This window comes from Ruegeria sp. HKCCD7221 (assembly GCF_013031225.1).
Taxonomy (GTDB): domain Bacteria; phylum Pseudomonadota; class Alphaproteobacteria; order Rhodobacterales; family Rhodobacteraceae; genus Ruegeria.
In genome coordinates, this window is record NZ_WPZE01000008.1 from 1 (window position 1) to 115,343 (window position 115,343).

The 115,343-nt window shown below is 56.1% G+C and carries 104 protein-coding genes, 2 tRNA genes and 1 pseudogene (1 of these 107 running past the window's edge); 42 read left to right on the plus strand and 65 right to left on the minus strand.

Annotated elements, in window-relative coordinates; translation table 11 throughout:
- The first annotated feature begins 466 nt into the window (after window positions 1-466).
- Window positions 467-2,191 (plus strand): amidohydrolase, encoded by a 1,725-nt coding sequence (locus GOX73_RS16755; RefSeq protein ID WP_171127193.1) that lies wholly within the window; start codon window positions 467-469, stop codon window positions 2,189-2,191.
- Between the two features lie 43 nt (window positions 2,192-2,234).
- Window positions 2,235-2,798 carry a hypothetical protein gene (locus tag GOX73_RS16760; RefSeq protein ID WP_171127192.1) on the plus strand — a complete coding sequence of 188 codons (564 nt, stop codon included), beginning with the start codon at window positions 2,235-2,237 and terminating at the stop codon, window positions 2,796-2,798.
- A gap of 128 nt (window positions 2,799-2,926) precedes the next feature.
- On the opposite strand, the pseudogene GOX73_RS16765 reads toward GOX73_RS16760, so the two are convergent.
- Window positions 2,927-3,103, minus strand: a pseudogene (locus GOX73_RS16765) (DDE-type integrase/transposase/recombinase); the annotation flags it as partial.
- Between the two features lie 107 nt (window positions 3,104-3,210).
- A complete protein-coding gene (locus GOX73_RS16770) occupies window positions 3,211-3,807 on the minus strand; it encodes a DUF6088 family protein (protein ID WP_171127191.1) in 597 nt (198 codons plus the stop codon).
- Window positions 3,808-4,109: 302 nt separating this feature from the next.
- Between GOX73_RS16770 and GOX73_RS16775 the strand changes: the two genes are divergently transcribed.
- On the plus strand, window positions 4,110-5,555 hold the full coding sequence (locus GOX73_RS16775; protein WP_171127190.1) for a phospholipase D-like domain-containing protein: 1,446 nt from the start codon (window positions 4,110-4,112) through the stop codon (window positions 5,553-5,555).
- Window positions 5,556-5,683: 128 nt separating this feature from the next.
- On the opposite strand, the gene GOX73_RS20960 is transcribed toward GOX73_RS16775, so the two are convergent.
- The 4 genes from GOX73_RS20960 to GOX73_RS16795 form a co-directional block, all read right to left on the minus strand.
- Window positions 5,684-5,917, minus strand: a complete 234-nt coding sequence (locus GOX73_RS20960) for a glycine zipper 2TM domain-containing protein (RefSeq protein WP_170516990.1) — start codon at window positions 5,915-5,917, stop codon at window positions 5,684-5,686.
- A gap of 56 nt (window positions 5,918-5,973) precedes the next feature.
- Complete coding sequence (locus GOX73_RS16785) at window positions 5,974-6,603, minus strand: hypothetical protein (protein ID WP_171127189.1); 630 nt, start codon at window positions 6,601-6,603, stop codon at window positions 5,974-5,976.
- 505 nt (window positions 6,604-7,108) lie between these two features.
- Window positions 7,109-7,495: a hypothetical protein gene (locus GOX73_RS16790; RefSeq protein WP_170621347.1), complete on the minus strand. Its 387-nt coding sequence runs from the start codon at window positions 7,493-7,495 to the stop codon at window positions 7,109-7,111.
- A 1-nt stretch (window position 7,496) separates the two neighbouring features.
- Window positions 7,497-7,964: a hypothetical protein gene (locus GOX73_RS16795; protein WP_170621345.1), complete on the minus strand. Its 468-nt coding sequence runs from the start codon at window positions 7,962-7,964 to the stop codon at window positions 7,497-7,499.
- Window positions 7,965-8,198: 234 nt separating this feature from the next.
- Between GOX73_RS16795 and GOX73_RS16800 the strand changes: the two genes are divergently transcribed.
- The 3 genes from GOX73_RS16800 (at window position 8,199) to GOX73_RS16810 (ending at window position 11,579) form a co-directional block, all read left to right on the plus strand.
- Entirely contained in the window at window positions 8,199-10,307 is a 2,109-nt protein-coding gene (locus GOX73_RS16800; RefSeq protein ID WP_170676892.1) for an alkyl/aryl-sulfatase, read from the plus strand.
- A 93-nt stretch (window positions 10,308-10,400) separates the two neighbouring features.
- Window positions 10,401-10,919, plus strand: coding sequence for a DUF1269 domain-containing protein (locus GOX73_RS16805; protein WP_058284048.1), 519 nt, complete (start codon window positions 10,401-10,403; stop codon window positions 10,917-10,919).
- 81 nt (window positions 10,920-11,000) lie between these two features.
- Entirely contained in the window at window positions 11,001-11,579 is a 579-nt protein-coding gene (locus GOX73_RS16810) for a DUF3611 family protein (protein WP_170621342.1), read from the plus strand.
- Between the two features lie 62 nt (window positions 11,580-11,641).
- Here the strand turns inward: GOX73_RS16810 and GOX73_RS16815 are convergent, their stop codons facing one another.
- From GOX73_RS16815 to GOX73_RS16830, 4 genes are all read right to left on the minus strand, one after another.
- A complete protein-coding gene (locus GOX73_RS16815; protein ID WP_171127187.1) occupies window positions 11,642-12,502 on the minus strand; it encodes a hypothetical protein in 861 nt (286 codons plus the stop codon).
- Complete coding sequence (locus tag GOX73_RS16820) at window positions 12,503-14,197, minus strand: SulP family inorganic anion transporter (RefSeq protein WP_171127186.1); 1,695 nt, start codon at window positions 14,195-14,197, stop codon at window positions 12,503-12,505.
- Window positions 14,198-14,245: 48 nt separating this feature from the next.
- A complete protein-coding gene (locus GOX73_RS16825; RefSeq protein ID WP_217351015.1) occupies window positions 14,246-16,246 on the minus strand; it encodes an alkyl/aryl-sulfatase in 2,001 nt (666 codons plus the stop codon).
- 66 nt (window positions 16,247-16,312) lie between these two features.
- Window positions 16,313-16,498, minus strand: coding sequence for a hypothetical protein (locus GOX73_RS16830; RefSeq protein ID WP_058284053.1), 186 nt, complete (start codon window positions 16,496-16,498; stop codon window positions 16,313-16,315).
- 177 nt (window positions 16,499-16,675) lie between these two features.
- Between GOX73_RS16830 and GOX73_RS16835 the strand changes: the two genes are divergently transcribed.
- Both GOX73_RS16835 and GOX73_RS16840 read left to right on the plus strand, forming a co-directional pair.
- Window positions 16,676-17,452: an alpha/beta-hydrolase family protein gene (locus GOX73_RS16835; protein ID WP_371808659.1), complete on the plus strand. Its 777-nt coding sequence runs from the start codon at window positions 16,676-16,678 to the stop codon at window positions 17,450-17,452.
- Between the two features lie 146 nt (window positions 17,453-17,598).
- Window positions 17,599-18,150 carry a 2OG-Fe(II) oxygenase gene (locus GOX73_RS16840; RefSeq protein WP_170621322.1) on the plus strand — a complete coding sequence of 184 codons (552 nt, stop codon included), beginning with the start codon at window positions 17,599-17,601 and terminating at the stop codon, window positions 18,148-18,150.
- 206 nt (window positions 18,151-18,356) lie between these two features.
- On the opposite strand, the gene GOX73_RS16845 is transcribed toward GOX73_RS16840, so the two are convergent.
- Complete coding sequence (locus GOX73_RS16845) at window positions 18,357-19,667, minus strand: MFS transporter (RefSeq protein ID WP_171127185.1); 1,311 nt, start codon at window positions 19,665-19,667, stop codon at window positions 18,357-18,359.
- A gap of 12 nt (window positions 19,668-19,679) precedes the next feature.
- On the opposite strand from GOX73_RS16845, the gene GOX73_RS16850 reads away from it, so the two are divergent.
- On the plus strand, window positions 19,680-20,012 hold the full coding sequence (locus tag GOX73_RS16850; RefSeq protein WP_171135011.1) for a hypothetical protein: 333 nt from the start codon (window positions 19,680-19,682) through the stop codon (window positions 20,010-20,012).
- A gap of 12 nt (window positions 20,013-20,024) precedes the next feature.
- Here the strand turns inward: GOX73_RS16850 and groL are convergent, their stop codons facing one another.
- The 3 genes from groL to GOX73_RS16865 form a co-directional block, all read right to left on the minus strand.
- Entirely contained in the window at window positions 20,025-21,665 is a 1,641-nt protein-coding gene (groL, locus tag GOX73_RS16855) for a chaperonin GroEL (RefSeq protein ID WP_171135012.1), read from the minus strand.
- Window positions 21,666-21,719: 54 nt separating this feature from the next.
- A complete protein-coding gene (gene groES, locus GOX73_RS16860; protein WP_170352338.1) occupies window positions 21,720-22,007 on the minus strand; it encodes a co-chaperone GroES in 288 nt (95 codons plus the stop codon).
- A gap of 151 nt (window positions 22,008-22,158) precedes the next feature.
- Window positions 22,159-22,833, minus strand: coding sequence for a DUF2161 domain-containing phosphodiesterase (locus tag GOX73_RS16865; protein WP_171135013.1), 675 nt, complete (start codon window positions 22,831-22,833; stop codon window positions 22,159-22,161).
- Between the two features lie 136 nt (window positions 22,834-22,969).
- On the opposite strand from GOX73_RS16865, the gene GOX73_RS16870 reads away from it, so the two are divergent.
- The 8 genes from GOX73_RS16870 to GOX73_RS16905 all read left to right on the plus strand — a co-directional run bounded on the left by GOX73_RS16870 (window position 22,970) and on the right by GOX73_RS16905 (window position 30,188).
- On the plus strand, window positions 22,970-23,950 hold the full coding sequence (locus tag GOX73_RS16870) for a TraB/GumN family protein (RefSeq protein ID WP_171127030.1): 981 nt from the start codon (window positions 22,970-22,972) through the stop codon (window positions 23,948-23,950).
- A gap of 100 nt (window positions 23,951-24,050) precedes the next feature.
- Window positions 24,051-24,971 carry a manganese-dependent inorganic pyrophosphatase gene (locus GOX73_RS16875; protein ID WP_171120230.1) on the plus strand — a complete coding sequence of 307 codons (921 nt, stop codon included), beginning with the start codon at window positions 24,051-24,053 and terminating at the stop codon, window positions 24,969-24,971.
- Window positions 24,972-25,102: 131 nt separating this feature from the next.
- Window positions 25,103-26,179, plus strand: a complete 1,077-nt coding sequence (locus GOX73_RS16880) for a DUF389 domain-containing protein (protein WP_171120228.1) — start codon at window positions 25,103-25,105, stop codon at window positions 26,177-26,179.
- 105 nt (window positions 26,180-26,284) lie between these two features.
- Window positions 26,285-27,160 carry a TIGR01459 family HAD-type hydrolase gene (locus tag GOX73_RS16885; RefSeq protein ID WP_171120226.1) on the plus strand — a complete coding sequence of 292 codons (876 nt, stop codon included), beginning with the start codon at window positions 26,285-26,287 and terminating at the stop codon, window positions 27,158-27,160.
- Window positions 27,161-27,260: 100 nt separating this feature from the next.
- Complete coding sequence (locus GOX73_RS16890) at window positions 27,261-27,704, plus strand: MaoC family dehydratase (RefSeq protein ID WP_171120225.1); 444 nt, start codon at window positions 27,261-27,263, stop codon at window positions 27,702-27,704.
- Window positions 27,705-27,751: 47 nt separating this feature from the next.
- On the plus strand, window positions 27,752-28,684 hold the full coding sequence (locus tag GOX73_RS16895; protein ID WP_171127029.1) for a bifunctional riboflavin kinase/FAD synthetase: 933 nt from the start codon (window positions 27,752-27,754) through the stop codon (window positions 28,682-28,684).
- Window positions 28,681-29,154, plus strand: a complete 474-nt coding sequence (locus GOX73_RS16900) for a YcgN family cysteine cluster protein (protein WP_171127028.1) — start codon at window positions 28,681-28,683, stop codon at window positions 29,152-29,154. Before GOX73_RS16895 ends, GOX73_RS16900 begins: the two co-directional genes overlap by 4 nt.
- Window positions 29,154-30,188 (plus strand): low specificity L-threonine aldolase, encoded by a 1,035-nt coding sequence (locus GOX73_RS16905; protein WP_171127027.1) that lies wholly within the window; start codon window positions 29,154-29,156, stop codon window positions 30,186-30,188. The genes GOX73_RS16900 and GOX73_RS16905 overlap by 1 nt, the downstream gene beginning before the upstream one ends.
- Before the next feature lie 23 nt (window positions 30,189-30,211).
- Here the strand turns inward: GOX73_RS16905 and GOX73_RS16910 are convergent, their stop codons facing one another.
- Entirely contained in the window at window positions 30,212-31,033 is an 822-nt protein-coding gene (locus tag GOX73_RS16910) for an alpha/beta fold hydrolase (protein WP_171127026.1), read from the minus strand.
- Window positions 31,030-31,632 (minus strand): 2-hydroxychromene-2-carboxylate isomerase, encoded by a 603-nt coding sequence (locus GOX73_RS16915; protein ID WP_171127025.1) that lies wholly within the window; start codon window positions 31,630-31,632, stop codon window positions 31,030-31,032. Before GOX73_RS16915 ends, GOX73_RS16910 begins: the two co-directional genes overlap by 4 nt.
- A gap of 108 nt (window positions 31,633-31,740) precedes the next feature.
- On the opposite strand from GOX73_RS16915, the gene GOX73_RS16920 reads away from it, so the two are divergent.
- Both GOX73_RS16920 and rpiB read left to right on the plus strand, forming a co-directional pair.
- Window positions 31,741-32,760, plus strand: coding sequence for a ribose-phosphate pyrophosphokinase (locus tag GOX73_RS16920; protein WP_171120214.1), 1,020 nt, complete (start codon window positions 31,741-31,743; stop codon window positions 32,758-32,760).
- A gap of 58 nt (window positions 32,761-32,818) precedes the next feature.
- Window positions 32,819-33,268: a ribose 5-phosphate isomerase B gene (gene rpiB, locus GOX73_RS16925; RefSeq protein WP_171127024.1), complete on the plus strand. Its 450-nt coding sequence runs from the start codon at window positions 32,819-32,821 to the stop codon at window positions 33,266-33,268.
- 27 nt (window positions 33,269-33,295) lie between these two features.
- Here rpiB and GOX73_RS16930 read toward each other — a convergent pair whose 3' ends face one another.
- The 7 genes from GOX73_RS16930 to GOX73_RS16960 form a co-directional block, all read right to left on the minus strand.
- Window positions 33,296-33,646, minus strand: coding sequence for an H-type lectin domain-containing protein (locus GOX73_RS16930; protein WP_171120210.1), 351 nt, complete (start codon window positions 33,644-33,646; stop codon window positions 33,296-33,298).
- Between the two features lie 127 nt (window positions 33,647-33,773).
- Window positions 33,774-34,184, minus strand: coding sequence for a F0F1 ATP synthase subunit epsilon (locus GOX73_RS16935; RefSeq protein ID WP_171120208.1), 411 nt, complete (start codon window positions 34,182-34,184; stop codon window positions 33,774-33,776).
- Between the two features lie 12 nt (window positions 34,185-34,196).
- Window positions 34,197-35,621 (minus strand): F0F1 ATP synthase subunit beta, encoded by a 1,425-nt coding sequence (atpD, locus tag GOX73_RS16940; RefSeq protein WP_171120206.1) that lies wholly within the window; start codon window positions 35,619-35,621, stop codon window positions 34,197-34,199.
- 20 nt (window positions 35,622-35,641) lie between these two features.
- Window positions 35,642-36,520 carry a F0F1 ATP synthase subunit gamma gene (locus tag GOX73_RS16945; RefSeq protein WP_171127023.1) on the minus strand — a complete coding sequence of 293 codons (879 nt, stop codon included), beginning with the start codon at window positions 36,518-36,520 and terminating at the stop codon, window positions 35,642-35,644.
- Window positions 36,521-36,532: 12 nt separating this feature from the next.
- Window positions 36,533-38,071 carry a F0F1 ATP synthase subunit alpha gene (atpA, locus tag GOX73_RS16950; protein ID WP_171120202.1) on the minus strand — a complete coding sequence of 513 codons (1,539 nt, stop codon included), beginning with the start codon at window positions 38,069-38,071 and terminating at the stop codon, window positions 36,533-36,535.
- Window positions 38,072-38,632, minus strand: coding sequence for a F0F1 ATP synthase subunit delta (locus GOX73_RS16955; protein WP_171120201.1), 561 nt, complete (start codon window positions 38,630-38,632; stop codon window positions 38,072-38,074). It abuts the gene before it with no gap.
- 312 nt (window positions 38,633-38,944) lie between these two features.
- Entirely contained in the window at window positions 38,945-39,679 is a 735-nt protein-coding gene (locus GOX73_RS16960; RefSeq protein WP_171120199.1) for a class I SAM-dependent methyltransferase, read from the minus strand.
- 62 nt (window positions 39,680-39,741) lie between these two features.
- On the opposite strand from GOX73_RS16960, the gene gloB reads away from it, so the two are divergent.
- Together gloB and clpA are read left to right on the plus strand one after the other, a co-directional pair.
- Window positions 39,742-40,509, plus strand: a complete 768-nt coding sequence (gene gloB / locus GOX73_RS16965; protein ID WP_171127022.1) for a hydroxyacylglutathione hydrolase — start codon at window positions 39,742-39,744, stop codon at window positions 40,507-40,509.
- A gap of 176 nt (window positions 40,510-40,685) precedes the next feature.
- The gene (clpA, locus tag GOX73_RS16970) at window positions 40,686-43,010 is read left to right on the plus strand and encodes an ATP-dependent Clp protease ATP-binding subunit ClpA (protein ID WP_171120196.1); all 2,325 of its coding nucleotides are present in this window, start codon (window positions 40,686-40,688) and stop codon (window positions 43,008-43,010) included.
- Window positions 43,011-43,083: 73 nt separating this feature from the next.
- Here the strand turns inward: clpA and GOX73_RS16975 are convergent, their stop codons facing one another.
- The 4 genes from GOX73_RS16975 to GOX73_RS16990 form a co-directional block, all read right to left on the minus strand.
- Window positions 43,084-43,689, minus strand: a complete 606-nt coding sequence (locus tag GOX73_RS16975) for a histidine phosphatase family protein (protein WP_171127021.1) — start codon at window positions 43,687-43,689, stop codon at window positions 43,084-43,086.
- On the minus strand, window positions 43,689-45,368 hold the full coding sequence (locus tag GOX73_RS16980) for a peptidoglycan -binding protein (protein WP_171127020.1): 1,680 nt from the start codon (window positions 45,366-45,368) through the stop codon (window positions 43,689-43,691). The genes GOX73_RS16975 and GOX73_RS16980 overlap by 1 nt, the downstream gene beginning before the upstream one ends.
- Window positions 45,369-45,371: 3 nt before the next feature.
- Window positions 45,372-46,553: a biopolymer transporter ExbB gene (locus tag GOX73_RS16985; protein WP_171127019.1), complete on the minus strand. Its 1,182-nt coding sequence runs from the start codon at window positions 46,551-46,553 to the stop codon at window positions 45,372-45,374.
- A gap of 70 nt (window positions 46,554-46,623) precedes the next feature.
- Window positions 46,624-47,154, minus strand: a complete 531-nt coding sequence (locus GOX73_RS16990; protein WP_171127018.1) for a gamma-glutamylcyclotransferase — start codon at window positions 47,152-47,154, stop codon at window positions 46,624-46,626.
- A 67-nt stretch (window positions 47,155-47,221) separates the two neighbouring features.
- On the opposite strand from GOX73_RS16990, the gene GOX73_RS16995 reads away from it, so the two are divergent.
- Window positions 47,222-48,223 carry a DUF2125 domain-containing protein gene (locus tag GOX73_RS16995; protein WP_171127017.1) on the plus strand — a complete coding sequence of 334 codons (1,002 nt, stop codon included), beginning with the start codon at window positions 47,222-47,224 and terminating at the stop codon, window positions 48,221-48,223.
- Here the strand turns inward: GOX73_RS16995 and GOX73_RS17000 are convergent.
- The 4 genes from GOX73_RS17000 to GOX73_RS17015 form a co-directional block, all read right to left on the minus strand.
- Window positions 48,220-49,047, minus strand: coding sequence for an extensin family protein (locus GOX73_RS17000; RefSeq protein WP_171120184.1), 828 nt, complete (start codon window positions 49,045-49,047; stop codon window positions 48,220-48,222). The two genes, GOX73_RS16995 and GOX73_RS17000, sit on opposite strands and share 4 nt — an antisense overlap.
- Complete coding sequence (locus GOX73_RS17005) at window positions 49,044-49,964, minus strand: prephenate/arogenate dehydrogenase family protein (RefSeq protein WP_171135014.1); 921 nt, start codon at window positions 49,962-49,964, stop codon at window positions 49,044-49,046. Before GOX73_RS17005 ends, GOX73_RS17000 begins: the two co-directional genes overlap by 4 nt.
- Window positions 49,961-51,046, minus strand: a complete 1,086-nt coding sequence (hisC, locus tag GOX73_RS17010; protein WP_171127015.1) for a histidinol-phosphate transaminase — start codon at window positions 51,044-51,046, stop codon at window positions 49,961-49,963. The genes GOX73_RS17005 and hisC overlap by 4 nt, the downstream gene beginning before the upstream one ends.
- A 65-nt stretch (window positions 51,047-51,111) precedes the next feature.
- A complete protein-coding gene (locus GOX73_RS17015) occupies window positions 51,112-52,527 on the minus strand; it encodes an aminotransferase class V-fold PLP-dependent enzyme (RefSeq protein WP_171127014.1) in 1,416 nt (471 codons plus the stop codon).
- Between the two features lie 102 nt (window positions 52,528-52,629).
- Between GOX73_RS17015 and GOX73_RS17020 the strand changes: the two genes are divergently transcribed.
- Complete coding sequence (locus tag GOX73_RS17020; protein ID WP_171120176.1) at window positions 52,630-53,091, plus strand: Lrp/AsnC family transcriptional regulator; 462 nt, start codon at window positions 52,630-52,632, stop codon at window positions 53,089-53,091.
- A 122-nt stretch (window positions 53,092-53,213) separates the two neighbouring features.
- On the opposite strand, the gene rpsD is transcribed toward GOX73_RS17020, so the two are convergent.
- From rpsD to GOX73_RS17035, 3 genes are all read right to left on the minus strand, one after another.
- Entirely contained in the window at window positions 53,214-53,834 is a 621-nt protein-coding gene (gene rpsD, locus GOX73_RS17025; protein ID WP_170325974.1) for a 30S ribosomal protein S4, read from the minus strand.
- 199 nt (window positions 53,835-54,033) lie between these two features.
- Complete coding sequence (locus GOX73_RS17030; RefSeq protein WP_171127013.1) at window positions 54,034-54,528, minus strand: hypothetical protein; 495 nt, start codon at window positions 54,526-54,528, stop codon at window positions 54,034-54,036.
- 189 nt (window positions 54,529-54,717) lie between these two features.
- The gene (locus GOX73_RS17035) at window positions 54,718-57,000 is read right to left on the minus strand and encodes an adenosylcobalamin-dependent ribonucleoside-diphosphate reductase (protein WP_171135015.1); all 2,283 of its coding nucleotides are present in this window, start codon (window positions 56,998-57,000) and stop codon (window positions 54,718-54,720) included.
- Between the two features lie 129 nt (window positions 57,001-57,129).
- Here GOX73_RS17035 and GOX73_RS17040 point away from each other — a divergent pair, with 129 nt between their 5' ends.
- The gene (locus GOX73_RS17040) at window positions 57,130-57,561 is read left to right on the plus strand and encodes a DUF1489 domain-containing protein (protein WP_171127011.1); all 432 of its coding nucleotides are present in this window, start codon (window positions 57,130-57,132) and stop codon (window positions 57,559-57,561) included.
- Here the strand turns inward: GOX73_RS17040 and hisG are convergent.
- From hisG to hisS, 3 genes are read right to left on the minus strand one after another with little or no spacing between them, the layout of a single operon-like run.
- Complete coding sequence (hisG, locus tag GOX73_RS17045; protein WP_171127010.1) at window positions 57,558-58,247, minus strand: ATP phosphoribosyltransferase; 690 nt, start codon at window positions 58,245-58,247, stop codon at window positions 57,558-57,560. The genes GOX73_RS17040 and hisG overlap by 4 nt on opposite strands.
- Window positions 58,244-59,332 carry an ATP phosphoribosyltransferase regulatory subunit gene (locus tag GOX73_RS17050; protein ID WP_171127009.1) on the minus strand — a complete coding sequence of 363 codons (1,089 nt, stop codon included), beginning with the start codon at window positions 59,330-59,332 and terminating at the stop codon, window positions 58,244-58,246. Before GOX73_RS17050 ends, hisG begins: the two co-directional genes overlap by 4 nt.
- 3 nt (window positions 59,333-59,335) lie before the next feature.
- A complete protein-coding gene (gene hisS, locus GOX73_RS17055; protein WP_171127008.1) occupies window positions 59,336-60,823 on the minus strand; it encodes a histidine--tRNA ligase in 1,488 nt (495 codons plus the stop codon).
- 126 nt (window positions 60,824-60,949) lie between these two features.
- Here hisS and GOX73_RS17060 point away from each other — a divergent pair, with 126 nt between their 5' ends.
- Window positions 60,950-61,144 (plus strand): SlyX family protein, encoded by a 195-nt coding sequence (locus GOX73_RS17060; RefSeq protein ID WP_171127007.1) that lies wholly within the window; start codon window positions 60,950-60,952, stop codon window positions 61,142-61,144.
- Window positions 61,145-61,148: 4 nt separating this feature from the next.
- Here the strand turns inward: GOX73_RS17060 and GOX73_RS17065 are convergent, their stop codons facing one another.
- From GOX73_RS17065 to dnaE, 3 genes are all read right to left on the minus strand, one after another.
- Window positions 61,149-61,517, minus strand: coding sequence for a hypothetical protein (locus GOX73_RS17065; RefSeq protein WP_171127006.1), 369 nt, complete (start codon window positions 61,515-61,517; stop codon window positions 61,149-61,151).
- Between the two features lie 51 nt (window positions 61,518-61,568).
- Window positions 61,569-61,784, minus strand: a complete 216-nt coding sequence (locus GOX73_RS17070; RefSeq protein WP_171120159.1) for a glycine zipper 2TM domain-containing protein — start codon at window positions 61,782-61,784, stop codon at window positions 61,569-61,571.
- A 90-nt stretch (window positions 61,785-61,874) separates the two neighbouring features.
- Window positions 61,875-65,402: a DNA polymerase III subunit alpha gene (gene dnaE, locus GOX73_RS17075; protein ID WP_171135016.1), complete on the minus strand. Its 3,528-nt coding sequence runs from the start codon at window positions 65,400-65,402 to the stop codon at window positions 61,875-61,877.
- A gap of 344 nt (window positions 65,403-65,746) precedes the next feature.
- Here dnaE and xdhA point away from each other — a divergent pair, with 344 nt between their 5' ends.
- From xdhA to GOX73_RS17115, 8 genes are all read left to right on the plus strand, one after another.
- Window positions 65,747-67,144, plus strand: a complete 1,398-nt coding sequence (gene xdhA / locus GOX73_RS17080) for a xanthine dehydrogenase small subunit (protein WP_171127004.1) — start codon at window positions 65,747-65,749, stop codon at window positions 67,142-67,144.
- Window positions 67,141-69,543 (plus strand): xanthine dehydrogenase molybdopterin binding subunit, encoded by a 2,403-nt coding sequence (gene xdhB / locus GOX73_RS17085; RefSeq protein ID WP_171127003.1) that lies wholly within the window; start codon window positions 67,141-67,143, stop codon window positions 69,541-69,543. The genes xdhA and xdhB overlap by 4 nt, the downstream gene beginning before the upstream one ends.
- Window positions 69,543-70,478, plus strand: coding sequence for a xanthine dehydrogenase accessory protein XdhC (gene xdhC / locus GOX73_RS17090; protein WP_171127002.1), 936 nt, complete (start codon window positions 69,543-69,545; stop codon window positions 70,476-70,478). The genes xdhB and xdhC overlap by 1 nt, the downstream gene beginning before the upstream one ends.
- A complete protein-coding gene (locus GOX73_RS17095; protein ID WP_171127001.1) occupies window positions 70,475-71,992 on the plus strand; it encodes an ABC transporter ATP-binding protein in 1,518 nt (505 codons plus the stop codon). The genes xdhC and GOX73_RS17095 overlap by 4 nt, the downstream gene beginning before the upstream one ends.
- A 38-nt stretch (window positions 71,993-72,030) precedes the next feature.
- Window positions 72,031-73,113: an ABC transporter permease gene (locus GOX73_RS17100; protein WP_171120147.1), complete on the plus strand. Its 1,083-nt coding sequence runs from the start codon at window positions 72,031-72,033 to the stop codon at window positions 73,111-73,113.
- Entirely contained in the window at window positions 73,113-74,033 is a 921-nt protein-coding gene (locus tag GOX73_RS17105; RefSeq protein WP_170384942.1) for an ABC transporter permease, read from the plus strand. The genes GOX73_RS17100 and GOX73_RS17105 overlap by 1 nt, the downstream gene beginning before the upstream one ends.
- Window positions 74,034-74,065: 32 nt before the next feature.
- Window positions 74,066-75,139: a BMP family ABC transporter substrate-binding protein gene (locus tag GOX73_RS17110; RefSeq protein ID WP_171120145.1), complete on the plus strand. Its 1,074-nt coding sequence runs from the start codon at window positions 74,066-74,068 to the stop codon at window positions 75,137-75,139.
- 118 nt (window positions 75,140-75,257) lie between these two features.
- Window positions 75,258-77,012 (plus strand): adenylate/guanylate cyclase domain-containing protein, encoded by a 1,755-nt coding sequence (locus GOX73_RS17115; RefSeq protein ID WP_171127000.1) that lies wholly within the window; start codon window positions 75,258-75,260, stop codon window positions 77,010-77,012.
- A gap of 27 nt (window positions 77,013-77,039) precedes the next feature.
- Here the strand turns inward: GOX73_RS17115 and GOX73_RS17120 are convergent, their stop codons facing one another.
- Window positions 77,040-78,272: an HlyD family secretion protein gene (locus tag GOX73_RS17120; protein WP_171126999.1), complete on the minus strand. Its 1,233-nt coding sequence runs from the start codon at window positions 78,270-78,272 to the stop codon at window positions 77,040-77,042.
- Between the two features lie 3 nt (window positions 78,273-78,275).
- Complete coding sequence (locus tag GOX73_RS17125) at window positions 78,276-78,638, minus strand: hypothetical protein (RefSeq protein ID WP_171127034.1); 363 nt, start codon at window positions 78,636-78,638, stop codon at window positions 78,276-78,278.
- Between the two features lie 143 nt (window positions 78,639-78,781).
- Between GOX73_RS17125 and GOX73_RS17130 the strand changes: the two genes are divergently transcribed.
- The 3 genes from GOX73_RS17130 (at window position 78,782) to GOX73_RS17140 (ending at window position 80,908) form a co-directional block, all read left to right on the plus strand.
- Window positions 78,782-79,855 carry an FAD-binding oxidoreductase gene (locus GOX73_RS17130; protein ID WP_171126998.1) on the plus strand — a complete coding sequence of 358 codons (1,074 nt, stop codon included), beginning with the start codon at window positions 78,782-78,784 and terminating at the stop codon, window positions 79,853-79,855.
- Entirely contained in the window at window positions 79,852-80,505 is a 654-nt protein-coding gene (locus GOX73_RS17135; protein WP_171126997.1) for a DUF938 domain-containing protein, read from the plus strand. Before GOX73_RS17130 ends, GOX73_RS17135 begins: the two co-directional genes overlap by 4 nt.
- Window positions 80,506-80,572: 67 nt before the next feature.
- Complete coding sequence (locus tag GOX73_RS17140) at window positions 80,573-80,908, plus strand: carboxymuconolactone decarboxylase family protein (protein ID WP_171126996.1); 336 nt, start codon at window positions 80,573-80,575, stop codon at window positions 80,906-80,908.
- Between the two features lie 283 nt (window positions 80,909-81,191).
- Here GOX73_RS17140 and GOX73_RS17145 read toward each other — a convergent pair whose 3' ends face one another.
- From GOX73_RS17145 to GOX73_RS17165, 5 genes are all read right to left on the minus strand, one after another.
- Window positions 81,192-83,699: an FAD-dependent oxidoreductase gene (locus GOX73_RS17145; RefSeq protein WP_171126995.1), complete on the minus strand. Its 2,508-nt coding sequence runs from the start codon at window positions 83,697-83,699 to the stop codon at window positions 81,192-81,194.
- 141 nt (window positions 83,700-83,840) lie between these two features.
- Window positions 83,841-85,163 carry a hypothetical protein gene (locus tag GOX73_RS17150; protein ID WP_171126994.1) on the minus strand — a complete coding sequence of 441 codons (1,323 nt, stop codon included), beginning with the start codon at window positions 85,161-85,163 and terminating at the stop codon, window positions 83,841-83,843.
- A 94-nt stretch (window positions 85,164-85,257) separates the two neighbouring features.
- Entirely contained in the window at window positions 85,258-86,670 is a 1,413-nt protein-coding gene (locus GOX73_RS17155) for an FAD-binding oxidoreductase (protein ID WP_171126993.1), read from the minus strand.
- Window positions 86,671-86,694: 24 nt separating this feature from the next.
- Window positions 86,695-88,488, minus strand: a complete 1,794-nt coding sequence (gene ggt, locus GOX73_RS17160; protein ID WP_171126992.1) for a gamma-glutamyltransferase — start codon at window positions 88,486-88,488, stop codon at window positions 86,695-86,697.
- Between the two features lie 45 nt (window positions 88,489-88,533).
- On the minus strand, window positions 88,534-89,520 hold the full coding sequence (locus tag GOX73_RS17165; protein WP_171121666.1) for a D-glycerate dehydrogenase: 987 nt from the start codon (window positions 89,518-89,520) through the stop codon (window positions 88,534-88,536).
- 138 nt (window positions 89,521-89,658) lie between these two features.
- Between GOX73_RS17165 and GOX73_RS17170 the strand changes: the two genes are divergently transcribed.
- A complete protein-coding gene (locus tag GOX73_RS17170; RefSeq protein WP_371808658.1) occupies window positions 89,659-90,180 on the plus strand; it encodes an SH3 domain-containing protein in 522 nt (173 codons plus the stop codon).
- An 11-nt stretch (window positions 90,181-90,191) separates the two neighbouring features.
- Here the strand turns inward: GOX73_RS17170 and GOX73_RS17175 are convergent, their stop codons facing one another.
- Entirely contained in the window at window positions 90,192-91,100 is a 909-nt protein-coding gene (locus GOX73_RS17175) for a haloalkane dehalogenase (RefSeq protein ID WP_171126991.1), read from the minus strand.
- A 311-nt stretch (window positions 91,101-91,411) separates the two neighbouring features.
- On the opposite strand from GOX73_RS17175, the gene GOX73_RS17180 reads away from it, so the two are divergent.
- Window positions 91,412-91,486: transfer RNA gene (locus tag GOX73_RS17180), tRNA-Gln, on the plus strand.
- Between the two features lie 209 nt (window positions 91,487-91,695).
- Here GOX73_RS17180 and GOX73_RS17185 read toward each other — a convergent pair.
- The 10 genes from GOX73_RS17185 to GOX73_RS17230 all read right to left on the minus strand — a co-directional run bounded on the left by GOX73_RS17185 (window position 91,696) and on the right by GOX73_RS17230 (window position 105,590).
- Complete coding sequence (locus GOX73_RS17185; RefSeq protein ID WP_254429230.1) at window positions 91,696-92,487, minus strand: DUF1194 domain-containing protein; 792 nt, start codon at window positions 92,485-92,487, stop codon at window positions 91,696-91,698.
- Between the two features lie 299 nt (window positions 92,488-92,786).
- Window positions 92,787-97,085 carry a hypothetical protein gene (locus GOX73_RS17190; protein WP_171135018.1) on the minus strand — a complete coding sequence of 1,433 codons (4,299 nt, stop codon included), beginning with the start codon at window positions 97,083-97,085 and terminating at the stop codon, window positions 92,787-92,789.
- Window positions 97,086-97,367: 282 nt separating this feature from the next.
- Window positions 97,368-99,431 carry a TniQ family protein gene (locus GOX73_RS17195; RefSeq protein ID WP_171135019.1) on the minus strand — a complete coding sequence of 688 codons (2,064 nt, stop codon included), beginning with the start codon at window positions 99,429-99,431 and terminating at the stop codon, window positions 97,368-97,370.
- 33 nt (window positions 99,432-99,464) lie between these two features.
- Window positions 99,465-100,109, minus strand: coding sequence for a hypothetical protein (locus tag GOX73_RS17200; RefSeq protein ID WP_171135020.1), 645 nt, complete (start codon window positions 100,107-100,109; stop codon window positions 99,465-99,467).
- Window positions 100,102-100,878: a hypothetical protein gene (locus GOX73_RS17205; RefSeq protein ID WP_171135021.1), complete on the minus strand. Its 777-nt coding sequence runs from the start codon at window positions 100,876-100,878 to the stop codon at window positions 100,102-100,104. Before GOX73_RS17205 ends, GOX73_RS17200 begins: the two co-directional genes overlap by 8 nt.
- Window position 100,879: 1 nt before the next feature.
- Window positions 100,880-101,029 carry a hypothetical protein gene (locus GOX73_RS17210; protein WP_171135022.1) on the minus strand — a complete coding sequence of 50 codons (150 nt, stop codon included), beginning with the start codon at window positions 101,027-101,029 and terminating at the stop codon, window positions 100,880-100,882.
- A 40-nt stretch (window positions 101,030-101,069) separates the two neighbouring features.
- Window positions 101,070-101,804: a hypothetical protein gene (locus GOX73_RS17215; protein ID WP_171135023.1), complete on the minus strand. Its 735-nt coding sequence runs from the start codon at window positions 101,802-101,804 to the stop codon at window positions 101,070-101,072.
- Window positions 101,805-101,807: 3 nt separating this feature from the next.
- Window positions 101,808-102,314 carry a hypothetical protein gene (locus GOX73_RS17220; RefSeq protein ID WP_171135024.1) on the minus strand — a complete coding sequence of 169 codons (507 nt, stop codon included), beginning with the start codon at window positions 102,312-102,314 and terminating at the stop codon, window positions 101,808-101,810.
- A 19-nt stretch (window positions 102,315-102,333) separates the two neighbouring features.
- Window positions 102,334-102,427, minus strand: a tRNA-OTHER gene (locus tag GOX73_RS17225).
- A gap of 253 nt (window positions 102,428-102,680) precedes the next feature.
- Complete coding sequence (locus GOX73_RS17230; protein WP_254429231.1) at window positions 102,681-105,590, minus strand: UvrD-helicase domain-containing protein; 2,910 nt, start codon at window positions 105,588-105,590, stop codon at window positions 102,681-102,683.
- Between the two features lie 1,471 nt (window positions 105,591-107,061).
- Here GOX73_RS17230 and GOX73_RS17235 point away from each other — a divergent pair.
- From GOX73_RS17235 to GOX73_RS17245, 3 genes are all read left to right on the plus strand, one after another.
- Window positions 107,062-107,808 (plus strand): hypothetical protein, encoded by a 747-nt coding sequence (locus tag GOX73_RS17235; protein ID WP_171135025.1) that lies wholly within the window; start codon window positions 107,062-107,064, stop codon window positions 107,806-107,808.
- A 98-nt stretch (window positions 107,809-107,906) separates the two neighbouring features.
- Window positions 107,907-110,111, plus strand: coding sequence for a DDE-type integrase/transposase/recombinase (locus GOX73_RS17240; RefSeq protein ID WP_171135026.1), 2,205 nt, complete (start codon window positions 107,907-107,909; stop codon window positions 110,109-110,111).
- A complete protein-coding gene (locus GOX73_RS17245; protein ID WP_171135027.1) occupies window positions 110,108-111,049 on the plus strand; it encodes a TniB family NTP-binding protein in 942 nt (313 codons plus the stop codon). The genes GOX73_RS17240 and GOX73_RS17245 overlap by 4 nt, the downstream gene beginning before the upstream one ends.
- A 123-nt stretch (window positions 111,050-111,172) precedes the next feature.
- Here the strand turns inward: GOX73_RS17245 and GOX73_RS17250 are convergent, their stop codons facing one another.
- The 7 genes from GOX73_RS17250 to GOX73_RS17280 all read right to left on the minus strand — a co-directional run bounded on the left by GOX73_RS17250 (window position 111,173) and on the right by GOX73_RS17280 (window position 115,135).
- Entirely contained in the window at window positions 111,173-112,051 is an 879-nt protein-coding gene (locus tag GOX73_RS17250) for a CopD family protein (protein WP_171135028.1), read from the minus strand.
- Window positions 112,048-112,392 carry a copper resistance CopC family protein gene (locus GOX73_RS17255; RefSeq protein WP_254429232.1) on the minus strand — a complete coding sequence of 115 codons (345 nt, stop codon included), beginning with the start codon at window positions 112,390-112,392 and terminating at the stop codon, window positions 112,048-112,050. Before GOX73_RS17255 ends, GOX73_RS17250 begins: the two co-directional genes overlap by 4 nt.
- A gap of 12 nt (window positions 112,393-112,404) precedes the next feature.
- A complete protein-coding gene (locus tag GOX73_RS17260) occupies window positions 112,405-112,869 on the minus strand; it encodes a cytochrome c (protein ID WP_170494997.1) in 465 nt (154 codons plus the stop codon).
- A complete protein-coding gene (locus tag GOX73_RS17265; protein WP_171135029.1) occupies window positions 112,869-113,336 on the minus strand; it encodes a DUF411 domain-containing protein in 468 nt (155 codons plus the stop codon). Before GOX73_RS17265 ends, GOX73_RS17260 begins: the two co-directional genes overlap by 1 nt.
- Window positions 113,337-113,394: 58 nt before the next feature.
- Window positions 113,395-113,730 (minus strand): hypothetical protein, encoded by a 336-nt coding sequence (locus tag GOX73_RS17270; RefSeq protein WP_171135030.1) that lies wholly within the window; start codon window positions 113,728-113,730, stop codon window positions 113,395-113,397.
- A 209-nt stretch (window positions 113,731-113,939) separates the two neighbouring features.
- Window positions 113,940-114,491, minus strand: coding sequence for a luciferase family protein (locus tag GOX73_RS17275; RefSeq protein ID WP_170494991.1), 552 nt, complete (start codon window positions 114,489-114,491; stop codon window positions 113,940-113,942).
- Between the two features lie 53 nt (window positions 114,492-114,544).
- Window positions 114,545-115,135, minus strand: a complete 591-nt coding sequence (locus tag GOX73_RS17280) for a YceI family protein (RefSeq protein ID WP_171135031.1) — start codon at window positions 115,133-115,135, stop codon at window positions 114,545-114,547.
- Window positions 115,136-115,259: 124 nt separating this feature from the next.
- On the opposite strand from GOX73_RS17280, the gene GOX73_RS17285 reads away from it, so the two are divergent.
- Window positions 115,260-115,343 carry the 5' end (the start) of a TetR-like C-terminal domain-containing protein gene (locus GOX73_RS17285; RefSeq protein ID WP_171135032.1) on the plus strand. Its footprint extends 498 nt past the window's final position, so the window shows 84 of its 582 coding nt (coding positions 1-84); its start codon is at window positions 115,260-115,262; its stop codon lies off the right edge, out of view.

Sequence of the window (115,343 nt, forward strand, 5' to 3'; positions counted from 1 at the left end):
CTCTGCAATCGCGCTCGCCGCACTCGTTATCTTTTGGCTATGAGTCCTGAGCCTAGCGCGCCACAAAGCCCGGTGTCATCTTAATACTGAACACCGGGTCATTTGGGTTCTATTGCGCGGTCTTGGGGTGGCCTTCTTGCGCAAACGTGGGGCGAGAGCGGTTTCAACACGGCCATTGTGCAAACGATCCTGATCTACGGCCTTGGTAGTGGCAGGTAATTTGGTATAATAATGTAATATCATATGATTGGATTGCACCTGATGATGACGAGGCAAGGCTGATGCTGCTGAGTTAGGCCTTGGGAAAAGCAATCATATCCAAAGATGAGAAAGGGGCGGCATCGGACCTGCGCGTCGGTTTTTATGAAGTTACTCAGTCGCCGACCGGAAGACAAAACAGACCATTCAAGTTCAGGTATCTCATTTTCACCTGAACGGTAAAAACACACAGGGGACCAATTAAATCATGCGCAAAGTGATAATTTCGGCTGCTACCACGAGCCTTTTGGCAACAGCAAGTTACGCTCAAACCGGACGTGAAAACCCCACCGCTGACTATGCGCTGATAAATGGATCGGTTCACACAATGGACGATGCCGGTACCGTCGTCGAAGCCATTGGTATCGAAGATGGAGAAATCGTTTACGTCGGCAATGCCGGCGGCCTTAAGGAAGTGATAGGCATCGGAACAAAGGTAATTGATCTCGATGGTGCCATGGTCATTCCCGGTTTCGTCGAAGGTCATATTCACGTTTTTGCCGGTGGGCTGATCATGAACGGAGTAGACCTTCAATCCGATGACAGCGACGAAATTTTCGAGCGCCTGCGGGCTTACACCGCCGAAACCGACGACGAGGTCGTAATGGGATACGGCGTTCGGTTTACGCCCTGGTCTGACGGGAACCCTACTGCCGCTATGCTAGATGAAATCGAAAGCGAGCGCCCGATGTTTCTCTGGGCCATAGATGGTCACAAGGCTTGGGTAAATTCCAAGGCTCTGGAAATGGCGGGCATTGACAAAGACACACCCGACACAGTTCCCGGATATTCCTATTTTGAGCGAGACAGCGATGGAAATCCGACAGGTTGGATCGTCGAGATCCCGGCACAGATGCAGGTTCTATCCGGTGTGATTAACATTACACCTGACTATATGGTGGAGGGCGTCAAGGAATGGATCCCTCGATTTGCCGCATCCGGGATTACCACTATGCAAGATCTTGGATTTCAAGGCATCGGTCAGGACGAGGGTTTTCGGATTGTAGAAGAGCTTGTCAAAGATGGCTCGATGCCCTTCCGCGTTCGCGGGGTTTATTACTGGAATGACGGAAATGTTGATCCCGTGGCCGAAATTCAGGCCCTGACAGCTGAGTTTACTTACGAAAATGCCAAACCGCTTAAGATAAAGATCAATGTGGATGGTGGAGACGACAGCGACAGCGCACTTTACGTTGATGGTTACGCCGATAATCCAAACACCAACCCGGATCCGATTATACCACGTGATGTGATCATTGATGCGGTAGTACGTGCCGACGCGTTGGGTATTGATTCCGTATGCCATTGCTTTGGCGACGGAGCGGTACGAATAATGCTCGATGCTGTTGAGGCTGCGATCCAAACCAACCCTGAACGTGACCGCCGGTTCGCCGTCGCGCACGGCAACTCAGTGCACCCCGATGATATTCCGCGATTTGGTGAACTTGGCGTGTTTTGGAACAGCTCAGGCGCCTGGATGAGCTATGATCCGAACCTGCAATTAGTTTCCGACGTCAAGCTGGGTACGGAAAGGGTTCAGGAAATGTTCCCGATGAAGCAAATCGCAGAAGCAGGTGGCAAGGTCGTTCTGGGTGCTGACTGGCCCGTTTCAGGGTGGATTTCGGAGTACAGACCGCTAGTTGCGATCGAGACCGCAGTGACCAGAACCATAGATGGGCGCAAAGACGTACCACCTTTAGGGGGCGAGGGTGCTGGTGTCAGTGTGGACACCGCGTTGCGGGCTTCAACAATCTACCCTGCCCTCGAACTCCGGATGGAAGATTTGATCGGCAGTCTCGAAATGGGCAAACGGGCCGATTTGGTCGTCTTGGCGGAAAATTTGTATGATATCGATCCTAACGATATATCAGAGGTCGAGGTGCTCTACACCATCATGGACGGCAAGGTTACGTGGGATCATACCAAGCAGTAACCGGACTCTGGAACGCAAAACCAAAGCCGAAAGGGGATTTACCATGAAGTACTCTCTGAAAGCCTTGCTAGCTTCGGGTTTGATGCTTGGAATGGCGGGGCAGTCGAGTGCATGCGGCAATCCATTGCAATGGGCCATGCTGTTTGAGCGCCACCCAGAGGCCAAAGTGGCTTTCATGGCGGATATGGCGGCGCGCAAGACAGGTCTTGTTCAGGCCAGACCTTACCTGAAGAGACCAGGCATTTCCTATCACTCCTGGTCCGTTAAGTCCCTAAACAGACTCGCGCAGGAAATGGCGCCGACGGTTGCTGCCAATTTGAAGGATGGTGGAACGCTTACTGTCCTTCTTGCAATCGAAGTCGCAGCTATCCGCTTTTACAGTGATGACCGCGCGCCCGATATCCTAACCGCCGCTGAACTCAAAACGATTTCGGATTACAATGTCACGACGACCGTAAACGTCCTGTATTCTGGCTGGCGGCACGCCCTCAATTTTGACTCAATGGTGGAAAACGATCTCTTGATCGTCTCGCAGTTACAGGCCGGTGACACCCTTATCGGGGTTTTCAGCGGAATATCGAAGGCGTCTTTCGAGCCCAGAAATTAGGTCATGTCGCATTTTTTACGGGAAGCCGCATTAATTTTACATTACCCACGGCGTTATTAAGGTGTGGGCGCCGGGGTTTTGTTGCAAAGATTTGAGCCCGTTGAGTTGTTTCAGAAATCGCTTGTGAGTCAGGTGGCGAGCTCGGCGAACTGCTGAAATGGGCGGAGTCCGGGCGTGATTTGACCCTTGCGGATCATATGCGCCACTTCTATTCCGTCGAGCGTTGCCGCCGCTGAAGCAAAGGCCTTGAACCCCAGCATTGGCCGCGTGCGTCTCTTGATGAAACGGTGGTCCTGTTCCACGACCCAGAAATCCTTCTCAACGATTGCCTTGGAAATGCCAAGCTTTGCGGCCGTTTCCTGAAACGCTTCTTCACGGTTCTTTGGAGTATCGTTGGCAAACTGGTCCAAGATCAGACCCATGCCACGATTTGCTGCACTACCGGGTGCATCCAGGCCGGAACATATCTACTTTGTCTTGCGAGCAATGCGCGGTCCTTAACATCCAGATTGCGGGCCAGCGTGTCGACAACACGGCTATCCACCCGGTTTTTGCCAACATAGCGTAACGCCTGAAATACGGCGCCGGTTTTCTGGCCTGCACCAACTAGCGTTTTGGATGATGCATTCCGGAACTGGATGACTTGTCGACCAACTGTCTTGGTGCGGGTCGGGCCGTCGGTCATGTAAGTCGGCTTGGACGGCACTTGGGTCGACAGCCCCAACTGGTTGGCTGCCATGGCAGGGGAGGGCTGTAGAACCTGATTGTCTTTGCGTGCAATCGCTTTGGCAATGTCATCGGCTGACGGAGACAACAGCCCTAATCGGGCGCTCTTTCTCGGATAGTCATAAAGCCCACGCGTTAACCGTCGGATCATCCCTTGATCCGCCAAACGCGACAATGCCTGATCCACACTTGCGCGGGAGCCAATATCCAGAAAGTCGGTTGGCGCAAAGATTGAGCCCCGGCCTTTTCCGATGATGCGTTGTCTAATCGATGAAGTGATCATAGTTTTCTCCTTGTCAGAAAATATAATACTTTTTTCTGACTTACAAGTTAGCAGAGTATCTGGGTGATTTTGTAAGTTAGGCGGGAAGCAGACCTTCGCTGCACCGTTCGTCGAGGTCCGCAGAATGGCGATAAGCAGGCGTTGGTTAGGCTCGGAGACGGCTTATGAGGTGCGCCAAGCGTGATGTCAGTGGTAGAACGGCTGGATCCAAGCATTTCAAAACCAAACTTTTTGCACCCTTGTTAATCAAAAGAGATAGGGTGAGGCTTCAAGTGGTGTAGCTGCATTCGGAGGATCGTATTTTGAGCCTCGTCTACCTGTGGGCATTTCTCGTCACGCTTGCGCAGGTGTCTTTAGCCTTCGGAGTCACTGTGCATGCTGTTCTGAGAAAGCGCGATACACGCGCGGCCATTGGCTGGTCAGCCCTTGCTTGGCTTGCGCCGTTTGTTGGCTCGTTGGCGTACATCATACTGGGCGTCAATCGGATCAACCGGGCTGGTACACGGATGGGCCTGTCAGACACCATGCGCCGAATTCCAGGTTTCTCTCTCTCGGAAAGTGAGAGAGTGTTGTTTGAAGAGGCTAATATCCAACTACCTCACTTGGCCGGATTAGCCCGTGCCGGGGAAGCTCTTAGCGCAAAGCCACTCTTGCCGGGAAACACGGTCGATTGCCTGCGAGATGGTGATGAGGCCTTTCCGGAGATGATCGCGGCCATAGATAGTGCCAAATTATCGGTTGGATTGTTGAGCTATATTTTTGACAGCGACCGAGCAGGAGAAGAATTCTTGAATGCGCTCGTCCGCGCCAAGGATCGCGGCGTGGTATTGCGCGTTCTTATCGACTGCGTTGGCGCGCGCTACAGCAAAGAAAATATGGTTACTCGTTTGGAAGAGGTGGGCATTGAAGCCGCGAGTTTTCTTCCTACGAGCGGGTTCTCCTCACGCCGCTTTTCAAACCTCAGAAATCACAGAAAAATCCTTGTTGTGGATGGCTGCATTGGCTTCACAGGCGGCACCAATATTCGTGAAGCGCATTGCCTGAACCTCGATCCTGAGGCGCCGACACAATGCCTGCACTTCAAATTCGAGGGGCCGGTTGTAAGCCACTTCAAACAAGTGTTTGTCACGGACTGGGCCTTCACCACGGGTGAACAGTTGAGCGGCCCGGCATGGTTTCCAGAGCTTACCCGCCATGGCACGGTCTGGTCGCGGGGGATTTCGCACGGACCAGACGAGGATTTCGAGACGCTCAGCAAACTCATTTTCGCAGCGCTGTCGGCCGCGCGGGAACGGGTGCGTATCGTCAGCCCATATTTTCTACCGGATTCTCGGCTGATAGAAGCGCTTTCAGTGGCGGCGCTCCGTGGCATCAAGGTCGAAATCTACCTGCCATCCAACAACAACGTTAAGGTTGTCGAGTGGGCAGCTTTGGGGCAGATCGGGCAAATTTTGGAACATGGTTGCCGGGTTTTCTTCATCAAGCCACCGTTCGATCATACGAAACTCATGCTCGTGGACGACGTTTGGGCTCTTGTTGGAAGCACAAATTGGGATCCCAGAAGCCTGCGATTGAATTTTGAGTTCAACGTTGAATGTTATCACCGAGAGCTGTCGGAAGAACTCCATGCCATACTTGACTCAAAAGCACTTGGCGCTCGGGAAATTGGCCTGGAAGAGATCAATGATCTCCCGCTATTGACCAAATTGCGCAACGGTTTCGCCCGGCTACTTTCCCCCTACCTGTAGGATGCACAACTTAGACTCAGGCCCGAATTTCCCGAAGGCTCAAGAAACTTGACTGCCATGACCCTGGTTGCCGCTCAATGGGATCGTGCTGTCTGTTTTTCAGAGGCAGACGACGGCCCAATGGCGCCTCAAGTGCACGGGGGTTGGTTCTGTCCGCCGCAAGCGTTAGCGCCAATTTGCGCACCAGCAGCGGCTCCTACCAGAGTTGCAGCTGTTCTCCCACTACCGGAACCGATTTGGTTCCCCACCGCCGCGCCAACAAGTGCTCCAGAGGCCGCATTCACGCCTTGATTATTTGTGCAAGCGGCAAGACTTGCCCCACAAAAAATCAACACCACAGTTGCCCTAACAATTCCTTTCATAGGATCCTCCGTTTGCTACATGTGTCCCAACCATTCGTGCGCTCGGACAAATGGTTCTATTTCACAGCCAAATGGACGTCAGATACGATGCCGTGGTAGAAGACGACTTCGATTGCATCCCCCTGATCCATTTGCCAGCGTTCAATTTTGCCGATTTCAGAAAATTCCAATATACTTTCGCGAGCGAAACCATTGCGTTGCAACCAGTTTGTGGCCGACGCATCGCGGCTTCCCACAAGGTTTTTGCGCACAAATTCTGTACCGGACACGTCTGAGGAACCGGTTTTGCCAAGCTCCCGGCAATTACCCGCGACCCAGCCCCAATCCTCCGTAAAAACCATGACTTCTGAATCGTTTTTCGGTGCGCCACCAGACTTATCCACAAGTATTACTTCGGCAACATCCAGAAAGGTGCCTGTAAAAACAGGGTAACCCTCGGTATTGGTCGCGTAGTAGTTAAGCGTCGAAACCCGCGTCTCGCCTTGCGGCCCCGTCCAGATTACATGCAGAAACCGGCCGTCGAGCGCATCCGTGGTAAAGGTCCAATTGTCGGAAGCATCCCCGCCGCAGCTTGTCTGAACACCAGTCCCGCTGTTCCCCCACGACGGCCCGGAGAAAGCAATAAGCGAAAGCGCCAAAGTCGCCGCCGCAACCAGAAACTTGTTTTTTAAGTCAGCGTCTATCACGACGGCACCTACCTACTGAAAGTCGAAAGGGTCACGGGTAGTTGAGCATGCCACAGACTGCCCCCTGCAGTCAGATCGGTCAAGCGCGCGGTCTGGTAGCGCTCATTTTGGTATCCGAAACGCATTTAAAGCTTGGCCCAAACTGAAAATTGCGAAGGGTTTTTCAGTTGTGCAAAACGGAAGCCTAAACTTCACCTTGTCTTTTTCGCGGTGTTGAAAAGTTGCGCCAACAAGCTCGCGTGGCTATCATCTGGATATGGAATTTATTGTGGGCGGCATAGTTACGGTTGTTCTGGTGATTTGGGGCGCGGCCTCATTTTGGCGAGCGCCCTCAAAGGACCAAAAAAACGAAAAAGACAAAAAGTAGCGGCATCGTTTGCAGGCACTTTGAGCACGCCTCTTGGGATGCATCATCATCCAATGCACCAAATAAACGTATTCGCCGACTTTATGGATAGCGTTGCAGCGACGACAGGGTGAACATTGCCCCCTTTCTCAATAGACATTACCCATCGAATACTCGCGACCAGGTCTCCTGATCCAAAAGCGAAACGAGTTGGTCACGTGAATCGAGTACCGCGCTTATCGCTCGATCTCTTTCCCGATCCAGTTCATTAAAAATGGCTCTTGTGGACGATGCCGATGCTGATTTGTCCGTGGAACCGAGAATGGCTTTGTCCGCAGCGCCTTCGACCGCGGCACGGAACCGATCAACGGCAACCTCCAAGTCGCTCACAATTTTCAAAGCCGCGGTCCGGACATCGCTGTCTGCGGGCGAAATAGCCTTATCCAAGTCGGTTCTCAGCGTATTGGGCTCCAGAAATGATGGTGTCAAATCAGACGATCCATCCAACAAGAAAGTGACCGCGGTTATCGTCGCAATTACTGGCATCTCACAACTCCAAACTGGTTCCCGAGGCGACTATGTCTGCCTTTTCGTACAGAATTTCAGCAACTTCCGGCCAGTACTCTTCCGGGATTGCCGCCTGCAATTGCCCCTGCAATACCAGCAGGTTATCGCGTTGCGAACGGCGTTCGGTGTCATATCTGTCTGAAACAGCTATCAATTCGGCACGTGATACCGAACGGTTGGCGGACAACCGGTTGAACTCTTCAATAAAGGCCGCGTGCGCCTGGATCATCTGTGTTGAATTCGCCTCAATCTCCCGGGCGATCTGAACCAGATCTGAGCCATCATCAGAAGGTATCCGTTCCAACGCAGCTGCAAGCTCAGAATTTATGTCGCTGATCGCACTACTGCGGTCGAACGGGGCGCAACTTGAGATGCAACAAAGACAAGCAGCAGCAGCCAGGTTAATAAAATCTCGCCTCGACAAAGAGGCGTTGCAGGTAACTGCCATCGTGTCTCCCCCTGATCTATGATCCACCTATTTTTAAATCGCGTCCTTTGTTGCTGGGCTCACTTATGACGGCCCAATCGTCAGAAAATACTCAGGTATTCAATACATCCGCGAGCCGTGCTGGATGTTGAGCCATGCAAGACTGCCTAAATCTTAATCGTAGCACAATGACACTTAAATGTTAGGATGTGAGGCAGTGCTTTTCAGACAGCTTGATCAAAAGGGGGAAATTCGATGGCACCTAATCGGCGCGACTTCATGAAAACTGTTCCTGCAATTGGGGCCGCCTTTGCGGTAAGTCCTACTTTTTTGTCGGAAGAAGCAGCAGCACAAACCACGTCGACAGCCGCGCCATTAGAAGGCCACTTTCACCCTAAAGGAAAAGCACCGTCCGAGCACACGCTCAAAATCCTGGCCGAAGCGAAAGAAACACTGCCTTTCTCAGACACTCAGGACTTTGACGAAGTTGCCAAGGGTTTCATTGCCCAGATGCCGGAACCTCAGATCATGGCAGACGCGGGCAATGTCGCCTGGGACCGGGGCGCATTTGATTTCATCGACGAGCAAGACGAGTACGACAGTATCCACCCGTCATTGATGCGTATCAGCAAGCTGAATCAGAACTATGGTCTGTACGAGGTAATACCCGGCATCTATCAGGTGCGCGGGTTTGATTTGTCCGACATCTCATTCGTGCGCGGTAAAACGGGTTGGATCGCCATTGACCCGCTGGTTTCGGCCGAAACGGCGCGAGCCGCATGGGAATTGTTCTCGGAACACAAAGGCGAAGGGTTGCCGATTACGGCCGTGATCTATTCTCATTCCCACGGCGATCATTGGGCAGGCGTTCGTGGCATCGTTTCGCAGGAGGACGTCGATTCCGGGAATGTCGAAATCATTGCTCCGCGCGATTTCATGGAACACACAATTTCCGAGAACGTGTTCGCGGGCAACGCAATGAACCGCCGGCTATTTTACCAATATGGTCTGTTGTTGCCTGTGGCCCCGCATGGGTTCGTCAATCAGGGTCTCGGCAAGCGCGTTTCAGCAGGTGCCACTGGCCTGATCGCGCCAACCCGGATTGTGGAGGACGACATCGAAGAATTCGAGGTCGATGGCGTGCGGATGATCTTCCAGAACACACCTAACACTGAAGCGCCGTCTGAGATGAATACTTACATCCCAGACATGAAGGCCCTGTGGATGGCGGAAAACGTGACAGCCACGTTGCACAACATCTATACATTGCGTGGCGCGCCAGTGCGCGATGCCCTTCGATGGTCAAAGTACATCTCTCGTGCCCTGTTCCTGTTCGGGCAAGAGGCAGACGTCATGTTCGCTTCGCACCATTGGCCGCGCTGGGGCAATGACCGCGTGCAGCAGGTTCTGAGAGATCAGCGCGACCTTTATGCCCATATGAATAACCAGACCCTGCATCTGGCCAATCAGGGCGTGACGATTAACCAGATACATCACCACTATGAACCGTCACAGGGTTTGCAGCAGACATGGCATACACGTGGCTATCACGGCTCACCTCAGCACAATTCGCGCGGCGTTGTGCAGCGGTTCCTTGGTTTCTGGGATTGCAACCCAGCGACCCTGATACCGTTAGAACCCGAAGCTTCTGCTCCGCTCTACGTCGAGATGATGGGCGGAAAGGATCCAATTATGGCCAAGGGTTTGGAACTGCACAATGCAGGGCAATATTTCGAAGCGTCCGAGATTCTGAACAAACTGTTCCTGTCGGATCCATCAGATCAGGAAGTAAAAGATTTGTTAGCAGACGTTTACGAACAGCTTGGCTACCAGCAAGAGAACCCGGGCCTGCGGAACAGCTTCCTGTCCGGTGCCTATGAACTTCGTTCTGGCATCCCCACCGGTGAAACGGCCGACACGTCCAGCCCAGAGGTGATACGCGCGATGTCGACTGAGCTGTTCCTTGATTTCCTTGCGATCAAGATGGACAGCCGCAAGGCCGAAGGCATCGAGTTTACGATGAACCTAAGCACACCCGACAATGGTGAGATGTTTGCGATCGAGCTGGCCAAGGCAACACTCACAAATGTCGAAGGTTTCGCCTTCGATGAGCCAGATCTGACTCTAACCTTGAACCGATCCGATTTGGAACTTGTGATGACCGGAGAGGCTGATTTCGAGGACTTGCTGGCCGACGGTCGCGCAACGGCTGATGGTGACGTCAGCGTTCTGATCAAACTCGCTGGAGCCATGGTTGAGTTCGATCCTCTGTTCGAAGTTTTGCCTGGGACAAGTACCGGTCCAACCGAGGTAGCAGAGGCCGAGCCGTTGCAGGCGGTGACTGGTCAGGTCGTTATCGAATGATGTTTTGCGCGGGTCCCTTCGGACCCGCGTTACCCACTTTTACACTCCAATACGATTTTAACGATGTAATCCAAATCACCCGAAGAGACTCCAATGGCTGATCTTGTTGTTCTTTCATTTGATGGTGTCGACAGTGCAGATGCTGTTTTGACAAAACTACGACAGCTCAAAAAACAGGAATTGATCGACCTGCTGGACGCCTGCGTCGTTGTGCGACCCGAAGAGGGAGACATACACATTAAGCAGTCAGTGAACATGACCCGAATTGGCGCCAGTACGGGCCTGAGCACCGGTGCAATAGTTGGTATGTTGGCCGGTATTCTTGTTCTCAACCCACTCGCCGGCATGGCAGTGGGAGGTTTGGCCGGGGCGGCAATGGGAGCGCTTGGAGGGTCCCTTTCCGATTACGGCATCAATGATGATTTCATCAAAGAACTGGGCGAGACCATCCAACCAAATTCATCGGCTCTGTTTCTGCTTGTCGCCAAGGCCACACCGGACAAAGTGATCGCCGAGATCGAACAATACGACCCGAAGATACTTCAGACGTCCCTATCGCAGGAACAAGAAGACAAACTCCGCGAAGCGCTCGCCGCTGCGCATAGCCAGTGATTTTTGATAGAGATCGGTCGCCAAGCCAAAGTGTGGACGACCTTCTTCAAATCATAGGGTTTAGGTTGGGAGCACTGCAATATGGTAGGCGAATCCGCTAATTGGCATGGGGAAAACACCGGGCGCGTCGCAGATGCGCTCGTCAAGCTTGGCCAGATCGGTTTCTGGGTTCAGCTGGTTTTTTTGATCATTGTCGTTGTACTGGGCGGCGTTGTCCTTGGCGTTGTCGGAGGTGGCGCAGGCGTGGGCAACGTGTTGTCCTTCTTGGGTTTGATCCTGCCCGCTTTCACCACATTTTGGTGTTGGCATTATTTGTCTTTGGGACGAAAGCTGAAAGAGACTGGAGATGACCCCTCAGCCGCCCGGCTTCAAAGTCGCGTGTGGATCGGCGTTTGGGTCGGAACGATCGGCGCTGTTCTGACAATTGTTTCATTGTTTGGAGCAGCTTTTGCGCTTCTGGTCACAATGCTGGCCAACCCTCAAGTTGGCTTGCAGATATCCGCAGCTGAAACCGGTGCCAGCCCCTACACGATTTCGGCGGTTGATGCAGTAAGCATCATGACCCTACTCTTAACGCTGACCGCTGAGTTGCTTGTTGTGGCGATTTCTTTGCGTATCGTTTTCCTGATCTCTCGTTCTCTGGGCGGAAAAGACGCCTGAATAGGCAATGCACTTGCTTTCGCGAAACCTTACCGAATTCCAGAGTAGGGCATATAGTCGTGCTATGAGCCACCCAAAAACCGCTTGAACACGACCGAGGCCGGTAAAGCCATACAAACCCCGATCAGCGCAAAAAGCAGGATTGTTGGAATTGCCGGGTAAGACAATTCTGACTGTTCAGCAATATAGAGAGACAATCCTATGTTCCTCGCAATTGTTGCGATGGCAAGGCCCGCTCTTTTCGATCTGACCGGGCCCCCAAGCGTGTAGCCACTCGCTAACGCGACGGCACAAAGTATGACGACCGAAAACGCAGTGGTCCACCCAATTGCAAGTGATTGCCGTAGGTCTGGCAAAAGCGCCAGCGCAGCCAAAAGAGCGGCAAGGAACAAGAGATAAAGTCCCTTGGACACAATCGCCACCACCTTGTTGTGGCGATTTCGCAATCGCGGTACCGCGCGCGCCGATGCCCATCCAAGCACTGCCGGTAGAAAAGTCACCAGCCCGACCTGAGCGGCCACAGTACCCAACGAAACAGGAGTAGCCGCGACCTGGGGCAGATGACTAAATAAGAACAGCGCAAACGGCGTAAAAACCACTGCCAACAGAGCAAGAAGCAACTGCAATGACCCAACATAGTTGAAATCGGCGGCTGCGGCTTCGGACCGGCGCGTTGTGAGAGGCGCACCGGGTGCAGCGGCCAAGATGGCCAAACCCAGAGCAACCTCAGGACGCACGGGAAGCAAAATAATTAGAACGAGTGTTGCCAAAGGCATCACGACGAGAACTGAAATCAGGGAACGAAACAAAAGCGAAGTATCGGACAACAGCGCACGAATGCTTCCAACCTCTTGCCGGGTTCCCAGCCCATACATCTGAGCAAAAACGACAACACCTGTAAAAATCAACACGACTTCGGGCATCTATTTACGTCCTTCTGATCCCGAAATGCTGGATGACTGACTGCGTTTCGCATCGATCCAAATACGGGACTGTTCCATGGCATCATTCAGCGCCGCCCCGATTTCAGGTTGCTCCTCAAAGATGCTCTCTTGCGATAATCGCTTCAGCAGTCCGGTTCGTTTCAATTGCCCTTGCAACTTGTTGTTCACACCGGTCAAAACCAGCTTGCTGTCGTGATGTTCAAGCTCTTTAGAGTATCGGCTTAGCAATCGAATGATCGTGCTTCCCAAGTCGTCAACGTCACGAAGCACCAATAATACCACTGAATGGCGTCCCGTATCTGCTTCGGGCAACTGAGCTTCAAGAGCCTGCGCCGACGCAAAGAACAGTTCTCCGCGAATGCGAAGAACCGTAATTTCGCCTTCCTCAAGAGCGGACGCACCAGGCCGCTCTATTGGGAAGCCCCCTTCGACCAAGGAGATCTGCCGAACTTCGATCTGGTTAGCGGAGCGCAGAATTTGAAGAACGAAAGAGATTGCGATGCCCAACAGGATTGCAAACTGCAGCGGCAATAACAGCGTTGCCACCAGCGTCGCAGTAAAACCAGCACGGGCCATCGTTCCGGTCCGCCAAATGACAGCAATAGACTTGGGTTGGACATTCTGCACGCCCACCACGAACAAAAGCCCACCCAGACCGGCCATCGGAACAAGTTTGACCATGTCCACGAACAAAAAGACGATCAATACCACTGTTACGCCCGCAAAGATGTTTGACCAGCGCGAACACGCTCCGGCCTGAACACTGACAGCCGTTCCCGACATTGACCCACCTGAAGGGATCGAACCAAACACGCTTGCTGTGAGATTGGCTGCGCCTTGGCCGACGAAATCACGCGAAGTATCTGGAAACCGCCCATCGGGGTTCGGATAGCTTTGACCAACACCGGCGCCCTGTACCAACCCGATCACTGCGATGGCAATGGCGGGCAAGATCAGTTCTGGAAAGTAGCTTAAGTCCGGCAGCATTGGCGTGGGCAAGCTTCGGGGAATGATCGCGACATCTTTCACCAGCACGATCGAGCCGCCTTGAAACAGCGTGGCCAACCCGGTTGTCGCACCCAGAGCAAGGATCAGCGAGAACTTACTTAATCGCGTTTGCTGGATCAGAAAAATAAGGACAATTGTGGCCACGCCGATAGTAACCGAAGCGGTATCGAAACTACGCCAGTTCAATGCGGTATCGGAAAGGCGCAACAAATGATTTGGCTGTGCGCTCTCAAACCGAGTGATATCAGGAATAGAGCCAAGAATGATCAGAGCTGCAATCCCGGTAATAAATCCTGTCATCACCGAGTTGGATACATATCGGACCAGCCGCCCCATACGCAGCAGCCCAAAAATCAACTGCACCATCCCAATCATCATAACCAGGCCGATCAATGCGCCGATCTTTCTATCGTCCTCAACCCCATACAATGCCTCACCGACGGCGACCGATAGTGCGCCAGTCGTTGATACATTCATAAAAACGGAACTGGTGAAGATTGCGCCGACGGGCATGGCGACCATTAGCGCGTAAAGACCAGCGACAGGGTTGACGGTCGCAAGAACAGCATTGGCCATTCCTTGCGGAACGTTGACGATTGCGAACGTGGCACCTGCGACAAGATCCGAAACCACGTTCCTGCGATCAATCTTCAACCCGTCAAGCATGCGGCCGCGATCCAGTATATTTTGGGTATTTGGCGCGGGAGCACCACATCACTCAGGCACCACGCCCTTCAGTTCTTCCGCGTCATAGGGGTCGTGTTCAATGGATTGTTCATCACTGGCGCGTGTGCCCGGAAAGACTTCGTATTTTGGGTCGAAATCCACCAGCAGACTGGCCAGTGTTTTCAGAATGGAAGGGTCACCCGTGATCTGCGCGGACCCTTCGGCAATGTGTTGTTCAAAACTCTTCTCTCCGGCCAGAGTTTCTTCCAGCTTTGCGCGGTCAATCGCCAGCGTCAGGTCAGCAGTTTCAGCCTGATACCCCTTTGTGTTCGTTAACGTCGCGTTTTCCAGTTCGACAATAAATTCCTCTCCATTATCCGGAGTTCTCAGATTGATCGTAAACCTCAGCCCCTTAGCTTTTTCGCTATCGAGCCGGATTCCGAGGAAGTTCAGAAACAGCTCAGTCGACATGGCGCGCATAACGTCAGGATTGGTTGTTTTGACGGCCTGCCCGGAAGGGATACCGGATCGCAATTCAAAAGCGCCCGCCAAGAATGAGTTGCGAAGCCCAGGGTTTTCCTGCTGATAACCGATTTGCTCGAAGGCATCCGCGAGAAGATCACGAGCGACTTCGTTTTCGGGTTCGGCAAGCGCAACCTTGTTCAGAATTTCAGCAACCATCAAATAGTCACCAGCGTCGTACATTTCGCGGCAATTGGCGACAATTGCCTCGGCCCCGCCCATCATTCGGACGTAAACCGGCGCTGAGTTTTCCGGTGAAGGCGGAATCAGTGTTGCGGGATTACAGTCCCAAAATCCGAGGTATCGCTGGATTACACCACGGCTGTTATGCTCAGGTGAGCCATGGTAACCGCGAGCGTGCCAGTGTTTCTGAAGACCCTCGGGGACTTTGTAGACGTTATGGATTTGGTTGATTGTGACGCCGTTGTTTGCGTGATGAAGAACCTGATTGTTCATATTCGCGTAGATATCGCGCTGCGCCCGCAGCACCTCTTGAATCCTCGCATTTCCCCATCGCGGCCAGTGGTGCGCGGCGAACATAACTTCGGCCTCTTGACCAAATCGGTACAAGGCCTGCGCTATGTACTTTGACCAAACCAACGCGTCGCGTACTGGAGCGCCGCGAAGGGTATAGATATTGTGCAAGCAGTGGGTGACATTTTCGGCCATCCACAAAGCCTTCATGCCGGGAATGTAGGTGTTCATTTCCGACGGCGCCTCAGTATCCGGCGTGTTTTGGAAGACCATCGGAATGCCATCCACCTCGAATTCCTCATAGTCTTTTGAGACGATCCGCGTAGGGGCAATCAGTGTCACAGCGCCACGTGATGCAGCCTGCCCCAGACCCTGTGTGACATAGCCATGTGGATCAACGGGTAGTAGAATACCGTACTGGTAATAAGCCCTGCGATTCATAGCGTTACCAGCATAAACGTTTTCGGACACCGTATTGTCCATGAAGCCAACGGGAGCGATGATTTCAACTTTGCCGGCCGCCACATCTTCTTCCGATATGATACCCTTTATCCCGCCCCAATGATCCACATGATTGTGCGAGTAGATCACAGCGGTAATGGGAAGCTCTCCGCCAATATGTGATCGAAACAGTTCCAACCCGGCGCGTGCGGTTTCCGCTGACACCATCACGTCGAAAACGATCCAACCAGTTTTCCCGCGAACAAAAGACATCTGGGACAGATCGAAACCGCGGATTTGATAAATACCCTCGACGACCTCATATAGTCCGTAGTCCTGGTTCAGCTTTGCCTGACGAAACAGCGACGGGTGAATGCTTTCGTAGCTATCCGCCTCGTCAATGAAATCGAACTGCCCCATGTCCCACGCAACGTTGCCTGCATCCGCCATGATTTTAGGATGCTCCATTTTTGCGATCAGACCGCGTTCGCATTCGTCGAAGTCGCGGGTATCGTCGAAAGGCAAGGCATCGTGTGCGGCCTCCAGAACGGATTTGGTGTGCTGTGACGGAGGATTGCCTTTGGCATGAAAATGTGGCCGTTCGCTGGGCATGATCAAATTGCTCCTGATTGTAATGAGAGATTCCTGAACAGAACCGATCCGTGAAGGTTGGATAGTTTATTCGCTTTGGGTTGCATCACCGCCGACGGGAGCGATCCGGGTCGGGCCCTCTGAACGAGTGAATAGATAGACCATGAACAGGACAAAAAGGATTGCGACAAAGCCTACGACGCCGGCCATACCAAAAAGCGGTGCCCGATGCCGTTCATTCTTGTCGTTTGGATCGGTGTTGTTTGACGACATGTTGATCTTCCCCCCGAATGATCATTGTTTCCAAATCCCCGATTGCACCGCGTGATAGGTCGCACGGACACAACACGTGCCGATGCAAAGACTGGCACTCGGCAACAAAAAGATAATGTATTCTATATGTAAGAATATCATTATGCTTAGGTTTTGTCGGACCCAATAAGGGTTTATGTGGGTCGGGCAAATGCCGACACACCAATGGAGCGGGCGGAATTGGCCTTGGCGGAGCTGAAACGCCTTGGTGCATTTGAACGAAAGATCCTGATTGTTACAAGCCCCACCGGAACCGGTTGGATGGATCCGGGATCGCATGATCCCGTCGAATACATGCACAACGGTGATATAGCGACCGTAAGCGTCCAGTATTCCTATATGCAATCACCACTTGCTTTGGTTCTTGAAACCCGCACTGGCCTGGATCAGGCGACCGCTCTTATGGAAGTTGTGCATGACTATTGGCGAACCCTCCCGAAAGAAGACCGCCCCAGGTTATATGCGCACGGACTAAGTCTCGGGGCCTGGTCGTCGATGTATGCAACCAACCTGTTTCGTCTGGTTGGTGATCCTATCGACGGAGCGTTCTGGGCGGGGCCGCCATTTCCTTCAGACTTTTGGCAGCGTGTGCAGAATTCCCGACAACCGGGCAGCCCTTGGGTTTTGCCTACAATTGGTGATGGTTCGATTGTTCGCTACGCTTCCCACTTTGCGGATGCGTCTGAGGCTGCGGCTGATTGGGGCCAGATGCGAATTGTCTTCTTGCAGTATTCAAGTGATCCAATTGTCTTTTACGATCCGTTTTCCTTCTGGCGCGCTCCTCCATGGATGAAAGAACCGCCCGCGGAAGATGTTTCAGAACACCTTACATTTATACCGGTTGTGACCAAGTTTCAGTTGGCGCTCGATATGGCATTATCTTTCGGGACACCACCTGGACATGGGCATGCCTAGGGTGAATTCCAAATCCGGATTGCTGGACCCAAAACAATTGAGATTGCAGAAAAATTACGTCGCTTTCAGCCTCTTAGGTCGAAAACAGCGCAGCGCCATCTGTGCATCTTGGCAAAATTTAGTACCAATCAAGAATGGTGTACAGAATGCTGGAAGTTCATTCGATTCCCGGTGCATTTACCGCGCGGGAATGTGAGCAAATTGTTGCTGCATCACAAAAAGCCCCGGCAAACGAGGCTCTGCTTGTTGGGCAGAACAAGGATCATAATCTGCGCAGAGCGGATGTGACTTGGCTGGACGACGTCGAAGGCTCTGATTGGGTGATGTCACGCCTGATCAATGTTGTCCGTCGCTCCAACACCGACAAGTTTGGCTTCGATCTGAGCGAGTTCGCCGAAAGTCCGCAGATTGCCTGCTATAAAGCATCAGATGGTGGTCATTTTGCGTGGCATTCCGATATCGGCGACGGGTCAGTCGCCCGAAAAAGAAAGCTGTCGCTGGTCGTTCAACTCAGCAAACCCGGGATGTACGACGGCGGTGACTTGGAGATTATGCCGGGTGCGTATGCTGTAACGGCCAGCCGGTATCAAGGGAGCGCGACCATCTTTCCAAGCTTTTTGTTGCATCAAGTGACACCGGTTGAGAATGGTGATCGGTATTCGTTGACGGTCTGGGCACATGGCCCGGCGTTTCGGTGATGATTTTCGTACTCGTTTGACTAAGAGTCCGAGACTACAAGGCTAACGATTCCTTTCGTGTATAAAACAGAGTCGAAAGAGTTAGGCTTGCCTTTAACATTCTCGCTTAAATGGCATTTTTTGTAGTCCAACGCCTCTGCTTAATCCTGGAATTCCGCACGGTACTGACGCCTGAGTTGCTTTGGTCACTCAATGGCTGGCCTCTATTATGTATCCGTCGGTAAGCGACTGGCGACTGATTTCTCATGGGCTAAGTTTGGCAGGCTCACCATATCAGCAGCAACTTTACCAGCTTCCATTGAAGTACTTTCGACTGATATGCGTGTCTGACCCAGCCGGGGGTGCAGCTTACGAGCCAGAACCCACGTCCAAAGCAAACCTGCACCACCCGCGGCGAACACACCAGAGAGCGGTGCCACGAGAAGAACCAGCCAGGCGGCACCAGGTGTAATAATACCCGAAACATCGCGAAAGCTCGCGTAAATTGCTGACATCTCAGTTCGTTCGGAAGGTTTGACTGCGAGGAGGAACGGCAAACCTGCGGAAACATCGAGCAAGATCAGGAAAATCGAGCCCATCATTAAGAACGCGATTGTGACTTCAGGGATTCCGAATGGAACTCCAGCAAATAGAAATAGCAGCCCGGACATGAGGAATCCGGTTCTGACTACTGTGCGCACCGAACTGCGCTGCATAAACCGAAGCATCAGCGGGGTGCAAAACAGGGCGGCATTGGAAATCGACAAAGCAATCCCTCCTAGTTGGCTGCCTAGCCCGTTCTGAACCGCATAGATGGGCAGGTATACGACATAAATCCACCACCCGCAGGAACGAACGACTGCGAATACCCATCCGGCAACCAATCGTGGTTGCGCAAAAAACCTCCCGAAATAGGCGAACGGATTTGCGGGAGTGCTTTGACTTTTGGTGATGAGCCTGCCGTTTCCGAGGCGCATAACAAGAAAGATGAGCAGCATGACAATCGCCGCACCGGCTGCAATCAGGAACGGCGCAGGTTGCCACCATTCGTACAATATCGCGCCTAGCGCAGGGCCAGCCGTCCAACCCAGCGCACTGTAGAAAAGCCGGGATGTCTCAAAACGTCCCAGTTCAATCCTGGCAACATGGTCGAGTACATAGGCGTTGAAGCACACAAATGTCGTCACAACGGCGAAAGTCGTGAGTGCGAGCCCCGCAATAACGGCGGCAGGCGTCGCAACGGTCGTCATAACCGCACCCGCGACGTACGAAAGAGTGCCGAATACATAGACCAATCTCCTTGGGACAAACCGGATCAGGTAGGGAACCAGAAGACCGATCAAGAGTGAAACTGCGCCAATGGCGAAATAAATTTCGGATACAAATCGCGCATCCTTCAGCGCGTTGTATATCGCTACCGGAAAGACAGAAATCAAAATACCCCTGGCAATCGCCTCCGTTCCCGCCAGAATGGCGAATCCCTGCACGCTGGGTGCTGGCGCATGGCGAAGCCATTCTGGTATTCGGCGTTCGTGCATGAGAAGTGCTCAATGGACTGGGAATCAGTCAAACCTGTTTCCTCATTTTTTCTCTCCTGGCAGCGACCCGATGTCGTTTTTGCTAATCGTGTAAGTTATAAAAATTCCATAACTGAATTTCGTTTTTTCTTTTTGGGAACCCGCTTCGCTGGCGTTCAATTTTCAACGCTGATTACAGCGAAGGGATTGCTTGAACTCGGGCTGGATTTTCGAATGGAGCATTGCGACCATCAATTTGGAAAAGAATGCTGGCAGGGCGGTCAGCATTTCAGCGGGTTGGTCGGTGGTTGCAGCGCCATAAACGAAACGAGGCCGCCCGAAGGCGACCCCGTCCATATGCACTAAGGCTTAGACAGCTTACATCATGCCACCCATACCGCCCATGTCGGGCATGCCGCCGGCGGCAGGTGCGTCTTTCTGCGGCTTGTCTGCAACCATCGCTTCGGTGGTAACCAGCAGGCCAGCAACCGATGCCGCGTCTTCCAGAGCGGTACGGACAACTTTGGCCGGGTCGATCACGCCGAACGAGAACATGTCGCCATATTCTTCCGACTGAGCGTTGAAACCAAAGGCTGCGTCCGAGGATTCGCGAACCTTGCCAGCAACAACCGCGCCGTCGACACCTGCGTTCTCGGCGATCTGGCGCAGCGGCGCTTCGATTGCCTTACGAACGATGTTGATGCCTGCGTTCTGGTCAGCATTTGCGCCTTCCAGAGTTTCCAGTGCTTTGCCGGCCTGAACCAGAGCAACACCACCGCCGACAACAACGCCTTCCTGAACGGCTGCGCGCGTTGCGTTCAGAGCATCGTCCACACGGTCTTTACGCTCTTTCACTTCAACTTCGGTCATGCCGCCGACGCGGATCACAGCAACACCGCCTGCCAGTTTGGCAACGCGCTCTTGCAGTTTCTCACGGTCGTAGTCCGACGAAGTTTCTTCGATCTGAGTGCGGATCTGAGCAACACGTGCTTCGATCTCGGCTTTCTCGCCAGCACCGTCGACGATGGTGGTTTCGTCTTTGGTGATTTCGATTTTCTTGGCGGTGCCCAGCATGTCCATGGTGACGGACTCGAGCTTCATGCCCAGATCTTCGCTGATGACCTGACCGCCGGTCAGGATTGCGATGTCCTGCAGCATGGCTTTGCGGCGATCGCCGAAGCCCGGTGCTTTGACAGCAGCAATTTTCAGGCCGCCGCGCAGTTTGTTGACAACCAGAGTTGCCAGCGCTTCGCCTTCAACGTCTTCCGCGATGATCAGCAGCGGTTTTTGCGACTGGATCACCTGCTCGAGCAGCGGAACCATCGGCTGCAGCGAAGACAGTTTCTTTTCGTGCAGCAGGATCATGCAGTCGTCGAGTTCTGCAATCATCTTGTCTGCGTTGGTGACGAAGTAAGGCGACAGGTAGCCACGGTCGAACTGCATACCTTCGACAACATCGGTCTCGGTTTCCAGACCTTTGTTTTCTTCGACGGTGATAACGCCTTCGTTGCCAACTTTCTGCATCGCGTCTGCGATCTGCTGGCCGATTTCGGCTTCGCCGTTGGCCGAGATGGTGCCAACCTGAGCCACTTCCGCCGAGTCTTTGACTTCACGCGACGCGTCTTTGATGCCTGCAACGACTTTGGCAGTTGCCAGGTCGATGCCGCGCTTCAGGTCCATCGGGTTCAGGCCAGCTGCAACCTGCTTCAGACCTTCGCGAACGATGGCTTGGGCCAGAACGGTTGCAGTGGTGGTGCCGTCACCGGCTTCGTCATTGGTGCGGCTGGCGACTTCTTTCACCATCTGCGCGCCCATGTTTTCGAACTTGTCTTCCAGTTCGATTTCCTTGGCAACCGAGACACCGTCTTTGGTGATGCGCGGCGCGCCGAAGGATTTGTCCAGAACCACGTTGCGGCCTTTGGGGCCCAGCGTCACTTTAACGGCATCGGCCAGGATGTTCACACCTGCCAGCATGCGGTTACGGGCATCGGTGTCGAACTTGACGTCCTTTGCAGCCATGTCGTTTCTCCTTGAGAAATAAGTTGGGAATGAAGATCAGAGAAAGCGCGCGGCTTACTCGATGATCCCCATGATGTCGCTTTCTTTCATCATCAGCAGCTCTTCGCCATCGACCTGAACCTCGGTGCCCGACCATTTGCCGAACAGGATCTTGTCGCCAGCTTTTACAGCCATTGCGATCAGCTCGCCGCTGTCCTTGCGTGCGCCTTCGCCGGTCGCGACGACTTCGCCTTCGCTGGGCTTTTCTTTTGCGCTGTCAGGAATGATCAGGCCGCCTGCAGTTTTCTCTTCGCTTTCGGTACGGCGAACCAGCACACGGTCATGAAGCGGTTTCAATGCCATCTTTGCAGCTCCTTGGGCTCAAAGTTGTTAATCCTCCCCTCGCCGGATGGCGGGGCGTTAGCACTCAGGGTATGCGAGTGATAACGACGCATAGCTAGGGAGTTCAAATCCCCGAGTCAACAAGCCGTGAAGGTTTTTTTGACGTGGGGTCCTATTCCGGCTGCTCCCAACTGTAAGCCCAGTGCTTCAGCCCTTCCTGCCCGGCTTCGGTCAGGCAATAGACGCCCTTTTCTACTTTGTCGAACCAGCCATAGTGATTGTCACGCATCAGGCGGGTGGCTTCAGAAACACCGGTGGCCTTGGCGACCTCGGCCCCCTTGGTGGCACCCTGTTCGGCAAGATGGGCAGCACATCTCAAAGCATCCTGACGGTAGGCAGTAACGATCCCATGCCGCGTGGCGCCCCCGGCGTTAGGGTCGCCTTCCAACCGATCAAATTCGCGCAACAACCGAGCAGCCTTGGCCTTGTTTTTGCGCGGAGCATAAGGGCCGGGGTCGCACTGAACCTCGACTGCACCATCCGCGCGGACAGTGATCAGGCCCAACCCCAAACGTCGGCACAGCGCAATATTGTCCTTCAAAGCACGTCGTGCTGTGCGCCCTGTCGGTTTGCTTACCGCGATATAGACCTGATCCGTTACTTTCAGCCGGGTGATGGCCTGATGGAACAACGCCAATGAAAAGCGCAGCTTCAACTCGACTATCACCGGCTCCTCGCTATCACGAACGGCTACGATATCAGCCGCGCCAATCTCGCCTTTGACGGTGTAGCCCTGACGCTCTAACAGCGTTTTGATGGGGGGATAGAGGTCCTGCTCGCGGTTCATCCTGACATGCTAGGCGTTTTGCTGTGGAATGCCAGACACAGATCAGCCTTACCCGCATCCAAGTCGCTTGAACCGACACCTTGAGCAGGGCAAGGTCGCGACACATATAAGTACTTGGTTTAACGGGATGGTGCCGATGCGATTTCTTTTTGTCTTCCTCTTTTCGCTTTTGCCGCTGGCGGTTCATGCCGCCTGCGAAGGGCGGGATCTAAGGCCCGATATTTCGGCTGAGATGCAAGAGGAACTGCAGCAGGCCTTGAAAGATTTCCCATTTCCCGAAGGCAATCACTGGACGGCCACAAAGGGTGACACGGTTCTGCACCTGATTGGTACTGTGCACACCAACGATTCGCGTATGGATGCTGTGGTTGAAAGACTGGCCTCGACGCTCAGCCAAGCCGACGCGTTCTATTTCGAGGTGACAAAATCCGAAATGGACGCCTTCGAAAAGCAACTGGCGCAGGACCTCAGCCCGGTTCTGATCACGTCGGGACCCACTTTGATCGACATGGTGTCAGAAGAAGACTGGGCCGCGCTATCCAAGGGGCTGGCCGATCGCGGCATTCCCGGCTGGATGGGTGCGAAAATGCGCCCATGGTTCCTGAGCATGACCCTTGGCATCCCACCTTGCATGATTCAAGACCCGGAAGCCAATCACGGGATGGATGCACGCCTGACCGATCTGGCAGCCGAGCATAACATCCCGCAGCTCTCGCTTGAACGCATCGAAGACCTGATGGCGATGTTCGATGAATTCCCCATGGAACAGCAGGTGCAATCTTTGGTGCGCATGGCGGACGCTTTTGAAAGCAGCGAGGACCAGTTGGCCACCATGCTGAATGCCTATCTGGAAGAAAAACACGGCGAGATCATCCAGTTCGCTCGCCTTCAGGGGCTCGAATCTTCGGGTCTTTCAGAAGAAATCTTTGACGAGGAATGGGGCGGTTTCGAACAGCAGCTTCTGGTCGAACGCAACAACAACTGGATGCAGCATATTTTGGGGATTCAGGATCAGATGGCCGTGATCGCAGTCGGTGCTGGTCATCTGGGTGGAGAGCACGGCTTGCTTAACCAACTTGAGCAGGCCGGATACACACTGGAACGTGCAGCATTCTGAGGCAAAGATCACCCTTCGTCGCAGTTTACGCGAGGGCGGGTGACAAGCCCGCAGGACCGCCCTATAAGGCGCGCAAAATGACCATCCTCAGGATCCTGACATGACAACCCTCGTATTTGGACACAAATCCCCCGACACCGATTCCACCGGCTCTCCGATCCTGTGGTCGTGGTACCTGAACGAAGTGAAAGGCGAACAGGCTGAGCCCGTTCTGCTGGGCGAGCCCAACACCGAGGCAGCCTTTATGCTGCAACGCTGGGACCTGCCAAAGCCGCGCATCATCGCGGACGTGGACGCAGACGCGCCTGTTGTCATCGTTGACACCAACAACCCTGCCGAGCTGCCCGCCAGCGTCAACAGCGCCGATATCCGCGCCATCATCGACCACCACAAGCTGGTCGGCGGTCTGGAAACCAAAGGCCCCATCGACATCACCGTGCGCCCGCTGGCCTGCACCGCGACCATCATGGTTGACCTGATGGGTGACGACGCTGCCAAAATGCCCGACGCCGTAAAAGGCGCGGCGCTGACCTGCATCTTGTCGGATACGTTGGAATTCCGCTCGCCCACCACCACCGCGCATGACCGCGCCGTGGCCGAGAAATTGGCCGCTGAGCTGGGTCTGGACGTTTCGGCCTATGCCGCTGACATGTTCGCAGCGAAGTCGGACGTGTCTTCGTTCTCGGACGCTGAACTGATCCGCATGGACAGCAAGGAATATGAGGTAGACGGCACCAAGTTCCGCGTCTCAGTTCTGGAAACCACCGCTCCGGGCGTTGTGCTGGATCGTAAAGACAGCCTGGCCGCGTCGATGGTTGATGTTGCCAAGGAAGACGGCGTCGACCAGGTTCTGCTATTCGTGGTCGACATCCTGAACGAAGAGGCCACCCTGCTGGTCCCCAACGATCTGGTCAAATCCGTCGCCGAGAAAAGCTTTGGCGCAAGCGTCGATGGCGACGCGGTCGTTCTGCCCGGCATCATGAGCCGCAAAAAACAGATCATCCCGAACCTCAAGGTCTGATCTGCCAACCCTGCGATTGAAAAGGCGCCCCCTTAGGGCGCCTTTTTTGCTTGCGCCTAAAGATTTGCGAGATCCGTTTCCGTTGGTAATCTGTTCCAAGATACCTTGGGAACACGGGCCAAACCAATCACATGAGCATGCTCAGCTATAGCACGACGCGGGATATCCTGCGGTTTGAAGGCAAGGACCAAGCTGCTTATTGGCGGCGCTTTGCCATGCTGCTGACCTTGTCGGTGATCATCGCCACAATGGGTATGCTGCGCAATTCCGGCGCAGTTGTAATCGCTGCAATGCTGGTTGCCCCCCTGATGACGCCGATCCTCGGAATCGCCGCAGCCATGGTCATGGGGTGGCTAAAGCGGGCGCTATTTCTGGCCTTGACCGTCTGTACCGCAGCGTTCCTGAGCGTTCTGCTGGCATGGTTCCTGGTCTACGTCGCGGACGTACCTCGGGGCATATTGATCCCCGATCAGGTGCTGGCGCGCACTGACCCGGGCACCGAAGACCTGATCGTCGCGCTGGCCGCTGGCGTGGCGGCAGCATATGTGCAGATCAACAGGTCAGAGGCCAGCTTGCTGCCCGGTGCCGCGATTGGTGTGTCGCTTGTGCCACCGCTATCGGCTTCGGGTGTATTGTTGTATTTTGGCGAACCCGCTGACGCCTATGAAGCCGGATTGCTGTTTGCGACGAACCTTGGGGCAATTATCCTGTCCGCCTGCGCTGTCTATATAGTCTATGCCGCGCGGTCGGTGATGTTCAGCAAGGGCAAACGCAAACTCAGCTTTACAGCCAGCGTTTTCGTTACCCTTGCGTTTCTGGCTGTCGTGGTCCTGCAATTGGGGAAATCCACGTATAACCGGTACCTTGAAACCAGAACCGAGGCTCGCGTCGCTCAGGCGATCCGCGATTGGGCTGACCCGGTTTCGGTCGAGATCATCCGCATCGACGTCAGCGCCAAGCGCAAACACGCAGACCTGTGGCTGATCGTCGACCTGCCCATCGAAGCCGCCTTTAAGGTGTCCTCGATCGCGGGGCTACTGCCTGACAGCCTACGAGAAACTCCGCTAGTGGACGTATTGGAGGATGAACTGGGCCCTGGCTACCTGATTGTCGTAAGGTTCCAGAACAGAATTGGTGCACAACTCATCCTGGGGACAGAGAATGTCCAGCAGGCCCCGGACGTGGACAAGCTGTCAGAAGAAAACTGATAGGCACCCACACAAACGACAGGAAATTGCATTGCGGGATGGTCAAAGCGCATCAGCTTTGCCATAGCTGACGCAAATGCGATATCTGTGCCCGGGGGCGATCAAATGACCCAGATCATTCATACACTTTCTGACATTTCTGACCGATACAAAGCCCTGTTCGTGGACCTGTGGGGCTGCGTCCATAACGGCATCACCGCCTACCCCGAGGCAGTCGCGGCTTTGCAGGACTACCGCGCCAAGGGTGGAGTTGTTGTTTTGGTCACCAACTCCCCTAAACCCCGCGCGGGGGTGGCAGAGCAACTCGTGCAGTTCAACGTCCCCGAAGACGCCTATGATACAATTGCCAGCAGCGGCGATTCTGCCCGTTCAGCCATGTTCCAGGGCGCTGTCGGTGAGAAAGTTTACTTTATGGGGGAATGGGAGCGGGATGCAGGTTTTTTCGAGCCGCTGAAGCTTTTGCATCATCCCATCCAGATTGAGCGGGTTCCGCTAAGCGAAGCCCAAGGGATCGTCTGTTGCGGTCCATTCGACCCAATGGCGGACCCGTCCGTGAACCGCGCAGAATTTCTTTATGCCAAGCAAAAAGGCATGAAGCTGCTTTGCGCCAACCCAGACATCGTTGTTGATCGCGGTGAGGTACGGGAATGGTGCGCCGGCGCTTTGGCCAAGCTTTATACGGATATGGGGGGCGAAAGCCTGTATTTCGGCAAACCGCACCCGCCAATCTATGATCTGGCACGTCGCAGGTTACAAGAACTGGGTCACGACTTCCCTGATGGCGATCTTTTGGTGATCGGTGACGGGCCACATACTGACATTCTGGGCGGAATGGGCGAAGGGATTGATTCTCTGTTCATCTCGGGCGGGCTGGCCGCCGCTGAAACCAAAACGTCGCACCATCCCCACCATGAATCCCTAACCGATTATATTGCAAGGGAAAACATCAATCCAACCTACACAATCGGCCGATTGCGCTGATCAGAAAGGGCTTGATTTTCTGCGCTTGCGAAGTAATAAAGTTGCCAAATACGGGCAGCTTTGGTTTTTTTGTTGCCCAATCGAATCGAGTGAGGGCGACATGTTGGACAATCTTCCACGCGGCACGATCTGTATTGAAGACATCGAAATGGGCATGACCCGTCACCTGCGCAAAGTGGTGACAGACGAAGATATCGAGATGTTCGCGCAGGTTTCGACCGACCGGAACCCGGTGCATCTGGATGACGACTACGCCCGCGACACGATTTTCGAAGGGCGCATAGCTCACGGGATGCTGACTGCTGGATTGATCTCGGCCGTGATTGGTGAGCAATTGCCCGGCCATGGCACCGTTTACATGGGGCAGTCGCTGAAGTTCCTTGCACCCGTCCGTCCCGGCGACATGGTTTATGCCGAAGTCAAAGTGATCGACATCGACTTTGCCAAGCGTCGGGTCAAACTAGATTGCCACTGCGCGGTTGACGGCAAAAAGGTGGTTGTTGGCGAAGCCATGGTATTGGCACCGTCGCGCAAGTTCGACTGACCTCTCAACCTCTTGAACACCGGCTGTAGTCCCGTTAGGCAGTCGCTATGCGCATCATCCGGGATTTTCAGTTTGTCGAGCCTCAAGACCGTGGCGCCAGCGTAGCCATCGGCAATTTTGACGGCGTTCACATCGGTCACCAGTCGGTTATTGAACTGGCGCGGAACGCCGCGCCAGATGCATCGCTTGGCGTGATGACATTTGAACCGCATCCCCGCGAATACTTCGCCCCGCATTCTCCGCCCTTTCGCCTGATGCGAGGCAATGCACGTGCGCACCGGTTGCAGAAACAGGGCGTGAAGAAATTGTACGAACTCCCCTTCAACGCTGCGCTGGCCGGGCTAACGCCCGAGCAGTTCGCGCGCTCGGTGATTTGTGAGGGGCTTGGGCTATCGCATGTGGTTGTTGGGTCGGATTTCTGTTTCGGCAAGGGCCGAAGCGGGACGGCAGAAGATCTGGTGCGTTTTGGAAATGAGATGGGGTTTGGTGTAACAATCGCGCCGTTAATGGAGCGGTCCGAAAACGTCGTGTCCTCGACCGCGATCCGCACCGCGTTGACCGAAGGCAGACCGCGTGATGCCGCCACAATGCTGGGCCACTGGCACCGGATTGAGGGCAAGGTGATCGGTGGCGAACAGCGCGGGCGTGAACTGGGCTATCCCACCGCCAACATGTCGATTGAGGGGCTGCATCCTCCGAAATTTGGGGTTTACGCCGTGCTGGTCGATGTTCTGGATGGCCCGCATCAGGGCAGCTATCACGGAGCGGCCTCGGTGGGCACGCGCCCGATGTTCAACGGCGAAGTCCCGAATATCGAGACATTCTTGTTCGATTTCTCGGGCGATCTTTATGGTGCCACTCTCTCGGTTGGCTTGGTCGAATACCTGCGCCCCGAGATGACCTTTGACGGACTGGAAGGGCTGATCACCCAGATGGATACCGATTGCGACACGGCCCGCACGCTGCTGGCGGCGCTATGACCACCGACCCGATTGACCGCAATGGTCTGGCCACCCGGTTCTGGGAACGCAAGCCGCTAACCAAGATGAACCAGCGCGAATGGGAAGCCCTGTGCGACGGCTGCGGCAAGTGCTGTCTGAACAAGCTGGAAGACGAAGACACAGGCGAGGTCGCCCTGACCTGCGTCGCTTGCCGCCTGCTGGATGATGAGACCTGCCGCTGCACGCAATATGACATCCGCCACCAATTCGTGCCGGAATGCATCGTTATGAAGTCCGACAATATCGACAGCCATGCCTATTGGCTGCCCCAGACCTGTGCCTATCGGCTGCTGTGGGAGGGTAAGCCCCTTTACGACTGGCACCCTTTGATATCTGGTACGCCCGACAGCGTACATGCCGCCGAGATCTCGGTTCAAGGGCGCACGGTGTCCGAGTTCGAAACCCCCATGGAAGAGTGGGAAGATTATATCATCGAGGAGCCTAGCTGATGTATTTCGCCTCTGACAATTCCGGGCCGGTGCACCCGCAGGTCATGGCCGCCTTGAACGCGGCCAACGAAGGCTATCAGATGGCGTATGGCGCCGAGACGCTTATGAACGAGGTGCGCGATCGTATTCGCGGCATCTTTGAAGCTCCGTGGGCGGCGGTCTATCTGGTGGCAACCGGCACAGCAGCGAACTCGCTAGCACTGGCAACGCTTTCCAACCCTTGGGATACCGTATTCTGTTCTCCGGTTGCGCATATCCACGAAGATGAGTGCAACGCGCCCGAATTCTACTCTGGCGCAAAACTGACGCTTGTCCCGGGCAGCGACAAGATGGACCCCGACGCGTTGCGTGGCGCAATTCTGGCAGAGGAAACCCGCGGCGTACACGGCCCCCAGCGCGGACCGGTGTCCATCACACAGGTAACCGAGCGCGGGTCGGTGTATTCGTTGGGTGAATTGCAGGCATTGTGCGGCGTGGCAAAAGAATACGGCCTGCCCGTGCACCTTGACGGCGCGCGCTTCACCAACGCTCTGGTCGCGCTGAACTGTTCCCCAGCTGAGATGACATGGAAATCAGGGGTGGATGTCGTCAGTTTTGGCGGCACCAAAAACGGCCTGATGGGCGTTGAAGCCGTTGTATTCTTTGACGAAACAAAGGCTTGGGAATTTGAACTACGGCGCAAACGCGGAGCGCACCTGTTTTCCAAGCACCGTTACCTATCGGCGCAAATGGCGGCTTACCTTCAGGACGATCTGTGGCTGACAATGGCGCGTCAGGCCAACGCCAACTGCGCACGGCTTGCGGACGGGCTGCGCGCGAAAGGGGCCTCGTTTCTGCACGAACCGCAAGCCAACATGATCTTCGCCGAGTTTTCGCGCGCGCGTCACAGGCAGTTGCACGATGCTGGCGCGGTCTATCACCTGTGGGGCGCGGACCTTGATGGAGCAGACGAGGAAGAACCCCTCGCCTGCAGGCTGGTTTGCGACTGGTCAATAAGTTCGGATGATATCGACCGCTTTCTCGCTTTGCTCTGAAAACTCTCAGAGCAAACGCCAGCTTATTCAGATGACCCGGTGGTTTTCCAGAAATTCTGCACAAGCTTTGCGGTAGCTGCGGGATGGGAAATCGGCAGCATGTGCCCGGCTCCTTCGACGACATCGTAAGACGCGTTGGGCAGACGGTTCTGTAACCCCTTACCGATCACTGGCATGACGGGGTTCGATTTTGTGCCACTCAGAATCAAAATGGGCACGGTTGCACGATCCAGAACACCGGGTTTCATAAAGCCCTTTTGGTCGTCAAACACCGCCTCTTTCACGGCAGGCACAACGGGCACGCCCCGTATCATCGCAGCGCGGGTCTTTTCCTGCATTTCTGTCCATCGTGGGCTGACATCCGCGCTCCACATCCTGTTGAACAGACGAGCGGCCAACTGCATATCCCCAGCGGCCAAGGCATCGGCATAAGGCTGCGCCTCTTGATCATGGCGTGCAAGAACGCCAGGCGCATCCTGCGCTGCCACGGCAAAGAAAACCGGTTCTATCAACACGGCACTGCGGACGCGGTCCGGGTTTTCCAGGGCAAGCCGCAGCGCGACCATCGCACCGAAGGAATGGCCAATTACATCCATCGGCTCGGCCAACAGATCGGCAGAGAAACCGGCCGTGAGATCAAAGAAATCCCCCTGCCCGTCCCAATCCGGGCTGTACCCATGCGAAAGCATGTCCGGAGCGGTCAAAGTGGCCTGGTCACCCAGCGCTGAAGCCAGACCGGCCCACACGCCAGAATGCGCGATTGTGCAATGAAGGGCGAGCACTTTGCGCGCGCCCTGTCCAAGTGTTCTGACGAAAACTGGGGACGTGCTTTCTGCGTCCTTCACCCCTTCATCTCCGACAGGTGCCGATCCAGATCGTCCAGTCGATCCTGCCCCCAGAACCGTTGGCCGTCTTCAGTTATATAAAACGGGGCACCAAACACACCGCGGTCGACGGCTTCTTCCAGATTCGCGGAATAGGTCTCGGCCCCAACCAGCAGGCCGCTGTCGGCTAGCCCCGGATCAAACCCGGCTTGCGTCAGGCAATCGCGGATCACGTCATCCTGCGCGATGTCTTTTTCCTCGGCCCAGCACGCGCGAACGAAGGAATGAACCAGCTTTCCAATATCCCCTGATCCATCCTTGATTGCAGCGATTACCGCATAGGACGATGGCGCGGCGTTGGTTGGCCAATGTGCGGGTTGCAGGTTGAAGTCCATACCCAGGTTTTTAGCCGTTCGTTGCAGATCCTGCGCCCGGTACTCGATGCGCGAGATATGCCGATCCTTTGGGGGTGTTCCCCCCGTGCGGCCGAAAAGGGCCATAATATCCAGCGGTTTGTAGTTGATTGTCGCGCCGTGTTTCGTCGCCACCTCTTCCAACCGGGTTCCAGCCAGATAGGTAAAGGGCGAGAGTGTCGCAAAATAGTAGTCAATGGTGGCCATGTTCACTTTCTCCGCTGCGTTATCTTTGCGAGACGGTAAGGCCATGATAAGCGGTGTCAACATCACGAATCTGTCACATTGCTATTGCTGCCCGGGGAAAAACAGCCGATGCCGACACTCAACGAACCCAAGCTGATTGCTGGGAACGCCAACCTTCCTCTTGCCGAAACCATCTCGCGACGCATGAGCCTGTATCGCGGCGTCGATCAGGGTTTGGTCGATGCGCGCGTCGAACGGTTCAACGACGGCGAGATTTTCGTCGAAGTTTTCGAAAACGTGCGGGGCGAGGACATGTTCATCGTCCAGCCAACCTCGAACCCGGCAAACGACAACTTGATGGAGCTGCTGATCATCGCCGACGCGCTGCGCCGTTCGTCCGCGCAACGGATCACCGCCGTGATCCCTTATTTCGGCTACGCTCGTCAGGACCGCCGCACCAAAGCCCGCACGCCGATTTCCGCCAAGCTGGTCGCCAATATGCTGACCGGTGCCGGGATCGAACGCGTTTTAACCATGGATCTGCACGCCGCGCAGATTCAGGGGTTCTTTGATATTCCGGTGGACAACCTTTATGCCTCGCCGATCTTTGCGCTGGATGTGAAAAACCAGTTCAAGGACAATCTCGACGAGATCATGGTGGTTTCACCCGACGTGGGCGGCGTTGCACGCGCGCGAGAACTGGCCAAGCGCATCAATGCACCTCTGTCGATCGTGGATAAACGCCGCGAGAAGGCTGGTGAAGTGGCCGAGATGACGGTGATCGGCGACGTGAAAGACAAGATCTGCCTGATCGTAGACGATATGTGCGACACCGCAGGAACGTTGTGTAAGGCGGCGCAGGTGCTGCTGGATAACGGCGCCAAAGAAGTTCATTCCTACATCACACACGGCGTCATGAGCGGCCCCGCAGTCGAGCGCGTGACCAATTCGGTGATGAAATCTCTGGTGCTGACAGACACGATCCAGCCCACCAAAGAGGTCGCCAAGGCCAAGAACATCCGCATTGTGCCGACCGCGCCGATCTTTACACAGGCGATCCTGAACATCTGGAATGGCACAAGCGTGTCGTCCCTGTTCGAGGATAAGACCCTGACCCCGATCTACGAATCCATGTACCATATGGACTGATCTGAACGGGCGGCCCACCAGCCGCCCTTTTTCGTGACCACCAAGTCAGGAGCTTCCCGTGACAGCCCCCAAACGTATTGTTCTTTCCAGTGACCACGCCGCAATCGAACTGCGCCAGGCGGTAGGCGACCACATCTCGGCCCAAGGCTGGGAGGTCATGGATATCGGCCCGACCTCGCCGGAAAGCACCCACTATCCTCTGCATGGCAAGGCCGCCGCTCAGGCCGTTGCCTCGAGCGATTGTGCGCTTGGGATCATTTTGTGCGGCACCGGTCAAGGGATCATGATGGCCGCCAACAAGGTGCCCGGCATCCGCTGTGGTGTTTGTTCCGATGCGTTCTCGGCGCGGATGATCCGTCAGCACAATAACGCCAATATGCTGTCCATCGGCGCGCGTGTCGTTGGCGAAGGTCAGGCGCTGGACATCGTGGACGCCTTTCTGAACGCCGAATTCGAAGGCGGCCGCCACGCTACCCGCGTGGACATGATCGAACCTCAGGACGAGTGAATTCCGCCAAAACTCCTGATCAGTGGCTTATGAGATATCCCAATCATCGTCATGGGCCACCTCACCAATCGCGGTCCATTTCACGCGAATTCGGGCGATGCGCGTGTCTGACCACGTACGGAACACAGCATTGAATCCAGTGGCCGTGACATCTTCGGCCACGACTTCTGCACGCAACGGCGCGGATGTGTCTACATCCCAAAGCGAAATGTTGACCTGAACCACAGGTACAGAGCGGAACGGCTGGCTGAACGAAACAGCCGAGCGCCTTTCCCGCGCGCCCTCGCCTGTCCACATATCCCCGCCGTTCGAAAAGTCAGAAAACAAGACTGTTTCGCCTTGGTCGATACCAATCGGGTGTGTTTGAAAAACCTTCATTTATGTCTTCGATTTTTGTTCTTTACCAATTATTCCGACAGCTTATTCGGAGGCATTGTCAAAATCACGACAAAAAAACGGCCCCGCTTTTGCAGGGCCGTCTTACTATCCGGGTATGATATGAACCTTACAGGCTCATATGTGTCCCAAGTGCTTCCATGTCAGCCAGCAGCTTGGCTGCATCGTCAACGATCGACTGATCCTCACCGGCCTTAGCAGCCTCGTGCGAAGCGCGGGCCTCGGCGATCAGGTCATCCAAGTGCGACCGGGTCACTTCGGCAACCGGTATGGCCTTTTCTGCCAGAACCGACATGCTATCGCCGTTGATCTGGGCAAACCCGCCAGTGACCAGGTATTCGCTGGCTCCGGCAGGCGCCTCAACCTTCAGCAGACCGGGGCGCAGCGTGGTGATGGTGGGGGCATGATCGGGCATCGCCGTCATGTCCCCGTCCGCGCCGGGTAGCTGGACCGCGGTGGCCTCAAGCGAAGCAAGGCTCCGCTCGGGGCTGACGAGGTCGAATTGCATCGTGTTTGCCATCAGGGATACTCCTTAGGCGGCTTCTGCGGCCATCTTTTCCGCTTTGGCGATCACTTCGTCGATGCCGCCGACCATCAGGAAGGCCGCTTCGGGCAGGTGATCGTATTCGCCAGCCACAACGGCTTTGAACGAAGAGATGGTGACGTCCAGAGGAACCTGAACACCTGGCGAACCGGTGAAGACTTCGGCCACGTCGAACGGCTGCGACAGGAAGCGTTCAATCTTACGGGCACGGGCCACGGTCAGTTTGTCTTCTTCCGACAGTTCGTCCATGCCGAGGATGGCGATGATGTCCTGCAGCGACTTGTAGCGCTGGAGGATCTGCTGAACGTCGGTCGCAACCGCGTAGTGCTCTTCACCCACAATCGCGGGGTCCAGCAGACGCGAGGACGAGTCGAGCGGGTCAACAGCCGGGTAGATACCTTTTTCCGAGATCGCACGGTTAAGAACGGTTGTTGCGTCCAAGTGGGCAAACGAGGTTGCCGGCGCGGGGTCGGTCAGGTCGTCCGCAGGCACGTAGATCGCCTGCACCGAGGTGATCGAGCCCGACTTAGTCGAGGTGATGCGTTCCTGCAGGGCGCCCATGTCAGTGGCCAGTGTCGGCTGGTAGCCCACAGCCGAAGGAATACGACCCAGCAGAGCCGAAACCTCGGAACCCGCCTGCGTGAAGCGGAAGATGTTGTCGACGAAGAACAGAACGTCGGTACCGGACTGGTCGCGGAACTGCTCGGCCAGGGTCAGACCAGTCAGAGCAACACGCGCACGCGCTCCCGGAGGTTCGTTCATCTGACCGTAAACCAGGGCCACCTGCGATTCCGACAGGTTGTCGGGCTTGATGACGTTCGATTCGATCATCTCGTGGTACAGGTCGTTCCCTTCACGGGTCCGTTCACCAACACCCGCGAACACCGAGAAGCCCGAGTGCACTTTTGCGATGTTGTTGATCAGTTCCATGATCAGAACGGTTTTACCAACGCCGGCGCCGCCGAACAGGCCGATTTTTCCGCCTTTGGCGTAGGGGGCCAGCAGGTCAACAACCTTGATGCCGGTCACCAGGATTTCCGACTCGGTCGACTGCTCCGCGAACTCAGGCGCGGGCTGGTGGATTGCGCGGGTTTCCGACGCAACAACGTCGCCTTTTTCATCGATCGGCTCGCCGACCACGTTCAGGATGCGGCCCAGGGTGGCGTTGCCAACCGGAACCGAGATCGGTGCGCCGGTGTCGGTCACAACCTCGCCACGGACCAGACCTTCGGTCGCGTCCATCGCGATGGTGCGGACGGTGTTTTCACCCAGGTGCTGAGCAACTTCCAACACCAGGCGCTTGCCGTTGTTGGTGGTTTCCAGCGCGTTCAGAATTTCAGGCAGCTGATCTTCGAAGTGCACGTCGACGACGGCCCCGATGATCTGTGTGACTTTGCCTTTTGCATTCGCCATGTTTCGTCTCCGGTATGTCTCTACAGCGCTTCGGCGCCGGAAATAATTTCAATCAGCTCGTTGGTGATCACGGCCTGACGCGAGCGGTTGAACTGGATCGTCAGCTTGTCGATCATCTCACCCGCGTTGCGAGTCGCGTTGTCCATCGCGGACATCCGTGCACCCTGTTCAGATGCTCCGTTTTCGAGCAGAGCCGAGAAGATCGCGGTCGCAACCCCCTTGGGCAGCAGGTCGGCCAGAATGGCCTCTTCGCTGGGCTCGTAGTCGTAGATGGCACCGCTGTCGTCACCTGCCGCGTCGTCCTCGAACGAGGCGGGGATGATCTGCTGTGCCGTCGGGATCTGGGTCACGACGTTGACGAACTTCGAGTAGAAGATCGTGGCAACATCGAACTCAGCCCCGTCAAAGCGGGACAGAATGTCCTTCGCGATGTCCTGCGCGTTGGTGTACCCAATGCGCTTGACCTCGCTCAGGTCGACATGTCCAACGAACAGATCGCCCAAATCGCGCTTGAGCGCGTCGCGGCCTTTCTTGCCGACGGTCAGAACCTTGACCGTCTTGCCCTTGCCGCGCAGCTCTTCCGCCTTTTGGCGGGCCAGCTTGGCGATGTTCGAGTTGAAGCCGCCGCAAAGGCCGCGTTCAGCTGTCATCACAACCAGCAGATGCACATCATCACTGCCCGTACCACGGAGCAGCTTGGGGGCGCTGTCGCTGCCCCCGACCGAAGCTGCCAGCCCCGCCATCACGGCATTGAACCGCTCGGCATAGGGACGCGAGGCTTCGGCAGATTCCTGGGCGCGGCGCAGTTTTGCTGCCGCGACCATCTGCATGGCCTTGGTGATCTTGCGGGTCGATTTGACCGACTCGATCCTGTTTTTAAGGTCCTTCAGACTAGGCATCGGAACCCCCCGTTACGCGAAGGTCGCGGCGTATTCGTCGATCGCTGCCTTGATCTTGTCGGACGCGTCACCTTTGATCTTCGGATCTTCGTCGGTGATCCACTTCAGCAGGTCGGCGTGCTTGCCGCGCAGGTGCGCCAGCAGACCGGCTTCATAGCGGCCAACGTCCGAGACGTCGATCTTGTCGAGGTAACCGTTGGTGCCCGCAAAGATAACGCAAACGATTTCCGCGTTGGTCAGCGGCGAGTACTGCGGCTGTTTCATCAGCTCGGTCAGACGCGCACCACGGTTCAGCAGCTGCTGGGTCGCGGCGTCAAGGTCGGAACCAAACTGCGCAAAGGCAGCCATTTCGCGGTACTGAGCCAGCTCCAGCTTAACCGGACCGGCGACCGACTTCATCGCGTCAGTCTGAGCCGACGAGCCCACACGCGAAACCGACAGACCGGTGTTCACAGCAGGACGGATCCCCTGATAGAACAGTTCGGTTTCCAGGAAGATCTGACCGTCGGTGATCGAGATCACGTTGGTCGGAATAAAGGCGGAAACGTCACCACCTTGCGTTTCGATCACCGGCAGAGCGGTCAGCGAGCCTGCACCGAAATCTTCGTTCAGCTTGGCCGAACGCTCCAGCAGGCGCGAGTGGAGGTAGAAAACGTCACCAGGATAAGCTTCACGTCCGGGCGGACGGCGCAGCAGCAGCGACATCTGACGATAAGACACAGCCTGTTTGGACAGGTCATCATAGATGATCAGCGCATGGCGGCCATTGTCACGGAAGAATTCAGCCATCGCGGTCGCGGCGTAAGGTGCCAGGAACTGCATCGGTGCCGGGTCAGACGCGGTCGCGGCCACAACGATCGAGTACTCAATCGCGCCGGACTCTTCCAGTTTCTTCACCAGCTGTGCAACGGTCGAACGCTTCTGACCAACAGCCACGTAGATGCAGTACAGTTTCTTCGACTCGTCGTCGCCTGCTGCGTCGTTATAGACTTTCTGGTTCAGGATGGTGTCCAGAGCCACGGCGGTCTTACCGGTCTGACGGTCACCAATGATCAGCTCACGCTGGCCACGGCCAATCGGGATCATCGCGTCAACCGATTTCAGGCCGGTTGCCATCGGCTCGTGCACCGATTTACGCGGGATGATGCCGGGGGCCTTGACGTCCGCAACACCACGCTTCGACGCGTTGATCGGGCCTTTACCGTCCAGCGGGTTGCCCAGACCGTCAACAACGCGGCCCAGCAGCTCGTCACCAATCGGAACGTCCACGATCGAGTTGGTGCGCTTAACAGTGTCACCTTCTTTGATGTCACGGTCAGAACCGAAGATAACGACACCGACGTTGTCGCTTTCCAGGTTCAGGGCCATGCCCATGATGCCACCGGGGAATTCGACCATCTCACCGGCTTGCACATTGTCCAGGCCGTATACGCGGGCGATACCGTCGCCGACGCTCAGCACGCGGCCGATTTCGGCTACTTCGGCTTCCTGACCAAAATTCTTGATCTGGTCCTTCAGAATTGCAGAAATCTCTGCAGCTTGGATTCCCATTTATCCGACCTCTTTCATTGCATTCTGTAGGGAGTTCAGCTTCGAACGGATCGAACTGTCGATCATCTTCGAGCCGACTTTAACGACAAGACCGCCGATGAGGCTTTCATCAACGGTCGCATTGATTGTCACGGTTTTGCCCACACGCTCGGACAGCGTTTTGGACAGTTTATCCATTTGCGTCTTAGTCAACGCCTTGGCCGAGGCGACATCGGCGGTCACTTCGCCGCGCTCTTCGGCCAGCATGTCGCGCAGAACCTGAATCAGTTGCGGTGCAACAAACAGGCGGCGTTTCTGCGCCATCAGACCCAGCGTATTACGCAGGATGGCATTCAGACCCATTTTATCGGCAATTGCAGTAATGGCGCCTTCCTGTTCGGCGCGCGAAACCAGAGGCGAGGCAATCAGGTCGCGCAGTTCGGCGCTGTCGCCCAAAGCTGCTGCCAAATCGTTGATTCCGGTTTCCAGACCTGCAAGGTCCTTGTTCTCTTTCGCGATCTCGAAAATCGCCGTGGCATAGCGTTCAGCTATGCCAGTAGAAATCGAAGCTGGTTCGGACACGTCCACCCTTCCGAATATTAGGCCCCGAAAAACCGCGCGCGCAGCCGTCCCGGGGGCGTGAAGAAACCCCGCCCTTACGGCCGGGGATCAAAATCACCGGGGATGTAGCAGAGCCGAACCCAGCTAGCAATACGTTATAATCCCCTCCGCGTTATCCACAAAATACGCCATTTCAAACACTTACGGTGGGTGCGACCCTTTTTTCCTGCTGGAGGGCGCGAAAAATGTTACCAAACTGTAAGTTTTTGCGATTCCTGCGGCCTTTTTGCCGCAATTTCTACGCCCGACGCGGCGTAAAACGCCTGGCTTGGCCTAGGCCGGTTTCAGCAGACCATCAAGCGCCTTGATCGGACGCCGTTCAGCGTCTTTCGTAACGCTGCCGCTGGGCGGTCGGATATGCTTGGTCACCTCGACCATTAACACCCCACCCGCCATGATCGTCGGCAGACGTTGTCCGGTTTTTTCGATCAAGCTTCCGGATTTCAGCCAAAATCGACGGAACGATGGCGGCAGATACAAAGCCGAGCAGTGGTTTTCCGGAATAAAGTGATGGGACTTGAGCTGGCTCTCAAGCTGCGACGCCGAATAAGGGCGGCCAAATCCAAAAGGCGTGCGATCTGTCCGCGACCATAGCCCCGCCCGGTTGGGCACAATAAAGAATGCCCGACCTCCGGGTCCCAAGACACGCCAGCATTCGTCCAACAATTCGCTGGGGCGCTGTGATGTCTCAAGACCGTGCATGACGACCAGCTTGTCGACATGACCCGTTTCAATCGGCCACAGTGTCTCTTCCGTCAGGACGGACACGTTGGGCATACCCGCAGGCCAAGGCATCACCCCCTGAGGGCCCGGCATCAAACCGATCACCCGCCGCGCCTCGGTCAGATAGGGCCGCAGCAGCGGGACGGCAAAGCCGAAACCGACCACTGTTTGCCCTTTGGCTTCGGGCCACAATTCCGTCAAACGCCCGCGTATCGCGGCCTGCGCCGCACGACCCAGGGTGCTGCGGTAGTAAAAGTTCCTCAGATCCTGCACATCAAGATGCATTGCGGACACCCGGTCAATCGGCTTAGCTTCGGCGCAGTCTAGCAACGAAAGGGCAAAAGGCCATGCCTCTTGAGATCGTCACCATCCCATGCCTAAGCGATAACTACGCTTTTTTGGCCCATGACGCAGAAAGCGGCAACACCGCATTGATCGACGCGCCAGAGGCCGGCCCCATTCTGGCCGAACTGGAAAACCGGGGATGGACGCTTAGTCACGTATTGTTAACCCACCATCATTTCGACCACGTGGACGGCCTGCCCGCCATTCTCGAGAAACACCCGGCCAAGGTGATCGGCGCTGCCGCCGACGCACATCGCCTGCCGCCGCTGGATCAACAGGTTGCCGAGGGCGACCGGTTCGAGATTGGTAGAGAGCCCGTGCAAGTCATGGATGTCTCGGGCCACACAGTCGGGCATATCGCATTCTACATGCCACAGAGCTCGACCGTTTTCACCGCCGATAGCCTGATGGCCCTTGGCTGCGGTCGCCTGTTTGAAGGCACCGCGCCGCAAATGTGGGCCTCGCTGTCGAAACTGGCCGCCCTGCCCGATGACACGTTGGTATGCTCGGGTCACGAATACACGCAGTTCAACGGGAAATTCGCGTTAACTGTCGATCCTGATAACACGGCCCTGCTGGAGCGCGTCGCAGATATCGCACGCGCCCGCGCCGCCAATGAGTCTACAGTGCCGTCCTCATTAGCGCTGGAAAAGGCCACAAATCCGTTCCTTCGCGCCACAGATCCGGCGATTCAGGCGCATCTTGGGATGAAAAATACCGATCCTGCTGCAGTTTTCGCAGAAATCCGGGCTAGAAAAGATCGCTTTTAGTGCTTATTTCGCGCTCTTCACGGCCACGGTCACAATAAATGTGACTGTCAAGTGAAAGAAAACCCTTGAAGCCGGGCCGCGATCAACCAAACTCTAATAGTATGAGGACATGGTTGGGATGGGGATCCGGCCTAAAGCCCGCGCCCCTTTCCGACCCAAGACAGAGGAGCACCCGCGTGCCTTCATTCTCGAGCACATTAGAACAAGCCATTCACGCGGCCTTGGCTGCTGCGAACGAACGGCGGCATGAATTTGCAACGCTGGAGCATCTGTTGCTGGCGCTGTTGGAAGAACCTGATGCCATCCGCGTCATGAAAGCCTGCAGCGTTGATCTGGATGAGCTGCGAAGCACTCTGGTCGAATTCATCGACGAAGACCTGTCAAACCTTGTAACGGATATTGACGGATCCGAAGCGGTTCCAACGGCAGCCTTCCAGCGTGTCATCCAACGCGCCGCGATCCACGTGCAAAGCTCGGGCCGGACCGAAGTGACCGGTGCCAACGTGTTGGTTGCGATCTTTGCTGAACGCGAAAGCAACGCAGCCTACTTCCTGCAAGAACAGGACATGACCCGCTATGACGCGGTGAATTTCATCGCGCATGGTGTCGCCAAAGACCCCGCCTATGGCGAGAACCGGTCAGTTTCAGGCGCGGATCAGGTCGAAGAAGAAGTTCAATCCACTGCGGGCGAAGGCGAACAGAAAGAAAGCGCGCTGGGAAAATACTGCGTCGATCTGAACGTCAAGTCCCGTGCAGGTGACGTGGATCCGCTGATTGGACGCTCGGATGAGGTTGAGCGCTGCATTCAGGTGCTTTGCCGCCGCCGAAAGAACAATCCGCTGCTGGTGGGGGATCCCGGTGTAGGCAAAACCGCCATTGCAGAAGGTCTGGCCCATAAAATCGTCGCGGGTGAAGCCCCCGATGTGCTGTCCGAGACCACGATTTATTCGCTCGACATGGGCGCATTGCTGGCGGGCACCCGCTATCGCGGTGATTTCGAAGAGCGGTTGAAAGCGGTTGTGACCGAACTGGAAGAACATCCCGACGCCGTGCTGTTCATTGACGAAATTCACACGGTGATCGGTGCAGGTGCCACGTCTGGTGGCGCTATGGATGCGTCGAACCTGCTGAAACCCGCACTGCAGGGTGGCAAGCTGCGTACCATGGGTTCGACCACATACAAGGAGTTCCGCCAGCACTTTGAAAAAGACCGTGCGCTCAGCCGTAGGTTCCAGAAGATTGATGTGAACGAGCCTTCGGTCGAGGACAGCGTGAAAATCCTGCGCGGTCTCAAGCCCTATTTCGAAGAGCATCACGCCATCAAATATACCGCGGACGCAATCAAAACGGCGGTGGAATTGTCGGCAAGGTACATCAACGACCGCAAACTGCCCGACAAGGCGATTGACGTGATTGATGAGGCGGGTGCCGCACAGCATCTGGTGGCCGAAAGCAAGCGCCGCAAGACAATCGGCGTCAAGGAAATCGAGGCTGTCGTCGCCAAGATTGCCCGCATCCCGCCCAAGAACGTCACCAAAGATGATGCCGAAGTTCTGAAAGACCTTGAGACATCGCTGAAACGGGTGGTGTTCGGACAGGATGACGCCATTGTGGCGCTCTCCAGCGCGATCAAACTGGCGCGGGCTGGCCTGCGTGAGCCTGAGAAACCCATCGGCAACTACCTATTCGCCGGTCCGACCGGTGTGGGTAAAACCGAGGTGGCGAAACAACTGGCGGATACGCTGGGCGTGGAACTGCTGCGCTTTGACATGTCGGAATACATGGAGAAACACGCGGTATCCCGTCTTATTGGCGCGCCTCCGGGCTATGTTGGGTTTGATCAGGGTGGCCTGCTGACCGATGGCGTTGATCAACATCCACATTGCGTGCTGCTGCTGGACGAGATCGAGAAAGCGCACCCGGACGTGTTCAACATCCTGTTGCAGGTGATGGACCACGGTGAGTTGACAGATCACAACGGCCGCACGGTGAATTTCCGCAACGTGGTGCTGATCATGACCTCGAACGCGGGTGCACAGGAACAGGCCAAGGCCGCAATCGGCTTTGGGCGGGACCGCCGCGAAGGTGAAGACACCGCCGCGATCGAGCGGACCTTCACGCCTGAGTTCCGCAACCGACTGGACGCTGTGATCTCATTCGCACCGCTGCCGAAAGAGGTCATTCTGCAGGTTGTCGAGAAATTCGTCCTGCAGCTTGAGGCCCAGTTGCTGGATCGCAACGTGACCATCGACCTGACACCCAAAGCGGCCGAATGGCTGGCCGACAAGGGTTATGACGACAAGATGGGTGCGCGTCCACTGGGCCGGGTCATTCAGGAGCACATCAAGAAACCGCTGGCCGAGGAGTTGCTATTCGGCAAACTGGCCAAGGGCGGTGTGGTCCGTGTCTCGGTCAAGAAGGGTGATCTGAACCTGGAAATTCTCGGCCCCGATCAGCCGCGTATTCCGGGCGACAAGCCGCCATTGCTAACAGCGGACTGAGAATTCCACAAACACTGACACAAAGCCCGCCATCTTCTGATTGGCGGGCTTTTTCTAACCTGTGGCAGCACGATTAAAGCCCTGACAACGTCTCCATTGGTTGCCAACCTTGCAGCGGTTTCATTTGATCCAGACTGAACTGAAACCAATTTCCGCCTCCGTTCGGGCCCTGATCATAGCGGCGGTCAATCGGCAGACAGGACAAGGCGCAGTAAAGCAAAGTTCCCACACCTCCGTGACCAACAAACAGAATGTCGCCGCCATCGCCGCTGGGCAAACACGCCTTCACCGCGTTCAATATTCGCGCCTGCGCATCAATGGCCCGTTCCCATCCCCGTACTGAACACTCTGGCTGCGCAAAGAACTGATCAGCGACGTCTTCGAATACGTCAGGGGGCAGAAAACCCGTGCTTGAACGGTCATTCTCATGCATCTCGGGGTTCAACTCGACCCCAATCCCCAGCGCGTCAGCGAAGGGCTGGGCCGTTTCCAAGGCCTTGACCTCCAGACTGCTGACAATACGCGTGGTATGTTTCAATGCTCCTAGGTTCTCGGCCAAGTGCATTACCCGAATTTTGCCTGTTTCGTTTAACGACCAGCGTGTCACGTCGACTGCAGGATCAATCGAAACCTGAGGATGTGTCAGGTATCGGGCGACGCGCCCCTTGGACAGGTCCATTACCGCTCGGTCAGCTTCAATTCGATTCGACGGTTCTGAGCGCGGGCATCTGGCGTGTCGGCGGGGTTGACGGGTTGGAATTCTCCGAAACCGTTGGCTGCCAGCCGTTCGGGCGGGATGCCTAGCGCGTCCACCATGTAACGCACCACCGACAGGGCCCGTCCCTGACTCAATTCCCAGTTATCGCGGTAACGCCCTGTCCCAGCCAGCGGTACGTTGTCCGTGTGGCCATCGACCCTGATAACCCAGTTCAAGCCGTCTGGAATCTCTGCCGCTACGGTTCGCAGAATACTTGCAACTTTGGCGACTTCTAACTGCCCTTCCCCGGACAGAACGGCCGAACCTGTGTCGAAAAGAACCTCGGACGAAAATACGAACCGGTCACCTTCAATCCGAACACCTTCCTGATCACCCAAAACATCACGCAACCGACCAAAGAATTCTGAACGGTAGCGTTGCAGGTCCTCTGCCTGGGCCACCAGTTCCTCGTTCTGACCTGACAATGCCTCAGCTTCGGCTTCCAAACGGGCGCGTTCGGCTTCCTCGAGCAAGCGGCGACGGCGTTCTTCTGACGCAGCGCGCGCGAGGGCCGCATTCAAATCCTGACCCAGCGACTGGATTTGGATATCCGCAGCGGCATTGCGCTCTTCATAGTCGTCAAGCAAAGCCTGCAGCCCGCCCAATTGCTGTCGCAGAGCGGCCATTTGCTGATTTAACAAGGCCGCCTCACGCTGCGCTTTTTCGGAAATCGTCTGCTCGACCGAAAGGGTGTCGCGCGCGACCGCAAGCAGGGCTGCGCGTTCTTCGGCCAGCGTCCGCTGCGCCTGAGCCTCATCCTGCGCTTCGACCTGCGCGGCAAGCGCAGCCTCAAGCCGGGCCTGAAGGTCTTGCGCGCTCAACTCTCCGAACTGCCGCTCCAATTCAGCCTTTGCAGCTTGCGCCGCCGCCAAAAGGGTCAGAGTGTCCTCAGCCTCTTTGCGCTGCGCCTCAAGCGCCAGCGTCATAGCCGTTAATTCGGCGTCGGCGTCTTGCAACCTGTTGCGCAGGTTTTCGGCAGCGGCGGCTTCGGCCAGTCTTGCAGCTTCTTCAGCGTTCAGTTGGTCCTCAAGTTCCGTGATTAGCGCAGACTGCGCAGTCTCGGTTTGCTCAAGATCAGCGATCAGCGCTTCAAGAGCCTCACGCCGGGCAGCGGCAAGGCGCGCGGCCTCGGTCTGTTCGTCGATTTCGGCGCGGCTTTGGGCAAGCGCCAGATTCAACGCGTCTTGCTCGGTCAACAGTTCATCGCGCTCTGCCTCAAGCCCCGCAATGGCGCCTTCCGCCCGCTCTTGTTCCGCCAATAACGCAGTAACCTGATCCTCGAAGTCCGTCAGGCGAATTTGGGCTTGCACAAGTTCCGTTTCAACCTGCGTTAAAGTTGAATTCAAAACCCCTAGTCTTGCTTGCAAACGGCTGTTTTCACGCTCTTCCAAACCCAAAGCTCCGGCGAGCGCAGCGATTTCATCAGACAGCGCCGTCAGTTCATCCTCTTGCCCCGAGATCGTTTCGCGCAAGACAAACTGTACGACCATAAAAATGGTCAGTACGAATGTGAGAACCATCAACAACCCGGTGATCGCGTCCACAAATCCGGGCCAGACCGACCCCTGGAACCGTTGACCAGTGCGACGGGACAGCGCCATGGCTTACTCTCCTTCCGGAGCGGTACGCACGGCGCCTCGGGGAAGTGTGAGCGCCTTGACCAGCAACTCGATATCTTTGCGCAATTCGCTCATGCTTTCCTGACGGCCTGCCGAAATCTCTTCGAGTATCCGCAGCAGTTGCACGTCCATCGACCGCAGGCGCATCCGGCTTTCGGCATCGATACCGTCGCCTGTCCCCTGCTCGCGCATATGATCCAGCAAGGCATCCTGTCCCAGCGCAACACGTTCCAGCGCAGCCGTGACTCCTTCGCTTTCGGATTGCCTTTGATTCATGTCGCCAATCACGTCGACCAGTTGGCCCAGCTTGGCTGACAACTCCACACGGTCGCGCTCCTGCGCTGAAAATAGGTCCTGCAGCGCGTTCATCTGTTCCGACATCGTATCCAGAACCGGGGTCAGGACCGCCAGCTCGGCGCTGCTGCCTTCATCCCCTGCGGCAAATCCAACGCGTGTGATCGAGGACAGCCATTCTTCCAGTTCGCGATAGAACCGGTTTTGTCCGTGCCCCGCAAAAAGCTCTAGCAGACCCACGATCAGCGATCCGGCCAGCCCTAAAAGCGAGGATCCGAACGCAACGCCCATGCCCTGCAACTGCGATTCCAGCCCGACCATGAGGCGGTTGAAAACGGCAAGACCTTCTTCGCCTTCCTGCGGATTAAGGCTGCGGATCGTGTCGACAATGGCTGGAACCGTGGTGGCCAATCCAAAGAAAGTCCCCAGAAGGCCCAGATAAATAAGCACGTTGGTGATGTAGCGCGTGATCTCACGCTCTTCTTCCACCCGTTCGGCCACCGAATCCAGAATGGACCGTGTCGAACTGGAACTGATCTGAGACCGCGCACCGCGTTCGCGCAGCAGCGACGCCAAGGGGGCCAAAAGCTGCGGGGTGCGGGCATCTTCGCGGACAACACCGCCGACAAACGCCTCAATCCACCGGACCGAGCCAATCAATTGGGTCACCTGATAAAAACAGGCAAAGACGCCGACCACAAAGACCAGCAGGATGAACCCGTTCAGGTAAGGGTTTGCGTAAAAGACCGGCAGGACATATGGCGTCGCCATGAAGACGCCCAACCCCGCCAAACCAATCGCGACCAGCATCGTTACGATCTGGCGAATGGGTTGCGAGAAATGCGGTCTCGCGCCCTGATGTGCCTGCGCCATGCGCGTGGTTCCCGGTTTTTTTCCTGCTCTGCGCTGAATCTAGCGAAATTCCGCCGGTTACGCCAAGGGTTTATGCGGTAATGGTCCGCACCCGTTGCGCCAACCACTCAAGATCAGGATCGTGCAGGCCAATCTCGGTCAGGTGTTCAGCCGTATTATAAAGGTATTCTGTATTCGGACCGCGCCCCCCAACCGCATACGCGATGATCTGCGCCTGCTCCTCCAGCAGCATCCCCCCGCAGTACTGCACATGGTCGGGGTCGATGACATAGGTCACCGCCGTCACGACCTGTCCATCGTGCAGATGCACGTCCAGCATTTTCTCAACATAGGCCGATGAGATCAGTTCGCGGTCGCGCAATTCCTGCAACGTGCGGTCCTCGTGCCCCGCCTCAACTGCAAGGGCCAGACCAGTGCAACTCGCGTCGGCCTGTTCGTCCAAAGCCAAAACCAGCCCCGGGTCTTCTTCGGTGCCTCGATGGTGGATCGAACTCATGCAAAATGAACGTGCATATCCGTGCAAGGTGGCATGTTCACTTCGGGCTACGGGAAAGCCGGGATTCCACAACAGCGACCCATATCCGAATACCCACATTGTCATTGCACTGGTCCTTGCTCGTTTGCGCCTATAAACATCAATTCCAAGGCGGGAAAAAGGGCCAACTGCCATGCGCGGTTTGATTAGAGCAGTCATATTCGTATTCGCGATCTGGAGCGCGTACTGGCTCATCGCCGGGTTTGGGCTGCGTAACGCAATAACGACCTGGTTCAACAAGCAGGAAGAAATGGGCTGGCAAGCGGACTTCTCTGCCGTTGAAACCGCGGGCTACCCAACGCATCACGTCACACGGCTGAACAATCCAGCCCTCGCCGATCCCGTCAACGGCACCGCCTGGAGCGCGGATTGGATTGAATTCCAAAGCCCTGCAATCTGGCCGGGTCGTCAAATGCTGCGTTTCGCCGACACGCCGCAGCGCCTGTCCTACTTCGATCAGACTGCAACAATTCAAGCCAGTGACCTTCAGGCAGAATTACAATTGCAACCCGGTGTGGCCCTTGTGTTGGAAAAGATGGCACTGACGGCAGGACCGTGGGCCATCACAGACGATGCCGAGGCGCTGGCAGGCGGCGAGACTCTTGGCTTGATCATGGAACAAACCGATCTGCCAGAAGCCTATAACATCAGCGCGCGAATTGACGGCTTTACCCCCGGTGACGACCTGCGTGATCTCATGCGTTCAGCAACCACCCTGCCCCAGTCATTCGAGACGTTGGAATTGGACATGACAACCACCTTCGACAAGGTGTGGGATCGCTCGGCGCTTGAACAAAGCAGGCCCCAGCCAGAAAAGATCGACCTTCACCTGGCGGAGATGAAATGGGGCGCGCTACGCCTGTTCGCGACTGGTCAACTGGACGTTGACAATCAGGGCATTCCAACCGGTGAAATCGCGATAAAGGCCGAGAACTGGCGGGACATGGTCGCCATGGCCAATGCTGCGGGCGCCCTACCCGATCAGGCCGTCAACCCGGTGACACGCGCATTGAATTTCATGGCAGGACTTGGCGGCAATCCCAATGCGCTGGATATGCAGTTGAATTTCCGAGACGGGTTTGTTGCCTTGGGCCCATTGCCCCTTGGGCCCGCACCGCGCCTTATCCTGCGTTAACGGCAGTATGCCCCACGGCGATGGCGCGCCGTGTCCAAGTGGAAATGATCGCGGTGATACCGATCTGAGTTTGGCCCCAACACTGTGCCAAACGGCCCGCACGCGCCGCGCCAGATCTTGATCAACTGTTTCTGTGAAGGGTTCTTGCGCCACCCGTTCAGCACGGTCACGACCTCTCCGTCCGCCATCTTGAAGCCAGAGATATCAATTGCGCGCCCCTTACCGTGTTCAGAGATACGCGCGCCCTTTTGATTGTTTCGGGTCCGGCAGGCATAGTGCGCCGCGACTTGCAGTTCGACCACCGGACCACGTCGTTTGAAAGTCGGAATAACCGTCTTGTCCACCCATTCATTCAAAGCAATCGCCGTACCGCAGTCCATTGTCGACGGGCGACTTAACGCGACACCCGATATGGACGTGATCTGAACCGCATCCTTGATCCCGCAGGCCTTGATCTTGCCGGGAACCTTGCCAACGGCCTTGCCCTGTATTTGAATATCACCACAGACTGACCCTTTGCGAAGCTTGCGCTTTTTGAACAACGCCTCCTGTTCCAGCGCTTTCGGGCGCAGATAGGGCATAAGGGACGTATCTGGCCCAAGCGTCGGCACATTCACCGGGCGCGCAGCGACCGCCAGAACCTGAGCTGAAACAGGGCGCAACTCGGGGCGCATCTTGGATGGGGTCGGGCTTGCAAAGGCCAAGACCGGGGCCGCAGAGGGTCGCACCATGGGGATCAGGGAATGTTCCAAAGGGGCCGCGTTCGAAAGCGAGGCGCTGAGCGCCACAATTCCAACCGCCAGAACCCTTTGGACACCTATCATGAGCCAGCTTTCCCCCGTCCAAAATCGGGCGCATCTGTATCCTGCCCCGCATCAATGATCCCACGGCGGATCGCGCGGGTCCGTGTGAAATAGTCAAACAACTGATCACCGTCACCGGTACGAATAGCCCGCTGCAGGGCGAAAAGCTCTTCGGTGAAGCGGCCAAGAATTTCCAGCGTTGCGTCCTTGTTAGTCAGGAACACGTCGCGCCACATGGTCGGGTCCGACGCTGCGATACGCGTAAAGTCCCGGAACCCGGCAGCGGAATACTTGATGACTTCGCTATCAGTTACTCGCCGAAGGTCATCAGCAACGCCCACCATCGTATAAGCGATCAGATGCGGCGCATGCGAGGTAACGGCCAGAACCAGATCGTGGTGATCCGCATCCATCTCATCTACGTTTGAGCCCATCCCCTCCCACAATGCGCGCAATTGCGCGACGGCTTCGGGGTCGGTGCCTTCGACCGGGACCAACAGACACCAGCGGTTGTCAAACAACTCAGCGAAACCGGCTTCGGGGCCGGAATGCTCGGTTCCCGCCAGGGGATGCGCGGGGATGAAATGCACGCTGTCGGGGATGTGCGGCGACACCGCCTCAATCACATGGCGCTTGACCGAGCCCACATCCGATACGGTTGCACCCGGCTTCAATACTGGCGCCATATCGGCGGCTACCGCGCCCATCGCGCCAACCGGCACACAGAGAACGACCAGATCGGCCCCTTTAACGGCTTCCTGAGCCGTATCACAGACCCGATCGCACAGGCCAATCTTGCGCGCGGTTTCGCGCGTCGCGTGGGACCGGGCGTACCCCGTCACCTCACCCGCCAGACCCGCGCGTTTGATGGCCCAGAACATCGAAGATGCAATCAGGCCCAGCCCAATCAGCGCGACACGGTCGTAAACTGGGGTCATGCGGCGCCCTCTTTGAATTCAGTGATCGCCGCGACGACGCGGCGGCAGGCTTCTTCGTCGCCCACGGTGATCCGCAAAGCGTTCGGCAGGTTGTAACCCGCCACACGGCGCACGATCAAACCCTGCGTTTTCAGGTAATCGTCACATGCCTCAGCTTCGACCTGATCGCGGAACCGCGCGAGAATAAAATTCGTGCTGGACGCGTCCGACGGCACGCCGATCTTGGCAAGTTCATCCGCCAGCCACACCCGCAGCCGCGCATTTTCCGTGTGACAGAAGGTCAGATACTCTTCGTCCTTGATCGCTGCTTCGGCCGCCGCCAGCGCAGTCAGCGACAGGTTGAAGGGCTGGCGCACCCGATTCAACACATCGATAATCGCCTGCGCAGCATAGCCCCAGCCGACGCGCATCCCGCCAAGCCCGTAAATCTTGGAGAACGTCCGGGTCATGATCACGTTCTCGAACCGGTCCACCAGCGCTGCCCCACCGTCGAAATTTGCGACAAATTCCGCATAGGCCCCGTCGATGACCATCAGGCACGATTGCGGAAGGGCCTCGGCCAAGCGCACCAATTCAGCCTCTGGGATCATGGTCGAGGTCGGGTTGCCCGGATTGGTCACGAACACGATCCGTGTCTGCCCGGTTACGGCCGCCAGAATATTATCGACATCCACGCGACGGTCCGTCTCGGGCACCATGACCGGAGTTGCCCCCGCCATCTTTGCGATGATGGGGTACATAGAAAAGCCGTGCTCGGTATAGATGACCTCATCCCCCGGACCCGCATAGGCTTGGGCCACGAATTGAAGCACTTCATCGCTGCCGACACCGCATATGATCCGCGCCGGGTCCAGACCGTGGCGCGCACCAATCGCAGCGCGTAGGCTGGCGTGATCGGTGCTGGGATAACGATGCAGGGTGGCCGCACTGTCGCGCACAGCCTCAATCGCCTTGGGACTGGGACCAAACGGGTTTTCGTTGGAGCTCAGCTTGATCACATGCTTGACCCCGGCCACATGCGACTGTCCGCCCTGATAGAGCGCGATGTCCATAATGCCGGGTTGCGGGGTGATCTTTATCATAAGAGGCTCCGTTTATTGAAGCCTCTCATACCTGTCTCAACGCCTTGAGAAAAGCGGCAATTCCGTCACGCCGCTTTGAAGCGGGCCGTTGCCGGATCAGCATCGTAATAGGGCGCGAATTCCTCGGTCCGGTGGGACAGGTCATTGACCCTGTCGATTATGAATTGAACCGTCTCATCGCTCATCAGGTACGAAAAGTTCAGACGCACCCAGCCCGGTTTCTTCATCTCTTCCCCCGCCGACAAAGCCGCGTGCAGCCCCTCGGACGCGGCTTGGTCGATTCCCAGCAAACGATGCGCATAAGGTCCGGCGCAGGCGCAGCCCCCACGTGCCTGAATACCGTAGATGTCGCTGAGCATCCGGGTGAAGAGTTGCTGGTGAACCGGATGACCCGCATTGTCGCGCACAAGGAAGGAATAGATCGGTAGCCGATGCGGATGATCCGCGCCCAGCAAGGTCATGTTCGGGTTGTCGCCCCATCCGTCCAAAGCCATTTGGTTATAGCGTTCCTCCCGTCTGGCAATCTCATCCGTGCCGACCACATCCTTGACGATAAAGGCCAGCGCAGCCCGAATATCTCCGATCACGTTCGGTGTTCCCGCTTCCTCGCGCGTGGCAAGGTCTTCGCTGTAATCGTGCCGCCATGGTGAGACAAAGCTGACGGTGCCACCGCCCGGCCAACTGGGGCAGTTGCGTTTGACCGCAGCCTTGTTGACGACCAAAACCCCGGATGCACCCGGCCCGCCAGGAAATTTGTGGGGTGAAACGACGATAGCGTCCTTGCGCGCATCTTCAGGCCCCATGTCCATTGGCAGGTACGGCCCGCCCCCCGCATAATCCCAAACTGACAAAGCCCCATGAGCCTTGAGCAGTCGGGTCACAGGATCCGGGTCGGTAACGATGCCGGTCACGTTTGATGCCGCCGAGAATGACCCGATGATCAAATCCGACGCGGCATGATCTACCAGCATCCTCTCCAATACGTCGAGGTCGATGCCACCTTCCGGTGCCTCAGGAATCTCGATCACACGCGCTTTGCTTTCGCGCCAGGGCAGAATGTTGGAATGGTGTTCATAAGGCCCGATAAATACAACCGGCCGGTCAGCCGCCTCCACACCAAGCAGACTGACCAGCCGATTGAGACCCGCAGTGGCGCCGGCCCCAGTGAAGATCACCGCGTCCTCTTCCTTGGCACCTACAATGCGAGCGATCTCTGCGCGTGCCTCACGGCGCAGACGGGTCATGTAGGACCCACAATAGGAAGCCTCGGTATGGCTATTTGCATAAAAGGGCAGCACCTGTTCAGCGACAAACTCTTCGACCTGCCGCAGCGCCCGACCCGAGGCGACGTAATCCGCGTAAACCAGCGGAACATCCCCATGTAGACCAGGAATCAGAGCATTCTCTCCGATCAATCCGTCACGCAGACTTGTGATAGGAGTGGTGGCTTCTAGTGCTGCGCGAAATCTGGATAGGGTCATTTTATGGCTCCGTATTGTACCATCAAATATGATTGAGGTTACTCAAATAAACTTCACCGTTCTTTTGGTAGTTTTTCGATTTTTTGTGTCATATGATTATGTATGTCGAAAAAAATAGATCAAATAGATAATCGAATACTGCGTGAGCTTCAGAAGGACGCGACCTTGTCACAGCGGGAATTGGCAGATCGTGTCGGGCTGTCGCAGAACGCATGTTGGCGCCGGTTGAAGGCGTTGAACGAGGATGGGGTAATAACCGGCTCATCAGCCCGAATCTCGCGCGAGAAATTGGGCCTAAACCTGATTGTCTTTGTCATGCTACGCACCCGGCACCATTCTGCGGAATGGCTACAATCTTTCAGAAGCCACGTTCTGACCATTCCCGAAGTTGTGGATTTCCACCGGATCGGCGGCGACTATGACTATCAACTGAAAGTGGTGACCGAAGACATGGTGGCCTATGACAAGGTCTATCAGCGTTTGATCGAAAAGGTCGAACTGGACAGTGTGACCTCGTATTTCGCAATGGAAGCTATTGCTGAAGGGCGACCGCTGCCGATCTGACCCGCCTCTTCATCTGGCCAGAAATATCACGGGGGAGTCGCGCAGCGACGGGGGGCAGAGCCCCCACAAAAAAAAGACCGCACTGAAAGCGCGGCCCTTTGGATCATGTGTATCGGCGAAGATTAGTTCTTCGCGTAGAATTCGACGACCAGGTTCGGCTCCATCATGACCGGGTAAGGCACATCGCTCAGGCCCGGTGCGCGAACGAAGGTTGCGGTCATTTTCGAGTGGTCGGCGTCGATGTAGTCAGGCACATCACGCTCGGCCAGAGCAACAGCTTCCAGAACAACAGCCAGTTGCTTGGACTTGTCGCGCACTTCGATCACGTCGCCTTCTTTGACGCGGTAGCTGGGGATGTTGACCCGCTTGCCGTTCACTTTGACGTGGCCGTGGTTCACGAACTGACGTGCGGCAAACACGGTCGGAACGAACTTGGCGCGGTAGACGACGGCGTCCAGACGACGCTCCAGCAGACCGATCAGGTTTTCACCGGTGTCGCCTTTGACACGCTCGGCTTCGGCGTAGATGCGGCGGAACTGCTTCTCGGTCAGGTCGCCATAGTAGCCTTTCAGCTTCTGCTTGGCGCGCAGCTGCAGACCGAAGTCCGACAGTTTGCCCTTACGGCGCTGGCCGTGCTGGCCGGGACCGTATTCGCGACGGTTGATCGGGGATTTCGGACGACCCCAGATATTTTCGCCCATCCGGCGGTCGATTTTGTACTTGGCAGACGTGCGTTTGGTCACGGCTGATCTCCTTCGATTAGGTCGAGGCCCATGCAGGCCACTATGAAGGGCGTTGTCCTCTTGAGGTTTCCCCCATGACAGGCATCCCCTTGCGGGGGCCACCAACACCAATGAAGCCGCGCTTATATCCGCAGAAGCGGCAGAGTCAACACACCGATTGACACATAACCAGAGTTTTCAGAAACCTTTTGCCGGTCGCTTAGTCCAGCGCGGTACCCACATTCACCGCAGGCAGGGGCGCAAGCTCGCGGTGGTCTGCATTTGCCTGCAATCTGCCAGGAAACGCAACGACCCGATCATCGCCAGAAACGGCCTCGCCGCTGTACTGCCGCAACTGAACAAGTTCGCTCACCCAATAGTCCTGATCGCGGGCCGGGCATCCATTGTCGAAGACAAGAACCGGTGCTGGCTCGTCCAGTACAGAATACAGCACACCGGTGAATTCCTGCGCACCGTTGGTCAGAACGACTACTCCTGTCTCAGAACTATCCAGATCATCTATCGACAGAAACTGGTTCGGCATGACCACCGTCTGTGACGCCGCCTGCTCAACCGGGCCCACCAAAATCATTGCCTGGCCCCGCCAAGACCATGCAGCACCGATGTTCAGAAACGAAAGAGGTGCGGCCTCGAGCCCATCGAGTTCCGTCTGCTTCCATTGGATGACTACACGACCGCTTTGTCCGGCTCTCATTTTGTACCGCCCGCACCCTTCAACACGTCACTGCTCACGTGGTCGTTCTTATCAGCGAAGAACCTGGCAGAAAAGAGACGTTAATATACTGTTAACAAAAATGTGGCTAAAGAGATTCAACTTTTGGACGCCAGCGGGAAACTATCCCGCCGGCGAAAGGGTCATTATAGCCACCTTATAACTGATCGTTTAGCCGCATTTGGAATGCCCGCAGCTTCGGCATGTCATACAGCCCTCGATCATTACCATATCGAACTGCCCGCAAGACGGGCACGCCTTGCCGCGTGGCCCATCCATGTTCACCACTTGCGCCTGCGGGTCGGACTTGAGGCCCATTCCCTCGCCTTCCAGAAATCCGATGTTGATAAGGTGTTGTTCGATGACGCCACCAATCGCAGCAAGGATCGACGGGATGTACTTGCCCTGAACCCAGGCCCCGCCGCGCGGGTCGAACACGGCCTTCAGCTCTTCCACCACGAATGACACATCACCACCACGCCGGAACACGGCCGAGATCATCCGGGTCAGTGCCAGCGTCCAGGCGTAGTGCTCCATGTTTTTCGAGTTGATGAACACCTCGAACGGACGACGACGCCCACCAATCACGATATCGTTGATGGTCAGGTAGATCGCGTGCTCGCTATCGGGCCATTTCAGCTTGTAGGTCGACCCCTCCAGCGATTGCGGCCGGTCCAGCGGTTCGGACATGTAGATCACGTCGCCGCCATCAACCTCGTGCGGCGCGTCGGCGCTCTCGCCCGGGACCTTGTCCGCGCTTTCAGAAACCGTCAGGACCGATCCGGTCACATCATTTGGACGATAGGTCGTGCAGCCTTTGCAGCCTTGATCCCAGGCCTGCATGTAGACGTCTTTGAACGCGTCAAAGCTGATGTCTTCGGGGCAGTTGATCGTCTTGGAAATCGAGCTGTCGATCCATTTCTGCGCCGCCGCCTGCATTTTGACGTGATCCGAAGGGGACAGCGTCTGCGCGTTCACGAAATAATCGGGCAGGGCGGTATCGCCGAACTTGTCGCGCCACATCTGCACGGCATAATCCACGACCTCTTCTTCGGTGCGCGAGCCATCTTTCTGCAGCACCTTGCGAGTATAGGCATAGGCAAAGACCGGCTCGATCCCCGAAGATACGTTACCCGCATAAAGCGATATCGTCCCCGTCGGCGCGATCGAGGTCAGCAAAGCGTTACGAATGCCGTGTTCGCGAATGGCATCGCGTACATCCTCATCCATCTGCTGCATCGTGCCGCTGGCCAGATATTTCTCGGCGTCGAACAAAGGGAACGCCCCTTTTTCCTTCGCCAAATCGACCGACGCCAGATACGCGGCGCGGGCGATCGCGTGCAACCAACGTTCGGTCTGACGCGCCGCCTCGTCCGAGCCATAGCGCAGACCCAACATCAGCAGCGCGTCGGCCAGCCCGGTCACACCCAGCCCGATGCGGCGCTTGTCCTGCGCCTCGGCTTCTTGTTCGATCAACGGGAATTTCGACGCATCCACCACGTTGTCCATCATACGGACGGCTGTGGCGACCAGTTCCTGCAATGCAGCCTCATCCAGATGGGCGGCGTCCTCGAAAGGTTCCGCCACCAGCCGCGCAAGGTTGATCGAGCCCAGCAGACACGCGCCATATGGCGGCAGGGGCTGCTCACCACAGGGGTTCGTCGCAGCAATGGTTTCCACATAGCTGAGGTTGTTGGCCTGATTGATGCGGTCAATGAAGATCACGCCCGGCTCGGCATAATCATAGGTGGCCTGCATGATCTTGTTCCACAGATCACGCGCTTGCACCGTTTGATAGACCTTTCCGCCAAAGACCAATTCCCACGGTCCGTCGGCCTTGACCGCCTCCATGAACGGGTCTGTCACAAGAACCGACATGTTGAACATGCGCAAACGGGCGGGGTCGGATTTGGCGGTGATGAACTGTTCGATGTCCGGGTGATCGCAGCGCATGGTCGCCATCATCGCCCCACGGCGCGAACCCGCAGACATGATGGTGCGGCACATCGCGTCCCACACATCCATGAACGACAGCGGGCCAGAGGCATCCGCAGCTACCCCATGCACATCCGCGCCGCGTGGTCGGATGGTTGAGAAATCGTAACCGATCCCCCCGCCCTGCTGCATCGTCAGTGCGGCCTCTTTCAGCATATCGAAAATGCCGCCCATACTGTCGGGAATAGTGCCCATGACAAAACAGTTGAACAGCGTTACCTGACGCGCGGTCCCGGCGCCCGCGGTGATGCGTCCGGCGGGGAGGTATTTGAAATCCTCCAGCGCCTCAAAGAACTTGTCCTCCCAATGGGCCGCGTCTTTTTCCACACGTGCCAGATCGCGGGCGATGCGCCGCCAGCTATCCTCGACGGTTTGGTCAATAGGTGTGCCATCCGCCTGCTTGAAGCGGTATTTCATGTCCCAGATCTGCTCGGCGATGGGGGCGGCAAAGCGGCTCATTGGTGATTCCCTGTCCTGAAAGAGGTATCCAGACTACCTCAAATCACAACAAAACCACAACACCTTGATAGCATCGCCATGCAAGCTACAATATAGGGGTGGGCCTTGGGACGACTCTGTGGGAAAGCTGTGGATAAGTACGTAAACCTCATCAAACTTTCGGTCGGATCGGAAAGCGTCGATACGTTGATGGCGTGGCAGGACAGCCGTAAACCGCTCTATGAGGACGGCTGCCCGCGCCATGTCACCCGCATGTGGCCCAAACGCGAGACCGAGATTCTGAACGGCGGATCAATCTATTGGGTGATCAAAGGCGTGATCCAATGCCGCCAGCGCATCTTGCGATTGGACGAGGTTCGGGGCGAGGACGGCATCCGTCGTTGCGCGATCGTACTGGACGCCGAAGTACACCGCACCCAGAACGCCCTGAAGCGCCCCTTTCAAGGCTGGCGCTATCTGAAACCCGAGGATACTCCGGCCGATCTGCCCAAGGGCCGCGAGCAAGACGACGCCCTGCCCGACGATCTGAACCGCGCATTGGCGGATATCGGGTTGCTTTAGCTAAGGCGGTCCAGCAGTTCGGATAGAACGGCTTTGTCCTCAGCCTCATATTTGGCCACACGGCTGCGCCATAGCGTTGCCTGCGATTGCAGGATTAGCCCGTCGGTCAGGATTTTCAGGTGGTTCGCGCGCAGGGTTTCCCCGGTCGAGGTGATGTCAGCAATCGCCTCGGCGGTTTCGTTCATCACGGTGCCTTCGGTCGCGCCCTGACTGTCGACCAGCGTATAATCCGCCACGCCCGCATCCGTCAGGAATTCCCGCACCAGCCGGTGATACTTGGTCGCAATCCGCAGCCGGTGACCATGAGTTTTTCGGAAGGCTGCCGCCGCCGCATCCAGATCGTCCAGTGTATCCACGTCCACCCAACAGGCGGGGGTCGCGATGATCAGGTCCGCTTTGCCAAAACCAAGCTGTGATATCTGTTCGACCTGCTGTTCCCAGCGCGGCAGTTTCTCATGCACCAGATCAATACCGGTCACACCCAGATGAATGCGCCCAGCGGCCAGTTCGCGCGGGATTTCCCCTGCGGATAGCAGGATCAGTGAAACACCGTCGATCCCATCGACTTTACCCGCGTATTCCCGGTCCGATCCGCTGCGCGACAGGGTGATGCCGCGCTTTTCGAACCAGCCAAAGGTCTTGTCCATCAACCGGCCCTTCGAGGGCACGCCCAGTTTCAAACTCATTGCGCGGCCTCCTCGATTTCAAGCATCAGGTCAGGGCGAATGACGCCACCTACGGCCGGAATTTCGGCCCCGTTCCCCAACTGCCGGGTCAGCGCGTCATAGCGCCCGCCAGTTGCAACGGGCGGCAGGTCGGGGCGACCTTCGGCGTAAAAGCCGAAAACAAAGCCGTCGTAATATTCCATCGACGTGCGGCCATAGGCGGCTTCGAAATCCAGCCGCTCCACATCCACGCCACGCGCCTGCAGCGACGCGACCCGCGCCTCGAGCCTGTCCAACGCCGGGGTGATCTGCGGTAAATCCACCGCCACATCTCGCAATTGCTCCAGTGCGAAGGGCATCGTTTCGCGCACGTTCAACAGGGTTTCCAGCCCGACCAATTCGTTATCCGAAATCGGAGGCGTATCGCGATCTTCGCGCAGCGCGGCGATCCGCGCCTCGATCTCGGCGGCGCGGCGTTTGCCGATCATAGGCGCTTCAATGGCAAGTGGGTCTTTGGCATCCAGCAGAGTGTCACGCCCTTCCGGGCCGGGCTTGCGACCAGCGAAGCGATCCAAAAGAACGCGGAAGCGGCGAGGCCGCCACAGGTGCCGCATCAGCGCGGCTTTACGGCGGTCGGTGGTTTTCAGACCCGCAACGGCGGCGGTCAGGATACCGATATCCCCGGTCGCCGCTCGCAACGGCAAGCCACGCAATTGCAGCGCAAATAACGAGAAAACTTCCGCATCCGCGCCTGCGGGGTCGTTGCGGTCGAATACCTCGTACCCGACCTGAATATATTCATTCGAACGGTCCGGGTCGTGCTCCTGACGGCGAAAAACCTCACCGGAATAGGTATAGCGCGCTGGCTCGGCCCCGTCTGACATATGCATCTGCACCACGGGCAGGGTGAAGTCCGGACGCAGCATCTGCTCGCCCCGCAACGCGTCCGAGGTCACATAGGCGCGCGCGCGGATATCCTCGCCATAAAGGTCCAGCAGTGTGTCCGCAGGTTGCAGCAGCGGAGGGTCCACGACCTGCGCGCCTGCCGCCTCGAACCTGACGCGCATCATCGCGGCGCGGGCTTGTATCTGGGAACGGTTGGCCACGGGTCAGTCCTGACTGTCCAGAATTTCGCGCACCTTGGCGACCAGCTCGCCGCGCGGCACTTCGAACTGGCTGGGGCGTTCTTTCCATTCCTCAAGCGTGGCGCTTTCGGCGATCTTGGCCCCAAGGATCAAGTCCTTGATCTGCACGATCCCGTTGGCTTTTTCATCGCCACCTTCGATCACCGCGATGGGTGAGTTCCGCTTATCCGCATATTTCAGCTGATTGCCAAAGTTCTTGGGGTTGCCCAGATAAACCTCGGCCCGGATGCCGGCGTTGCGCAGCTCGGCCACCATAGCTTGATAATCAGCCATACGGTCGCGGTCCATTACCGTGACAACGACGGGGCCGCTGGCTTGCGCCGCAATCCGGCCCTTTTCGCGTAGGGCCGCCAGCAGACGGTCAACTCCGATGGACACGCCGGTCGCAGGAACCTCCTGCCCGGTGAACCGCTTGACCAGATCATCATAGCGACCGCCCCCGGCAACCGACCCGAACTGCCGCTTACGGCCCTTCTCATCGAATATTTCAAAAGTCAGCTCGGCCTCATAGACCGGGCCGGTGTAATAGCCCAGTCCACGCACGACCGAGGGGTCAATCTCGATCCGGTCCGAACCGTAGCCGCCCGCATCCAACAAGGCGCCGATCTGTTCCAGTTCGGCAATCCCATCTGCACCGATCTTGCTGTCACCTACAGCAGCGCGCAGGTTCGCCAGCGTTCCGGCGGCATCCACAGCCTTGGAGGTCAGGAAGGCAATTACCGGCTCGGCCTGATCGTCGATGAGGCCGACACCGTCGATGAACGCGCCCGAGGCATCCAGACGGCCCTTGGTCAGCAGTTCACGCACGCCGGCCTCGCCAACCTTGTCGAACTTGTCGATGGTGCGCAGGACATTGTCGCGGGCAGCGGCGTCTTCGCCCAGCCCCATCGCCTCAAGCACGCCATTCAAAACCTTGCGGTTATTCACCCGCACCAGATAGTCGCCTCGCGGAATTCCCACGGTCTCCAACGTATCGGACAGCATCGCGCATATCTCGGCGTCGGCGGCCATCGACGCCGTGCCAACTGTATCCGCATCGCATTGATAAAACTGACGATATCGCCCCGGCCCCGGCTTTTCGTTGCGCCAGACCGGACCCATCGCATAGCGGCGATAGGGCGTCGGCAGGTCGTTGCGGTGCTGCGCATAGACACGGGCCAAGGGTGCTGTCAGGTCATAGCGCAGGGCCATCCAGTCGCCATTTCCGCCCTCGTCAAATTCCTGCCACGCAAACACGCCCTCATTCGGACGGTCCACGTCGGGCAGAAACTTGCCCAGCGCCTCGACCGTTTCCACGGCGCTGCTTTCTAGCGCGTCAAACCCATAACGATGATAGACGTCCGCAATCGTCTGCAGCATCTGCGCGCGCTGCGAGACTTCCTGGCCGAAATAGTCGCGGAACCCTTTCGGCGTTACGGCCTTGGGGCGGGGCTGTTTCTTGGGCTTGGCCATGTGGGGCGTCCTTGGGCGTTTAGTGTTCCGCGCGCGGTCTATCCCATGCCCCGCATCGGGGCAAGGCGCGCTTTCGCTGGTCTTGGTCCGCCCGTGCCGCTATGACCACGCCCAAAGGAGATCCCCATGCAGCATCTGGAAGAACAGATCGCCCACCTGACCCACACGGTCGAAGATCTGAACGCAGTCGTCACGGCCCAGCAATCCGAGATCGACCGCCTGACCCGACGCGTCGAGATGCTATTGCAACGCGAGGCTGAACGGGCACAAGAAGGGTCCGGCGGTGTCGTCTTTGGCGACGAACGCCCGCCGCATTACTGAAGACTTACAATCCCAAGGTCTTTTTCACCGCTGAATCGACCACACCACCCAACAGCGCGTCCTCGTCACCATCACATCCTTCGGTCAGCGCGGCCAGAAAGGTTTCGCGTAGTTTGGCCTTGTCTTCGTCGGACGCCGCATATGCCTCAATGTCGATCTGCCGATTATACAGCGACAAAGCCGTCATCTTGCCGACGACATCCAGAACATATTCGTCATTCCCGTCCGCCTCTTCAATGACCGAGGCGCAGGTGTGATACATCAACGGCAAAGCGTCCTGCTTCATCTGATCAGCTTCGTCGTCGGCCTTAGCTGCCATAGGCACCGCCAAAAACGCAGCGGCTGAAACCAGCGTGAATACGTGAAAACGCATATCAAGTCCTTTCGAATTTAGCTTTTGCACTCGGTCCGACAGGTCCGGATACTACTTGTTGGCACCGATTATGGCCCCGACAACCGCGCCAGCCGCCGCACCTTTGCCGTCACCGACCAAAGCTCCGACCCCTGCGCCTATCAAAGCGCCCTTGATCGCGTCTTCTTCCTTTTTCTTGTCCGCGAGCGCCTGTGTCGCCGGCATCAGAACCAGCGAGGTTGCAACCGCGACCACCCATATTTTGAAATACAGCCTGGAATTTCCCATTTGGCGTCCTCCCGCGACTTAACCCAAATGAATTTCAACAGAATTCCAGCCTACCCCGACGGGCGTCTTCTGGCAATGAACCGTGGGTTTTCAGATTTCCTCAACCGACATGACACCGTCCAGAGATTTGATTGCCCCCTTGATCTGCGGGTTGATCGGAAAATCATGTCCCAGTTCCATCTCGACCTCACCTGGCAGGCCGGGGGCCATCAACAACAATTGGATCGGCCCGCGCGCGGCGTTTTTGGCAGCACCCGCCGCATCCTCCAGCACTTTGGCCACGGTGGGCAGGGCTTGTTCTTCGTCCACAAAAATGCGCAGACCGGTCGCACCTGCATCGGCCACGACCGTATCTACCGGGCCGACTGACCGACCCAGCAACTTCAACTGATCAGCCTCCATTGTGGCTTCGGCGGTCAAAACCACCTGTGCGCCAGTTTCCAGATATTCCCGCGACTTCTCAAGCGTTTCTGAGAATAGCGTCACCTCATACGCGCCCGTTGGGTCAGACAATTGCGCAAAGGCGAACCGATTGCCTTTGGCGGATTTCCTTTCTTGCCGCCCGGCGACCACGCCTGCCATTTTCGCAATAAACGGGCCAGAGCGCGCCTTTTCCGTTACCTCATCCAGCGTCATCACTTGTTTACGCTTCAATGCGGGCATGTAGTCGTCCAACGGATGGCCCGACAGGTAAAACCCGATAGCCTTGAATTCTTCGCTCAGACGTTCGGCTGGCAACCAGTCCGGCGTCGTGGACAGGCGCGGCTCAGGCAGATCATCCCCGGCCTCGCCGAACAGGGACACCTGGTTTGAATTCTTCTGATCATGGATCGCGGCTGAATACTGCACCAATTGCTCAAGGCTTTCGAACACGCGGCGGCGGTTCTTGTCGAGCTGATCAAACGCCCCCGCCCGTGCCATCATCTCAAGTGGGCGTTTACCGACCTTTTTCAAATCCACCCGGCGGGCAAAATCGAACAGGTTCACGAAAGGCTTATCGCTCGTTTCATCCTGCGCTCCTCCGGCGCGACGTCCATCGACCACAAGGTTCATCGCCTCAACGCCCACGTTTTTCAGCGCGCCCAACGCATAGACCAGATGCCCTTCAACCACGTCGAACGTCGCCAAGGACCGGTTCACGCAGGGCGGCACATAGGGCAGTTCCAGCCCCTTGCGGACTTCTTCAAAATAAACAGCCAGCTTGTCGGTCAGGTGGATATCGCAGTTCATGACACCGGCCATGAACTCGACCGGGTGGTTCGCTTTCAGCCAGCCGGTCTGATAGCTGACCACCGCATAGGCCGCGGCGTGGGACTTGTTGAAGCCGTAGTTGGCGAATTTCTCCAGCAGGTCGAAAACCTCGGAGGCTTTCTTGGCGTCCACGCCGTTTTCACCCGCACCCTTTTCAAACTTGGGGCGTTCGGCGTCCATCGCCTCTTTGATCTTTTTACCCATCGCGCGGCGCAGCAGGTCCGCGCCGCCAAGGCTGTACCCCGCCATGACCTGAGCGATCTGCATAACCTGCTCCTGATAAACGATGATGCCCTGCGTTTCCTCAAGGATGTGGTCAATCAGCGGATGCACGGATTCGATTTTCCGCTGCCCGTTCTTGACCTCGCAATAGGTCGGGATGTTCTCCATCGGGCCGGGGCGGTACAGCGCCACAAGGGCCACGATATCCTCGATACAAGTGGGTTTCATGCGCTTGAGCGCATCCATCATGCCCGAGGATTCCACCTGGAACACCGCCACTGTCTTGGCCGCAGAATAGAGCTTATATGTCGCCTCATCATCCAGCGGGATGGCGTTGATCTGGTTCTCGGCCCCCTCTGCCGGTTCGTAAAGCTCGGTGCCATCGGCGGCGATATGCAGGGGTCGCCCGGATTTGAAGATGATGTCCATCGCGTTCTGGATCACCGTCAGCGTTTTCAGACCCAGAAAATCGAATTTCACCAGCCCGGCCTGTTCAACCCATTTCATGTTGAACTGGGTTGCGGGCATGTCCGAGCGCGGATCCTGATACAGAGGCACCAGCGCGTCCAAAGGCCGATCCCCGATCACAACCCCCGCCGCATGAGTCGAGGCGTTCCGCAGCAGCCCCTCGACCTGTTGGCCATAGGTTAGCAGCCGGTCCACGACTTCCTCGTTGCGCGCTTCTTCACGCAGACGGGGTTCGTCTTTCAGCGCCTTTTCGATGGAGACGGGTTTGACCCCTTCGACCGGGATCATCTTCGACAGGCGATCCACCTGCCCATAAGGCATCTGCAGCACTCGCCCGATATCGCGCACGGCAGCCTTGGACAGCAACGCACCAAAGGTGATGATCTGCCCCACCTTGTCGCGCCCGTATTTCTGCTGAACATAGCGGATCACTTCTTCGCGGCGATCCATGCAGAAGTCGATATCAAAGTCGGGCATCGAGACCCGCTCGGGGTTCAGGAACCGTTCAAACAGCAAGCTGTAGCGCAGCGGATCAAGGTCGGTAATCGTAAGTGCATATGCCACCAACGAACCCGCGCCAGACCCCCGCCCCGGCCCGACGGGAATGTCGTGGTCCTTGGCCCATTGGATGAAATCCGCAACGATCAGGAAGTAGCCGGGGAACCCCATCCCTTCAATGATGCCAAGTTCGAAATCCAGCCGTTCCTGATATTCCTCGGGCGTCACCGCATGCGGGATCACTGCCAGACGTTTCTGCAACCCCTCGTTGGCGATACGGCGCAGCTCGGCCACCTCGTCATCGGCAAATTTGGGCAAGATCGGATCGCGGCGATAGGCCATGAAGGCGCAACGTCGCGCTATTTCAACCGTGTTTTCAAGCGCCTCGGGCAGATCAGCGAACAACGTCGTCATCTCTTGCTGCGACTTGAAATAGTGCTGCGCTGTCAGGCGGCGGCGACCGTCCTGCTGATCGACATACGCACCCTCCGAGATACAGATCAGCGCATCATGCGCCTCATACATATCTGATGTCGGGAAATAGACATCATTGGTGGCGACCAAAGGCAAGTTCTTGGCATAGGCCATCTCGACATGACCACGCTCGGTCAGGCGTTCTGCCTCGGGCTGTCCACCCTCACCAGGATGGCGTTGCAATTCAATATAAAGGCGATCCGGGAACATACCGGCAAGCCGATCCACCAAGGCCTCCGCCGCCGGGCGCTGCCCCTGTTGCAGCAACATACCAACTGGCCCATCCGGGCCGCCGGACAGGCAGATCAAGCCATCTGACCGATCCGCCAATTCCTCCAACGTGACCTGCGGCAACTGCCCGCCCTTGTCCACGTATAAGCATGAACTGAGCTTCATCAGGTTTTCATAACCAACCTCAGACTGCGCCAACAACACCAGTGGCGCGGGTGCTTTGGGCTTTTCGCCGGGCTGCACCTGAACATATGTCAGATCAACCTGACACCCCATGATCGGCTGCACACCCGCGCCACTGGCTGTTACGGAAAACTCCAAAGCTGAGAACATGCTGTTGGTGTCAGTAACAGCGACGGCGGGCATCTCCATCTTTTCACACAGACCCGGCAGCTTTTTCAGCCGCACAGCGCCTTCCAGCAGGGAATATTCGGTGTGAACGCGGAGGTGAATGAATCGAGGGGTACTACTCATGACCGCTACGCTATCCCAGCCTGCGGCCCGGCAAAAGCGCGAACCGCACCCTTTCAATGCCTAAAAAATCGGCGTCTATTATTCGGCTTTTCCAGAAGGTGCTTCGGGAATGGCCGCGCTGCCACTTCAAAAATATGTTTAATAACAAATGACTAATTGGCATCGAGACCAAAAGATTCTCCATCAGATACGGTCAATGGTACATATCACAGGCAGTTTTTCTTGCCAGATAAGGCACGCTGTTTCTAACATCTGACGGCAAGCTATCCGCCCGCCACTCTTTCTACGTCGCATCGAAGGAGGGCACCCAAGGGCGCAACCGGGTAAGGCGACGGGTTTCACGAATGGATATCACGTTTCTTCTGAACGGAGAGACAGTGGAGCTGTCGGATGTTGATCCGGCGGCCACCTTGCTGGACTGGCTGCGCGACGATCGCGGCCTGACCGGCACCAAAGAGGGCTGCAACGAAGGCGATTGCGGGGCCTGCACCGTCATGGTCACGGATGAGGGCGGCGCGAAGGCGCTGAACTCCTGTATCCTGTTCCTCCCGCAACTGCATGGCAAAGCGGTACGCACTGTCGAAGGCGCCAGCAGCCCAAATGGTGACGCCCACCCGGTGCAACAGGCCATGGTCGACTTGCACGGATCGCAATGCGGCTTTTGCACCCCCGGTTTTGTGATGTCGATGGTCGCAAGCCACGCAAATGGCACAACCGACCACGATACGCAGCTTGCTGGCAACCTCTGCCGCTGCACCGGCTATGCCCCGATCATCCGCGCAGCCGAGGCCGCCGAACAACACCCCGTCCCGGAATGGATCACCGGCGACCAAACTTTCTCTTGTTCAAAAATACTTCGGGGGGAGGCCGCAGGCCGGGGGGCAGAGCCCCCCTACCTCCCCAACTCCGCCGACGAACTGGCAGAGCTTTATGCGCAATACCCCGATGCGACGTTGGTCGCCGGGGCCACGGATGTGGGCCTTTGGGTTACCAAACAACTGCGTGATCTCGACCCGGTGATTTTCCTTAGCCGCTGCGAAGACTTGAAACAGATCACGATCACCGACGAAGAAATTCGTTTCGGCGCCATGGTCGACATGAACCGGATGGGCGCGGCTCTGAGCGACCTCCACCCCTCTTACGCCGAGATGATCCGTCGTTATGCCAGCGTACAGGTCCGCCACGCCGCGACCTTGGGCGGCAACATCGCCAACGGGTCGCCCATCGGGGACAACCCGCCTGCCTTGATTGCCCTTGGCGCAACTTTGCATCTGCGCAAAGGCGACGAGCGACGCTCGATGCCGCTGGAAGACTTCTTCATCGACTACGGCAAACAAGACCGCGCACCCGGAGAATTCGTTGAGGCCGTCAGCTTCCCGCGACAGGCGGACCGCTTGAAGGCATACAAGCTCAGCAAGCGGTTCGATCAGGATATCTCGGCCGTCTGCGGATGTTTCAATATCACCATTTCAGAGGGCACCGTAACCCAAGCGCGGATCGCGTTTGGCGGAATGGCGGGCACGCCGAAACGGGCAACCCATGTCGAGGCCGCATTGATCGGTAAACAATGGACCGCTGCGACCATTCAGGCCGCGCTGCCTGCCTTTGCCGACGACTACCAACCACTCACGGACATGCGCGCCTCGGCCACTTATCGTCTGGAAACCGCTAAAGCGATGCTCGAGCGCTATTTCCTCGAAGATCAGGGCGAAGTGACCAACGTGTTGGAGGTGTCGGCATGAGCGTGACCAAACCCCTCCCCCACGACGCAGCCCCACTGCATGTTTCTGGCTCTGCGCGGTACGTTGACGACATCCCCACACCCAAGGGCAGCCTGCACCTGGCCTTTGGCCTCAGCCCGATCGCCAAGGGCAAGATATCAGGCATGGACCTGTCGGCTGTAAAAGCGGCTGATGGGGTTGTCATGGTCATGACGGCTGATGACCTGCCTTTTGCCAACGATGTCTCACCTTCAATTCATGATGAACCGCTGCTGTCGGACGGTACCGTTCACTATGTTGGTCAGCCGGTGTTTCTGGTCGTCGCTACCAGCCATATGGCCGCGCGAAAGGCCGCGCGTCTGGGCAAGATCGACTATGACGAGGAAACTCCGATCCTTACAATCGAAGATGCACTGGCCGCCGACAGCCGGTTCGAGGACGGTCCGCGCATTTACGCCAAGGGCGACGCGGGTGCGGCCATTGCGGACGCGGCTCATGTAATCGAAGGGTCGTTTGAACTTGGCGGGCAGGAGCATTTCTATCTGGAAGGTCAGGCGGCACTTGCCGTGCCGAACGAGGGCGCGGACATGCTGGTCCACAGCTCGACCCAGCACCCGACCGAGATTCAGCACAAGGTAGCCGACGCTTTGGGCGTTCCGATGCACGCTGTTCGCGTGGAAACCCGCCGGATGGGTGGCGGTTTTGGCGGCAAGGAAAGTCAGGGCAACGCTCTGGCCGTCGCCTGCGCCGTGGCCGCGCGAGCGACGGGTAAGGCGTGCAAGATGCGCTATGACCGCGATGATGACATGATCATCACCGGCAAGCGCCATGCGTTCCGCATCTCCTACAAAGCCGGGTTCGATGAGAATGGTCATATTCAGGGTGTTTCGTTCCTGCACCACGCCATCTGCGGCTGGGCGCAGGACTTGTCCCTGCCCGTGGCGGACCGCGCGATGCTGCATTCCGACAACGCCTATCTGTTGCCCAACGCGCGGATTGAAAGCCACCGACTGAAAACAAACACCCAATCCGCCACCGCCTATCGCGGGTTCGGCGGCCCTCAGGGTATGGTCGGGATCGAACGCGTGATGGATCACGCCTCGCACGCGCTTGGATTGGACCCTGTGGAACTGCGACGCCGGAACTACTACGAACCCGCGCACAAGGTGGCCGAAGGTGAACTAGCCGACAAACCACTCGGCCATCCCGACCCGCATGAAGACCTGACCAGCCGCGGCGCTGTTGAGATGGGGGACGCGCCTGTGCGCCCTCTTCCCGCTGGTGGTAACACCACGCCTTACGGCATGGAAGTCAGCGATTTTGAGCTGCACGGCATGACCGCAGCGTTGCTGAAATCCAGTGACTATGCGGCGCGCAAGGCAGCGATAGAAAAATGGAATGCCGAGAACAGCGTGATCAAGAAGGGTATCGCCTTTTCTCCAGTGAAGTTCGGGATTTCCTTCACGCTGACCCACCTCAATCAGGCGGGCGCGTTGGTGCATGTGTATCAGGACGGCTCGGTCCATCTGAACCACGGCGGCACCGAGATGGGTCAGGGCCTGTTCCAGAAGGTCGCGCAAGTGGCTGCGTCACGGTTCGGGATTCCGCTGGACATGGTCAAGATTACCGCAACCGACACCGCCAAGGTGCCGAATACATCGGCAACTGCGGCATCCTCGGGCAGTGATCTGAACGGCATGGCCGTCAAAGCCGCCTGCGACACGATCCGTGACCGGATGGCTGACTATCTGGCCGAGCGGCATCAGGCCGATCCGTCGACAGTCACCTTCACGGATGGCCACGTTTCGGTTGGCGAAGAACGCTATACCTTTGCCGAGGCTGCGGCGCTGGCCTATCAGGGCCGGATCAGCCTGTCCGCCACGGGGTTCTACAAAACTCCCAAGATCGAATGGGACAGGATCGCAGGCCGTGGGCGCCCGTTTTTCTACTTCGCATATGGGGCCTCGATCACCGAGGTCGCGGTGGACACTCTGACCGGTGAGAACCGCATCCTGCGCACCGATATCCTGCATGACGCGGGCGCATCGCTGAACCCGGCGTTGGACATCGGGCAGGTCGAAGGCGGCTACGTGCAGGGCGCGGGATGGCTGACGACCGAGGAGCTGGTCTGGGACGGTAAGGGCAATCTACGCACGCACGCCCCCTCGACCTACAAGATCCCGGCCTGTTCGGATCGGCCCGACATTTTCAACGTAGCGCTTTGGAATGGCGAGAACCGCGAGGACACGATCTATCGCTCGAAAGCGGTGGGTGAGCCACCATTCATGCTGGGTATCTCGGCATGGCTGGCGCTGTCGAATGCGGTCGCCGCGTGCGGAGACAGCTATCCCGCGCTGGATGCCCCCGCCACGGCTGAACAGGTCTGGCATGGCATTCAACGGATGAAGGGAGACATCTGATGGGATTTGACCTTGAGGCTTTGAGGGAGGCGGTCAACACCCACGGGAAAGTCACCCGGGTCGTCATCGCTGCGATCAAGGGGTCATCCCCGCGCGAAGTCGGTGCCGCCATGCTGGTCTGGCAGGGCGGGCAATCCGGCACGATCGGCGGTGGCACGCTGGAATATCAAGCAGCAGAAGCGGCGCGCACTCAAACTGTGCCGTCCCGTCTGACGCAGCACGCGCTTGGTCCCGATCTTGGGCAATGCTGCGGTGGAGCAGTCTCGTTGTTGACCGAGGTCTATGACCTTGATGCAGTGAACGCGCTGGACGACACGATCATCGCACGTTCAGCGTCCGGCGCCGAAATGCCCTTGTCAGTCAAACGGTTGATGGCACAGGTACGCGGACAAGGAACAGTTCCACAGCCCCACCTTCTTGACGGTTGGATGGTTGAGCCCGTCCACAAACCGACCCGCAAGCTGTGGATTTGGGGCGCTGGCCATGTCGGGCGCGCATTGGTCGATGTTCTGTCACCGCTGCCTGAGCTGGCAATCACATGGGTCGATACCGGCCCGGAACGGTTTCCCGGCGATATCCCGGCATCTGTTACGGCTGTACCCGCCGCAAAACCCGCCGAACTTGTCCGTCATGCACCGCGTGATGCCGAGCATTTGGTTCTGACTTATTCCCACAATCTGGACCTGGAACTTTGCAACCGTTTGCTGACGCACGGTTTCGGCTTTGCCGGGCTGATCGGCTCGGCTACGAAGTGGGCGCGATTCCGGTCGCGGCTGGCCGCCCTTGGGCACTCGCCCGAACGGATCAGCCGGATCACCTGCCCCATCGGTGACCCCGGTCTGGGCAAACACCCGCAGATGATCGCCGTTGGTGTCGCAGCACAATTGCTGCGCCCCGCCCGGCAGAACCAGTTGAAGAAGGACCTGAGCGCGTGACCACTCCACTCCTAAGCTTACAAGGGCTGACTAAAGCCTATCCCGGCGTCGTGGCCAATGATCAGGTGTCTTTTGACATCGGCGAAGGCGAAGTTCACGCCCTGTTGGGCGAGAATGGCGCGGGCAAATCCACGCTGGTGAAAATGATCTATGGGCTGGTGAAACCCGACAGCGGCACGATGCTGCTGCGCGGCCAGCCCTTTGCACCACCCGAACCGCGTGCGGCGCGGGCTGACGGGATCGCGATGGTATTCCAGCATTTCTCGTTGTTTGACGCGTTGAACGTGGCCGAAAACATTGCGCTGGGGATGGAGAACCCGCCGCCAATGGGCGATCTGGCCTCGCGTATCCGCGAAGTGTCCGAAACATACGGCCTGCCTCTGGACCCGTTTCGCACCGTCGGCGATCTGTCGGCGGGCGAACGTCAGCGGGTCGAGATCATCCGCTGTCTGTTGCAGGATCCCAAGCTGCTGATCATGGACGAACCCACATCGGTTCTGACCCCGCAAGAGGTCGAGATCCTGTTTGAGACCCTGAACAAACTGCGGTCCGAGGGCACCTCGATCCTGTATATTTCGCACAAGCTGGAAGAGATCCGCACGCTCTGCGATCACGCCACGATTCTGCGGCTGGGCAAGAACGTCGGCGAATGTGTTCCGGCTGAAACCTCGGCCCGTGACATGGCTGAAATGATGGTGGGCTCGACCCTACAAACACCTGAACGCGGTGGCCGAGAATTTGGCGACGTCGCGCTGGATGTAAGCGGATTGTCGGTGCCCTCGCCTTCCGAGTTTGGCACGGCGCTGCGCAATGTACACATGACCGTCCGCAAGGGCGAGGTTCTGGGCATTGGTGGTGTCGCCGGGAACGGTCAGGACGAACTACTGGGCGTTTTGTCAGGTGAAATCCAGACAACAGCTGATGCGATCAAGTTCAACGGCCAACCGATTGGCAAGCTTGGCCCCACCGCGCGACGCAAGCTGGGCGTGCTGACCGCGCCCGAAGAACGTCTGGGCCACGCGGCCGCACCGGACATGAGCCTGACGGAAAACGCCCTGCTGACGGGTTCTGTCCGCGAAGGACTGGAAAGCAATGGGTTCCTGAAGTGGGCCAACACCAAGAACTTTGCGGAAAAGATCATCGAGGCGTTCGACGTACGCACGCCGGGGCCAGAGAACGCCGCGCGATCGCTATCGGGCGGGAACCTGCAGAAATTCGTGATCGGACGCGAAGTTCTGCAAAACCCGGACGTTCTGGTCGTGAACCAACCCACTTGGGGTGTGGACGCGGCGGCGGCGGCCTCGATCCGGCAGGCCATTCTGGACCTGGCGGCCAAGGGCACAGCGGTCATCTGCATCAGTCAGGATCTGGATGAACTGATGGAAATCTCAGACAGTTTCGCGGCCTTGAACGAAGGACGACTAAGCGCACCCCGCCCGACCACTGGGCTGACGGTAGACGAAATCGGCCTGATGATGGGTGGCGCACACGGCATGGAGGTAGCCCATGTCTAAAGTATTACAGAAAAAGATGAAAACGGGGGTGTGAGTAGATGATTGTGTTGGAGAAACGGCCTCAGCCGTCCAAGGCGTGGTCTTATGCCACCCCTCTGGTCGCGGTAGTGGCGACCATGCTTTTCGGCGGCATCCTGTTCGCCATTTTGGGCAAAAACCCGGTCGAAGCCATCGGTACCATTTTCTGGGAACCGCTGTTTGGTGAGTTCGCCTTTTACTACCGCCCGCAACTTCTGGTGAAAGGTGCGCCGCTGGTGCTGATCGCCATTGGCCTGTCGCTGGGCTTTCGGGCCGGTATCTGGAATATCGGCGCCGAGGGGCAATACATCATGGGCGCCATCTTTGGCGCAGGTGCAGGCCTGGCCTTTTATCCGCTGGACGCCTTCTACATCTTTCCGATCATGGTGATTGCCGGTGCGTTCGGTGGCTGGCTCTGGGCAATGATCCCTGCCTTTCTGAAGGTCCGCTTTGGCACCAATGAAATCCTTGTTTCGCTGATGCTGGTCTATGTGGCCGAACAGATGCTGGCCTCGGTTTCGCTGGGTCTGCTGAAAAACCCCGAAGGGTTCGGCTTTCCCGGATCTCGTAACCTGCAAGCCTATGACAGTGCGCATAACGCGGAACTGATCGCCGGGTCCGGGATGCACTGGGGTGTGGTGACAGCGCTGATCGCCGTGATCTTTGCCTATGTCCTGCTCAACCGTCACATGCTGGGCTTTCACATCCGCCTGACGGGTGAGGCACCGCGCGCTGCGAAATTCGCAGGCGTGAACCCGGCCCGCCTGATCCTGTTTTGCTTGGGCGTTTCCGGCGCATTGGCAGGACTGGCCGGAATGTTCGAGGTTTCGGGACCTTCAGGCGTGGTCAGCATCGACTTCAACGTCGGCTATGGCTTCACCGCGATCATTGTGGCCTTTCTCGGTCGTCTGCACCCGGTGGGTATCCTGCTGGCCGGTGGCCTGATGGCGCTGACCTATATCGGTGGTGAAATCGCGCAGTCCCAGCTTGGCCTGCCTGCCGCCGCCATTCAGGTGTTCCAGGGGATGCTTCTGTTCTTCCTGCTGGCCTTCGATCTTTTGACCAACTACCGCATCCGTGCGGCCCGTAGCGAGGTAGCGTAATGGACCTTGGTGAAATCAACCCCGTCCTCTTGGTCGCCTCTTTGATGGTGGCCGCAACCCCCCTGCTTTTGGCCGCGATCGGAGAGCTGGTCGTCGAAAAAGCAGGTGTTCTAAACCTCGGTGTCGAGGGCATGATGATCGTCGGCGCAATCAGCGGTTTTGCAATCTCGGTCGAGACCGGATCACCCTGGCTGGGCTTTATCGCTGCGGCGATCGGCGGCGCGGTACTGTCCCTGTTGTTTGTGCTGCTGACGCAGGTTGCGTTGGCCAACCAGGTTGCCAGTGGCCTTGCGCTCACCTTGTTTGGATTGGGTTTCAGCGCCCTTCTGGGTCAAAGCTATGTGGGGATCAAACCGCCCAGCATGGGGGATATTCACATCCCGCTGATCAGCGATATCCCGGTTATCGGCCCGATCCTGTTCCAGCACGACCCGATCCTTTACGTCGGAATTGCTCTGACTGCGGCGGTTTGGGCCACGCTGAAATACACCCGCGTCGGCCTGATCCTGCGCGCGGTCGGTGAAAACCATGACGCGGCGCATGCGCTTGGCTACAAGGTCATCAAGATCCGTATCATGGCGATCCTGTTCGGCGGCGCCTGCGCGGGTCTGGGTGGCGCTTACATCAGCCTTATTCGCGTGCCGCAATGGACCGAGGGCATGACGGCCGGTGTCGGCTGGATCGCCCTTGCGCTGGTGGTCTTCGCCAGTTGGAAACCGTGGCGCGCTTTGCTGGGTGCCTATTTGTTCGGCGGTATCACCGTGTTGCAGCTTAATTTGCAGGCAGCAGGCGTTGCCATTCCTGTCGAGTATCTGGCAATGTCGCCCTATATCATCACGATCCTTGTGCTTGTGATCCTTTCGGCCGACAAGAGCAGCGCACCTGCCTCACTGGGCCGGACCTTCCATGCCTCGCACTAGAGGCCAACTGAACCAACTTGGGGAGTAACTACATGAAATTCACTTCACTTCTGACAAGCGCGGCAATGGCGCTGGGTCTGGCGACAGGCGCCATGGCCGAAGACAAAACCAAGGTCGGCTTTGTCTATGTCGGCCCCGTAGGCGACGGCGGCTGGACGTATGAGCACAACAAGGGCCGTCTGGCCGTTGAAGAGGAATTCGGTGACAAGGTTGAAACCGTCTTCGTTGAATCCGTCCCCGAAGGCCCGGATGCGGAACGCGTAATGACACAGATGGCGCTGGAAGGCGCGGACCTGATCTTTACCACTTCGTTCGGCTACATGGACCCGACGATCAACGTTGCCAAGAAATTCCCCGACGTGAAGTTCGAGCACGCGACCGGCTATAAAACCGCGCCCAACGTCTCGGTCTACTCCGCCCGCTTCTACGAAGGCCGCGCCGTACAGGGTCACATCGCGGGCAAAATGACCAAGTCGAACATCATCGGGTATATCGGCTCGTACCCGATCCCTGAAGTGATCCGCGGCATCAACTCGGCCTATCTCCACGCCAAGGCCGTGAACCCGGATGTCGAGTTCAAGATTGTCTGGGCCTACACCTGGTTCGACCCGGCAAAAGAAGCTGACGCCGCCACCGTTCTGATCGAACAGGGCGCAGACGTGATCCTGCAGCACACCGACTCGACCGCGCCGCAAGCCGCCGCGCAAGAGGCGGGCAATGTTGTGACCTTTGGTCAGGCGTCTGACATGAGCGAATACGCCCCCTTCCCGCGCGTATCCTCGATCATTGATGACTGGGCCCCCTACTATATCGCCCGGACCAAGGCCGTGATGGACGGAACCTGGGAAAGCGCGAACACCTGGGATGGTATCCGCGAAGGCATGGTCGCAATCGGCGAGATCTCCGACGCGGTGCCTGCTGACGTCAAAGAGGAAGCACTGGCTTTGAAAGCCGCAATGGCTGCTGGTGAATACCACCCCTTCACCGGCCCGATCAAAAAGCAGGACGGCAGCGACTGGCTGGCGGACGGCGAAACCGCCGATGACGGCACACTGGCTGGCATGAACTTCTACGTCGAAGGGCTGGAGGGCGAAATTCCGCAGTAAGCCACGCGTATATAGTGTGAGACAAAGCCCGCCTCGTTTGGCGGGCTTTTTTCTTGTCATGCATTCACGGCGCAAACCGCGTAAGATAGCCCAAGGCACGGCTTGCGAGGGATCGCCGATGGAGGATTTTCTAGACGGCAAAAGACGTGCCGCCATTCTGGCCATGGATGTGTTGGGCTACGCCCATCTGACAGAAACCGATGAGGTCGGAACCCTGCGCGCTGTACGCGAACTGCGGAACGCGATCATTTCGCCCGCGTTGGATCAAAATCAGGGGCGATTGGTCAAAACGATGGGCGACGGCTTTCTGGCCGAAATCCCGGAGCCTGAAGCGGCGCTAACCGCTGCGATGCGCATTCAGGCCGAGGCCGCAGCCCAGGCCCGGCAGCAGCCACCGGACGCGCGCATTCTGCTGCGCATTGGGGCACATCTTGGGGATGTGTTCGTTGACGATCAGGACATTCTGGGTGACGGCGTCAATATTGCCGCCCGGTTGGAAGGGCTTTGCCACGCCGGGGGACTGGCCGCCTCGCAGGCATTTGTCGATGCGCTGCCGCAGGGTAAGACAAAAAACCTGACACATGATGGTCAACATCAACTCAAGAACATCTCGCGCCCTCTGACCGTGTTTCGCTGGCAGGCCGAAGGGATATCGCCCGTGCCGTCCCAACCTGCGATCCGAACCGGGCCGCCGACCCTTGCGGTATTACCTTTCCAGAATCACTCCCCCGATCCCGGACATGCCTTTTTTGCCGAAGGGCTGGCTGAAGACATCATCTCGGGGCTGCAACAGATGGGTCGAGTGCCGGTTGTTTCGGGCGCGTCCAGCCTGTCCCTGAACCCAGAACTGAGTGTCGAAGACGCTGCGAGGGTCCTGGGGGCGCAATACCTTGTGACCGGAACATTGCGCCGGTCGGGTCCACGGGTACGGGTGACGGTGGAATATATCGAGGGATCGACCGGGCTTGCCCTCTGGTCCGAGAAATACGACCGGCCGTTCGAAGATGTGTTTGAGATTCAGGACGACATCACCCTGCGTGTCGTTACCGCATTGGACACCGAGCTGGTCGAGGGCGAGATCGACCGCATTCGCCGCAAACGCCCCGACCATCTGGGGGCATGGGAAAGGTACCTGCGGGGGATGTCGGGACTTAGAAAGCCTGGGCTGGAAGATTTGCAAGCGGCACAGATTGAGTTTCAGTCCGCTGTGGCACTGGATGAAGATTATGGTGAGGCCTGGGCTGGGTTGGGATGGGCCTATCTTAAGGAATATGGGTTTGGTGCGTCCGAACGCTCAAAGGATGTTTTGGACAAGGGGATGGCCGCTGCGCAAAAGGGGCTGGAGCTAGCAAATAAATCTCCGTTTGCGCATTATGTGATGTCGACAGCCTATGTCTGGCAGGGAGAAAAAGCGTTAAGCCTCAAGGAATTGGAATACGCGATCCGCCTTAACCCCTTTTTCACACGCGCTAAACTGGCCTATTTCAACCGGTCCGAACTTGCCGATCCCAGTATCGGCCCACAGGCAGTCGAGGAAATACGCAAGGCTCTGGCCTTGTCTCCGCGGGAACCTGACCGCGGATTCTATTTCTGGGCAATTGCCCGAATGTATCTGGTTGCGGGTGAAAATATCGAAGCGTTGGACTGGGCAGATCGCGCCGTCAATGTGCGCCCCAACGATCCCAACATGCTGTATCGCCGCGCCATCTGCCTTGCCGCCTTGGACCGCGTGGGTGAAGCGCAAGAAGCTCTGGCCGCCTGCGAAGGCTTGTCCGAGGGTTATGTCGACCGGATGCGGGACTGGCGGCCCTACGACGACGCCCGTAACGAAAAGGTTTTTGCGGGGCTGCACCGCAACGGTCTGGCCGGATAACGTGTACCCGGCCAGACTAAGTTGAAATCAGTGCCCCGTCAGCACCAGCGTATTCACCGGCATCAGGATCAAGCGCAGGCGCAGGCCTGCGGCGTGGACCACTCCGATCGTGTCGATCACATGCAGGGCGGCTGATTGCCAAAAGTCCAACTCTTCGTGCTCTAGCCGTTCGTGATTGTCGGTATAGACATTCGCAAGGCAATTACTGCCCGGTGAGATGTCATCGGCCGTGCCTTTGTAGAGCGGCTCCATGTAAACCAGAACAGATCCCGGGACTGTATTTGTCTGAACATCTCGCAATTCGTCGGTGGGCCGAATTTGGCCCGAAGGGATCACGTCTTGCACTTGAACCACCACCATGGGGATCACGGTGAAAGGTTTGGTCATGCAACCCAGCTCTCCGATCATGCCGGGCTTGATGACCTGCGCTGACATTTGGTTGAACGCCGCCTGAAATCGGTTATGGCCCGACTGCGAGGGAACAAGGATACCCGCTGGCCGCAATAGCGGACTGACGTAGTCGCCGACCTGCAAGCCAAACTGCTCCACCCGGCCAGTGACGCCCGCGTTGATCACGGTCTTTTCCAGCTCGGTCATTGCGGCGTCCAGTTGCGCAGTGGCACTGGCCATTTGCGCCGGGATCAGCTCTTCGATCTGCTGCCCCACAGCCGCACGCCGCGCTTGGGCAGCAACCAATTGTGCCTCACGCTCGGCCACAAGGTTTTCCAGCCGGTCAATCTCGGCCAAGCGCACCGCACTGGAGCCTTCGTCCCGCAGGGTGGTGTTGCGCTCAAGGTCCTCCAGCGACTGATCCAGCGCAGCCTTGGCGCCAGCGATTCCCGCCTCAGCTTCGGCCAGATCAGTCTCGGCCACTTTCAAGGACGCCTGCACCTGCGCAATTTCTGCCCGGGCGGCCTCGACCATGGCGGTTTGGGTGAAGTCCTCGATCCGAAAGATCGGCTGACCTGCGACAACCTGCTGGTTATTCGTCACATAAACCTCGGATACGCGACCGCCCAACTGCGGCAGGATCGTCACCGTCCGGAAATACGAGGCCGCTGTTTTGCTGGCCGGGTGAAAGTAGAACAGCGTGGTGATCACGGTCAGCGCCAGAATGGCACAGGTGGTCAGGCCCCAGCGCAGCTCATACCACATGGTGAACAGCGTGATCTCATGACCGATCCGCTTGCCCTGCACATAGCGGCGGAACAAATAGTCAGGCAGCACCGTAATCAGCGCGCACATCAAAGTCTCAAGCATGACTTACGGCTCCTGCTGCACGGGCGGCTCGGAAGGTTGGGCCTCGGGCTTGCCCAAAGATCGGATCGCATCGGCAATCGCCCTAAGCGGTGCTGCAACGTCAGGGAACTGGAACCCGGCCACCAGAATAGCGGCAACCCAGAACAGCCCATTATGAGTGAACAGCGCCAGCAGCGCCAGAATGCCCACTAGCTGAAACTGAGGGTGGTTGGATTCATGCGCAATCTTTTCAGGGATCGAGTGCAGGGTGAAATAGCCCACACCAATCAGGATGATGACCCCAACCGTGAAAAAAAACATAAACGTCAAAAGAAAGTCACTGCCATCCGCCTGTGTCACATAGGACGGAATATGCCCCGTGGCCATTGGGTGTAGGTCTGCGGTACTCACCCTGCCCTCCTCTAATTGGTTGATCCTTGTTTGGATGGGTTGATGCGCAAATTCAACCCTGCTTAAAGTTCGCGGACACTTTCGCAAACAAAGCGCCATGCGCATCGCAAAGGGGTTAAATGCTTGATTTCCTGATCATCGGCGGCGGAATAGCGGGTCTCAGCACAGGCGCGCGGCTGTCACTTCACGGTAAGGTCATCGTGCTCGAGGCGGAAGACGCCCTTGGATATCACGCCTCAGGTCGGTCAGCGGCGTTGTTTGAAGAAAGCTACGGTCCTGACTCGGTCGTTGCGCTGAACAAGGCAAGTGCAGAGTTTCTGGCCTCAGAAAATGGTGGATACCTCACGCCGAGGGGCCTGATGCTGATCGGAGGAAAAAACCAGCAAGACGTATTCGCCCGCGATGTGGTCGATTTGAACATGCAGGATTTGCCCGTTGCAGAAGCCCGTGACCGCGTTCCAATCCTGAACCCTGATTCAGTGGGGTTTACCGCGATCAGCGACGGTGCGTTTGATATCGATACCGACAGGCTCTTGCAGGACTTGGCCCGCGTCATCCGAAGCAATGGCGGAAAGGTCCTGACCAGAAACAAGGTCACAGCCATACACAAAGACAGGCACTGGATTGTCAGCGCCGGGCAGACTTACGATTCCCGAAATATTGTGAATGCAGCAGGCCCGTGGGTCGATGAAATTGCAATCATGGCTGGTATTGCCCCAATCGGCATTTCACCCCGCCGTCGGTCGATGGCACGATTGCCGGCCCCGGCCGGTCACAACCTGCGCGAATGGCCGATGCTTCTGGGCGTACAGGAGGCCTGGTATGCGAAACCCGATGCCGGGAAACTGATTGTCTCACCGTCCGAGGCTGATCCGGTCCCTCCACACGATGCGTATGCTGACGACATGGTTCTGGCCGAAGGTCTGGCCAGATATGAAGAGATGGTTACCGAACCTGTCACTCGGGTCGAGGCCAACTGGGCTGGTTTGCGCAGCTTTGCGCCTGACGGCACGCTGGTTCTTGGCCCTGATCCCGTAGATCCAACATTTATCTGGTCCGCTGGTCAGGGAGGGTATGGGTTCCAGACTGCCCCAGCCGCATCGAAGCTGGTGGCCGATCTTGCGACCGGCCACATGCCCGAATTGGATGACGCCAGTGTTCGGGCTCTGAAACCGGAAAGGTTATGCCAATGAGGAAACGAAACCTGCCTTCAAATGCCAGTGTTGCCACCGAAGGCGAAGATGGACGGCTAGTTGCACCCGCTGCGTCCCGTAATTCAGACGTGCTGTGCGATCTCTTGGTGCGGTGGGCACCCACCCAAGGTCGGGCGTTGGAAATAGCCAGCGGCACCGGACAGCATGTCAGCGCCTTCGCACAGCGCCTACCACAGCTTCACTGGCAACCAACAGAAGTCGATCCAGAGCGGCGCGCCAGCATTAACGCGTATTGCCGAGATCTGCCCAATACCACGGACGCCGCTGCACTGGACGCGACGTCTGACGGGTGGCACCAACACTTCGCCGGGCAGGACCTGATCGTGTTGATCAACCTGACCCACTTGATCAGTTGGCGAGAGACCCAAACGCTGATCTCAGAGGCCGCACTTGCCCTGTCACCAGAAGGGCGCTTTGTCCTCTATGGGCCGTTCATGCGATCGGGGACTCTCACCAGTGACGGGGATCAACGTTTCCATGACGCGTTGGTGCAGCAAGACGGCGAAATCGGCTACAAGAATGACGAGGACATCGCGGCGGAAATTTGCGCACAGGGACTGAATGTTATTGGGTTGATCGACATGCCAGCAAACAACCTCGCCTTCGTCGCCGAAAAACCCCAGACCTGATCAAGATCAAAGTTCGAACACGTATTCTCATTCACATTCCACTTACCATATGTGAATGAGGATAGACATGACTTGGCAGGAAAAGCTAACGGACACCCGCAAGGGACTACGCACTCTCAACACCGCAATCCCCGAAACAGCACGCGCGTTTGGGTCCTTGGGAGAAACGGTCAAAAAAGGCGGAACGCTTGACTACAAGACTAAGGAATTCATTGCGCTAGGTATGTCAATCGCTATCCGCTGCGAACCTTGCATCACATTGCATACCGAAGCCTTGGCCAAGTCAGGCGCGTCCCGAGAAGAGGTTTCGGGCGTACTTGCTATGGCCATCCAAATGGGCGGAGGACCGTCGATGATGTATGCAGCCAAAGCTCTGGAGTGTTTTGACGAATTGTCGGTCTGAACGCCTTTACCCGCAAAAAGCCGGCATACGCAGGCTTGCCTCCGGCGGAAGTATTTTTGAACAGAAGAAGAAACGGTTTCTTAACATATTGAGGCCACAAAATCTCTTGCGGTACAGGCGGAAGCGCCGATGGCCGTAACAGGAGAAGGCCCCCCTTGCCAAAAGCAGGGGGGCTGGATCATTTTCCAGCCCCCGCTTCTTCTGTTTAGAAATACTTCCGCCGGAGGCATGGGCCGCTGCAGGCGGCGCATTTCTTGGGCGCTGCCAACAACATCGTACGGGATCAACCGTCCTTACGGATGGTCTCGTTTTTCGGATCGTAGGGGCTGTCACAGGTGACAACCGCATCCCACAGCTTATCCTGAATTTTGACCTTCAGTTTGGTGCCTTCAACCGCCAATCCGGGCGTCACATAACCCATCCCGATGGATTTCTCGAAGGCCACGGAATAGCCGCCCGAGGTCAGGCGACCCACACGCTCACCTTCCGGCGTATATAGCGCCTCGCGGCCCCACGGGTCAGCATCTTCCGGCCCGTCGATCAGCAGGGTGCAGCATTTCACACGTACGCCGGTCTCTTCCAGCTTGGCCTTACCGTAGAATTCCTTGGATAGGTCGACAAAGCGCGGCAAGTCAGCCTCAAGCGGGGTCGCATCGCGACCAAGTTCAGTGCCGAAGGCGCGATAGGATTTTTCCTGACGCAGCCAGTTCTGGGCCCGGGCGCCGACCAACTTCATACCGTGTTTCTCACCCGCCTTTTCCAGCAGATCGAACAGGTAGTTCTGCATCTCGATCGGGTGGTGCAATTCCCAACCCAGTTCGCCGGTATAGGCCACGCGGATTGCGTTCACGGGGCACATGCCCAATTCGATCTGACGGGCCGACAGCCACGGGAAGCGCTTGTTGGACAGCGCGGTTTCCGGGTCGGCGTCCTTGATGACCTCTTTCAGAACATCACGCGACTTGGGCCCTGCGATGGCGAAGACGCCCCACTGAGTGGTCACGTCCTGGATCTCGATGTAGCCGAACTCCTCCATCTTGTCCTCGGCCGCTTTGCGCAGATAGTCTGCGTCATACTCGGTCCAGGCACCGGCAGAGACGATATAGTAGCTGTTCTCGCCGTTGCGGACGATGGTGTATTCGGTACGGGTGGTGCCGTGCGAAGTCAGCGCATAGGTCAGATTGATACGTCCGACCTTGGGCAGCTTGTTGCAGGTGAACCAATCCAGGAACTGGGTGGCACCGGGACCTTTGACGACATGCTTGGTGAAGGCCGACGCGTCGATCAGGCCAACGCCTTCGCGGATCGCCTTGGCTTCTTCGACAGCGTACTGCCACCAGCCACCGCGGCGGAAGCTGCGGCTTTCTTTGTCGAAATTGTCTGCCGCATCCAGCGGGCCATAGTAGTTCGGACGTTCCCAACCGTTAACCCAACCGAACTGAGCGCCGCGCGCTTTCTGGCGGTCATAGGCCGGGACGGTGCGCAGAGGACGGCAGGCTTCACGCTCTTCATCCGGGTGGTGCAGGATGTAGACATGCTCATAGCACTCTTCGTTCTTGCGCGCGGCGAACTCGGTGGTCATCCAGTTGCTGCTGTAGCGTTTGGGGTCCAGCGAGGCCATGTCGATCTCGGCTTCGCCATCGACCATCATCTGTGCCAGATAGTATCCGGTGCCGCCTGCAGCCGTGATACCGAACGAGAATCCTTCGGCCAGCCACATGTTACGCAGGCCCGGAGCCGGACCAACCAGGGGGTTGCCGTCGGGGGTATAGCAGATCGGACCGTTGAAATCGTCTTTCAGGCCGGATTCGGCGCAGGACGGAACGCGTTCGGCCATCGCCATGTATTGATCCGCGATCCGGTCCAGATCCAGCGGGAAAAGGTCCGCACGGAAGCTGTCCGGCACACCGTGTTCAAAGCGCGCAGGGGCGCCGTGCTCGTAGATGCCAAGAATCCAGCCACCACGCTCTTCACGGGCATAAGATTCATTGTCGGCGTCGCGCACAACGGGATGTTCCGGGTTGCCTGCTTCGCGCCAATTGACCAACTCAGGGTCTTTGTCCATGACGATAAAGGTGTGTTCAACCGGGATCGCGGGCATCTTGATGCCCAGCATCTTGGCGGTACGCTGTGCGTGGTTGCCCGAAGCGGTCACGACGTGTTCAGCGGTGATCACCACCTGCTCGTCGCTCTCGACCAGATTGCCACCCTTTTCCACCATTTTGGTGCAGGTGACTTCCCAATGGGTGCCGTTCCAGTGGAAGGCATCGGCCTGTATCTTGCGGACAATGTCCACACCGCGCTGACGGGCACCCTTGGCCATGGCCTGCGTTACGTCGGCAGGGTTAATGTAGCCGTCCTCGGTATGATAAATCGCACCTTTCAGGTCCGAAGTTTCGATCAGCGGCCAGCGTTCCTTGATCTGCTCGGGTGTCAGCCACTCGTATGCGACGTCACAGGTCTCGGCGGTTGAGGCATAGAGCATGTATTCGTCCATACGCTCTTGCGTTTGTGCCATGCGCAGGTTGCCGACCACGGCGAAGCCCGCGTTCAGGCCGGTTTCTGCTTCAAGCTGCTTGTAGAAATCGACCGAATACTTGTGGATGTGAGTCGTCGCATAAGACATGTTGAACAGCGGCAGAAGCCCCGCCGCGTGCCAGGTCGAGCCCGATGTCAGCTCGTCCCGTTCAATCAGCATCACGTCATCCCAGCCCGCTTTGGCCAGATGATAAGCGATCGAGGTCCCAACGGCGCCACCGCCTACGACCAGTGCTTTGACTTGGGTTTTCATAACCGGGCGTCTCCCCTTGAATTAAGTTGACACCATATGGCGCATTTGAGGGGCTCGGCGCGACATTCATCCGACCAGTGATATAAAAAAAACGACCCCCGGATTGCTGGGGGTCGTTTTTCCGCGTCTGGTTTCGATCTCTTAGCCGCCAGTCAGCGTGCAGGTCTTGAAGGCGTCCTTGGTGGCGCACTTGCTGACTAGACCCGCGCCACCCTTGTTGACGCGGACCTCGGGCGCCTGCGCGGTTTCGCTATTTTGGAACATGGATTTCAGCCCATCCAGAAAGCCACCGCCCTTGCTGCTTGCCTCTTGCGGGTTATCGCCACCTTTGAATGACGCAAACAGACGGCCGAACATGTTTCCGCCTTCCGCGTCGGCTTTTTGAACCTCACCATCCAGAAGAGAGGTAAGGCCGGTGCGATAACCAACTTGGATCAGATCATCCGCTGATTTGATCTTGTTTGCGGTCAAGTCGAACGTATCGCCCGGCAACCCGTATTGCGCAGCCAGGGTGTTCGCGACAAGCGAAAGCCCGTTGATGTTGTCAAGTCGAAGCCGCGCCAGTTCAGCCCGCAGCTTCATGAACTCACCACGAAGGCCTGCCATTTCGATGGCCAGCTCATCCTCGGTTTCGGGGTTCGTGGTCCTGTCGTTGCTGACACCGGGTACCGGCTTGCGAAGCAACGCATTCATACCGTCATAGTCCAGCTTCGCCAGAAACTTTCTAACCTCATGCGGGGGTGCGTTGGAATAGAGTTGCATCCGGACCTCCTGACCAAGGCCAAGCGTGCCCTTGTAGATGTCAAACTCGACCGGAGCATCCAGATCCGTGATACCCGCCGTGACCATCGACCAGAAGGATCGGTCATTCACGGTGATCACGCTGTATTTGTTCTGCTTGAATTGAAAGTAGGCCACGCCACCGACAATTGCGAATGGGGCATAATCGGCACCGCTTTGGCCCAGCGTGTCAACCGATCGCACGATATTGCCTGTCAGGGTGTTGGACCGCGCGTCCTCTTTCAGTGAGACCTGAAGCCAGATTGTATGCGTGCCGTTTTCATAGACCCAACTGGTGCGATCCAGCTTTTCAGCCAGTTGCTGCACCTTCCGCACCGCCACCTGCTTGGCCAGCGGGCGGGCGGCCTCGCTAATACCGTTTTGAAGTACACCTTCGCGGGCATCACGGGTATAGTCGCGATCCACAATTGCGCGGCGCACCCAGTCTTCGCCCGATTTCGGGGCATAGGGTTCGCTTCCGGCGCGCCAACGCTGCTTACGGTCGCGTTCAATCTGCTCGGCATCAAGCTCTTCGTTAAACAGTGCGAATCGCTCTTTGATCGTGTCGATATAGCCGCTGGCCGACAACGTATCCGCGCGTTTCTTGTCCTGCTGATAGTAGTCGAGCCCGGCAATGACCAAAACAACGACCAACGCAAATCCGACAATCCGTAATACGCCCATTTGAATACCTGAAAAAATTACTGCTCGTTGCGGTAACTGATACAGGCGAATTTGGGCATCCTTGTGTCCTAGGCGCGACGCTTCCGCAACGTTATCAATAATTCGATGAGGGAAAAATCTTTCCTGGATTCATAATGTTATCGGGGTCCAACGCCCTTTTGATGGCGCCCATATAAGCAACGGCTGGCCCCAGTTCTTTCAAAAGATACGGGCGCTTGCCCTGTCCGATTCCGTGTTCACCGGTACATGTCCCCTCCATCGAGATGGCAAGATCGTTGAGCCAGCCCACAAATCCTTCGGCGTTGGTCACTTCGTCAGGGTTGTCCATGTCAATCAGCAACAACGTATGGAAGTTTCCATCACCCACATGCCCAACCATAGGGGCCATCAGCCCCAGTTCACTCGCACGGTTCTGCGTTGCCGTCACACACTCTGCCAGATGTGAGATCGGTACGCATACGTCAGTCGAGATTCCGCGTGCACCAGGGCGCAGTTGCAGACACGCCCAATACATGTCGTGCCGGGCTTGCCACAGCTTGTTCCGCTCTTCCGTCGTTGACGTTGCCGCAAAATCTGTACCCCCGAATTCCTCGGCGATCTGACCAAAGGTTTCGGCCTGCTCAACTGCACCGCTTTCCGATCCGTGAAATTCGAGCAGCAGCAATGGCGTTTCCGGCAGGGTCAGGTTGGAATAGGCATTCGCAGCCTTCACTGACATTTCGTCCAGTAACTCGATCCGGGCGACCGGCACGCCGTACTGGATCGTCATCATTACAGCTTGGCAGGCCGCATCAACCGTTGGGAAGGAACACCGCGCCGAGGTGATCGCCTCGGGGATACCCTGAAGACGCAACGTGATCTCTGTAATGATACCAAGCGTTCCCTCAGCACCGATCAGCAACCGCGTCAGGTCATACCCAGCAGAGGACTTCTTGGCCCTGTGACCGGTACGAATAATCTGACCGTCGGGCATGACAGCTTCGAGGCTGAGGATGTTGTCTTTCATGGTCCCATAGCGTACCGCGTTGGTCCCCGACGCCCGGGTGGCAGCCATCCCCCCCAACGAGGCATTCGCACCGGGGTCGATGGGAAAGAACAGCCCCTGATCACGAAGGAATGTGTTCAGGTCTTCGCGCGTTACGCCGGGCTGCACGACACAATCCAGATCGCTGGCGTTGACTTTCAGCACCTTGTTCATCTGGGTCAGGTCGACCGAAATCCCACCGGCGGGCGCGTTCACATGCCCCTCAAGCGAGGTCCCCGTGCCAAAGGCGATCACTGGGACCTTGTGTTCGGCGCAAAGTCTGACGATCTCAGACACTTCTTCGGTCGAATGCGGGAACACCACGGCGTCTGGGGACTGGGTTTCAATCCACGTCGTAGTATGCCCATGCTGTTCGCGGATCGCCTGCCCTGTTTGTAGACGATCCCCGAAGGTAAACTTCAGAAGGCCAACGACCGTCTGAATGCCAGCCTCGTTCCGCGGCAATGCAACTGCTTGCGCCATGGTGTTCCCCTCTTAAACGCCAGGCTATTCGCCCAGCGCAATCCCTTCGCGGCGTGGATCGGCACCGCCTGTCAAAACTTCCCCGATCTCGATGGCGTGCAGGCCCGAGGTCAGGTCACGTGGATTAACCTCGTATCCCAGTGTCGTCAGCGCATCGACGAACCCCTCGGCCGATGTGCCCTGTTCGACATCGTAGGTGCCAAAACGGTTGACCAGATGGGGCATCGACAGTGCCTGCTGCACGTCCATGCCCCAATCCGCCCACGCAATGATTGACTTGGCAACATAACCAATAATCCGGCTTCCACCGGGTGAACCGATGGCCAGAACCGGTTTGCCATCCTGCATTACGATGGTCGGGCTCATCGACGAACGGGGGCGTTTGCCCGGTTCAAGGCGGTTCGCGATCGGAACACCATTGCTGTGGGTTTTGAACGAGAAATCCGTCAGTTCATTGTTCAGTAAGAACCCGTTGGTCATCAATCGGGACCCGAACCCGTTTTCGATCGTTGTGGTCATCGACAGGACGTTCCCATACTGGTCAACGATCGAGATATGAGAGGTCGACGGCAATTCCAGCGACACGTCATCCGCCCAATTCGACGAATGCTCGAATTCGGGGTTGCCAGGTGTTGCATCAATCAGAGCCGCATCGCCGCTCATCAAGGCGCCACGTTCCGACAAGTAGGCCGGATCAACCAGCCCTTTTGTCGGCATCGGGACAAAGTCGTGATCCGCCATGTACCGCCCGCGATCCGCAAAAGCCAGACGCGAGGCGTCGCCGATCAGTCGCCACGTATTGATATCCTCGGGCCCCATCGCCGCCAGGTCATAGCCATCCAGCATGCCCAAAATCTGACCCACAGTCAGCGCACCAGAGGAAGGCGGCCCCATTCCGCACACCTCATAGGCGCGATACGCCGCACAGACGGGTTCGCGTTCAATCACCTGATACAGCGCCAAGTCAATTCCTGACAAAATCCCCGGATTCCCCGGTGCGCTCCGCACCGTGTTGACGATACCTGCGGCGATCTCGCCCCCGTAAAAACCCGCTGATCCTTCGCTGGCAAGAACGCGCAGAGTGTCCGCATAGTCGGGGTTCATCAGGCGCTGGCCCTGTGCCAATGGCGCCCCATCCGGCAGGAAATACGCAGCGGTCGCCGGGAAACGCGACAGGCGTTCGGCGTCTTTTTCCACAAGGCCGGCCAGACGCGGAGATACAAGAAACCCTTCATCAGCCAGCGCGATCCCATCGGCGAACAGGCTGGGCCACGGGCTGCGCCCCCAGCGCCGGTGCGCCTCTTCCAGCAAGGCGGGCGTACCCGGTGTCCCCACCGACAAACCACCCACGACGGCGTCAAAGAATTTCAGCGGTTCGCCATTTTCATCTTGGAACAGCCGGTGATTTGCCTCCAACGGCGCGGTTTCGCGCCCGTCCAGTGTCGTCAGTTCGCCAGTGGCGGCGTCGTACCAAACAAGAAACGCCCCACCGCCCAGTCCGGACGACTGCGGCTCGACCAGGCCAAGCACAACTTGTACAGCTACCATCGCATCCGCAGCCGATCCACCGGCCCGCAATACCTTGGCCCCGGCTTCAACGGCCAACGGGTTCGCGGCTGCCACCATCCAATTCTGCGAAGAAACCGGCGCGCCAGCCAGTTTCGCCTCAAGCGAGGCGATCACTTCTTCGGTCAGACCTTGAACCTGCCCTTCGGAGGCACCTTCGGGGGCAACAGCGTCGGCTGTCTCTTGTGCGAACAAAGGGCCGGAAATTGCCATTGCGGTCGCGAACAACCCTGAAATCAGACTTCTTTTCATATTGTCCTCCTGAAAAAACATAAATTTGCGGGCTGCCGCACATTCCTACAGCATTGCAGGAACCACCTGGTCCGGTGGGCGGTGGCCATCTTCGAACGTCTTGATATTGATGATGACTTTCTCACCCATCTCGATCCGCCCTTCCAGTGTGGCCGATCCCATATGCGGCAGCAGGACAACATTCGGCAACTGCCGCAGGCGCGGGTTCACGTCCGTCCCGTGTTCGTAAACGTCCAACCCAGCCCCCGCGATATCGCCGGACCGGATCAGGCGGGTCAGCGCGTTTTCGTCAAGCACTTCCCCCCGCGAAGTGTTCACGATTACTGCCGAAGGTTTCATCAGCTTCAATCGCCGCGCATTCATCAGGTGGAACGTGGACGGTGTGGATGGGCAGTTGATCGAGATGACGTCCATTCGCGCAACCATCTGATCAAGGCTTTCCCAATAGGTCGCTTCAAGCTCTTGTTCCGTTTCGGGACGAAGCCTGCGGCGGTTGTGGTAATGAACCTGCATCCCAAAGGCGCTGGCCCGGCGCGCCACGGCCTGACCAATGCGCCCCATGCCCAAAATACCAAGACGGCGGCCACCGATGCGGCCACCCAACAGGGCGTTCGGGGCCCAGCCCTCCCACTCACCTTTTTGCATCACCGACAGCCCCTCGGGGATACGCCGCGTGACGGCAAGTATAAGCGCCATGGTCATGTCGGCGGTATCATCTGTCAGAACACCCGGAGTGTTCGAGACAAGAATGCCCCGCTGCCGCGCGGTTGCGACGTCGATATTATCGACCCCTGCCCCATAATTCGCGATCAAGCGCAGGTTTTCACCCGCCTGTCCCAGCAATCCGCCGTCAATTGTGTCTGTGACCGTCGGTACAAGGACATCCGCGCTTTGGACTGCTGCGACCAGTTCTTCTCGGGACATTGGGGTGTCCTCGGTCCGCAACTGAACATCGAACAATTCGCTCAACCGGGTTTCTACCGCCTCGGGCAACCGTCGCGTTACGACAACACTCAGACGTTCTCTTGGCACCTGTGCACTCCCACTGCTTTGCAAACCTTCGCGCGCCATGGCATCGTGGCGCAGGATAAGGCGGGGCACAAGAACCCCCGAGGCATTGAGTCGACCTTTTTTCGAAACAAGATCAACAGGCACAAGAGCAGACAGTCCGTGAGTGGTATTCTACCCCCAAAGCGCCGTTTGACGGCGGTTTTGTCCGCATTTCTGGTTCTGGTTGGCGCAGTCGCTGCCAGCGCGCAGGACAAGCGAGGTCAGGTGACCAATCTGCCGTTGCCCCGATATGTTTCGATGAAAGCCGCCGAAAGCAATGTACGTCGCGGCCCGTCCCTGACCCATCGAATCGACTGGGTCTTCAAACGCCGTGGGATGCCCCTGCAGATCACCGCCGAATATGGAAACTGGCGGAAGGTTCAGGACCGCGACGGAGCCGGCGGCTGGGTACACTATGCGTTGTTGTCTGGCGTTCGCACAGTCCTGATCGAATCTGACATGCTGCCCGTTTATGCCAACCCGGACCCGAACTCGCAGGTCAGCGCACAGTTCGAATCCGGCGTGGTCGCCCGACTTGGAAGCTGTACCATTGACTGGTGCCGAATTTCGGCGGGCGGATACAAGGGCTGGACCCTCAAGTCGAACCTTTGGGGGGTCGACCCTTCGGAAGTCCGGGAGTGACCCTGCACACCTCAGGACGTGCGCTGGATGAAATCGCAGGTTAGCTTTACCAGTTCAGGGCCTACGTCCTCTTGCAGAAAATGACCCGCATTGGGCAAGATCACATGAGGTTGCCCGGCCGCGCCGGGGCAAAGACGCTGAAACACCGCATCAATCCCAGCCATTACGTTGTCATCCGCACCAAAAGCCGTCAGGACGGGCGTTTGCAGGCCGCGCAGCACACCCCACGCCCGCCGGTTCGCATCCGACTCGGGATCATCGGGCGAAGCCGGCACCAGCATCGGGAATTGCCGCGCCCCCGCCTTGTAACTTTCGTCGGGATATGGCGCGTCATAAGCCGCAATGGCCGCGTCTGATAACGGTTTCGCTGTTCCACCCTTCAAAATTCCACCGGCTGGAAAAACAGGCACTTCCTGACTGAATTTGCGCCAACTATCAAAAGCCTCTCCCATCGGCTGATCGCCGGTCGGCAGCGCGGTATTGGCGACGACAACACGCGCAAACCTGTCGGGCATTTCAGCCCAAAGCCTCAAGCCAATCAACCCGCCCCAGTCCTGGCAGAACAGCGTGATATTGCGTAGGTCCACCTGACGCAGCCAGGCCCCCATCCAGGCGACGTGGCGCGCGTAGGTATAATCGCTACGTTCCGTCGGCTTGTCCGATCGGCCAAACCCAATCAAATCCGGCGCAACAGCGCGATACCCCTGCTGCACAAACCCCGCAATCATATGGCGATACAAATACGACCAGCTCGGCTCTCCGTGCATCATCAACACCGGATCGGCATCAGTAGGCCCCTCATCCACATGATGGATTCGTAATTCTCTCCCCTCGGTATCGTCGACCAAAGTGTAGTTCGGCTGAAAGTCATAATCAGCCAGACCTTCAAATCGAGAGTCCGGCGTGCGTAGAAATTTCATGTGTCACCTATGATTGGGTATCCGGGATCTTGCCAATGTTGGTCCCTTTGCGAAGTTGAGCGTAACACTCAAATGCCCGTAGGCCATATGAAATTAACGGCATTTTCCTATGTGGGCGTATCAAGAAAGTGTTTTTAGGCCCTCCGCAGACCCACTGCATGCCAATCGGCACAGTGCCAAAGAAAGACCCCGAGAAAAGCCACCTCTGAGCACCAACCTTGGGGTCAAAAGTTTTTTCCAGACCTTCCTCATTTTTTTGCGGGAAAGGTCTTGAACCCTCCAAACAACAATCGTAGATAGCGCCTCACCGTTGGGGTGTAGCCAAGTGGTAAGGCAGCGGTTTTTGGTACCGTGTATCGTAGGTTCGAATCCTACCACCCCAGCCAGTTCATCAGAACATTGCGAATTAACCATAAGCGTGCAAATTGCACTCGGTTCGTGCAAATCGATGTCAATAAGTTTGTCTACTCACACTGTGTCGAAGATTTACCACCATCTGTGCATTTCTATTGAAAGCGCAGAACACTAGTTTTCCTCAGAAAATTGCTGCTGACTTTTTGTATCGAGCCTCGGGTGGTTGATGCAAAGGCCGCTTCTAGGGTTCGCTCCAGATTTGTTGGTTCCGTTCCCAGATCTTCTCGCCAATCAGACAGTCATAGTCTGAGGGTGCGATGTATTGCGCCTTCATAGCCTCTCCTATTGCTGGCGCTGACCCAATTTCCAGAACCAATTTTCGCCGTACGGCCTCCGCAAAGCCTTGCCAGTCAAGCACCGGGATTACGAATGAACCAGGTCCGCCCGTCACACAGTTCTGGTAGTAGACATCAAGATCGTCGAGGTGCCACTGACTCCCCATACCTTCACGGGTCATCAGCGGTAACCCATTTATGGTGATCGACTTCGACAATACCGCCTCACGGGCTTGCAAAACCGGGCGACCCTGATTGTTAGGCCCGTCGCCAGATACGTCGATAACTTTACGCAGACCTTCGAATTCGTTCCATTCGATCATCCTTGCCCCGAAGATCAGGGCCTCAGAGATTGAAGTGCGGCGCAAGGCGGGATCGAAGCGCGTGGTCAGAACACCCGCAAACTCATTCAGATCAGCGCGCGTTTCTAACAGCATCCAGTCGACAATAACGTCTTGTGTTCCCGCCCACTCGACGTATGTCAAAGCCATCCGTTGCAAAGGGCCCGACTGAACAGCGGCGAAAACTTCATCCGACATCAAAGCTGCGGCGTAACCCTGCCGCTGAATCTCGAGTTCTCGCTCAGTCATCGACCTTGAAACATCGACAAGAAGGGCCAGTTCCAGATCGACTTCAATTTTCTCAGACGCGACAGGAGTTGCCGAGAGAGAGGCAATTGCGACAATTGTCAGGAGCAAGTTACGTAGCATCAGTAATCGGATGGCGCGATGCGCTGTTAAGTCAAGCTCCAAGTGGTTGATCAAGTTTTTGTGGACAAATAACTCTACAACACGACGGCTTGGTTCAATCGTTGAGGATACGAATGTCACTTAAGCGGAGTTACTAGTATCAGCCCAAAGCGGACACAGATTTTGTGGGCGGTTTAAGTGGCTTATCCAGCAGAGTGGGTGGAAAGTGCCTATTGGCAGCGACGACGCACGGCCTGGAACCCAACATGTAAGACAGGCATTCGAGCCTGTCAGCTTGTTAACAAGACCTAAGAGTAATCGATGCCTTTTATCGAAAGGTGTAGTTCCGGGTGTTGCGACATCAATTCATTAGCCTGTGTTTGAAGATGAATGACAACTTCTTCTAGTCCCCACATCGGTCCACCTTCAGGGTTTCGCCACTGCTTTTGGACTCGCTGGCAAATAAGGAGGCATCCTACTTTGCATCTTTCGTGTTGAAGGTATTGTCCGACAAGTTGATCGTGAAGGGCGGTTTCAAACTCAGAAATACTCCAAGTCTCGCGCTTTAGCTCCACCGTTGCATATTCATTCAGGGATTTTGGATGAAGCCTTAAGTCCGTACGATTTTCATCCGCGACCACTGCCTCTTGCGTAAAGTCAAACACGCCCCGGTCTCGCCCTCGAAGCCAATTTGAAATGAACGAGCGCAAATCTGTTTCTCGGTCCAACAAGCGTAGCGCTTCAATCGGACGATCCTCCGCATGCAGGATGTCGTGTTCAAATGCATCGAGCCGCCCCATCATTGCTGCAAACAATGACCTGTTGTCGTAGGGAATAAATGCGTTCTCACGGTCTAGTGCTTGAAACGCAGGCAGCGGATAAGGTTTGTCATCGCTGATTTGTGCGGCGATCTCATAGGACATTTGGCGAAGACGATCAGGCATATGGGAGAATTCTGGCCTGACGGCGAGTTCATGAAGTACCGATAGGACAGCTGGGTTTCTTACTTCGAGCAAGGTATCAAACAAGAAGGATCGCGCATCTTGGGCGTTATCGCGTATCCCAGGCGAAAAGACACCATCGTGGCTAACGTCCTCGTCGCGGCGAACGGCTTGGTATGCGCGCAATATGAGATCACGAAGCAACGGCACCCGGCGTTCGGCGGAAACAGAGTTCAGATTTGGTATTTTCCGGTCATGCCTGTCGCCAAACACGGATGCAAAAATTGCTACAGCTTCGGAACGCTGAGAGCTGTCCTCCAGATCGCGTGTTTCATCCAAAATTGCCTGACACCCAATTTCAGGATCCAAGGTTGCAAGTAGGGAAATCTTGAAGCCACTTGGCCAGTCTTCTTCACTGGCCAATTCGGACTGCAACGCATTCGTTACAACCTGCCTTTCTGCGTCCGAGCCATGCGTAGAAACAATACGGACAGAGTGGTCTAAGGCGTCGCGTACGCCCGGAATGTCATCCAGCGGTGTAGTGTTCAGCTGCGGAGCAACATGAGCTGCAAAGGCAGATTTCATGTTGTCCGTTCCGTGATAGAAAATGTCATGAAACAAGCTCGCGCGACCCGTTTCATTCAACTGGCTCAGTTGCGCCAGACACTCTTGGACGATGACTTGTGCCATCGCATCCGGATGTGTTCTGTCGAGTTCGACATAGTAGCTGCCAAATCCGTTGAGTTCCAAACAAGCGATGCGCGAAGCTTGGATAGCCTCCTCGTGTGTAAGCCGAGATACCCAACCCGAAAGTTCTGCCTCTGCCTTTACACCTGCCAAGGCTAATAGGTATTTATTATAGATGGTACTGCGCTCGCTGGCATCGCGTTCACTTGGCAACAAAACTTCGGTTTCGCGCCAGAACTTAGACAATTCCGCCCGGTATCGTTCGAGGAACTGTTCGCTAAAGGTGTCGGCAACTAATTGGCCATCCCAGAGACCCCAGTGCCCGTCACGCTCGACACCCTGTCTGATCACCTTATGGGCATCATATAGAACGCCAAGCCGCCGGTCTCCCCCCATCAGGAAGTCAGGATCAGCAAGGACTTCGTTCCTCCAAGCTACCCAATCATCTATACGCTTTGCTTCCTGCTTCTTGCGTTCGTCAGCTCGAGCTTGCCACTTAAGGTCGTATTCATCTGGCTCGCGCGGCTGTGGGTTCAAAATATGATGCAAGGATGCACACCATTCCGGCTTATCTTGAATTTTCTGCGAAACCGATTGCGCTAAATCCGCATTATTTCTCAGATCAAAGAAATACTTAACTGCCTCAAACGCAACGCCTCGCTGGTTTTCGGGTGCAGTGTTTTCGATAGCTGGAAGAAGCCATTCTAAGTCGCTGGCGCCCAATCGAATTGATCTTCTGCTTTCTGAGACTGATCGAATGAATCTCGGCCAGTCATCCTCGTGCCCTTCAAGTTCGTCCGACATTTCGAGGCATGCCCAAAATAAGCTCGCGCGAAGGCCGGGGTTCTCACCCAGAGCATCCCAGACTGCCTCTGTCTCCTCTTTTGCGATGATGCTCTCATGTCGTTCACCGAAGTGCATCGCTATTGCAACCGCACGCGCCCAGATTTGGGAATTCTCGCCTGTAGTAGGTATTGATGCAGCGCACGCAGCAATGAGACCATCGTGATAGTGATCTTTTTCTGAATGGGCCTGATACATTCTGCAATCGGCGCGGCGTGTTTGCCAAATGGCATCGGCTAGGTGACTACGCAATGATATCTGATCCGAACGTGAAACCTCTGCGTTCTTTGAAATCTGATAGATCGTATAATTCAATCCATGAACTGAATTTGGAATCTCCACCATGCCCTCAATACGAGCAATTGCTTCATATATACTGATATGCTGCGGGACCAATCGCGGCAGTATGTTCCTTGTAACCCGCTCTGACAAATGACCTTGCAGCAACGCGTTAGCTAGCACCTGCTTTTGTTCGTCCGTACCGCCATCCAGAACGCCCCAAGCTCCGTAGGTTTGGTGAACGGGCCCGATTTCTGAATCCAAAGCGGCGTCAAGTGCGAGATCAGCACACTCCGAAATTGGAGCCGCATAAATGAAATCCAACAAAATCTCTCTGCTGTCGTGCCCGGTGTAGCCCTCCACCCAAAGCTCCCGCACCACCGGAGCTAGATTGCTATCTGCAATTCGCCGCAGGTTTTCTGCATCAACTCCTGTGCGGCACCAGTCCTTATTCGAATACTGTTTGACGTATGCTCTTAAAATCTCAGCCTTCAAATCGAGTGGCAAAACACTGGGTAAACCTTGTCGAAAGAGAAGAGTTGGCTCTAGATCCAACACCTGCTGACGAACATCTGAAAGCCACAACGATAGCCAAGCCGTAATCGGCGCCATACTAGGCTTAACAACCTGCTCCCCGCCGATGTTGCTGAATAGTAGCTCGAAAAACTCACGGATTGGCATGCCTTGCTCACGTAGATGGAGCAACCTTCTGGCGGCTAAGTACTCTTGAGACGACCTATGGTGAAAGCGAACTGCCCCAACGCCGCTTGGGTCAAACAGCGCCTTCCCAATCAGTTCCTCCTGCTCTTGGGGTTGCCAATCAGTGAGAACGTCGTTTACGTCCAAGGTCTCAGGATCATTGTTTTTTTCAGTCTTAAGGCTGCGACGTTTGAGAAGGAACAATGCAAGTGCGATCCGCTCGGCCCCATTTACGGCTTTGTCTAAGCTTAAGGACCGACGCTTATTTTCTTCGGTCTCCCCAAGCTTTTCTTGAATGCCGAATCGAACTTGCTCTTCTAGCTGTCCCAGCGGCCGGCCCGCCTGTAACTGATCTAGAGTGTCCATAATCTCTGCGGGCAGACGGTGAAGATGCCAAAGGTCATTGGTTTCAAGGTGATTGCAAAGCTTCTCCGCGCATTCGGGGGAGTAGAGCTTTGCAAAATCTCGTACTTCGTTCTTGCTCAGCGGTAATATGGACACGATGTTGACTTGACTTCGATCCACGCCAACGAATTCCGTTTCCGCCGGGTCTTTCTCTTCAGCATCTGCTTCCTCTCTTGAAACAACAGCAAGAAAAGCTGCTTCTGGATCTGCAATGACTTCTGGGCGGCTTTCATTCCTTGAAACGCAGAAGGCTTTTAAGAAATGTTGATCTACTGTGGTTTTCCAATCGGCGGGGCGACAAGATAAGATAACATTGACACGCCCAAAATGAGGTTCAACAGCATCCTGTAGCTTCCTGAGGGCTTTGCGTAGAGTGCCTTCACGAAGCTTCAACTCATCCAGAGCGTCCAGAAAAAAATATCCTATGGAACTTGCCGAGCTTTTCCATGCATTGAAAAGTTCAACATCCTCCGGCTCTAGTGCTTCATCCAAGTTCTCATCATGTAAGCGCTCTAACGGCACAAAAAACGCGAACTGATCCTGCGATCTCAGTTGCTCAACTTGCGACACGAACTCGAAGGTCTTCCCTATACGTCCTTCGCCCAGCACAACGACGGGGCTTGTCATTAACAAGTCTGACCATTTTTTGACACCGTGAGGCAGATCTCCGAAATACGAAACGTACTCTGGGTCAGTGAGCTGCTTTTCTTCTGTCGGGGCAAATCGACGTTCAATATCAGTTTTGTTGGTCATTACGGCTGCTCATACTCAGAAGAATGCCTCTCAAAAATCCGCAATACTATATGCGGCAACTTTTTTCGCGACACTAAGAGAGGTCTTTGCAAGAGTAAATCTTTGGTGCACAGCACAAAACAATTGTCTGCTCAACTGAAATTGCGCTTCAGCTCGAAGCGCGATGATAAAGGCCGGGTCTGGGTCACGCTCGCTGTGGACTACAGGTAGACCTTGCAGATTTGCAGTGTCTGCTTGCTGCGCACTAAGCTCTAACAAGTAAACTCACTGAACGCCGGATTTTTACTCATTTCGTCGACGATTTGGCTCCAGCCAACCATCTTGATGCAGTAAAGCTTCGACATCCTCGCGCAGAAAGAGCGGTCCATAGTCCTCGCCGTTTGGCGCAAACCTATTCAGTTTCTTTAGCAAAAACCTTCTATAGTGAACAAAGTCGTCTCTAATTGTCTTGGAAGTCACGAAGCGTTTGTGAAACTCCTCAATGTCTCCGATTGAGGCATAGATCCAGTCGCCACCGTATTTTGGATGCGGCCTATGAGTTGCGGGTGTATGGCCGGCAGAAGATAGCCTTTCAAACCATCCCTGAGTACGTATTCCAACCGAACGACCAAACGCAGCCGCAGTCATCATTGGACCACCTGTGGACTCTACCTCTTCGGTCTTCATCGCGTCGATTTCTTCTTTCAGAACGCAAAAAGCGGTGTAGCCTTCAAGATCCACCCGCCGTCCTAGTTGGAGTTTCTGCACTCGCACCTGCTTGATGATAGCGGCTAAACTCAGATTAGTACGGTTTTTAGCGTCTTGAATCCGCTCCCAGCTCTCGTCAATTGCTTCGAGTGATATCGCGAGCTCGTGGAGTTCATCAACCAGTGCGACACCATCTGAAATGCGCCAAGGTGACTTTACTTTTGCGTTGGGAATCCGTCGTACTAGGATTTCACTTTGAGCCAGCGATGCAAACTCTCCTTTTGTTGCACCCATTGCTTGTTGGATGGCGATTGGGCCGACCAGCTTCGGTATTTCAGCCAACAATTCAGAATATTTTGCGGCTTCAAAAGTCTTGCGGGCCGCAGGCCTGTCGTCGTCAGAACCAATTGCGCCAGCGTGAACCAGAAATTGTTCAATTAGCGATTGCCCGATGCCTGTTTCTTGAGAAGCCGTAATGATTGAATGTAGTTTCCGTTCCGGTTGCACTATCCCCAATACGGTTTCTCCGGCAGCAACTGGCCAGTGGCGGATGATGCAGTCCCGCAATAATTTTCGGAATGGGGCGAAGTCAACTTTTTCCAAGTGCGCTTGACCAAAATCAACAAACATACGGCCAAAGGCCTTCTGTGGCCCGGCTTTGGCAGCCTCTGCAAGCTTGGCAAGCTGATCTAAAGCGCCATTGATCTTGGCCTCTCCTTGGCTTGCTGCCTGAAACCCAAGAGCGCGGGCCCTCCGCAGCTGCGCAAACTGGTCCAAGTCAGATGAGGCTTCCAACCGTAAGAGCTCTGTCCCAAGAAGCGTGCAGAATGTTGTTGCGGCATAAAGAGTATGGCCGGACAGCCACGTGTCGTCAGCTCCGGTTCGCAGCCGGATATCGAGCCAATGATCGTAGGGCGATATCTCGACTTGAGGCAGCTCCAACCGGCGTTCTTGGATATCATCCAAAATCGCCGATAAACGAGACGAAAAGTCATATCTTTCTGTTAGGGAATTCCGTTCCCAAAGCTCTACCAACGGGTGTGAGTGCTTAATGCAAAGATCAACTTTCCGAAACTGCCAATCCCCACGCATCGTCATATGAGCAAGAGGTCTAATTTGTTCAATCTCAGCGTCTTCACGCAAACAATGCGGGCAGCCTCGGATTACCGGATTTCTAAGTGAACGAGACCCGAGGACTTCATCCCGAAAAACCATCCTAACGTCCCCGGCGACTTTTCCAGTCCATGAAACGAGTTCTTCGACCTCAGTTCCCGTCAACCCGCTGCAAGTGGTCAAGTAGTCCAAAGCAACTTCATCCAGTTGAACTATCTTCTTGAGTGAAAAACCCATGTCCAACGCGAAGTTAGATGCGCTCACACCATTTACTGCTGCCATACGTGACAGAAACGATGGGATCGTTTCTCTGAATTTTGGTTCGACGCGAAGGGGAAGAGGCTTGGACACAATGTGCAATCGTTTGCTGCGGCTTGGATCAGTATCGCCTGTATGATCAAGCTCTTCTACTAAGTCCACCGCTGTTCTGATATTCGCGAAGGAGATCCTTTCGTGTTTTTTTTGCCAATCCTTTGGCCACTTGTTCTCTGTAATCCATTCATCCGTCCACTCTGCCACTTCGTTGGGCCTTGGAACGACCTTCACTAAGTGCGCTTGAACAACAGCTAACAATGCCGGTCAGAACTCTTCCTGCGTTTTCAAACGTGCTCGAATCTCGGCAAACAAGTCATCTGTGGAAACGGATTCCAACGGACGACGGAGCACCTCTTCTTCAGAAAGCTCATCGCTCATCTCCTTCGCTGCTTGGTAGCAATTCCACAACCGCTCTACCTCATCACTTGGATCATCTGAGACCCGCTCGTTCGCTTCCAGCTGATCACGCATCTCATCAGACAGCTGATTGGCGGGGAGAATGTCCACTTTTTGCAGATAGCCGGCGTCTGCCTCCGCAAGTAGGCGTTCGATTAAGGCTCCTGTTGCCGAAGAATCCGAGTAGATCCAACCAGATGCACAGCTCTCAATAAGATCCAGTGTTTGATTGGCTACGTCTACGGCGGATGGAGCCGTCGACAGGTTAATAGGAGCTGCGTCCAAGACCTGCGTGGACCACGACAGTGCAGGGTAGATGCGAGACGACCAAATTCGGGCTTCGTCATCCACCACCCTCAAAACAGCGATCTCAACTGGGTAGAATTGTCCTCTGAGGGCTACGATCCTCAGATCGCAGAACACCATGCTGACAATGGGTTCTGGCAGGCCAAGATCCTTGTTGACGCTGCCAGAGCCATTGGTGATCTCCACTTCGTTCTCTTCATCACTCATCGAAGGGGTTCCAATCGCCTTGCTCCTGACAGTGTGCACACAGGGCGGTTGCCCTGTGCTTCTTCCGAACGATATCACCCACGTGGCCGCATCTTGCGCATGTACGCTTGCTATCCAGCTGGACACGTTTGAGCAGAAGATCCAAGCATTGATCGTACCGACTGAAGCTGACCTGGATTGAACCGTCTGGGCCCGTCTTCACATCCGAGATCTGCACTTGAATCGGTGTCTCACTGTTCTCTCGAACCAGATGCTCCGCCTCTGCGAGAAACCTTCCCAGCAGGACGAGCCGACCCGGCCCAACGCTTGGCCAAAGTGAGGCAGTATCAGCACTCACCAAGTCTGGAAAGCGATCTGCTACATTGAGCTCAAGATCCGTTGGCCACCTCGCCTCAGCATCTTCAAATCGATCTTCAAGGTAGCTGTTGTAGCACCAGCAACATAGGGTGACTAAATATCCCCTGACGTTTTGGATTTCGGCAGAATTTCCGCATCTCTCACACGTCTTCTCGATCTCTTCGACACGCGTCTCCAGCTCGCCGAAGATGTTTCGATTGCATTCTCGTGTGTAGACACGAAGGCCTCCCAGTTTTTGCTTGATCTGTACGATCACCGGCAACTCATCCCCAAAGACATCGGGGTGTTGCGCAACACTGCGCTTCACATCTTCCAACACCAGTGCGAGCTGATCAGCCCAACCCACACGATGTTCTCCAAGCGCGTTCATAACGCTTGTATGAATGTCATTCCAGTCGACAACCGGTTTCACACTACTCATCCTTCAGCTGCGCCAGCGCGTCAGCTTTCTCATGAACAACACGCCTGATTTCTTCGTCCGTCAGATCTTCGATACCTTCGAAATCGGCAGGCGAGATTGGGACCACAACACTGCTTTCACTGTCGTGAACCGCAAACGTCACTTTAAGGAGCCTCGGATCTTCAGTTTTCGCGAAAATTGGTTCAATCGTCCTGGCCATCATCGTCACCCAATCGACGTTTTTGCGCTGCAATTTGCTCGGCTAGGTCTCCAGCAAGATTGCCTGCTGCGATGTCCTTTTCCAAAAGCTCAAGGAAAGCTTCTATGGCTGGATCTGTATGCTCGTCCTCGCCCTGGTCCTCACCATTCACTTCACTAGCGATGCGCTCATCCAATTCGCGAATGCTCGTCCGAATCTGCGATAGCAATTCGTTGTCACTACCTTCATGTACCTTGCGCGCTCTGATCTCATCTGCGGAAATCGGATCAGATAGTTTTGCCCGGCCAAGTGCGATCCTTGCCTCTTGCAATGCCAAAAGCGCCCTGGTCAGTGGATCAATCTCGACGTCAGCAGCGAGCGCGTCGAACTCCTCTGCGCCAACCGGATCTGACAGCGATGCTTGTCCGGCGAGAAATTTGGCCTTCTTCAGCTTCAGGAATGCGCGCGTCACGTCGTCAGCCTTAGCGCGGGGCTCTCGCGCACCGGTTTTCTCCAGCCACGTGGCGGCGATCTTCTCAATGAGTGCCCACACCGTCTGCCTGCGATTATGCTGCGAGATATCGAAGCGTACTGCTTTCTCTTCGATACTGAGCTGCTCGGACTCTCGTTCGTTCACGCGCACTTCGTAGTCGCAGAGACCATCGGTGTCATCGCTGACGTTTCCAGCATGTGCCCGGGCGATCTCTCTTTCGTTTGCGTAGACAACGATTTTGAGCATCACTCACCACCCTTTCGTCACACATGCAGGACAGCGTCCGCGGTCATCAGATCGGTCGATCTGACCGAAATATCCACAAACTGAGCAGGTCATTCGATCTCGAACAGACTTTTTCGGAACACCAAAAAGCCTCTTCCTTTCGGGGTGGCGCTTGCTCGCGACGTCATGCGCGCACCAGCAGCACAGGGTCGTGTACCAACCGTCGAGAAGTTGGGTCTCAGCAGCGTTTGAGCATCGCTCACAGGTACGGTTTGCTCGTGCAATTGTGGCGGTGATCATCGACTGGATGTGTCGATCATCACACCTGTGGTAGATGCAGAGCTCGCCGAGTTTCTCTTTGATCTGGAGGATGAAGGGGTAGGTGGCATCCTTCAGATCGCAATATTCCTTGACCTCTGTGAAGAGCGTCGTGACCAAGCCAGACCAGCCTTCGGGTGTGCGGCCGAGGTTCTCCTCGACCGATTTCTTGATATCGTTGAAATCAATTGCGTTCGCAACGTCGTCCGCCATGTCGGACTCCTCCTGAGGATGGTAGGAGGCGTCGGAATCGAACCGACTCGTGCACTCTAATCTGGAGCAATTACAAGGATATAAGCCTCGCCCGCATACCAATGCTGCCTCCCGCGGATTTCGCGTGGGTTATCGACCTCAGGCCGATATTCGATGGCAGTGGATGCGTGAGTACGTCATGACCTGAAGCTGAACCAGTTCGTGTCACGATGTCAAGACGGAGTGTGCGGCACTTCGAAATTCACCGCGTAGTTCCTGGAACCTTCCTGCCTAGGTTGTGGGGTTCAATTCGGCTTCTCGCAATTGGGAAACCGTGACGGCGCTTGTGCTGAAGTTGTTGGGGCTGTTTTCTTTCGCAAACTGCCCTTAGGACCGAAGCACTTTTGACTTCGCTTTTCCTTTGCAACGGGGAAAGCTAACGCACCCCAAGAAACTGCCATACCTGCCTTTTCGTTCAACCAACCATCCGTTTTCGCAGGCCGGACAACTTGGGTACTCCGCACCGCAGGTACATTTCATTAGTTTGGAACCTTCGACTCTAGTCGGAAGCCCGGTGCCGCAACATGAGCAAGCAGAGATCGTAAAGCCGCACAGCTCAGCGTGTTCGCACCTGTACCAGAAACGACCGTCTTTGGTTGGGAACGCCAGAAGATGTCCACCGCATTCGCCGCAAATGTGGTTTTCCTGCTGAAACTCGCGCTCACCAAATATGCCGTACTCAGGATCTTCAAGCAGCTCGGTAACAAAAGCGGATTGCATCGATGCGGAGCTCATCAATGTCACGGTTTGTCTTGCTCTGGTCAAGGCGACATACATGACGCGTCGCTCTTCCGCGTTTTCGAATGGCTCGGCATCAGGTGAGACCATGTTTAAAAGTGGGTCATCAACAATCTCAGAGGGAAACCCAGTACGCCCTCTGAACAGATTGAGGACAATGACATGGTCAGCCTCCAGTCCCTTCGATGAGTGAATTGTTTTGAACGTGATATCCAGCCGGGGAAAATCGCGTCGCAAGCCGGCTAATCCTGTCGGAGCAAGGTGTCTATAACGGCCCAACAGCAGTACCGTTGTCTTTTTCTCGCTGTCTAAGTTTTGCGGTATTGAGCCTAAGACTTGGGTCAGCTTGAGATCCGCATTATGGCGGAAAGTCGATACGACCCTAAGGGCCGGTGCATCAGCAACTCCAGCCGGGATTACGGTTTTTGTTAACTGAGCTGGGTTTTTCAGGACAAACCTTTTTGCAGCGTGCGCAATTTGATCGACAGACCTGAATGTCCTCCCGAGGTCAACTGTCCGGTGCACACCTGTTTCTCCATCAAAGACACCACCAAACTCTTCCCCGAAGTGCCGCATGAGATTGATGTCAGATCCTGCAAATCTGTAGATAGACTGCCAATCGTCACCAACTGCGAAAATCCGTGCGTCTGCATGCTGAGCCTTGAGAGCTTTGACCAATCTTCCTCTGCTGCGTGAGATATCCTGAAACTCGTCTACGAGAATATGTCTGAATGGGCTCACATATTTTCCGCTCTCCGCGTATTCGGAAGCACGCAGTATCATGTCTTCGAAGTCGATCCGCCCATCTAGTCGTCTTTGGTACTCCTGATAAACCGGTTCAAAGATCGTTAGAAATGCCTTCGAGCGTCTTCCGAGTTTCAGCCTTTCAGCTTTTTCAGAGCACTCGTGAACATGGTATCCACCACCCTTGTAGTGGCGCAGAAAGGTCCCAACCAACTGAACGAAACTGTCGGCCTGCTTTAGCTCCACAACCCTGTCAAAAAGTGTTTCGGGCGACCTCGGCGCCAGCTCTTCATATTCGGCGACTTTCTCAGCCAAAGCTTCTAGCAGGCGACCCTCTTGGCGCTCATAAGAGTATGTTTCGATTAGCGTGGTTTCGTGCTCTTCGTGGACACCCCGTTTCCACTCCATACTTTCCAGGTATTCTTCTTGGTCGACAAATGGAGCAGTTGTGAACTGATAAGTGCCATCAGCAGCCTGCTTTCGGCGGACACCAAAGTGTTCGATGTATACTCCACTCTTGGTGAGCTTGAAGTCAGGGCAATAATCCCGAAACCCGCCTTCGGACACCTTGTGCTCGTAGTTGGGCTCATATTCGTACTCGATACCATTCTCAAAGAGCCAATTGGCGATCATCAACTCTTCAAAGCTCTTAACCTGTTCGCCTTGTAGAGTTCGAAGATCAGCTTTCTCGATATACGTGTAATAATCGTGCTTCTTCTTAAAGTCCCATTCACTCTTATCTTCGAGACGGGTGTAAGAAAACCAGCCTACAATGGCCTTAGAGACCTCCGTCGCCGTTTGAACAAGCGCGCGCAGGATGTCTCTGATTAGAGCCAGGTACGCTTTGTCGTCAGTCGCGTGGGCCGCAAGAGCCGGCTTGCTGCCTTCCACAGCGCCGATGATGTCGTAGGCCAAGGAGTGAAAAGTCCTGGCCTCCAATTGCTCTCCGCATTTTTCTTCGATGCGTTCCGACATTTCTTTCGCCGCGTCTCTCGCGAAGGCGAGCAAAAGGACTTCTTCAGGTTTTCGAGTTCCAGATTTCAGCAAGTAACCAGCCTTGGCCGTGATGACACTCGTCTTTCCCGACCCTGCCCCCGCAAGCACCAGCGTAGCATCCTCATCAGCGATTATAGATTTACGTTGTTCTGGTGTCAGAGGGTTGCTCTCGAAGGTATCAAAGAACTCTGACCACTCAACAAGTTGCTTTTCCTCAAAATTAGAAATAGCCGCAACTCTTCTCTGTCTGGCGTCACGGATGAAGGCCTGAATGGTCTCAACTTCTGTCCTTGAGCTCTCATCGATTGAGCCGTCAGGCAATCTCGACAACAACCTTTGATCAAGGTTTTTCGCTAATTGGAGCTTTGGTGACAAAATGCACGCAGATGGATAAAATGTGGGTTCCGAGAGTTTAGCAATAGTTTGCAACAAATCAGAAATAGTCTGCGCCTCGGCTTCGAAACGCTCCATGTTGTAATTCAACCATTTTGCCCGTACGGCATCGGCAAATGCCACGGCGTCGTGGTGCTTGGCCCCTTTGAGAAAATACTCGCTGCCATCACAGGCTCGAACTGAAAGCTGACATCCCAGCAGCCCCTTCTCAACGGAAGGAGCGTCAGCGAGATCTGAGAGATGGAGTTGTCGAAGGCGCTTCGCACCAACTGTCAATTCTTGATCGTGGAATGACAGTTGACTTGCATGTGTCCCAAGTGGGTTCAGAATTAAGCCAACCAATGGCTTGGATTTAACGCGGTCCAAAATATCTGTTTTTCTTCAACTAACGCTTAGCAACACGCTAGCCATAAAATGTGGAATTGTTCAGCCAAATATTGGCAGATACGAAGACGGATTTACAGTGAAGATGGATTTAGTTCTAAACCTGAGCCAAGGTGAACTAGAGAACCTTCACCCAAGGCGATCAAGCAGGGCAAATTCTTGACAACTTTAACGTGTGTCGTTTCCTCGCCCTAGAAAGGCAATTTGCCAGGTCGATCTAGGCCAAGGTTCATTATTAGATTTCATTTTATCAAATATATATTGAAGTGTCTTCCTCATGAAAACGTACTGAATAGTCCAGTTCTCGCACGGAAGATCATCACGGCTTTTTGCAACAAACTGAACTCGAACTCCGCCTGTCACGCAACCAGATGACGTTGCTTTGGCACCCCGCGGAAAGCAGGTCTTACCAGCCCATTCTGAGAGCTCCTGCAAGAAAGCAGGCCGCTTACATTTGGCACCCGAGAAAGCGCCTCTACTTCGATTCATAGTCAAGCCCTCCTCGCGCCAGACAATCCAATGGTTTGCCCAGTTCAAGCAAACCGAGCTTCTTCAATTGAGCTTATCAAATTAGGCGAAATTTTTCAACAAAACGCTGTTAAGAATAGATTTTTGAAAGCACCAGAAATAAAAAAGGCCTGGTGTTTTGTTGAGTTAGGCTTCGCCTAATTCAACAACGGTCAGGTCGCAAGAATAGATGGGCTTGCCTGCCAAGGATAAATCCAAGAATTTAATCCTTCCTCGCACAAAAAGCTTCAGTTGGATCTGACGCAATCGGATGGTGCTTTGGCATCAAATCTGACCGTTAACGCCACCAATTCAGGTCGGTGATTCGCGAAAACATGGATGCTGCAAGGACGCATTCCCGGGGAGACGCACTGGGCTCCCGCTTCCACAAGAGGTGGTGGCAACGAACGAGTTTTGACATTTTCAAATATTCAAAATGACTATTGGTGTTAAACCCAACTTGGAAGGCTGTGCCGTATCCGCAACAGGCGTGTTATGTCGACTAAAAGTTGAATTCTTTCTTCAATTACGGGCTTGATTTCAGCATCGACTTCGGTTTTGTATGTCTCCCCATGACAAACACGTTCCAACATAACAAACGCGTTCAAATACCGGTCTCGTAACTTCCGGTACATTGGGATGCTTGTGCAAGAGCTCAACGTTTAGAGCCGCTTTGTCAGACAAGAAATCCGATGGAAACGTTTGATTTATGGTGGGCTAATAGATGTCTTTCCAAAAGTACTCACAACTGTTCCAGAGCAGTAGCGCCATTGTCTTCGATTTGGCCTGCGCTCTGACCGCATACTTAAGCTCTCGGTTCCTCACTCGAATAGGCGCCTGATCCCAGCGGGAAAACCGTTTGTTTCAGGCATTTATTTGATTTCCGAGTCCGAAGAGGGATTGTCTCTTTGGTTCCCTCGGACGCTATGAGGATACTGAAGATCCCATGACTCACGACGTAACCGACCACGATTCGTGGAACTACTCGCCACACAAAACACCTAAAGCTCCAAACATTAAACTCGGGGATATTCACGGTGTCTTGCCCTTTGACGGCGTAAGGAACCCCGGCGCGCGCAGTGCAACCTCACACAAAGTTTGGTTCCCCTACCAGACGCCCGCAAACGATTGGAAACCAAAAGTTGCAATTTGTGAGAGCGCAGCCGAAGCGGCCGTCGCCCTCGATGCCCTGATCACACCAAACGTGCACGACGTGAGCTTTCAACCGCTCACGGTCCATTATCAGCTCGATGGAAAGCGGAGGCAGTACACACACGATCTCCTGATTACTTTTAACAACGGCTATCGTCGCCTCTTGTTCGTCCGGAATGATGCAAGTCTGGGAAAACCAAAAACACAGCGTGAAATCCGAGCTATTGAAGAGATGACACCTCGAAATGCGGCCAACGATCTCAAAGTCGTCAACGCGTTGGATTTCCCAAGGCAAAAACGAGAAAACCTCTTCAGAATGCATGCATTCCTCCAGGATCCCGACCCTGAGGCAGATGATCTTGTGATCGCCACAGCTCGCAGCTTGAGCGAACTCTGGCAAATGAAAGACCTTTTCCCTCATGTGGACTTGCCCCAAAAGCGGATCTTTCGTGCCTGCTATCGCCTTGTAGCCCGCCGTCAGATGCTTGCCGATCTTAACAACGTCTTCTTGGAAACATCCCGGGTCGAGGTGGCGCCATGACTCTCCACGCTCGGTACAATTACGCTCCCGGTACTCGTGTGTCGCTCGGGACCGGAACCTCGGAACTTCTTGGGAAGACACAAGAAGGATACGAGTTGATGGACAGTGAGACCGGGGAAGTTGGTATTATCCCGTTTTCAACCTTCACAGAGCTTTTGAAAAAATCGGAAATCGACATCTCCGATGGCGGTTTCGCAACAAACGTTGTCTCGCTTCGGCAGGGTGGCCGCCAAGTCGCGGAGCAGTTTTCGGCAAGGTCAAAAAAGAACGGTGAGTTTCACTACGCAATTAGCGTTGCCTCGGCCGAGCTGCGTCGGGAGATCAGAAAAAATACAGGAAACTTTAACTACCAGCTTAAAATTCGAGATTTGGACGAGCCAGAGAACCGTAAGTATATCGCCAAAGTAGCCAGCAAGCACTTCCAGAATACTGTTCGGACCACAAAGTCTCGAGGTGGCCAAAACACTGATTGGGTTCTTTACGACGGTCGCACACTGCGGAAATATCTGAAGATTTTTGACTCAGCAGGATCTGAGGACGATCTCATCGCGCTCCTCGCTACACGCGAACACCAGAAAGGGAATCGCAGTCCGAGAATTGACGAACCCGTCAAACAACTCATGACCCAAGCATGGGACACCTTTGGGCTCGACTCAAAGGGCCTCAGTGTAGCCAACGTATGGGACTATCTCGCCACGCTTATTCATGACGAAAACAAGCTACGCAGAAGCAATAAGCTCAAAGAACTCCCTCTCCCTTCTCAAAAAACCCTCAAAGCACATCGAGACTATCTCCTTTTGCCGACTGAAGTGATGGTTGCGATGAAAGGTGAAAACTACACCCGCAACAAACGCGGCCGTGGAAGTACGGACATCCGCGCACTTCTGGTTGGCGAAATGGCGTACATTGATGAGTGCAAGCTTTCGCTGATCACTACAGCAAAAGAACGAGGTTTCTGGGAGCGCTTGTCTGACGAAGACAGGATGGCGCTGGAGAAAATTGACGAGTTCGTTCAACAACGCTTGCACCTGTTGCTCATGATCGACGTTGCTTCGAGTATGCCGCTGGCTTGGGTGTTGAGCGACAAACCAAAAGCGGAGGCCACACTTGCTCTTTTGAGAATGGCAACACGTGACAAGACCCGCGAAAAAATCAAGTACGGTTGCCAAGGAGACCCTGCTCCGGCCATGGGCATTGGGAGCATCATGTCGGACAATGGTTCCGGTCTGCGAAATAAGGTCGTGATTGGCGCGGCCCTGGGATTGGGATCTAGATACGTCGTAGGTAGAACCTATGCCTCGACGGACAGGACCAATGTGGAGCGAAGCTTCGGCACGCTTGAGTCCCAAGTCATTAAACTGATCCACGGCTATACCGGCAGAAGGCCAGGCGAGCTGCCTTCATACGATGCAAACGCAAACGGGGTGTTGGTCACCGAAGAGTTGTACGGCATCTTGACCCGCTATTTTATCGATGAATACCCTTCGCGGCGCCACATGGGGATTGGCATGGGCGGCCGCAGGCCCGCAGAGGTCCTCAAAGAACTCAACGAAACTCGCGGTTTGTTTCATCCAATCGATGAAGACACGCGTCGTATTCATCTGGGATTGAAGCAATCGCTCACGCCCACCGATGAGGGGGTAAGGGCTTTTTCCGGCATCTGGTACAACTCGGATGAGTTTCAGCGCGCTGTTGACCGCCATCCCAAAACAAAGGTCTCGGTTTTCATTGACCCGGATAACCTTACGCATGCCACTGCCGTTATCCCCAATGAAGGGCAAGTGTTTCGGCTTCGTCTCCAAATTACAGCGTTCGCAGATCTGACGCTGTCTGAAGTATTCGAGTTGCTTCAAGCCCACCGCAGGGAGAATCCGGACGTTTCTGAGATTTATGAGGATCGCATTATCGCGACGAGAAAGAAGTTCTACGCCGAACTTAATAAGATCGGTGTCGAGCACGGTCTTTCCAGGAGTTACTCGACAATCGAAGAGTTGAAAGCGATGGGCGAACGAATGTTTAGCGGTGCTCGCGTAGTTCCCTCACCAAGGAAGGCTCCAACACTCCAATCCGGCGAAATCAGTGCAGGAACCGACAATCCGGAGGAGTTTTCCTTGGGTAGCGGCCTGAGGGCGAAAGTGACCGGTGATGCCCCCGGATTGGATGCCTCAGTGCCAGGTCGGATCACTCACAAAGCGGCCGACACGCCTCAAGACGCTGCGGCCACCGAGAAAACAAAACTGACATCAAAGAACGACAAGAACCGTCCTATGGGTCGGCCCAAGAAGAAAGGAAAATTCGCGTGAGCTTTATCAACCCAGACAGGTTCAAAATTGTAGATCAATTGAAAAGAAATCACCTTGTCTTCCCTCGCGCGGAAGAACTGAAGACCGCGTTCACCAAGTGCCTAGAATACCAATTCATCAGCCAAAAGAATGATTGCGTGGAGGCGCGTGGCCTGGTGGTCACCGGCAACTCGAGAGTCGGGAAATCCCGAGAGCTAAAGAAGCTGATTGGCGACTTCAATGCGAGCAAGACACAGATGCCCGACGGTAGACCTGCGAAAATCGTCAGTTGCGTTCTTTCTGGTCGTGTGAGCTTCAAAGACCTTGGCGTCAAAACGCTCTCAGCGCTAGGGTATGAGGTCCAAAGGGCTCGTACACAAGAATACATCTGGGAGCGAGTGTTGGATCAAGCTCAGGGCCAGGGCGTTGTGGGCATCCACTACGATGAATGCCAGCACGTGTTTGCTGCCGGCGCGAAATCGAACGCGGTATTTCTGGACAGCTTCAAATCCATGATGAAAGAGCCCCGCTGGCCCTTGATGTTGATCCTTTCCGGGGTGCCCACATTGTTCGAATACGTACGCTCCTACGAACAACTCGACGCGCTTGTGGACCCCGTTCACTTCGATGAAATCAGACTTAAGCGTGATAAAGATGAACTTCGCGAGCTTTTGTTCGCCTACGCGGACGAAGCGGAAATTGACATCTTCCAACTGGTAACGATGGACTTTCTAAGTCGACTGGACTTTGCTTGTGCTCATCGATGGGGCCTTGTCATCGAACTGTTGATTGACACCCTCACCAAAGCAAAACTAGAGGGTAAAAGCGAACTCAAGCTGGAAGACTTCGCTGAACAGTTTGCACTACGTACAGGCACGACAAAGCAGTATTCTCCGTTCACGGAGCCAGATTATGTCGAGGCATTCGATGCCCAGAGAATGCTCAAATTGAGCGAATAGTCTGTATCTGATTAAAACAAGTCTGCTAATTGGAAGGCATGCTGCTCTTGCATTCGGCGGGTCGCAGCCCTTAACGGACACTCGCAACAAGGCTTTGCGTTTCCGGATTTGGACCAAAAGGCGTCAGAGATTGATGGGAGGTGTCGTCACACTGGTTAGCGTCGCCGTTGCAAGCAGGATCAGGACAACAGCCATCATCTCCATCGAAATCGACCGACGGAGCGCGATAGTCGCACCACGCTTCTCAGCCCTGAGAGCCGGAACGAGTTTCAACTTGTTCAGCGCCGCGATGCCAAGAAGGGCGGAAACGATCACGACCTTGACCAAAAGCACCAATCCATAGGCCGTTCCGAACAAGGCGGCCAGTGAGCCCGAAAGCAGCCATGCGAGTGCCGCGCCCGCAACAATCAGGACGGCAACTCCGTAAGCAGCGACATTGCCAAAGTGGTGCAGTAGATCGGCCCCAGTTGGAGTGAGCGCCGCTTTGCGCAAAGGCAGGAGAGCACCGACCCAAAACGCGGCAGCCAGTAAATGCAGAACCAGCAAGATTGCGAGAGCCGCCCTGGGCTCTCCGAGCGAGTGTCCCACCTGAGCAAAGGAAATCGCTATGGCAAGGCTGCCCGCCAAAGCGATCCACCGCCCGACGCGCGGGAGCAGAATTGCCAGTATCGCGAGTTCACCCATTCCTTGCCAAATCGCGGCGGTGCCAAGTGGACTGTCCCAGACAAAGCCAAGCATCATTGGGTCCGTCGCGCCCTCAAAGCCCATTCCGGATATCCGCGCCGCTCTGATGCCGAAACGCAAAGCCAGAACGGCGAGACCGAGAAGCGCCGCACCGACCGCGAGGTGACGTGCGAGGCGCAAAACGGTCGCCTCGGCGCGCGTGGCAAAGAGAACGGTGAACAGGACGCTGCCCATCGCCAGCAGCGCCGCACCGTAGCCAAGTGCTTTCGCCAAAATGGCCAAGACGACAACACCGTCAATGGGGGCCAGTCCGGTCACTCAGCGACCGTGAAAGAAAAGCTGCCCTGCATCGGGTGGCCGTCTGAAGCCATACCTCGCCAGTCGAAGCGGTAGCTCCCGGGTGCAAGCTCCTCCAAAGGCATAGCCCGGAATTCTGTGGCGGGATCCATACCCGTTTCGCGGTCAATTTCGACATCGCCATCGGGTGAGGTCAGCGTGACCGAGATGATGCGCATCGGATCATCGAACCGCATGGAAAGCTCCGGCACGTCCGTGACAGTCGCGCCGTCAGCCGGTGTCGTTTCTTCGGACTTGGAATGCGCGGCCGCAAGTATTGGAGCCATTACTACGACCAAGCCGATAAGAGTTTGTTTGATCATCTGAGTTATCCCCTATTCGGACTGGGCATTCAGCTCGTCGTGGTACTCACGAAGATCATTGGGCCAGGTTGACTTGATAAAAGAAAGGACCGCTATGATTTCGTCATCGCTGAGCACACCTTCATAGACCGGCATACTGGTTGGGGGCGCATTTTCCATCAGTCCGGCCAGGCCAAATTTGGTCAAGGTGAAGAGTGTTTCATCATCGTGGTGCCACGTATGCCCTTTGGCATCATGCGGCGGTGCTGGTAGCAAACCATCCTCGCCGCGTATCCGCCAGTTTGGCTGTCCTTCAAGGTTCTCACCGTGGCAGGCAGCACATTGTGCCGCGTAAATATCTTGGCCAGTGGCGACAACTTCCGCGTCATCAGGTGTTAAAAGACCGACCGCTTCCGAGGCTTGGGCCAGAACGAACGCTACGGTGAAACCGGCGAGCGCAAGCCCACCGGTAACCAAGAGTGTTGTGCGCACTACCATCAGGTGTCGAACGGCTGAGCTGTGCCCGCGCGGTAGTACACCGTTCCGGTCCCAGCCTCTCCCCCAAATGCAACGACGTCGTAGCGGGCGGACGCATCGTCGCCCATACCTGGAGAGCCCATTGGCATGCCAGGAACAGCTAGCCCTGTGATGCCAGGCCGATCCCTCAACACGGCTTCCAGTGCTTCGAACGGCACATGGCCTTCGAAGACATAACCATCGGCTTCAACGGTGTGACAGGATGCGAGGTTCAGCGGGATACCCCGCGCTGACTTCTGTGCCTCAGGGTCGGTCAGATCCTCAACGGTTACGGCGTAGCCACGTGCGCGAGCCAAGTCGGCCCAGGCGTGACAACATCCGCAACCTGGTGAGCTGAGCACGTGCATTGGAGTGCCTGCACGGACGGGGAGAGCGGTCGCGATGAAAGCAGTTGCAGACAGTGTGGTGAAGTGACGACGTGTGATCATGTCTGTCGGTCCTTTGATGTGAAAATTGAACGGATTGCGGGCGGGCGCCCGTTGCCGTTCAGGCTTTCGGAGGACCGGTGGGGACGCTCAGTGCGAGGCCCGAAAAATCGGAAGCAGCGTGCGTCACACCACCAACTGTGATCACCAATGGAGCAATCGGCGAAATCCCCACCGTGGCGACAAGATCACCAAAACAGGATGCTGAACCCATGCCGCTGGTGGTGTCGCAACAATCCGCAACAGCTTTCTCGGCATTAGCCAACGGATCGTCGTCCGCCACTTGAGCATGATGACCAGAATGATCCGATCCATGGATCAAGCCATGCTTCACCGACGCTGCGGATGCGCCAGAGAATGCAACAACAAGAAGTATCGACAGGATCAAGCGAAACATACCAAATATCTACTGGGGGTATATAGTTTTGACAAGTTACGAGGATGTGCCGAAGCAAACGATCCTAGTTGCATCCATTGAAGTTGCCCCACATCTCTGGATCCGGCCCGTCTAGAGCGGTGGTACATGAATCATCTGAAATTCCGGTAAAACTGAATTTTGACTGACCTGCGTGTTAGTCAGCAACGGTAAGATCAGCAGGTAGGCGTTTAGCCCAAGGTGTTGCCGGTGATGAAGGTGTACGAACTTTCCACCAGATCGATGACGACATCCAGCTCTTCTGGTGTGGTCGGAGTATAGATCATGACAAAGCCGCTCCACCCAGGGCGTTGATCGGCCCAAGGGTGCGCTACGGCCCAGCCGGCCTCAATTGCCCGCCGCGCCATTGCCGGGTCGAGCGAGGCGTGCAAGCTGCCATCAGGATGCATATGCGCAAACTCAAACCCACCGACGATAGAGTTCGGTTGAGACAACAACATGTCGGGATCAAGCTGAAAACCAGTCGCGCCAGGAAGCGATATGCGTGTTGGGCCAAGCGTGACCCCTGGGAATTGCGCAACTCGCTCCAGCAATAGCTGGGCCAAATCGGCATTAATTTCGACACCAATTTGAGTATGCGGTACGCCGCTTGTTGTTTCGGGACGGGGCGAGGAGCGCTCCGGCAAGGAGCGCTCTTGCGCGGACGCCATCGAGCACATCAATGCCACTACCGTCACGGCAACCGTCAATGTTCTCATGTGTACATTCATCGTGTTGACCATCCGCCAATCAAAAAGATTGAGTGCTGAGCACCGTATCGGTGCCCTTGCACACTTCACTCAGCCTTTAACGCTTCGATATTGATTAAGAGCTCTATCTCGTCGCTCACCGCTGGTGCAAACGCCCCAAGTCCGAATTCAGACCGCACGATAGTCGCCGTGGCTTCCAGCCCCAAGGTCGGCGTGCCCTCCTTTTCGCCAAACGGGTATGGCGCTGACTTGTTAAGCGTTGTTTCCAGAACAACAGGTTTGGTGACGCCATTCATGGTCAGGTCGCCAGAAATATTCGCGCTATTGTCCCCGGTCACTTCAATGCTGGTTGAGGCGAATGTGACCACATCACCGTCACTCGCGCTGAAAAAGTCATCGGACATGAAGTGTTGCAGACGGGCATCCCAGCCCGTGATCATGGATTTTACAGGCATAGACACCGTGACAGATGACGCAGACGGATCATCTTCGCTGAACTCTATCTCGCCGCTAAAACCTGAGAACATTCCAAACGTTTCTGAGAACCCGATGTGGTCGTAGCTGAACAATACCTGGCTGTGCCCAGGATCCAGCTCGTAGGTGCCACTCTCGGACAATGCGGTTGTCGCGCCCATCGATAAGAGTACCGCCAGCGGGGTTGCTGCCACTTTGAACATTGATACGCTCCCATTTTGACAAGACGTGTTTGTGGAATTGAGTTTTGGGATTTAGGTTTTGGCCGACCATACTTTTAGGACAAAATGTTCTACTATGCAACAAAATGTTCTATAGGAGGAGTGATTGAAAGAAGATCCCAGGCTGATCGCCACACGGCAGGCCGCGCTTGATGCTGCGCAAAGGATACTGATGGATGAAGGCGTGCTG

What these genes read in the sequence shown, in the direction of transcription:
- GOX73_RS16755 (WP_171127193.1), top strand. Translation starts at nt 467, where the DNA reads ATGCGCAAAGTGATAATTTCGGCTGCTACCACGAGCCTTTTGGCAACA.
- GOX73_RS16760 (WP_171127192.1), top strand. Translation starts at nt 2,235, where the DNA reads ATGAAGTACTCTCTGAAAGCCTTGCTAGCTTCGGGTTTGATGCTTGGA.
- GOX73_RS16770 (WP_171127191.1), bottom strand. Translation starts at nt 3,807, where the DNA reads ATGATCACTTCATCGATTAGACAACGCATCATCGGAAAAGGCCGGGGC.
- GOX73_RS20960 (WP_170516990.1), bottom strand. Translation starts at nt 5,917, where the DNA reads ATGAAAGGAATTGTTAGGGCAACTGTGGTGTTGATTTTTTGTGGGGCA.
- GOX73_RS16790 (WP_170621347.1), bottom strand. Translation starts at nt 7,495, where the DNA reads ATGCCAGTAATTGCGACGATAACCGCGGTCACTTTCTTGTTGGATGGA.
- GOX73_RS16795 (WP_170621345.1), bottom strand. Translation starts at nt 7,964, where the DNA reads ATGGCAGTTACCTGCAACGCCTCTTTGTCGAGGCGAGATTTTATTAAC.
- GOX73_RS16800 (WP_170676892.1), top strand. Translation starts at nt 8,199, where the DNA reads ATGGCACCTAATCGGCGCGACTTCATGAAAACTGTTCCTGCAATTGGG.
- GOX73_RS16805 (WP_058284048.1), top strand. Translation starts at nt 10,401, where the DNA reads ATGGCTGATCTTGTTGTTCTTTCATTTGATGGTGTCGACAGTGCAGAT.
- GOX73_RS16810 (WP_170621342.1), top strand. Translation starts at nt 11,001, where the DNA reads ATGGTAGGCGAATCCGCTAATTGGCATGGGGAAAACACCGGGCGCGTC.
- GOX73_RS16815 (WP_171127187.1), bottom strand. Translation starts at nt 12,502, where the DNA reads ATGCCCGAAGTCGTGTTGATTTTTACAGGTGTTGTCGTTTTTGCTCAG.
- GOX73_RS16820 (WP_171127186.1), bottom strand. Translation starts at nt 14,197, where the DNA reads ATGCTTGACGGGTTGAAGATTGATCGCAGGAACGTGGTTTCGGATCTT.
- GOX73_RS16825 (WP_217351015.1), bottom strand. Translation starts at nt 16,246, where the DNA reads ATGCCCAGCGAACGGCCACATTTTCATGCCAAAGGCAATCCTCCGTCA.
- GOX73_RS16830 (WP_058284053.1), bottom strand. Translation starts at nt 16,498, where the DNA reads ATGTCGTCAAACAACACCGATCCAAACGACAAGAATGAACGGCATCGG.
- GOX73_RS16840 (WP_170621322.1), top strand. Translation starts at nt 17,599, where the DNA reads ATGCTGGAAGTTCATTCGATTCCCGGTGCATTTACCGCGCGGGAATGT.
- GOX73_RS16845 (WP_171127185.1), bottom strand. Translation starts at nt 19,667, where the DNA reads ATGCACGAACGCCGAATACCAGAATGGCTTCGCCATGCGCCAGCACCC.
- GOX73_RS16850 (WP_171135011.1), top strand. Translation starts at nt 19,680, where the DNA reads ATGGACTGGGAATCAGTCAAACCTGTTTCCTCATTTTTTCTCTCCTGG.
- groL (WP_171135012.1), bottom strand. Translation starts at nt 21,665, where the DNA reads ATGGCTGCAAAGGACGTCAAGTTCGACACCGATGCCCGTAACCGCATG.
- groES (WP_170352338.1), bottom strand. Translation starts at nt 22,007, where the DNA reads ATGGCATTGAAACCGCTTCATGACCGTGTGCTGGTTCGCCGTACCGAA.
- GOX73_RS16865 (WP_171135013.1), bottom strand. Translation starts at nt 22,833, where the DNA reads ATGAACCGCGAGCAGGACCTCTATCCCCCCATCAAAACGCTGTTAGAG.
- GOX73_RS16870 (WP_171127030.1), top strand. Translation starts at nt 22,970, where the DNA reads ATGCGATTTCTTTTTGTCTTCCTCTTTTCGCTTTTGCCGCTGGCGGTT.
- GOX73_RS16875 (WP_171120230.1), top strand. Translation starts at nt 24,051, where the DNA reads ATGACAACCCTCGTATTTGGACACAAATCCCCCGACACCGATTCCACC.
- GOX73_RS16880 (WP_171120228.1), top strand. Translation starts at nt 25,103, where the DNA reads ATGAGCATGCTCAGCTATAGCACGACGCGGGATATCCTGCGGTTTGAA.
- GOX73_RS16885 (WP_171120226.1), top strand. Translation starts at nt 26,285, where the DNA reads ATGACCCAGATCATTCATACACTTTCTGACATTTCTGACCGATACAAA.
- GOX73_RS16890 (WP_171120225.1), top strand. Translation starts at nt 27,261, where the DNA reads ATGTTGGACAATCTTCCACGCGGCACGATCTGTATTGAAGACATCGAA.
- GOX73_RS16895 (WP_171127029.1), top strand. Translation starts at nt 27,752, where the DNA reads ATGCGCATCATCCGGGATTTTCAGTTTGTCGAGCCTCAAGACCGTGGC.
- GOX73_RS16900 (WP_171127028.1), top strand. Translation starts at nt 28,681, where the DNA reads ATGACCACCGACCCGATTGACCGCAATGGTCTGGCCACCCGGTTCTGG.
- GOX73_RS16905 (WP_171127027.1), top strand. Translation starts at nt 29,154, where the DNA reads ATGTATTTCGCCTCTGACAATTCCGGGCCGGTGCACCCGCAGGTCATG.
- GOX73_RS16915 (WP_171127025.1), bottom strand. Translation starts at nt 31,632, where the DNA reads ATGGCCACCATTGACTACTATTTTGCGACACTCTCGCCCTTTACCTAT.
- GOX73_RS16920 (WP_171120214.1), top strand. Translation starts at nt 31,741, where the DNA reads ATGCCGACACTCAACGAACCCAAGCTGATTGCTGGGAACGCCAACCTT.
- GOX73_RS16930 (WP_171120210.1), bottom strand. Translation starts at nt 33,646, where the DNA reads ATGAAGGTTTTTCAAACACACCCGATTGGTATCGACCAAGGCGAAACA.
- GOX73_RS16935 (WP_171120208.1), bottom strand. Translation starts at nt 34,184, where the DNA reads ATGGCAAACACGATGCAATTCGACCTCGTCAGCCCCGAGCGGAGCCTT.
- atpD (WP_171120206.1), bottom strand. Translation starts at nt 35,621, where the DNA reads ATGGCGAATGCAAAAGGCAAAGTCACACAGATCATCGGGGCCGTCGTC.
- GOX73_RS16945 (WP_171127023.1), bottom strand. Translation starts at nt 36,520, where the DNA reads ATGCCTAGTCTGAAGGACCTTAAAAACAGGATCGAGTCGGTCAAATCG.
- atpA (WP_171120202.1), bottom strand. Translation starts at nt 38,071, where the DNA reads ATGGGAATCCAAGCTGCAGAGATTTCTGCAATTCTGAAGGACCAGATC.
- GOX73_RS16960 (WP_171120199.1), bottom strand. Translation starts at nt 39,679, where the DNA reads ATGCATCTTGATGTGCAGGATCTGAGGAACTTTTACTACCGCAGCACC.
- gloB (WP_171127022.1), top strand. Translation starts at nt 39,742, where the DNA reads ATGCCTCTTGAGATCGTCACCATCCCATGCCTAAGCGATAACTACGCT.
- GOX73_RS16975 (WP_171127021.1), bottom strand. Translation starts at nt 43,689, where the DNA reads ATGGACCTGTCCAAGGGGCGCGTCGCCCGATACCTGACACATCCTCAG.
- GOX73_RS16980 (WP_171127020.1), bottom strand. Translation starts at nt 45,368, where the DNA reads ATGGCGCTGTCCCGTCGCACTGGTCAACGGTTCCAGGGGTCGGTCTGG.
- GOX73_RS16985 (WP_171127019.1), bottom strand. Translation starts at nt 46,553, where the DNA reads ATGGCGCAGGCACATCAGGGCGCGAGACCGCATTTCTCGCAACCCATT.
- GOX73_RS16990 (WP_171127018.1), bottom strand. Translation starts at nt 47,154, where the DNA reads ATGACAATGTGGGTATTCGGATATGGGTCGCTGTTGTGGAATCCCGGC.
- GOX73_RS16995 (WP_171127017.1), top strand. Translation starts at nt 47,222, where the DNA reads ATGCGCGGTTTGATTAGAGCAGTCATATTCGTATTCGCGATCTGGAGC.
- GOX73_RS17000 (WP_171120184.1), bottom strand. Translation starts at nt 49,047, where the DNA reads ATGATAGGTGTCCAAAGGGTTCTGGCGGTTGGAATTGTGGCGCTCAGC.
- GOX73_RS17005 (WP_171135014.1), bottom strand. Translation starts at nt 49,964, where the DNA reads ATGACCCCAGTTTACGACCGTGTCGCGCTGATTGGGCTGGGCCTGATT.
- hisC (WP_171127015.1), bottom strand. Translation starts at nt 51,046, where the DNA reads ATGATAAAGATCACCCCGCAACCCGGCATTATGGACATCGCGCTCTAT.
- GOX73_RS17015 (WP_171127014.1), bottom strand. Translation starts at nt 52,527, where the DNA reads ATGACCCTATCCAGATTTCGCGCAGCACTAGAAGCCACCACTCCTATC.
- GOX73_RS17020 (WP_171120176.1), top strand. Translation starts at nt 52,630, where the DNA reads ATGTCGAAAAAAATAGATCAAATAGATAATCGAATACTGCGTGAGCTT.
- GOX73_RS17030 (WP_171127013.1), bottom strand. Translation starts at nt 54,528, where the DNA reads ATGAGAGCCGGACAAAGCGGTCGTGTAGTCATCCAATGGAAGCAGACG.
- GOX73_RS17035 (WP_171135015.1), bottom strand. Translation starts at nt 57,000, where the DNA reads ATGAGCCGCTTTGCCGCCCCCATCGCCGAGCAGATCTGGGACATGAAA.
- hisG (WP_171127010.1), bottom strand. Translation starts at nt 58,247, where the DNA reads ATGAGTTTGAAACTGGGCGTGCCCTCGAAGGGCCGGTTGATGGACAAG.
- hisS (WP_171127008.1), bottom strand. Translation starts at nt 60,823, where the DNA reads ATGGCCAAGCCCAAGAAACAGCCCCGCCCCAAGGCCGTAACGCCGAAA.
- GOX73_RS17060 (WP_171127007.1), top strand. Translation starts at nt 60,950, where the DNA reads ATGCAGCATCTGGAAGAACAGATCGCCCACCTGACCCACACGGTCGAA.
- GOX73_RS17065 (WP_171127006.1), bottom strand. Translation starts at nt 61,517, where the DNA reads ATGCGTTTTCACGTATTCACGCTGGTTTCAGCCGCTGCGTTTTTGGCG.
- GOX73_RS17070 (WP_171120159.1), bottom strand. Translation starts at nt 61,784, where the DNA reads ATGGGAAATTCCAGGCTGTATTTCAAAATATGGGTGGTCGCGGTTGCA.
- dnaE (WP_171135016.1), bottom strand. Translation starts at nt 65,402, where the DNA reads ATGAGTAGTACCCCTCGATTCATTCACCTCCGCGTTCACACCGAATAT.
- xdhA (WP_171127004.1), top strand. Translation starts at nt 65,747, where the DNA reads ATGGATATCACGTTTCTTCTGAACGGAGAGACAGTGGAGCTGTCGGAT.
- xdhB (WP_171127003.1), top strand. Translation starts at nt 67,141, where the DNA reads ATGAGCGTGACCAAACCCCTCCCCCACGACGCAGCCCCACTGCATGTT.
- xdhC (WP_171127002.1), top strand. Translation starts at nt 69,543, where the DNA reads ATGGGATTTGACCTTGAGGCTTTGAGGGAGGCGGTCAACACCCACGGG.
- GOX73_RS17100 (WP_171120147.1), top strand. Translation starts at nt 72,031, where the DNA reads ATGATTGTGTTGGAGAAACGGCCTCAGCCGTCCAAGGCGTGGTCTTAT.
- GOX73_RS17105 (WP_170384942.1), top strand. Translation starts at nt 73,113, where the DNA reads ATGGACCTTGGTGAAATCAACCCCGTCCTCTTGGTCGCCTCTTTGATG.
- GOX73_RS17110 (WP_171120145.1), top strand. Translation starts at nt 74,066, where the DNA reads ATGAAATTCACTTCACTTCTGACAAGCGCGGCAATGGCGCTGGGTCTG.
- GOX73_RS17115 (WP_171127000.1), top strand. Translation starts at nt 75,258, where the DNA reads ATGGAGGATTTTCTAGACGGCAAAAGACGTGCCGCCATTCTGGCCATG.
- GOX73_RS17120 (WP_171126999.1), bottom strand. Translation starts at nt 78,272, where the DNA reads ATGCTTGAGACTTTGATGTGCGCGCTGATTACGGTGCTGCCTGACTAT.
- GOX73_RS17125 (WP_171127034.1), bottom strand. Translation starts at nt 78,638, where the DNA reads ATGGCCACGGGGCATATTCCGTCCTATGTGACACAGGCGGATGGCAGT.
- GOX73_RS17130 (WP_171126998.1), top strand. Translation starts at nt 78,782, where the DNA reads ATGCTTGATTTCCTGATCATCGGCGGCGGAATAGCGGGTCTCAGCACA.
- GOX73_RS17135 (WP_171126997.1), top strand. Translation starts at nt 79,852, where the DNA reads ATGAGGAAACGAAACCTGCCTTCAAATGCCAGTGTTGCCACCGAAGGC.
- GOX73_RS17140 (WP_171126996.1), top strand. Translation starts at nt 80,573, where the DNA reads ATGACTTGGCAGGAAAAGCTAACGGACACCCGCAAGGGACTACGCACT.
- GOX73_RS17145 (WP_171126995.1), bottom strand. Translation starts at nt 83,699, where the DNA reads ATGAAAACCCAAGTCAAAGCACTGGTCGTAGGCGGTGGCGCCGTTGGG.
- GOX73_RS17150 (WP_171126994.1), bottom strand. Translation starts at nt 85,163, where the DNA reads ATGGGCGTATTACGGATTGTCGGATTTGCGTTGGTCGTTGTTTTGGTC.
- GOX73_RS17155 (WP_171126993.1), bottom strand. Translation starts at nt 86,670, where the DNA reads ATGGCGCAAGCAGTTGCATTGCCGCGGAACGAGGCTGGCATTCAGACG.
- ggt (WP_171126992.1), bottom strand. Translation starts at nt 88,488, where the DNA reads ATGAAAAGAAGTCTGATTTCAGGGTTGTTCGCGACCGCAATGGCAATT.
- GOX73_RS17175 (WP_171126991.1), bottom strand. Translation starts at nt 91,100, where the DNA reads ATGAAATTTCTACGCACGCCGGACTCTCGATTTGAAGGTCTGGCTGAT.
- GOX73_RS17190 (WP_171135018.1), bottom strand. Translation starts at nt 97,085, where the DNA reads ATGACCAACAAAACTGATATTGAACGTCGATTTGCCCCGACAGAAGAA.
- GOX73_RS17200 (WP_171135020.1), bottom strand. Translation starts at nt 100,109, where the DNA reads ATGAGTGATGAAGAGAACGAAGTGGAGATCACCAATGGCTCTGGCAGC.
- GOX73_RS17215 (WP_171135023.1), bottom strand. Translation starts at nt 101,804, where the DNA reads ATGCTCAAAATCGTTGTCTACGCAAACGAAAGAGAGATCGCCCGGGCA.
- GOX73_RS17220 (WP_171135024.1), bottom strand. Translation starts at nt 102,314, where the DNA reads ATGGCGGACGACGTTGCGAACGCAATTGATTTCAACGATATCAAGAAA.
- GOX73_RS17235 (WP_171135025.1), top strand. Translation starts at nt 107,062, where the DNA reads ATGACTCACGACGTAACCGACCACGATTCGTGGAACTACTCGCCACAC.
- GOX73_RS17240 (WP_171135026.1), top strand. Translation starts at nt 107,907, where the DNA reads ATGGACAGTGAGACCGGGGAAGTTGGTATTATCCCGTTTTCAACCTTC.
- GOX73_RS17255 (WP_254429232.1), bottom strand. Translation starts at nt 112,392, where the DNA reads ATGATCAAACAAACTCTTATCGGCTTGGTCGTAGTAATGGCTCCAATA.
- GOX73_RS17260 (WP_170494997.1), bottom strand. Translation starts at nt 112,869, where the DNA reads ATGGTAGTGCGCACAACACTCTTGGTTACCGGTGGGCTTGCGCTCGCC.
- GOX73_RS17265 (WP_171135029.1), bottom strand. Translation starts at nt 113,336, where the DNA reads ATGATCACACGTCGTCACTTCACCACACTGTCTGCAACTGCTTTCATC.
- GOX73_RS17270 (WP_171135030.1), bottom strand. Translation starts at nt 113,730, where the DNA reads ATGTTTCGCTTGATCCTGTCGATACTTCTTGTTGTTGCATTCTCTGGC.
- GOX73_RS17275 (WP_170494991.1), bottom strand. Translation starts at nt 114,491, where the DNA reads ATGGTCAACACGATGAATGTACACATGAGAACATTGACGGTTGCCGTG.
- GOX73_RS17280 (WP_171135031.1), bottom strand. Translation starts at nt 115,135, where the DNA reads ATGTTCAAAGTGGCAGCAACCCCGCTGGCGGTACTCTTATCGATGGGC.